Origin of the sequence: Bacillus sp. AF62, assembly GCF_050312695.1 — a bacterium.
Taxonomy (GTDB): domain Bacteria; phylum Bacillota; class Bacilli; order Bacillales; family Bacillaceae_G; genus Bacillus_A; species Bacillus_A cereus.
Map to the genome: position 1 here is coordinate 1 of NZ_JBNPJZ010000101.1, position 115,343 is coordinate 115,343.

Below are 115,343 nucleotides of genomic sequence, written 5' to 3' on the forward strand. Positions count from 1 at the left end.
ACCTCACCAACTAGCTAATGCGACGCGGGTCCATCCATAAGTGACAGCCGAAGCCGCCTTTCAATTTCGAACCATGCAGTTCAAAATGTTATCCGGTATTAGCCCCGGTTTCCCGGAGTTATCCCAGTCTTATGGGCAGGTTACCCACGTGTTACTCACCCGTCCGCCGCTAACTTCTTGAGAGCAAGCTCTCAATCTATTCGCTCGACTTGCATGTATTAGGCACGCCGCCAGCGTTCATCCTGAGCCAGGATCAAACTCTCCAATAAAGTTAGTTTGTCTAGCATCTAAAAATAAAAATTGACGTTTCACGTTGTTTGTTTCGTTCAGTTTTCAAAGTTCAATATCGCGTTTCAGCGACTTTTATAATATATCATAGTATATTATTTTCGTCAACAAGTTTTTCAAGATAATTTGTATCTCTCATTTGCTGACTTTGCCTATTATATAGACTTTTCTATTACTATGCAAGTATTATTATAAAAAAATAAGAGGGGGAAAATCCCCCCTCTTATTCTTCAGAAGAAACCTCTTCATTAGATTCTTCTTCATCTTTCTGTGCTTTTGCTACTGTCGCTACCTCTTGCTCATCCTCTAAACGAATTAGACGAACACCTTGTGTATTACGTCCCATTTGAGAGATTTGATCAACTGGCATACGAATAATAACGCCTGCGGCTGTAATTAGCATGATGTCTTCTTCACCTGTTACAGACTTAACCGCTACTAACTTACCGTTTTTATCTGTAATGTTACAAGTCTTAAGACCTTTACCACCACGACTTTGTAGTCGATACTCTTCAACTGGAGTACGCTTACCATACCCGTTTTTCGTTACAATTAAAACATTCGTATCTTCTTCAACAATTTCCATACCTACTACTTGGTCCTCTTCGCCTAATGTAATAGCTTTTACACCAGCTGCATTACGGCCCATAGAACGTACATCTTGTTCATTGAAGCGAATTAACATACCGTTGCTTGTCCCTACGATAATATCTTTATCGCCAGATGTTAAACGTACAGAAATCACTTCATCTTCTTCACGAAGCGAAATTGCAATTAAACCGTTTGTACGTATATTTGCAAATGATGAAAGTGGCGTTCTCTTAGAAATACCTTGTTTCGTTGTAAAGAATAAGAACTGGTCGTCACCAAATTCACGAATTGGAATAATGGCATTGATCCACTCACCCTTATCTACCCCTAATAGGTTAATAATTGGTAGCCCTTTTGCAGTACGACTATACTCTGGGATTTCATATCCTTTCGTACGGTATACTTTACCCTTGTTTGTAAAGAATAAAATATGATCATGAGTAGACGTTGTTAATAAGTGTTCAACAAAGTCATCATCATTCGTACCCATTCCTTGTACACCACGTCCCCCACGGTTCTGTGTTTTGTACGTAGAAGCTGGTAACCTCTTAATATAACCGTTATGAGTTAACGTAATCGCAATGTTTTGCTCAGGAATTAAATCTTCATCTTCAATAAATTCCATACCGCCAATTGTAATTTCTGTTCGTCTCTTATCATTGAAACGCTCTTTTACTTCTGTTAATTCTTCACGAATAATCTCAAGAACTTTCTCTTCATCTGCTAAAATCGCTTTTAATTCAGCAATTAATTTCATTAAGTCTTGATATTCTTGCTCGATTTTTTCACGTTCTAATCCAGTTAAGCGTTGCAGACGCATATCTAAAATCGCTTGCGCTTGTTTCTCACTTAAACCGAAACGTTCCATTAAGCCTTGCTTTGCAATATCAGCCGTTTTTGAACTACGAATTAACGTAATAACTTCATCAAGATGATCTAAAGCAATTCGTAATCCTTCTAAAATATGGGCACGTGCCTCTGCTTTTTCTAATTCATAAGCAGTACGTCTACGGATTACTACCTTCTGGTGCTCCAAATAATGATATAAGTTTTGTTTTAAGTTTAGTACTTGAGGCTCTCCATTTACAAGAGACAACATATTAATACCGAAACTTGTTTGAAGTGCTGTATGTTTATATAGATTGTTTAATAGTACGTTTGCATTAGCGTCACGACGTACTTCCATGACAATACGCATACCATTTCGGTCTGATTCATCACGTAAATCTGTAATACCTTCAATTTTCTTATCGCGAACCAATTCTGCGATTTTTTCAATTAATCGTGCCTTATTAACTTGATAAGGTAGTTCCGTTACGATAATAGATTGTTTACCATTTGATTTCTCTTCAATTTCAACTTTGGCACGAAGCATAATAGAACCTCGTCCTGTTTCATAAGCTCTACGGATGCCACTTCGCCCTAAGATTAAACCTGATGTCGGGAAGTCTGGCCCAGGAATATATTCCATTAATTCCGCGATAGTGATATCTGGATTATGGCTTAATGCCAACACACCATCAATTACTTCGCCAAGTTGATGCGGCGGAATATTTGTTGCCATACCAACTGCAATACCTGTCGTACCGTTTACTAATAAATTAGGGAAACGCGCTGGTAATACAATCGGCTCTCTTTCCGAACCATCGTAGTTATCTTGGTAATCAATTGTATTTTTTGAAATATCACGTATTAATTCCATAGAAATCTTAGACATTCTTGCCTCTGTATAACGCATTGCCGCTGCTGAATCTCCATCTACAGAACCGAAGTTACCATGCCCATCTACAAGCATATAACGTTGACTGAAATCTTGCGCCATACGTACCATTGTTTCATAAACGGCTGAATCTCCATGAGGGTGATACTTACCGATTACTTCACCGACAATACGTGCTGATTTCTTATACGCTTTATCAGCTGTAATTCCTAAATCATTCATCGCATATAAAACCCTACGATGCACAGGTTTTAATCCATCACGAACATCTGGTAATGCACGAGATACGATAACACTCATTGCGTAATCTAAAAATGAGGTACGCATTTCATGACTAATATTAATTTCTCGAATTCGTGCTTGTTGTTGATTGTCTGACATCAACGAGCACCTCCTCTTACATTTCCGTTACACATACATTGATTTATATGTAGAAGACAGGAATACTTAGATTCCTGTCATTACTCATTTAAATATCAAGGTTTTTCACGTATTTTGCATTCTCTTGGATAAAGTTACGACGCGGTTCCACTTTATCACCCATTAAAATTTCAAATGTTTCATCTGCTTCTATTGCATCTTGAAGGGAAACTTGAAGTAACGAACGTACTTCTGGATCCATTGTCGTCTCCCATAGCTGAGTTGGATTCATCTCTCCAAGACCTTTATAACGTTGAATTCCTGGTTTCGGCTGGGCTGGTAACTCAGCTAATATTTTTTCAAGTTCTTTATCATTATAAGCATATTGAATTTTTTTACCTTGTTGCACTTTAAACAAAGGTGGCTGTGCGATATATATATATCCACACTCAATTATTTGACGCATATAACGATAGAAGAACGTTAATAATAGGGTACGAATATGCGCACCATCAACATCAGCATCGGTCATAATAATAACTTTATGATAGCGTGCTTTTTCGATATCGAAGTCCCCACCAATATTTGTACCAATCGCCGTAATAATTGTACGAACTTCATCATTTGATAAAATCTTATCTAAGCGTGCCTTTTCAACATTAATAATTTTACCCTTCAGCGGTAAAATTGCTTGAAAATGACGATCGCGTCCTTGTTTTGCAGATCCACCCGCAGAGTCACCCTCTACGATATAAATTTCACTAATTGCTGGATCTTTAGAAGAACAATCTGCCAATTTCCCTGGTAAACTTGAAACTTCTAAAGCACTCTTTCGGCGAGTTAGCTCACGAGCCTTTTTAGCTGCTACACGCGCACGTGCTGCCATCGTCCCTTTATCTACAACCTTACGTGCAACATTGGGATTTTCCAGTAAGAATTTTTCAAAAGCCTCAGAGAATACTGACTCCGTAATCGTTCTCGCTTCACTATTTCCAAGTTTCGTCTTCGTTTGCCCTTCAAATTGTGGATTTGGATGTTTAATTGACACGATTGCTGTTAAACCTTCACGAACATCTTCACCAGTCAAATTACTATCCGCATCTTTTAAAATGTTATTTTTACGACCATAATCGTTAATCACACGTGTTAAGGCAGTTTTAAATCCTACCTCATGTGTACCACCTTCATACGTATGAATATTATTTGTAAATGAGTAAATATGATTTGTATATCCTTCGTTATATTGAAGCGCAACTTCAACTTGAATACCATCTTTTGAACCTTCTACATATACAGGCTCTTCATGAATTGGTTGTTTTGAACGATTTAAATGTTCAACATATGATTTAATTCCACCTTCATAGTGGAACTCTTTCTTTTGCTTATGTTCACGTTTATCTTCAATTATTAATTTAATATTACGATTTAAAAACGCCAACTCACGCATACGAGTCGCTAGCGTATCGAATTCATATTCTGTCGTCTCTTTAAAAATTTCTGGATCCGGTTTAAAGCGAGTTATTGTTCCAGTCTTATCTGTATCACCGATGACTTTTAAATCTGCAACCGGAATACCTCTTTCGTATTTTTGGTAATGGATTTTGCCATCACGATGTACAAATACTTCTAATTCTGTTGATAAGGCATTTACAACAGATGCACCAACACCGTGCAAACCACCAGAAACTTTATAACCGCCACCGCCAAATTTACCACCAGCGTGGAGGACAGTCATAATAACCTCTACTGCAGGACGTCCCATTTTTTCTTGTATACCAACTGGAATACCACGTCCATTATCCGTTACAAGAATACTATTATCTTCTTCGATACTAACGTTAATTTCATCGCAATATCCTGCTAACGCTTCATCGATACTATTATCGACAATCTCCCATACAAGGTGGTGAAGTCCCTTCCCACTCGTAGATCCAATATACATACCCGGACGTTTCCGAACTGCCTCTAGTCCTTCAAGTACCTGTATCTGACTTTCATCATATGCATTTTCTTGCATTTGCTTTTGTTCCATTGACACAAAGATCACCTACTTTTCCATTTAAACAGGGGTTTATGCCCTATCTATTTCACAATCTACCGTGCCGTTCGTTACATGAATTGTTTTCGCATCTTTTAATGTTTCGTGTTCAATTCCGTCGACACTCGTCGTTGTAACAAATGTTTGCACCTTTCCTTGAATTGTATTTAACAGATGTGATTGACGATAATCGTCTAATTCTGATAAAACATCATCCAGTAAAAGGATTGGATATTCTTTAACCTCTGAATAAATTAATTCAATTTCAGCTAATTTTAGGGATAGTGCGGTCGTTCGTTGTTGTCCTTGCGAACCAAAGACTTGAACATTTTTACTATTAACGAAGAATTGTAAATCATCACGATGAGGACCAATTAAAGTCGTACCACGGAAAATTTCACGTTGTTTCACAGATTGAAAACTTTCATAGTATACTTCTTTTATTTTCGACAAATCCATTGATTCTGATACATCTACACTTGGTTTATAGACAATTTCTAACTCTTCTAATCCACGGCTTATACCGCGATGAATTGGAGCTGCCCATTCCTGTAGCAAATGCAAAAATTCAAAACGTTTTTGCAGTATTTTTGCACCATGCTCAATTAGTTGAAGTGTAAATACATCCAACATCGTTTCCTCATTCTTACTATTCCCTTGCATTTTTTTCAACAAGTGATTTCGTTGCGTGAGCACCTTTTGATATTGACTTAATTCATACAAATATACAGGAGCTATTTGTCCTAATTCCATATCTAAAAAGCGTCTTCTTACTTGAGGGCTTCCTTTTACAAGATTTAAATCTTCTGGGGCAAACATGACAACGTTCATCACGCCAATATATTGACTTAACTTTTGTTGTTCAAGTTGATTTAATTTTGCCTTTTTACCTTTTTTCGAAATATTTAATTCCAAAGACAAAGAACTGTTTCTTTTTTGTAATTTACCTTTTATTTGACCAAACTCTTCATCCCAGCGGATAAGTTCGCGATCATTAGAGGTTCTATGAGATTTCGCCATCGCTAAAACATAAATAGCTTCCATCAAGTTTGTTTTCCCTTGTGCATTTTCGCCGATAATTACATTTACCTTATCTTCAAAGGAAAGCTCTAATTTTTCATAATTACGATAGTTTTTTAATTGTATTTCTGAAATAAACAAAGGGCTCCCCCTTTATGCTTGAACTTGGAAAGTTCCGCTTCCTGGAATTTCAATAACATCATTCGCATATAGTTTGCGACCTCTTCTATTTTCAAGTTCGTTGTTCACGTACACTTCATATTCTTGTAAAAACCATTTTACAGCGCCACCTGTATCAATTACATCAGCTAACTTTAAAAATTGTCCTAGTGTAATATACTCTGTTGAAATTTTAATATGTTTCATAAAATCGCTCACTTTCTGAAAGTGTTCATTCTTTCATTGTACTAAATAAACTAACATTAGGAAAGTAATACCCAAAAATCAAATAAGGGCCACTAGCATCTTTAAACTAGCAACCCTTATTCCTTACCTAGTAAGTACGAACTGGTAAAATTAATTGAATAATTGAATCATCATTTACTGTACGAATTAAGAACGGTCTCATCGCCCCAGTAAAACTAACTTTAATCTCTGTACTATCCAAGGCTTTCAATGCATCCATCATATATTTTGCACTAAAAGATATTTTTAACTCTTCTCCATCTACTTTTTCACATTGTACTTCTTCGACAACTTTTCCAATTTCTGGTGAATTCGAAGAAATCTCTAGCATTTCTTGCTCTAAAGTTGATAATTTGACAACGTTATTGCGGCCATCTCTCGCTAATAGTGAAGCACGATCAATTGCTTGTAGGAATTCTTTTGTATTCACAAAAATATCCGTTTTACTCTCTGCTGGAATTAAACGTGTTGTATCTGGATAATTTCCTTCTAACAATCTTGAGAAGAATAATAAATGTTTTGTACGGAATAATACTTGATACTCCGTAATAACGATATCCACCATTTCTTCAGACTCATCTAGAATCTTACTTAATTCATTTAAGCTCTTACCTGGGATAACAACATTAGCTTGAAATTCATCTGCAATATTATGTCCTTCGATTTTCGCTTTTCGAAGTGCTAGTCTATGACTATCTGTTGCAATACAAGTTAACTCGCTGTTATATACCTTCCAGTTTACACCTGTCAAGATTGGTCTTGTTTCAGAAGTAGAAACTGCAAATACAGTTTGTCTGATCATATGCTTAAGTAAATCTGTTGGTATCTTAAATACATGATGTTCTTCAATCTGTGGTAATAACGGATATTCTGCAGAATCTAAACCATTTAAGTTAAATTCTGATTTTCCAGATTTTATTTTTGTCATAAAATGATTTTCCACAGAAATTTCGACAGTATCTTTAGGTAGTTTTTTTACAATCTCACTAAAATATTTTGCTTGTAAAACAATGCTTCCTGATTGAGCTATTTCTACGATTTCTTTTCCATTTTCTTCGACTGGAATAAACGATTCAATAGAAATATCAGCATCGCTTCCTGTTAATGTAACCCCTTCTTCAGTAGCTACAACTTTAATTCCCGTAAGGATAGGGATTGTTGTACGAGAAGAAACTGCCTTCATTACATCTTGTACACCTCTTACAAGATAGTCTTTTTGTATTGTAAAACGCATAAAGAAAAACCTCCGGTAAGTATAAGATTTTATTTAATTAATAAAGATAAAAAAATAGTAGTAATAGTAATAGGGCTTGTGGATATGTGGATAACCCCTTTGAAGGATGTAAAAACAGTCTATCTACATGTGGATAGACTGTGCGTAAAACAAGGTAAGTTATTCACACTATTCAGCTACTACTTTAAAATACCATTAATTTCTTCAACTTGCTTTTGTAATTGCGTATCGGTTTTTAGTAGTTTAGAAATTTTTTCATGGGCATGGATAACTGTTGTATGATCACGTCCACCAAATTCTTCACCTATTTTTGGTAAAGAGGAATCCGTAAGTTCGCGTGATAAATACATTGCAATTTGGCGAGGAAACGCAACTGATTTTGTGCGTTTTTTCGCTTTAAAATCTTCTAATTTTACTTGATAAACGTCTCCGACAGCTTTTTGAATATCATAAATAGAGATAATTTTCGGCTTAGAATTTGGAATAATATCTTTAAGTGCTTCAGCTGCTAAATCAGCATTAATATCTTTATTAATTAAAGATGAATAAGCTACAACTCGGATAAGTGCACCTTCTAATTCACGAATATTTGAATCAATTTGATTTGCGATATAAAGCATAACTTCATTTGGTATATCAAGCCCTTCAGCTTTTGCCTTTTTGCGTAAAATTGCAATTCGTGTCTCTAAATCTGGCGGCGTAATATCTGTAATAAGTCCCCATTCAAAGCGAGAACGAAGACGATCTTCTAAAGTTGGAATTTCTTTTGGTGGTCGATCACTAGAAATTACAATTTGTTTACTTTCTTCGTGTAATGCATTAAATGTATGGAAAAACTCTTCTTGAGTTTGTTCTTTTCCAGCAAGAAATTGAATATCATCTATCAATAAAACATCTACGTTGCGATATTTATTACGAAAATCAACAGCTTTATTATCACGAATAGAGTTAATAAATTCATTCGTGAATTTTTCTGATGATAAATATACAACTTTTGCATTTGGATTATGTTCAATTACATAATGACCAATTGCGTGCATTAAATGCGTCTTTCCAAGCCCAACTCCTCCGTAAATAAAGAGTGGATTATACGCTTTAGCTGGCGCCTCGGCTACAGCTAATGAAGCTGCATGGGCAAAACGGTTACCAGAGCCGATAACAAATGTATCAAATGTATATTTTGGATTTAACATGCTCTGTGGTAAATGAGCTGAATCATCTTGTGCTGGATTCCGCTTAACTGGAGGAAGATCAATGTCCTCTTCCGATTGACTTTGGGGAATAATAAAGCGAATTGCTAATTTTGCCCCTGTTAAATCGTATAGTGTTTCCGAAATTAGTTCTGAGTAATGAGATTCTAGCCAGTCACGAGCAAATTCATTTGGAGCTGTAATCGTTAATACGTCTTTCTTCAAGTTATGAGCCGTTGTTGATTTTAACCATGTTTCATAACTAGGCTTGCTTACCTTTTTTTCTAATTCTTTTAAGGCACTATTCCATAAATCAGAGATATTTTCCAAAGGTGTCCCTCCTTTACTAAGATGGTAAAAGAATAAGGTTGCGCAACAAATGTACAACCTAATAAATATAAAATGTATATTTATACGAAACGTATTTTAAAACCTAAAAACGTCGTTTGTATATGAGATAGGGTTTTCGACAAAAAAGCAAATGTGGACAACTATTTACCCACATGTGATTAAAACTGTCCACATGTTATACACAAATTGTGGATAAGATAAAGGTGTGGAAAACTTATTCAAAGTGAAAACACAACTATAATATCAAAAAAAAGTGGCTATAGCAATGAATTTAAGAAAGTTATCCACAAAATCAATACCTTGTGGAATAAACTTGTCCACAACACGATATACTGTGTAAAAGTGGGAAAAAAAGTTTGTGGATATAAAAAACGCGAAAAAACATTTATCCACAAGGAAATATAGATGCTGTGAAAAAGTATGTGAATAGGTTCAAAATGAATATTTGATGAAAATTTCTAGAACCATTGACATTTTCCTAGTTAATTAACTATAATTTATAGGACTGTCTTTAACAGATATTCCTCAGGGAGGTGTCATATAATGAAAAGAACTTACCAACCAAATAAACGTAAGCGCAGCAAAGTACATGGTTTCCGCAGCCGTATGAGCACAGCGAACGGACGTAAAGTGCTAGCAGCTCGTCGTCGTAAAGGAAGAAAAGTATTATCTGCGTAGACCACTGATCGTTCAGTGGTCTTTTTTTCTAATAATAGTGAATTTCCGCTGATGAAATACAGGAGTGTCAATTGATATGAAGAAAAAACATCGTATAAAGAAGAATGATGAATTCCAGGCGGTTTTTCAAAAAGGAAAATCAAATGCGAATCGTCAGTTTGTTGTATACCAATTAGATAAAGAAGAACAGCCAAACTTTCGCATCGGCCTTTCTGTTAGCAAGAAAATAGGAAATGCAGTAGTTCGTAATCGAATTAAGCGCATAGTCCGTCAGGCTATTACAGAGTTAAAAGATGAGATAGATTCTGGAAAAGATTTTGTTATAATAGCAAGGAAGCCTTGTGCAGAGATGACATATGAAGAAGTAAAGAAAAGCTTAATTCATGTCTTTAAACGCTCTGGTATGAAAAGAATAAAAAAGTAGCGTAAGGAAATGAATTACACTATATACATACCGAAACAAGGAGGAGCAGGCTTTGAAAAAGAAAATAGGTTTACTGGCCATGGTTATTACATTAATGGCAATTGCTACCGGCTGTAGTGAAACGGGTCAGCCGATTACATCGAAGAGCACTGGGATTTGGAATGAATATTTCGTATACCCGCTTTCTCAGTTAATCACGTATTTTGCGACATGGCTTGGTGATAATTACGGTTTAGCGATCGTTATTACGACCCTTATTATTCGTTTTGCATTATTACCATTAATGATTAAGCAAACGAAGAGTACGAAAGCTATGCAGGCGTTACAACCAGAAATGGTAAAGTTAAAAGAGAAATATAGCTCGAAAGACCAAGCAACACAGCAAAAATTACAACAAGAAATGATGCAGCTATATCAAAAAAATGGTGTAAATCCATTAGCCGGTTGTTTACCAATATTTGTTCAGATGCCTATTTTATTCGCATTTTATCATGCGATTATGAGAACATCAGAAATTAGTAAACATACATTTTTATGGTTTGATTTAGGACAGGCAGACCCTTACTATATCTTACCGGTTGTTGCAGCGATTACGACATTTATTCAGCAAAAGCTTGCAATGGCAGGAACTGCTGGTCAAAATCCACAAATGGCAATGATGATTTGGCTTATGCCGATTATGATTTTAATCTTTGCAATTAACTTCCCAGCTGCATTATCACTTTACTGGGTTGTTGGTAATATCTTTGGTATTGCTCAAATGTACTTTATCAAAGGGCCAGAGATTAAGGCTAACAAAGCTGGAGGCTCAAGCAAGTGAGTATAATTACTGCTAAAGGACAAACAGTCGAGCTGGCAGTAGAGGATGCTTTAAGGCAATTAAACACATCAAAAGATCGAGTAGATATAAATATTGTCGATGAGGGTAAAAGAGGGTTCTTAGGTTTATTTGGGAATCGTCCTGCAGTAGTAGAAGTTGTATTGAAGAAAGATCCAATTCAGGAATGTGAAGAATATTTAAGAAATGTTATTCACAATATGGGTGTGGAAGTTGAAATTAGTAAAATTGTAAAAGGACGCGAGATTAAATTTACAATTTCTGGTGATGATGTAGGAGTTTTAATTGGAAAAAGAGGTAATACATTGAACTCTTTACAGTATTTAACAAAACTTGTCGCAAATCGTAACACGAAGCAGTATATCGGTATTACACTAGATGCTGAAAATTATCGTAGTAAAAGAAAAAGTACGTTAGAATCACTTTCTTATCGATTAGCGAAACAAGTATCTAATACGAAAAAAAGAGTTATTTTAGAACCGATGCCATCTTTTGAACGAAAAATTATTCATCAGGCATTATCAAATCATCAAGGTATCAAAACAACTTCTGAAGGAAATGAACCACATCGGCATGTTGTAATATCTCCTAAATGACCGGTTGCTCAAATGAGTGCCGGTTTTTTTGAGCGAAAAATAGATGTGGATAACTAAAAAACACTAAACTTATCCACTGTGAATAAGTTTAGTGTTTTTTACATGGGGATATAATAAAATGAGTTATTCTTCTTTTGTAGATAGGTTCGTTATGGTATCCTAATAATTTAGTGAAAGAAATAATCATGTTGAAATAGAGATAAATAAGCAAGTGAGGTGAAAGGACATGGAATTTGATACAATTGCTGCGATTTCCACAGCGCTTGGAGAGGGTGCAATTGCCATTGTTCGAGTAAGTGGGGATGATGCGGTGGAGAAAGTTGACCGTATTTTTAAAGGGAAGGATTTAACAGAGGTTTCTTCTCATACTATTCATTATGGTCATATCGTTGATTTAGATACAAATCAAGTTATTGAAGAAGTTATGGTGTCTATTATGCGCGCACCGAGGACTTTTACACGTGAAAATATAGTGGAAATTAACTGTCATGGCGGACTTGTTTCAGTAAATAAAGTATTGCAACTTATTCTAGCGCAAGGAGTACGATTGGCAGAACCGGGCGAATTTACAAAACGTGCTTTTTTAAATGGACGTATCGATTTATCACAAGCAGAAGCTGTTATGGATTTGATTCGAGCAAAAACAGATCGTGCGATGAATGTAGCAATTAATCAAATGGAAGGGCGATTATCTAAATTAATTGGTCGCTTACGTCAAGAAATATTAGAAACATTAGCTCATGTTGAGGTAAATATAGATTATCCAGAATACGATGATGTAGAAGAGATGACACATAATATTTTAATTGAGAAAGCAACGCATGTTCGTTCGGAAATCGAAAAAATATTAGAAACATCAAAACAAGGGAAAATCTTACGTGAAGGTATTGCTACAGCAATTATCGGTAGGCCTAATGTTGGAAAATCATCGTTATTAAATAGCCTTGTTCAGGAGAAAAAAGCAATTGTAACTGATATTGCAGGAACAACTCGTGATGTTATTGAAGAGTACGTTAATGTGCGTGGCGTACCTCTTAAACTTATAGATACAGCCGGTATTCGTGAGACAGAAGATGTTGTTGAACGAATTGGTGTGGAGCGTTCAAAAGAAATGATGAGCCAAGCAGATTTAGTATTAGTTGTTGTCAACTATAGCGAGGCTTTAACAAATGAGGATGAAGATCTATTCCATGCGGTACAAGGAAAAGACTTTATTGTTATTGTGAATAAGACTGATTTACCGCAAGCAATTGATATGGAACGTGTTACAGAGTTAGCCGAGGGAAATCGTGTTATTACAACATCCTTAATTGAGGAACAAGGAATAGATGAACTCGAAAAGGCAATAGCTGATTTATTCTTTGAAGGAACAATCGATTCTACAGATATGACATATGTTTCTAATGCGAGACATATTGGATTATTAACACAAGCGGGACAAACAATCGGTGATGCAATTGAGGCAATAGAAAATGGTGTACCAATTGATATGGTGCAAATTGATTTAACAAGAACGTGGGAAATACTTGGTGAAATTACTGGTGACACAGTCCATGAAAGCCTAATTGACCAGTTGTTCTCTCAATTTTGTTTAGGAAAATAATATAGTGATGTTTTAGAAAGATAGAGATTATTAGGAGGAATAAACAATGGGATACAATGCCGGTTCATACGATGTCATAGTAATCGGTGCAGGTCATGCAGGATGTGAAGCTGGTCTTGCGGCAGCACGAATGGGCTCAAAAACATTAATGTTAACAATTAACTTAGATATGGTAGCATTCATGCCATGTAACCCTTCTGTTGGTGGACCAGCAAAAGGGATTGTTGTTCGTGAAATTGATGCATTAGGCGGAGAAATGGGACGTAATATTGATAAAACTCATATTCAAATGCGTATGCTAAATACAGGTAAGGGTCCAGCTGTACGTGCACTTCGAGCGCAAGCTGATAAATTCTCTTACCAACATGAATTGAAGAAAACAATTGAAGAAACACCAAACTTAACGTTGTTCCAAGGAATGGTAGAGCGTTTAATCGTTGAAGAAGGTATATGTAAAGGGGTAGTTACACAAGCTGGTGCAGAATATACAGCGAAAACCGTTGTAATTACGACTGGAACATTTTTACGTGGCGAGATTATCATGGGCGATTTAAAATATTCAAGCGGTCCAAATAATCAACAACCGTCTATTACATTATCTGAGCATTTAGAGGAGCTTGGATTTGATCTTGTTAGATTTAAAACAGGGACACCTCCGCGTGTAAACAGTAATACAATTGACTACAGTAAAACAGAAATTCAACCAGGTGATGATAAGCCGCGTTCGTTCTCTTTTGAAACAACGAAATTTATTATGGATCAAATTCCATGTTGGTTGACATATACAAGTACAGAAACACACCGTTTAATAGATGAAAATTTACATCGTTCAGCTATGTATTCTGGTATGATTAAAGGAACAGGCCCTAGGTACTGTCCTTCTATTGAAGACAAAGTAGTAAGATTTAATGACAAACCACGTCATCAAATTTTCTTAGAGCCAGAAGGGCGTAATACACAAGAAGTATATGTACAAGGTTTATCCACAAGCCTACCAGAAGATGTACAACGTGACATGCTTAGAACAATTCCTGGCCTAGAAAATGTTGAAATGATGCGCACAGGTTATGCGATTGAATATGATGCAATTGTGCCAACACAATTATGGCCAACACTTGAAACGAAAAAGATTAAAAATTTATATACAGCAGGACAAATTAATGGAACTTCTGGTTACGAAGAGGCGGCAGGACAAGGGCTTATGGCTGGGATTAATGCAGCATGCCGTTCTTTAGGTAAAAAAGAAGTTGTTTTAGGCCGCGAGGATGCTTATATTGGTGTCTTAATTGATGATCTTGTAACGAAAGGTACAAATGAACCATATCGTTTATTAACGTCTCGTGCAGAATACCGTCTATTATTACGCCACGATAATGCTGATCTTCGTTTAACTGAAGTTGGTCGTGAAATTGGATTAATTAAAGAAGAGCGATATGAGCGATTTACAAATAAAAAATTACAAATTGAACAGGAAAAGGAACGTTTAAGCAGCATTATTATTAAACCACGTCCTGAAGTTCAAGAATTAATTCGCAATATTGGCGGAAGTGAATTGAAAGATGGAATACGTGCAAGTGACTTATTACGTCGTCCAGAGATGACATATGAGCATATTCATCTTTTAGTACCAAGTGAAGTAGAATTAAGTGATGAAGTTACAGAACAAGTTGAAATTCAGATTAAGTACGAAGGATATATTGAAAAATCTTTACAGCAAGTAGAGCGAATGAAGAAAATGGAGAGTAAAAAAATCCCTGTAGATATTGATTATGACGCGATTTCTAGCCTTGCTTCAGAAGCTAGACAGAAATTGAAAGATGTTCGTCCACTTTCAATGGGGCAGGCTTCACGTATTTCTGGCGTAAATCCAGCGGATATTTCCATTTTACTTGTGTATATAGAACAAGGAAAAATTGCGCGCGTATCGAACCAATAACATAGTAAGGAGATATTGCTAGATGAACATAGAACAATTTCAATCTATGCTAGAAGAGAAGGGAATCACCCTCTCTTCTAGACAATTAGAGCAGTTCAAAATCTACTTTGAAACATTAGTAGAGTGGAATGAAAAAATGAACTTAACGGCTATTACAGAAAAAGAAGAAGTATACTTAAAACACTTTTTTGATTCCATTACAGCTGCTTTTTATTATGATTTTTCAAAACCATTCTCAATTTGTGATGTTGGTGCAGGGGCTGGATTCCCAAGTATTCCTTTAAAAATCTGTTTCCCGCACTTAAAAGTAACAATTGTAGATTCATTGCAAAAACGTATTAATTTCTTAAATCACTTAGCACAAAAGTTAGAATTAAGTGATGTTGCATTTTGTCATGATCGTGCTGAAACATTTGGGAAAAAAGAAGGTGTACGTGAATCATACGATATTGTAATGGCACGTGCAGTTGCGCGTCTTTCTGTATTAAGTGAGCTATGTTTACCACTTGTAAAAGTTGGAGGAACATTCATTGCAATGAAAGGTGCAGCAGCAAACGAAGAAATCGAAAATGGCAAGTATGCTTTAGAGGTTCTAGGCGGAGAGTTAAAAGAGATGTCTACGTTCCAATTACCGTTTGAAGAGAGTGAACGTAATATTTTATTAATCGAGAAAAAGCGCAAGACACCAAAGAAATATCCACGCAAACCGGGAACACCCAATAAATTACCTATTGAAAAATAAATCTTATTAGACGTAAGATTAAATTATATAAATGAAAACGTAAATGTTTCATAGGAAACATTTTATGGAGAATAGTCAATAGGCCTAAAAGGTGGTGGAATATGTATGAAAAATACGTTTTCTCGTTTATTTGGCTTTGGAGATAAAGAGAGCGAATTCGAATTACAAGACGAAAGCCATGAAGAGATAGATAAAAAGGTATATGAGGAAATACAAGAAATTCCGATAGTAAATATTACCCCTAACCGTTATCAACCAAGAACAGTTTTTGATGATGCGCGTATTGATGAGCTAGCATTAACGATTCGTACACATGGACTTATTCAGCCGATTGTTGTAAGGCAATATGAGGACGATAAGTATGAGATTATTGCTGGAGAAAGACGTTTTCGCGCGGCAACAAAGTTAGGTTGGGAAAAGGTTCCTGCAATTATAAAGAACTTAAATGATACAGAGACAGCTTCTGTAGCTTTAATTGAAAACTTGCAACGTGAGGAACTAACGGCAATCGAGGAAGCTGTGGCATATCAAAAGCTGATTGAGTTACATAATTTAACACAAGAAGCATTGGCACAACGACTTGGAAAAGGACAATCTACAATCGCAAATAAGTTGCGATTGTTAAAGTTGCCTGAAGAAATAAAAAGTGCATTATTAGAAAAAAGCATTACAGAACGTCATGCCCGCGCTCTCATTCCTTTAAAAAATAAGGAATTACAACTGAAGGTTTTACAGGAAATTGTGGAGAAACAACTGAATGTAAAGCAAACAGAAGAACGAATTGCGAAGTTACTAGAGGAAGCAAAACCGAAGCGTAAGGCAAAGCAAAAAGCAGTAAGTCGAGATACGAGGATTGCTATGAATACAATTAGGCAATCTTTACAAATGGTTACTGAAAGTGGTTTAAATGTTAATTCTGAGGAAGAAGAATTTGATGAGTACTATCAAATTACAATTAAAATTCCAAAGAAAAAATAATAATGACGTGTTAGAGACCTTATCCTATTGGAGAGGTCTCTTTTACTATATTTTCTTGTTAAATGAAGAAGGAGTTTAGAAATAAATTTTGAAGTTTAATAAAGGACGTAAAAGAAAAAGTTTTATTTCATGTTACAATAAACGTAATTGTTACTAGAATAAGATAGAAAGGTTGAAAGTAGGTGACATCATGGGAAAAATCATTGCTATTGCTAATCAAAAAGGCGGTGTTGGAAAAACCACAACATCTGTTAATTTAGGGGCTGGATTGGCGCAAGTAGGTAAAAAAGTCCTTCTTGTAGATATTGATGCTCAAGGAAATGCAACGACTGGTGTGGGAATTGAAAAATCTGAATTAGATCAATGTATTTACAACGTTCTTGTGGAAGATGCAGATGTTCAAGGGGTTATACAGAAAACCGCAACTGAAAACTTAGATGTTCTACCCGCTACAATTCAATTGGCTGGTGCTGAAATTGAATTGGTACCGACTATTTCCCGGGAAGTACGTTTGCAAAGAGCATTACAGCCAGTTCGTGATGAATATGATTATATTATTATCGACTGTCCCCCGTCTTTAGGGTTATTAACGATTAATGCATTAACAGCAGCAGATTCTGTTATTATTCCTGTACAGTGTGAATATTATGCACTAGAAGGATTAAGTCAGCTATTAAATACAGTTCGACTTGTACAAAAACATTTAAATAAAAATTTAGCAATTCAAGGCGTATTGTTAACAATGTTGGATGCTCGTACAAATTTAGGGATCCAAGTTATAGATGAAGTGAAAAAGTATTTTAGGGATAAAGTATATCGCTCGATTATTCCGCGTAATGTACGCTTGAGCGAGGCTCCAAGTCATGGGAAACCTATTATGCAGTATGACGCTAAATCAAGAGGAGCAGAAGTATATATAGATTTAGCAGAGGAAGTGATTGCAGGTGGCTAAAGGATTAGGAAGAGGAATTAATGTGTTTTTTCCTGATTTAGATGTGAAAGAAGAGGAAACAATTCAGGAGATTATTGTAACTGAATTAAGGCCAAATCCATATCAACCGCGTAAACACTTTAATAAAGAGGCTATTCAGGAATTAGCAATTTCGATTAAGGAACACGGTATTCTACAACCATTAATTGCTAGAAAGAGTATTAAAGGATATGAAATCGTTGCAGGTGAAAGACGATTTCGTGCTGCAAAAGAGGCTGGTTTAGAAAAGGTACCTGCGGTTGTAAGACAATTAACTGAACAGCAAATGATGGAATTTGCTTTGTTAGAAAACTTACAACGAGAAGATTTAAATCCTATGGAAGAGGCAATGGCATACCAGATGTTAATGAATGAGCTAAATGTAACGCAAGAACAATTAGCGAAACGTCTTGGCAAAAGCAGACCTTACATTGCAAATTATACTCGGTTATTAAGCCTCCCTTCGTTCGTCCAAGATATGATTGCAAATGGTCAACTTTCAATGGCTCATGGGAGAACTTTACTTACGATAAAAGACGAAGAACAATTGAAGTCCTTATTGAAACGCATTGAAAAAGAAGGATTAAATGTTCGTCAATTAGAGAAAATCGTCCAAGAGATTAATCAACACGTTTCACGTGAAACAAAAAAAGTGAAAAAAGAGCGAAATATATTTTTCGTAGAACGTGAAACGTTCTTAAGAGAAAAGTTTGGCACAGATGTGAGAATTAAAGAGACGAAAAAAGAAAAAGGTAAAATCGAAATTGAATTTTTTAATAAAGAAGATTTAAATCGTATTTTAGAACTATTAGCACAGAAAAATTAAAAAGCAAACCATCTTATTATTTATAGATGGTTTGCTTTTTTTAATGCGGATAATTTTTGATCCGTCTCTTTTATACTTTGTGCGATTACATCAGCCATTTTCATGACTAAACTTAATCTTGTATTTTGAAGAACGAAAAACTCCATAAACCCATTTAGATTGACGATACCGTGTATATGCAGGTCACCAACTGCAGGCAATTTCTTATTCATAGCAGCACCCGGTTTACTAGGTCCCTTTCCAGTAGTGATTGACCCAATATTTTGGGACTTTCCTAAACATGCATCAACAGCAATTAAAAATGCAGTAGGATGTTTTTTCTGTATATTCTGAATTTTTTCTTCTAAATTTAGTGCATGTACTGGCTCATCTAGTGTACCGAATATTTGGAGGTTTTTGATGTCTATTTGTTCAAGTTTTGTACCAACTAACGGGCCGAGTGCGTCACCTGTAGAACGATCTGTTCCGATACAAACGAGAATGAGTGGTATATTAGTTTTAATAGGAATATGGGTAAGTAAGAAATTACTGATTATCTCAGAGGCTTCTAGATCTTGGTGCATAACGTTTTGAGTTTCTTTCTCAAAAAATGGTAAGCGAAAACTTCCAATGTTCATGAAGCACCCATCCTTTTAATAAATTTTCAATATATGTTATATGGTGAGAAAAATGGAAAGCTATAAGTGCGTAATTTTTGCAAAATGTGAATGAAAACGGAAATAATAGTACTAGTATATATATATTCGTTCCATTTTATACCTGAATGGCGGGGATAAAATAGGATTAAAATCATAAAATTTTTTCAGCAATTAGAGGACTTCTGATACAATAATAAGGATAACTAAAAAGAAATTTTAGCTAGAGAGGTAGAGGTACATGGATTTATTAACGAAGTGGTTTAATTCTACGAAACAGTATTTATTAGATGCTGATCGTTGGGCTCATATTGGAGTTGCGACATTAAAAATATGTATTATTTTAACAATTGGTGCAGTTGTTGTGCGAATTGCAAGAGCGGTTGTACGAAATGCGTTTCGTATGGGGAGTCGTTCTCCAATTCAAATTTCAGAACGTCGTACAGTTACAGTGGCGAAATTACTTGAAAATATTGTAGCGTATGTTGTTATGTTCATTATGCTAATTGCGATTTTAGGTGTGTTTGATATTAATGCATCAGGTTTATTAGCGGGTGCTGGGGTAATTGGTTTAGCAGTCGGATTTGGTGCTCAAAGTTTAGTGAAAGACGTTATTACAGGTTTATTTATTTTGCTAGAAGATCAGTTTTCAGTTGGCGATTATGTTAAAATCGGTCAATTTGAAGGAGTCGTTTTAGAAATTGGACTTCGTACAACGAAAGTAAAGAGTTGGACAGGTGAAATTCATACTTTACCAAATGGAAGTATTATTCAAGTTACTAACTATTCAGTTAGTAATAGTGTAGCGTTTGTTGATGTATCTATTTCATATGAGGCTGATATTGCGAAAGCAGAACAGGTTATTGAAGATTTATTAGTAGAGTTACCTTCAAAGTATGAAAAAATGGTAACAACACCTCAATTATTAGGTGTGCAAACGTTAGCTGCATCAGAAGTTATATTACGCGTTATCGCTGAAGTAGAGCCGATGCAACATGCAGTTATTGCAAGGGCACTTCGTAAAGAGATTAAAAATCGTCTTGATTTACATGGAATTGAAATTCCATATCCACGTATGGTTTTATACAATCGTGAAGAATTGGTTAGTGGAAAAGCAATTTAGTATGGAGAGGAGTTTGAAGAGTGGAGCAAAAGGAATATAACTTGTACGATGTTGTGGAAATGAAGAAAGCACATCCATGTGGCGAGAATCGTTGGAAAATTATTCGTATGGGAATGGATATCCGCATTAAGTGCGAGGGATGTGACCATTCAGTAATGATTACTCGAAGAGAGTTTGATCGTAAGGTGAAAAAAATACTTGTGAAGCACGAAGAATAGAGGGAGAGTAACAGTTACAGTAGGTAACTGTTACTTTTTTTCGTTTGGCGGAAACTTGTCATTTTTTTCGTTACTATCTATAATGATGAAAGATTGAGACATAGGAGTGAAAAATATGGGATTAACGGCTGGGATTGTTGGATTACCTAACGTAGGTAAGTCCACTTTATTTAATGCAATTACACAAGCAGGAGCAGAATCTGCAAACTATCCATTCTGTACAATTGATCCAAACGTAGGGATTGTAGAAGTACCAGATGAGCGTTTAAATAAATTAACGGAATTAATAGAACCGAAAAAGACTGTTCCGACTGTATTTGAGTTTACTGATATTGCAGGTATCGTAAAAGGTGCTAGTAAAGGTGAAGGTTTAGGAAATAAATTCTTATCTCACATTCGTCAAGTAGATGCAATTTGCCAAGTTGTTCGTTGTTTTGAAGACGAAAATATTACGCACGTTTCAGGGAAAGTAGATCCAATTGATGATATCGAAACAATCAACTTAGAGCTAATTTTAGCGGACTTAGAGTCTGTTGATAAGCGTATCGAGCGTGTTGCGAAATTAGCAAGACAAAAAGATAAAGAAGCTGTATATGAGCATGAAATTTTAGTTCGTTTAAAAGAGGCTTTTGAAGAGGGGAAACCGGCTCGTACTGTTGAATTTACAGAAGAGCAGATGAAGATTGTTAAAGGCCTTCATTTACTTACAACAAAAGAAATGTTATACGTAGCGAACGTAAGTGAAGACGATGTTATCGATCCTTCGGAAAATAAATACGTACAAATGGTAAAAGAATTTGCAGAAAATGAAAATTCTCAAGTAATCGTTGTATGTGCAAAAATCGAATCAGAAATCGCTGAATTAGACGAGGAAGAGAAAAAAGTATTCCTTGAAGAACTAGGTATTGAAGAGTCTGGTTTAGATCAATTAATTCGTGCAGCATATGACTTATTAGGACTTGCTACTTACTTTACAGCTGGCGTTCAAGAAGTACGTGCTTGGACATTTAAACAAGGTATGAAGGCACCACAATGTGCTGGTGTTATTCATACAGACTTTGAGCGTGGATTTATTCGTGCAGAAACAGTTTCTTACGATGACTTAATGACAAACGGTTCTATGACAGCTGCAAAAGAAGCTGGAAAAGTACGTTTAGAAGGAAAAGAGTATATCGTAAAAGACGGAGATGTTATGCACTTCCGTTTTAACGTTTAATCTAATATTTCCTAGGAAAAATAAAGATATGAGCTTGGCGAATATATTATATGTTTGCCAAGTTTTTTATGTATTGGTGAGTTGATTCATATAACTTACTATGATATAATCTAAACTCGTGAGTAATTACTATAAATTAATTGCTCCTTGCCCATTATGGGCCGTTTAGACCAAAAGGAGGTGAAAGTGTAATGAGAAAGTACGAAATTATGTACATCATTCGTCCTGGCGTTGAAGAAGAAGCTCAAAAAGCTTTAGTTGAACGTTTTGCAGGTGTTTTAACAAACAATGGTGCAGAAATCATTAACACGAAAGAGTGGGGTAAGCGTCGTTTAGCTTACGAAATCAACGACTTACGTGAAGGTTTCTACATGATCTTAAACGTGAACTCTAACGCAGAAGCGATTAACGAATTCGACCGTTTAGCTAAGATCAACGAAGACATCCTTCGTCATATCGTTGTTAAAGAAGAAGAAAAATAATTGATATATAAGGGAGAGTGGTTCGATTGATGAATCGTGTTATCCTCGTTGGTCGTTTAACTAAGGACCCTGACTTACGTTACACGCCCAATGGTGTTGCAGTAGCTACTTTTACGTTAGCTGTGAATCGCGCATTTGCGAATCAACAAGGTGAGCGTGAAGCTGACTTTATTAATTGTGTAATATGGCGTAAACAAGCAGAAAACGTAGCAAATTATTTGAAAAAAGGAAGCTTAGCAGGCGTAGATGGACGTCTTCAAACTCGTAATTACGATGGACAAGACGGTAAACGTGTATATGTAACAGAAGTTCTTGCGGAAAGCGTACAATTTTTAGAGCCGCGTAATGGCGGTGGGGAGCAACGTGGTTCATTCAATCAGCAACCATCAGGAGCTGGTTTCGGTAACCAAGGCTCTAACCCATTTGGTCAATCTAGTAATTCAGGTAACCAAGGTAATCAAGGGAACTCTGGATTTACGAAGAATGACGATCCATTTTCAAATGTAGGTCAACCGATCGACATTTCCGACGACGATTTACCGTTCTAATACAGTAAATTTGTTAGTTTTAACAAAGAATGGAGGGAAATAGACATGGCAGGACGCAAAGGTGGACGTGCGAAACGTCGTAAGGTGTGTTTCTTCACAGCTAACGGCATCACTCGCATTGACTATAAAGATGTTGATTTATTAAAACGTTTCGTTTCTGAGCGTGGTAAAATTTTACCTCGTCGTGTAACAGGGACAAGCGCAAAATACCAACGCAAACTTACAGTTGCAATTAAACGTGCTCGTCAAATGGCACTTTTACCATATGTTGGTGAATAATAGCGTATGAAATGCACAGTAGAGTCGGACTCTACTGTGCATTTTGCTATGCTTTTCTTTTTTGAAAGAGAGGTTAAAATGTGAAACAAACAAAGTTTATTACAGAAGGCGCAGCGTTATTAGCTATATATGTAATTTTATTGCTTATATCTATGTATGTTCCGATTTTAGGTACTGTTGTAACTTTTGCGTTGCCGTTACCATTTATACTATTAACGATAAGACATAAACTATCTAATGTGCTTGTGATTTTTGTAGCAGCACTTTTTGTTACTATTATTGTGAGTCAACCTATGAATTTAGTGAAGACAACTATGTTTGGATTGATAGGGATTGTTTTAGGGTATATGTATAAAACAAGAAAAAAGCCAGTGGAAATCTTAATAGCGGGGACGCTTGCATACTTAATTGGTTTTGTACTTATTTATGTTGCGAGTATAAAGTTTTTCAACATAGATATAATGAAGCAAATGCAAAGTGTGTTTAGTGAAAGTATGGTGCAAAGTGAAAAGATAGTAAGTGCTATAGGTATGCCGATTAGTAAGGAACAAAAAGAGTTACTTACACAAATGAATGATATATTACAATCGTTATTTCCAAGTATACTTGTTCTAGTTTCAGTATGTTTTTCTTGGATTACAGTGATAATATCAGGTAGTGTTTTGAAAAAGTTAAAACATGACATTATACCTTGGCCTAAATTTAAAGATCTACAATTACCAAAGAGTATTGTTTGGTATTACGTTATATTTATTTTGTTAGCAACTTTTATAAAAGTAGATCCAACATCATATTTACATATGGTATTTTCTAACCTATATGTCATATTTGCACTATTGCTTGTACTGCAAGGGCTGACATTCATTTCCTTTTTAGCGTATAGAAAAGGTTTTACTAAAGGGGTTCCTATTATTAGTTTTATTGTATGCATGTTTATTCCGATGCTGTTTCCTCTTGTGACAATCTTAGGTATAATTGACTTAGGGATTTCGTTGCGTTCTAAAATAGGGGAATAAAATAATATTCCTTATACTATTTTAATCTGTTTAACTAACTGGAAGGTGAGTTAGTTTTACTTTATAGGAGTTGTATACATGCCTGAATTTGATAAGAAACAGTGGTTTTTATATCCTGTTTATGTATTGGCATTTTTTGTGTTTGTGCTCATTTCAATTCTCTGTTATTTTCATTTAATTATGGGGATAGCTGCTTTTATCATTTTTTGTATCGTGTTCTTTATCGTTATACGATTTGAACTTAATTTTCAAAGGAATTTCGAAAAGCATACGACAGATATGATTACGAGGGTAAAGAAAGTCAGTAATGAAGCATTTAACCAAATGCCGATTGGTATTTTGTTATACAATAAGGATTACGGGATTGATTGGGCAAATCCTTATTTATCTTCATGCCTGGGACAGCATGCGTTAGCTGGATGGCACCTTTACGATGTATCAGAAACATTACTTCTTTTCATTAAAGGAGAAACTTCTGATGATATAGTCTCTTTAAATAATCGAAAGTTTCGCGTTTTTGTAAGGAAAGAAGAAAAGTTAATTTATTTCTTTGATGTAACGGAACAAACGGAAATCGAAAAGATGTATGAGGATCAACGCACTGTTTTAGCTGTAATTTATTTGGATAATTATGATGAAGTTACACAAGGATTAGATGATCAATTACGTACGAATATAACAAGTCTTGTGACATCGCGACTAAATGAATGGGCACTTAAGTATGGTGCGTATTTAAAACGTGCATCTTCAGAAAGATTCTTCGTTGTGCTAAATGAAAGTATTCTAACGCAGATGGAGAAAGGGAAATTTAGTATTTTAGATCAGGTGCGTGAAGAAACATCTAAAAGGAATATACCACTTACATTAAGTGTAGGTGTCGGATCAGGTGATTTACCTTTGTCAGAGCTTGGGGCAATGGCTCAATCTGGTTTAGACCTTGCGCTTGGGCGCGGTGGAGACCAAGTAGCTATTAAACAAGCGACAGGTAAAGTTAAGTTCTATGGAGGTAAGACAAATCCCGTTGAAAAGCGTACCCGTGTACGTGCTAGGGTCATTTCGCATGCGTTAAAGGATTTAGTGTTAGAAAGTAGTAATGTCATTATCATGGGGCATAGGGCTCCTGATATGGACGCAATTGGTGCTGCGATTGGTATTTTAAAAGTGGCTCAATTAAACGAGCGTAAAGGATATATTGTATTAGATGAAAATGATTCTGATAAGGGAATTAAACGCTTGATGGACAAAGTGAAACAAAATGAGGAGTTATGGTCTCATTTTATTACTCCAGAGCAAGCGATGGAATTTGCAAATGATGAGTCGTTACTTGTTGTTGTTGATACGCATAAACCTTCTATGGTGATGGAGCAAAAACTGTTACATAAAATTGAAAATGTAGTAGTTATTGATCATCATCGTCGTGGGGAAGATTTTATTGAAGACCCATTGCTAGTTTATATGGAACCATATGCTTCTTCCACGGCAGAATTGGTTACAGAATTACTTGAGTATCAACCTAAAAATTTAAAGATGACAATGCTAGAAGCGACGGCATTGTTAGCAGGTATTATTGTCGACACGAAAAGTTTCACATTCCGGACAGGGGCTCGTACATTTGATGCTGCTTCTTATTTACGCTCACATGGTGCAGATACTGTACTTGTACAAGAACTTTTAAAGGAAGATATGGATCAGTATTTACGGGTTGCAAAAGCTATAAAAAATGCGTACATTTATAAAAATGGAATTGCGATTGCTAAAGTTGATAGTGATGATTACTACGATCAAGTGCTTATTGCGCAATCGGCAGACACGTTATTAACGATGACAGGGATTATTGCATCATTTGTTGTTGCGAAACGTGGTGAGAATCTCATTGGAATTAGCAGCAGGTCTTTAGGTGAAGTGAATGTGCAGCTAATTATGGAAAACTTAGGCGGTGGCGGGCATTTGACTAATGCAGCCACACAAATGAAAAATGTTACAGTAGATGAAGCTGAGGAGAAGCTTCGATTTGTTATTGATGACTATTTACAGGGAGGCACACAATCATGAAAGTAATTTTTCTAAAAGACGTAAAAGGTAAAGGTAAAAAAGGAGAAATAAAAAACGTACCGGATGGCTATGCAAATAACTTCTTACTAAAACAAGGATTAGCTGCTGAAGCAACAAATAGCAGTATGAAAACTTTAGAAGCTCAAAAGCGTAAAGAAGAAAAAGATGCAGCAGCAGAGCTTGAAAATGCAAAAGAGTTAAAAGAGACTTTAGAGAAATTAACTGTAGAATTAAAGGCGAAATCTGGAGAAGGTGGCCGTTTATTCGGTTCTATTACGAGCAAACAAATCGTAGATGCGATGCAAAAATCACATAAAATTAAACTTGATAAACGTAAATTTGAAATGGATGATGCAATTCGTGCATTAGGCTACACAAATGTAACAGTGAAATTGCATCCGCAAGTAACAGCGACAGTAAAAGTTCATGTTAGTGAACAATAAAAATAAATTAAGCAAGGAGGATTGCGTATGAGTGATGTACTTGCTGATCGTACCCCTCCGCATAATATAGAGGCCGAGCAGGCGGTTTTAGGTGCCATATTAATTGATCAAGATGCGTTAACGTCAGCATCGGAGTTATTGGTACCTGATTCATTCTATCGAACAAAACATCAAAAGATTTTTGAGGTCATGCTTGGATTATCTGATAAAGGAGAACCGATCGACTTAGTAATAATGACATCAGCGATGGCTGATCAAGGATTACTAGAAGAAGTTGGTGGAGTGTCTTATCTAGCAGAGTTAGCAGAAGTTGTTCCAACAGCTGCTAACGTTGAATATTATGCACGTATCATTGCTGAAAAGGCACTTTTACGCCGTTTAATTCGAACAGCGACTCATATAGTGTCGGATGGATACGAGAGAGAAGATGACGTGGACGGCCTTTTAAATGAGGCCGAGAAAAAAATATTAGAAGTATCCCATCAAACGAATGCAAAAGCATTTCAAAATATTAAAGATGTTCTTGTGGATGCTTATGATAAAATTGAACTTTTGCATAATCAAAAAGGTGAGGTTACTGGGATACCAACTGGATTTACTGAATTAGATAAGATGACGGCAGGTTTCCAGCGAAATGATTTAATCATTGTAGCAGCACGTCCGTCAGTAGGGAAAACTGCATTTTCATTAAATATCGCACAAAACGTAGCGACGAAAACGGATGAAAATGTAGCGATTTTTAGCTTGGAGATGGGCTCCGATCAGCTTGTTATGCGTATGCTTTGTGCAGAAGGAAATATCGATGCGCAAAGACTTCGTACCGGGTCACTAACTTCTGATGATTGGGCGAAATTAACAATGGCGATGGGGAGTCTTTCAAATGCCGGTATATATATTGATGATACACCGGGAATTAAGGTAAATGAGATTCGAGCAAAATGTCGTAGACTAAAGCAAGAACAAGGTCTTGGAATGGTTTTAATTGACTACTTACAGCTTATTCAAGGAAGTGGGAAATCAGGTGAGAACCGTCAGCAGGAAGTATCTGAGATTTCTCGTACTTTAAAAGGGATTGCACGTGAATTGCAAGTGCCTGTTATTGCCTTATCACAGTTATCTCGTGGTGTAGAATCTCGTCAGGATAAACGCCCGATGATGTCTGATATTCGTGAATCTGGAAGTATTGAGCAGGATGCTGATATTGTAGCTTTCCTATATCGTGAAGATTACTATGACCGTGAAACGGAAAATAAAAATACGATTGAAATTATCATTGCAAAGCAACGTAACGGTCCAGTAGGTTCAGTGGAACTTGCATTCGTCAAAGAGTTCAATAAGTTCGTTAACTTAGAACGACGCTTTGAGGATGGGGCATAAAGGCAGTATAAAAAAGAAACACATTTCTTATAATAAGATGTGTTTCTTTTTTTATGGTGTAAAGATAAGGCTTTCATAAGGTGAAAACATAATTCTTACGAACGAAAATGATTTTTAATAAAAAAATGTTCGCTTTTTGGTTGACTTCTTTTTCGGTTTTGGTACAATTATATTGTTTGAATAGATCGTTTGAAAATTGCGGAGGTGCTTTAATAATGTCTTCAGTAGTAGTTGTAGGAACACAATGGGGCGACGAAGGAAAAGGTAAAATCACTGATTTTCTTTCTGAGCATGCGGAAGTAGTTGCAAGATATCAAGGTGGAAATAACGCGGGACATACAATTGTTTTCGGCGGAGTTAAATATAAGTTACACTTAATTCCATCTGGTATTTTCTATAAAGAGAAAATTTGTGTAATCGGAAATGGCTTAGTAGTAGATCCGAAAGCATTACTTGAAGAGTTAAAATACTTACACGACCGTGGTGTAAGTACTGATAATTTACGTGTAAGTAACCGTGCACACGTTATTTTACCTTATCACTTAAAACAAGATGAGTTAGAAGAGGCTAGTAAAGGTGATAACAAAATCGGTACAACGAAAAAAGGTATCGGTCCTGCATATATGGATAAAGCTGCTCGTATTGGTATCCGTATGGCTGATCTTTTAGATCGTGAAGCATTTAAAGAGAAGCTTGAGCGCAATTTAGTAGAGAAAAATCGTTTGTTTGAAAAAATGTACGATACAGAAGGTTTCAGTGTAGAAGAAATCTTTGAAGAGTACTTCGAATATGGACAACAAATCGCACAATATGTATGCGACACATCTGTTGTATTAAATGATGCACTAGATAACAATCACCGTGTATTATTTGAAGGTGCACAAGGTGTTATGCTTGATATTGACCACGGTACGTACCCATTCGTTACATCTTCTAACCCGATTGCGGGTGGTGTAACAGTTGGAACTGGAGTTGGTCCTGCGAAAGTTACTCGCGTTGTAGGTGTATGTAAAGCATATACAAGCCGTGTTGGTGACGGTCCATTCCCTACTGAACTTAATGATGAAATTGGTCATCAAATTCGTGAAGTTGGTCGTGAGTACGGAACAACAACTGGTCGTCCGCGCCGCGTAGGTTGGTTCGATAGCGTTGTTGTAAGACATGCGCGTCGTGTTAGTGGTTTAACGGATCTATCATTAAATTCTATCGACGTTTTAACAGATATTCCAACTCTTAAAATTTGTGTTGCTTACAAATACAATGGCGAAGTTATCGATGAAGTTCCAGCAAACTTAAACATTTTAGCGAAATGTGAGCCTGTATATGAAGAGCTTCCAGGTTGGACAGAAGATATTACTGGTGTAAAATCATTAGACGAGCTTCCTGAAAATGCACGAAAATACGTAGAACGTGTTTGTGAGTTAACAGGAATTCAATTATCTATGTTCTCAGTTGGACCAGATCGTAACCAAACGAATATTGTTCGTAATGTATACGAAGCTTAATTGATATTTTTAGAAAAAACTCATGTCCGCATGAGTTTTTTCTTATCTTTTATAAAAAATGAAAAAAAGTATTGCGAAGAATATAGAATACATGTTATGATACATCTTGTCGTCACGAAAATATGACGTTGGTGAGTATGAGCCATTAGCTCAGTTGGTAGAGCATCTGACTTTTAATCAGAGGGTCGAAGGTTCGAATCCTTCATGGCTCACCATTTTATTTTTCGTGGCCCGTTGGTCAAGTGGTTAAGACACCGCCCTTTCACGGCGGTAACACGGGTTCGAATCCCGTACGGGTCATGTTTTTTTTATGCTTATTTTTGGTCCCGTGGTGTAGTGGTTAACATGCCTGCCTGTCACGCAGGAGATCGCCGGTTCGACCCCGGTCGGGACCGCCACTTTTGTTTATACCACCATTAGTGGTTTTATATATAGTTTTGGCTCGGTAGCTCAGTCGGTAGAGCAGAGGACTGAAAATCCTCGTGTCGGCGGTTCGATTCCGTCCCGAGCCACTCTCAGGATATTAAGTGGGCCCACTTAATATCCTTTTTATTTATGTAATTTTACAAAACTGAGTAGTTATTTTAAAATAGAACGAGGAGCCTCTAGCAGTTGAAGCTAGAGGTTTTTCTATAGATCGTATAGGATTCCGTGTAAAAGTGGATCATACATGAGTCTATGAGAATAGAGGAGAAAATACTTAAACAAAGGATGCGGTCATATAGGACATACTATGTAAACATCAATATGTTTAGGGATTATTGACCATATTTTTATAAGGAGGAAATAGACGATGATGGGAAAGAAAATTTTAGTAGTTGATGATGAAAAGCCGATTGCAGATATTTTGAAGTTTAACCTAGAAAAAGAAGGTTTTGAAATAGTAATGGCGCATGATGGTGATGAAGCAATTGAAAAAGCTAATGAAGAACAACCAGATATGGTTTTATTAGATATTATGCTACCAGGTAAAGATGGCTTAGAGGTTTGTCGTGAAATACGTAAAAGTTCAGAAATGCCGATTATTATGCTTACAGCAAAGGACTCTGAGATTGATAAAGTATTAGGGCTTGAGCTTGGGGCAGATGATTATGTAACGAAGCCATTTAGCACGAGAGAATTACTTGCTCGTGTGAAGGCGAATTTACGCCGTCACCAACAAGGTGGTGCTGCAGAAAAAGAAGAAAATACAGAAATGGTTATTGGACCAATTGTTATTAATCCAAATGCATATAGTGTAACGAAGCGCGAGGAAAATATCGAGCTTACACATCGTGAATTTGAGTTGCTACATTATTTAGCGAAACACTTAGGACAAGTTATGACACGCGAACATTTATTACAAACAGTTTGGGGTTATGACTATTTTGGAGATGTGCGCACAGTAGACGTAACAGTACGTCGTTTGCGTGAAAAAATTGAAGATAATCCAAGCCATCCTACTTTAATTGTAACTAGACGTGGAGTAGGGTATTACTTGCGTGACCCAGAGCAGGAATAGTATATGAAGAAAGTTGGTTTTTTTCAATCTATTCATTTAAAATTTGTGCTTATATATATGCTATTAATATTAATAGCGATGCAAGTTATTGGGGTATATTTTGTAAGGGAATTAGAGAAGAGCCTAGTACAAGGTTTTAGGGATTCTTTAACGCAGCAAACAAACTTATTATCATATAACTTGAAACAAGAATTTAAAAAAAGTTATACAAAAGCAGAAACAGAGTCAACAGATGAAACGATTAAAACTTCTATTCGAAAGTTTGCCTCTGATCAAAAAAAAGTTATACAAGAGGTAAGTGTATTTGATTCGCATAGAAAGTTACTGGCTATTTCAGATGAATCAAAGCAGAATAAGGTGAATAGAACATCAACTGATATAGCTGTTCAGCGAGTGTTGGTGCAAAAAAAGCCAGAAGTGAAAATTGAGAAGGATGGTAGTACAGGCCATCGCGTTCAAGTTATGCTTACTCCGATTCTAGATGATAATGGCAAGGATGCGCTTGGTGTTATATACATCGTTGCATCTATGGAAGATGTATATAAACAAATGAAGGATATAAATCAAATTTTTGCTACGGGAACAGTAATTGCCTTATTAGTAACGGCCGTACTTGGGATTTTATTGGCTCAAACAATTACAAGACCAATTTCAGATATGCGGAGACAAGCAATCGAAATGGCAAAAGGAAATTATTCGAGAAAAGTAAAGGTGCATAGCCATGATGAAATTGGACAACTGGCATTATCCTTCAATAATTTATCAAAAAAATTACAACAAGCTCGTTCTTCTACAGAAAGTGAAAGGCGTAAACTATCATCTGTTTTATCTCATATGACAGATGGAGTAATTGCTACTGACCGAAAAGGGGATATTATTTTACTAAATGACCCTGCGGAAAAAATGTTAAATGTTTCTCGTGAAACAGCGCTCGATCAATCTGTTTTAGAGGTATTAGGGATACAGGAAGAATTTACGCTCGATCATTTATATGAAGAGCCAGATTCTGTTTTATTAGATTTTAGTACGAGAAATGAACCATATATTTTACGTGCTAGTTTCTCTGTTATTCAAAAAGAAACAGGGAAGGCAAATGGTTTAATTGCCGTATTATATGATGTAACAGAGCAGGAGCGTATAGAAAGGGAACGCCGTGAGTTTGTGGCGAATGTCTCTCATGAATTAAGGACGCCATTAACGACAATGCGCAGTTATTTAGAGGCACTTACAGATGGAGCATGGCAGGATCCGAATATTGCACCACAATTTTTAACGGTTACACAAGAAGAAACAGAAAGAATGATTAGACTTGTAAATGCGTTGTTACAGCTATCTAAACTTGATAGTACAGAGCACCGTTTAATGAAAGAATGGGTCGACTTTACTGATTTCTTTAATAATATTATTGATCGCTTTGAAATGTCTAAAGAACAAAATGTAAGTTTCAAACGATCTTTCTCTAAGAAGTCTAGGTTTATTGATATGGATACTGACAAAATTACTCAAGTGCTGTATAACATTATTTCTAACGCATTAAAGTATTCACCAGAAGGTGGAACAGTAACATATCGCTTACGTGATCGCGGTGATTTATTAGAAATTAGCGTAAGTGACCAAGGAATGGGTATTCCAAAAGAAAACGTTGATAAAATCTTTGAACGTTTTTATCGCGTAGATAAAGCTCGTTCAAGACAAATGGGTGGTACGGGACTTGGATTAGCAATTGCAAAAGAAATGATCGAGGCACATGGTGGCTCTATTTGGGCGAAGAGTGAAGAAGGAAAAGGGACAACTATTTATTTCACGTTACCAATGGCAGCAGATGAAGAGGACGATTGGGAATGAGTATGGAAAACTTTAAAACAATAGTTTTAATTAACCTAGTTGTAATTAGCCTGTTTCTTACTTTTAACCTATGGACGTATGTGCCAGATTCTACATCCATGCAAAACGCAAAATTTGTACAGGGCAATGAAGGAACGAATCAAACTAAAATTTCCGATGTTGTCCGTCCTACTTCTATCATCGTGCATAAAGATAAAAATCATTATGGGAGCAGAAGAGAGGCAGATATAGAATCAATCTATAAGCCTTTGGAAGTAGGGGAACTACATGAGTTTAGAGAGATATCAATCACTAAGGGTGATTTCCTATCCTATGTGCATGGTGAAGGGAAAATTGAACTTGTTTTCCCTACTGATATCCCATTTGATGCAGTTAAATCTATGTTTAACATGAAAGAGAAAAGTACAGATAAGCCTAAACATTTTAATCGTATTCTCCTTGATCCTTCTAGGAGTAAGGATCAAGAAATTAAAATTAACTTTGTTTCTGATGGTGATAACTTTAAAATATATGAGGCAAAATTAAGTGGTGTGTATTTAAAAGATATTGTAAATGCTCAAAATCAATTTATAGTATCAGCAAAGCCCTATTTTGATTATCAAATCAATGATATGAAAAAGTTATTTTTACCAGATGGCACGACAGAGTTAAACAATATAACATATATTTCATCTAATTTAGCAGTTGATACGTTTAAGAATGCTCTGTTTAGTGATCCTCGTTATTTAAGTCCGATTACTGAGATATCGAAAGAAACATTTACAGATGGTATTAGATCCATGGAAATTGAAAACGATCGTCACATGCTAAAGTATAAAAACTCTTCTGTCTTAACTGAGAAAACGATAGATAATTTAATGCTGTTACAAAAAAGCTTTGAATTTGTAAGTGGTCACAGTGGAAGTTTGGATTCATATCGTTTGGACTATATGAATAAAGGAGAGACAGTATTTCGCTTACATGAAGATGGATATTCCGTATTCAATACAGATGGATTAGCTGAATTGAGACAAAAATGGGGATCAGAAGAAGTAATGGAATATGAAAGACCGTTGCTGTCTTTAAATACTAAAGGCATAGAACAGAAAGTTACTCTTCCGTCAGGGCATGTTGTAATAGCATCCCTAGAAAATAATCCAGAGATAAAGAAACAAGTAATTAAGGATATTGGTATTGGATACAAGTTATCACTAGATGGGCAAGTAGTTCGACTACAACCAATTTGGTATGTAAAGCTTGTTGAAGGTGAAACGGGTAAACAGCAAATCTATGAGTGGAGTGAGGGAGGACTAAATGGATTGGGATCGAATTAAAACCATATTTATTGTGACCTTTTTTGTTTTGGACCTCTTTCTCATTTTTCAATTCATTCAAAAGCAAGATAGTAATCAATTGGAGCTTATTGCAGAAACAAAGATAGATCAAGAATTAAAAGCAAATAAAATTACTATAGGGAATATCCCTAAGGAACCGAAGAAAGAGTCATTTATTAGAGCGGAAAATAAAGCCTTTAAAGAAGATGATATACAGTCTTTGAAAAATCAAACGGCGCATATACAAAATATGTACACGATAGAAAGTAAGCTAAAAGAGCCTTTTTTAAATACGAAATCATTATCAAAAGATAAGTATAATGAATTTTTGAAGAACTATGTATTGGATGGACAAAAGTATGAATTTGGAGCGGTGAAAGACTCTAAAATTTATTTCTTCCAAAAATATAAAGATAAGCCTATTTTCTATAATAATCAGGCGATGATTGTTGTGGAATTAAATGAAAAAAATGAACTTGTTTCATATACGCAGACAATGCTAACTGATTTAAAAGAAATGGGCGAAGGTGAAAAAACGAAAGAGCAAGAAATTATTACGGCTCAAACAGCTTTAGAAAATTTGTATTTAAAAAATAAAATTCATGGAAATACACATGTTAAAGAAGCGCAAATTGGTTATGCCACTCTTACCGCATCTACTTCTAATAACCAAGTACTTGCTCCAACGTGGAATTTAAAAACGGAGCAAAAGCAGGACTTCTTTGTGAATGCAATTGAAGGACAAGTTATGGAATTAGGGGAAAAGGAAAATCAAGTGGTTGATGAACATACTGGAGTGAGAAATAATGGGGTTGCATTTTAGTGTACTTGCAAGTGGAAGTACAGGAAATATGCTATACGTAGGAACCGATGAAAAAAAATTACTAGTCGATGCAGGTTTAAGTGGTAAAGCGACAGAGGCTTTATTTAAACAAGCAGAACTGAATATAAATGATGTATCAGGTATTCTTGTAACACATGAGCATAGTGATCATATTAAAGGGTTAGGTGTATTGGCGCGAAAATATGATTTACCCGTTTATGCGAATGAGAAAACATGGAATGCAATGGAACATTTAATAGGAAATATCCCAACTGAGCAAAAATTCATTTTCTCAGTTGGGGATGTGAAAACATTTGGTGATATTGAAGTCGAATCATTTGGAGTTTCTCATGATGCGGCTGAACCGATGTTTTATGCTTTCCATAATAATAATAGGAAATTAGCGCTTATTACAGATACGGGATACGTAAGTGACCGTATGAAGGGCGTTATTAAGGGAGCTAATGCTTTCGTATTTGAAAGTAATCATGATGTGGAAATGCTTCGTATGGGACGTTACCCATGGAGCATTAAACGACGCATTTTAAGCGACGTTGGGCATGTTTGTAATGAGGATGCTGCATTAGCGATGGCAGATGTAATTACAGATGAGACAAAGCATATTTATTTAGCCCATTTAAGCTTAGATAATAACATGAAAGAACTAGCTCGTATGTCAGTATCACAAGTACTAGAGGAAAAAGGATTTGGAGTGGGTGAATCCTTTGAAATTCACGATACAGATCCAAAAATGCCTACAAAAATTCAATACGTATAATTCTTCATTTTAGTAAACAATAAAGGTGAATATAGTTGTTTTCAGGAAGATGGGTGAACAAATATGTCCTTTATTGATGAAGAAAATTATCGTATGAAACGTGCAGGAAAAAAGAAGCATAAAGGTATAGTTCTTTCTAGTATAGCGGGAACAATTGTAGGAGCTTCTTTATTTGCGTTTGGAGCTCCTTTATTTTCAAATTCTGCTGATACGCTTCCGCAAGCTGAAGCAAGCGGAAGTAATATGGCCGAAGCTCAAGGAATTAAACAGATTAGCTTTGTAGATGCTGTTGATCGTGCATCTGAAGCTGTTGTGGGTGTTATTAACATTCAACGAGATAACTTTTCAGAGGCAGATTCAGAGGCTGGTACAGGATCAGGAGTAATTTATAAAAAGACAGATGGTCAAGCTTATATTGTAACGAATAATCATGTTGTAGCTGGAGCGAATCGTATTGAAGTAAGTCTAAGTGACGGTAAGAAGGTTCCTGGAAAAGTATTAGGAACCGATGTAGTCACAGATTTAGCTGTATTAGAAATAGATGCAAAGCATGTGAAAAAAATAATTGAAATTGGCGATTCTAATACTGTTCGCAGAGGAGAGCCAGTTATTGCGATTGGAAATCCACTTGGACTGCAATTCTCTGGAACTGTTACGCAAGGTATTATTTCAGCTAATGAACGTATTGTCCCTGTAGATTTAGATCAAGATGGACATTATGATTGGCAAGTAGAAGTGTTACAAACAGATGCGGCGATTAACCCAGGGAATAGTGGCGGTGCGCTTGTAAATGCAGCAGGACAATTAATTGGTATTAATTCAATGAAAATTGCTGCAAAAGAAGTAGAAGGAATCGGACTGGCTATTCCAGTGACTAGGGCTGTTCCGATTATGAATGAACTTGAGAAGTATGGAAAAGTAAGAAGACCGTATGTTGGGATTGAACTTAGGTCATTAAATGAAATTCCAAACTATTATTGGTCAAAAACATTACATTTACCAGGTACTGTAACAGAAGGAGTTTGTATTTTGGATGTGAAAAGTCCTTCGCCAGGCGCGGATGCTGGTTTAAGAGAACATGATGTTATTGTGGCAGTAGATGGAAAACCGATTCGCGATATTATTGGATTCCGCACGGCCTTATATGATAAGGAAATTAATGATAAAATGACTCTTACGTTTTATCGTGGTACAAAAAGAGTAACAACAACAGTGAAATTAGGCATTCAAAAGTATTAAAAACAGGAGGGCCTACCTCCTGTTTTCTATTGTAGAAAAGTGAGGTGAAGAAAATGAATTTACCTTGTTGTTTAGAACATGTTGAATTAGCGTTAGATATTATTGTGGATGAGTGTGAAGTTGCACCGGTTATCAACAGTGTGGATAACTCAGAAAAAGAGAAAAAAACATGTGAATTTTGTCAAAATGAGGCGACATATGTTGTATCGAACACAGATTCTCACACAATATGTGGGTAGTGTTTGTGGATATGTGGATAAGTTTTGTGGATAACATGTTTGTAAGGTGGAGGATACGTGTGAATATCTCGATTATTTCAATTGGGAAATTAAAAGAAAAATATTTGAAACAAGGTATAGCAGAATACTTAAAACGATTATCAGCATACGCAAAAGTAGAAGTAATTGAATTGCCAGATGAAAAGGCACCAGAAAATTTAAGTGAAGCAGAAATGTTAATTGTAAAGGAAAAAGAAGGTATACGTATACTGGATAAGATTTCTGATGACACGCATGTGATTGCATTAGCTATAGAAGGAAAGCAAAAGTCATCAGAAGAATTTGCGGTCAGTCTAGATCGCCTTGCTACATATGGAAAGAGTAAAGTCGCATTTGTAATTGGTGGATCACTCGGACTAAGTTCAGAAGTAATGAAGCGTTCAAACGAATCACTTTCTTTTTCAAAGATGACGTTACCACACCAATTAATGCGATTAGTGTTGCTTGAGCAAGTGTATAGAGCGTTTCGGATTAATCGTGGGGAACCGTATCATAAGTAAAATATTCTATGTAAAACAAAGGTAAGACGCTGATATTATCATATTTATTTTATTATGCCTATAACTGGAGGCTATGTGAATGGTAAGTGATCAGACGAGATATTCTAGGCTCGCGAATATAACAAAAATAATAAATACGAAATTAGAACTACGTGAAGTATTGCAGCGTGTGACAATGGCGATATCAGAGGAGATTGTTAGGTGCGATGCTGTTGGAATTTATTTACCCCAGGAAGATGGAACATTTAGAGGGTTTGCAGGAAAACCAGAGACCATAAATGGCGTAACACTCGATACTCAGGTAGTGGATCCTGAAATAGACTTACTGGCAAAAGAAGTTATTGAAACGAAAAAAACCATCTATATTCCTGATACCTCAAAGGATCATCGACCAGATCCGAGACCAGTTGATGCGTTTAAAATTAAGTCCTTATTAGCTCTGCCTATCTCATTTAGGCAAGAGTTATTTGGTCTGGTTTTTTTATTTGATTATGGGATTCCGATGAACTTAACAGATTCAGAAATTCAAAGTGTTGAAGCTTATGTAAATATGGCCGCGGTCGCAATTCAAAACGCAAATAATTTAACACAAAAGGAAGACCTTATTGTTGAGAAGCAGCTGTTATTAAATGTTACCCGTGATTTATCAATGTGTTCCTCGATACAGGAGAGTTTTGATAAATGCTTTTTTTACTTAGAACAGATTTTAGAGAGTAAAAATATGACTGCCCATCTTCTAGATCCGCTAGACAAAACAACGATTAAAACAACGAAATTAAGTAAGGGCTGTGATTGGACAGAAGCTGATTGGACAGAGAAAAGTTATGAAGCCAAGATCCAAGAAGTTATTCAAACAAAAAATATAGATAGTAAGGATTTATTGATGATCCCATTGATTTCAATGGGAGAAGTATTAGGGGTAATCGTCGTTGGGAAAGAAGGAAAAGCTCACAATTACGATAATTCTCAAATTCAACTAGCAAAATCTATCGTTGATGCCACAGCCCCTACGTTTTCAAATTTGTTATATATGGATAAACTAGAAAGTATAGTGGAAGAGCGAACGGGAGAGCTAGCTGCTGCTAATGAAAAAGTTACAAGTGTGATTGAATGTATTACGGATGGATTCTTTACTTTAAATAATAAATGGGAATTTACGTACGTAAATAAGCACCAATATTTTCCGCAAAGAAAAACAGCAAAAGATGTATTAGGAAAGAATATATGGGATGTTTTCCCGAGTGATATCGACACAGTTATGTATAAGGAATTTCATCGTGCGATGTCAGAACGAACTACAGTTCATTTCGAATTTCTTTCTACTGCAGATGAATATTGGCACGAAGTTATTGCATACCCGTATGATGATGGTATTTGTTGTATTTTTAAAAACATAACGGAAAAAAAGAAATATGAACAGGAATTGAAAAGATTATCTAACATTGATTTAATAGGGCAAATGGCAGCAGGTATCAGCCATGAAATTAGAAATCCAATGACAACGGTACTAGGATTTTTGCAGTTATTAAAAGAAGAGAATACCTATGAGAAACATAATAAGTACTTTCATTTAATGATTGAAGAACTTAACCGTGCCAATTCTATTATTACTGAATTTCTCTCAATGGGTAATACAAGGAAATTGGATTTGCAGATGTTAGATTTAAATTCACTTATCCGCGATATTATTCCTTTAATAAAGATTGATACGTATAATCAAAATAAATATATTCAATTCGATACAAATGACATTCCGAAATTACTTTTAAATCGTAATGAGATACGGCAATTATTAATGAATCTATATCGTAATGGCTTAGAAGCGATGAGTACAGGGAAAGTTCTAACCATTAGCACCTACAAGGAAGGTCAAAATTGTGTGGTGCTTGCAGTGCAGGATCAAGGACAAGGTATCAGGCCTGAAGTATTAGAGAAACTGGGTACGCCATTTTACACGACCAAACATAATGGAACTGGATTGGGATTAGGTGTATGTTATGCCATTGCTGCCCGCCATAATGCAAAAATAGAAATTCAAACAGGATCGGAAGGCACTACCTTTTTTGTTAAATTTAATTATGAAAATAATAAAAAATAAGCTTATTTAGAATAGTTATGATGAACCGTATCATAAATAAATTTATTCTTTGCATATAAAAAGGATAAAAAGACCATTGGACAAAAATTACCGATGGTCTTTTAAATATTATTAGATGGTATGTAGATTTCCTAAAATAAGTATGTTTCTATTTCCATAAAAATATGCTGTAATATGAAGAGGAAAAAGTATAAGTAGTTAGAGAAGTGAGGAATTAAAGGTGAAGAAGTTTAAGAAGTTTTACTTGGAGATTACGAGTGTATGTAATCTTGCGTGTAGCTTTTGTCCGCCGACGGAAAGGCAGAAGCAATTCATTTCTGTAGAGGATTTTGCTAAAAGATTAGACCAAATTAAACCTCACACAGACTACATTTATTTGCACGTGAAGGGTGAGCCGTTGCTCCATCCGAAAATAGATCAACTATTAGACTTAAGTCATGAAAAAGGGTTTAAAGTTAATATTACAACGAACGGAACGTTAATTAATAAGAGAAGGCATAGGCTGTTAAATAAGCCCGCGTTAAGACAAATGAATTTTTCACTGCATAGTTTTGATGGACACCCAGGTTCGCAAGATAAAGAGGGCTATGTAAGGAGTATACTTTCCTTCATTAGGGAAGCGACAAGTCAATCAGATTTAATTGTATCGTTAAGGTTATGGAATTTAACTCAGGATAATAAAACAAATGCTGAAATTCAGAAAAATAGGGAGTTATTATCCATAATTGAAAATGAATTTGATCTATCTTATCAGATTGAAGAGAAGCTTACACCAGGAAAAGGTATAAAAATTGCAGAACATGTCTTTATTAATCAAGACTATGAATTCCAGTGGCCAGCATTACATGAAGAAGAGGATGATGGGAAAGGATTCTGTCATGGACTTCGTAATCAAGCAGGGATTTTAGCGAATGGGACGGTTATTCCTTGTTGTTTAGATGGTGAAGGGATTATTAACCTTGGAAATATTAATAATGATTCATTTTCTAACATTATAGAAGGTGAAAGAGCAACAAACATTGTCGATGGATTTTCCAAAAGAGTTGCGGTTGAAGAGCTTTGTAGGAAATGTGGATATCGTAAAAGGTTTGGGAAGTAAATATGAAATAAGCCCTCATAAAGCGAGGGCTTATTTTTTATTCTTGATAAGAATGCTCTAATTCATCAATTAATGAACCAACGTAAGAAACAGCTTGACGGATTGCATCTGGTTTTGACATATCTATTCCGGCATGTTTCATTAGTTCAAGTGGTTTCATTGTACCACCAGCGCGAAGCACATCTAATCAGCGATCAATAGCAGGTTGTCCTTCATCTTTAATCATTTGAGCTACTGCAGTAGATGCAGTGAGGCCTGCGGAATATGTGTAAGAATATAGACCCATATAATAATGAGGCTGACGCATCCAAGTTAAGCCCGCACCTTCATCGATTTCTACAGAATCTCCCCAGAATGTCGAAAGGACATTTGTTTTAATTTCAGTTAAAGTTGTAGCTGTAAGGGCCTGTCCTCCTTCTGCTAGAGCATATACTCTACGTTGGTATTCACCCTCAAGTAAATGGGTAACAAAGTTGTGATAATATGTGCCGAGTAGTTGTAGAATGACCCATCTGTGCATCCTCTTATCGTCAGTAGTCGCTAGTAAATGCTGAGCTAATAGTAATTCATTCATAGTTGATGGTGCTTCAACAAAGTACATAGATGGGCGTACGTTCATGATACGTTGGTTTTTATTTGCTAAATAGAAATGACCAGCATGTCCAAATTCATGTGCTAATGTGAAGCATCCACGCATCGTATTTTGCCATGTAATTAAAATATAGGGATGAGAGCCGTATGGACTTGAGCAAAATGCCCCTGTTGATTTGCCTACGTTATCTGCAAGATCTACCCATCTTTCTTTGAATCCTTTTTCGATTATGGAACTATATTCATCGCCTAATACTTTTAAAGAATCTTGAATGAGCGTGGCTGCTTCTTCATAAGTAATCGTTGGATTAAATTCGGGATCTAAAGGTGCATGTAAGTCGCAGAAAAGCATTTGATCGAGTCCTAATACTTTCTTTTTTAAATCTGCAAAACGGCGCATATGAGGTGCTAATTCTTTATAAATAATATCAAGTTGGTTGTTATACATTTCAAGTGGAACCTTTTGTGGTTCTAATAGCATATGGGTAACGGATTCATATTTACGTAAACGAGAAAGTGTTACTTATTTTTTTACTTCGGTAGCATATGTTGTCGCAACTGTATTTTTATATCGTTTCAAGGTGGAAACAAATGATGAGTATGCTTTTCTACGTATGTATGCGCTTGGAGAAAATTCATATTTGCTTTCAAATAATGCGAAAGAAACAGGGAGTTCGTTTCCTTGTTCGTCTTGTATAGAAGTGAAATCCATATCTGCCAATTTAGTCATGCCGTAAATTTTGTATGGAGAACTATGAACTTCGCCAAGTGCAGCAAGTGTTTCTTCTGTTTCAGGAGAGAGTGTGTGCTGCCTTTTTTTGAGTATTTCTAGTAACGACTTACGGAAAGGTTCGAGTTTTGTTTCTTCAGTTAAATATTTTTCAATTGTTCCTTCGTCGAATGAGAGGATTTCATTATGAATAAAGGATAGTGCAGTATGTACTTTCGTCCATAAAGCAGAAATTTTGGAAGAGTTCGCTTGAATAACTGGATTTGTACGATCAGTAGATTCTTTTAAATTTGCATATGAGTACAGTTTTGTTAACTTCATTAAAAGCTCTTCTTCTAAAAGTAGGCAATTTAATAAAGTTGTGGAGTTAGTATGTAAATGTCCTTTAAATGCATCAAGTTTCTGTATATCATTTTCTAATATGTTTAATGCGGTATGCCACTCATCATTGGACTTATACAAATCAGACAAATCCCATTTTAGTTCGTTAGGTACTTTCGCACGAACAAGACGATTCTCAATTATAGTTTTCATGTCTTATATCCTCCTTATTAAAAGCATCTAAAAATATGATACTAGAAAATTCAGTAAAATAAAAATATTTAACATTTTTATATATGAAAAAGAAGGAGAAGCATAGAAATGCTTCTCCTTCTTTTTAAATTTAAGAATTAATATACTTTGTCACCATTGAAAATTGAGTTTTTCACGACAACATAATCTACAGTACGAATAGCATCTAGTTTTGTTCCACCAGCGTAAGAGATAGAAGATTGAAGATCTTGTTCCATTTCGATTAACGTATCTTCTAAAGAACCTTTATGCTCAACGAACATTTTCTTACCTTCAACGTTTTTCTTCTCACCCTTTTGGAATTCAGAAGCAGAACCGAAGTATTCTTTATAAAGTTTGCCATCTCTTTCAATTGTTTCCCCTGGAGACTCTTCGTGACCAGCGAATAGAGAACCGATCATGACCATAGTTGCCCCAAATCGAATAGATTTAGCTACGTCGCCGTGTGTACGAATACCACCATCAGCGATAATTGGCTTACTTGCAGCTTTTGCACACCAACGAAGTGCAGCTAGCTGCCAACCACCAGTTCCGAAGCCTGTTTTAATTTTAGTAATACAAACTTTACCAGGTCCAATACCAACTTTTGTTGCATCGGCACCAGCATTTTCTAATTCTCTTACCGCTTCGGGAGTTCCAACGTTTCCAGCGATAACGAAGCTCTCTGGTAAATGTTTTTTAATATGTTGAATCATGTTAATCACAGCATTAGAATGACCGTGTGCGATATCAATCGTGATATATTCAGGTGTAAGGTGCTCAGCAGCTAATTGTTGTACGAATTCATATTCGTCCTCTTTTACACCAACGCTGATAGAAGCGATTAATCCACGTGATTGCATATCTCTAATGAATGAGATTCGTTTCTCTGGTTGGAAACGATGCATAATATAGAAGTAATTGTTTTCAGCTAAATAAGTTGCGATTCTTTCATCAATAATCGTTTGCATATTTGCAGGCACGACAGGTAATTTAAATTTATGTTTTCCTAAAGTGACAGTTGTATCACATTCAGAGCGGCTATTTACAATGCATTTTGCAGGAATTAATTGAATATCTTCATAGTCGAATACGTTTTCCATCATTTACACCCCTAAAATACGAATATTTTATTTTTATTAATTAAAAATGTTCGTCCATAGGATAATTTACATTATTTTTATTAAGAAGTCAAAGGATTTCTTAACATTTTTTTGAAAAGCAGATTATATATATGAGAAATGACGTTAAAAACGAATTTAAAATGTATTTTCATTTATATTGTTCGTTTTATAAAAGGTGGGAAAATTGAGATAATTCCACAGGGTGTATATGTGCTTTTTACCTTTGGGAAGGGCTAGAGGATACTATGAAAAGGTTAATGCTAACAATACGAGTAAAAGATGTGATCAATTAGTTGAACAATATATGAAATGAAAAGGTTTATTTCTATATAAAAAGATGAATCTGGCAGGATTCACCTTTTTATGTGAGGTTTCAAGTATAATAAGTAAAGTGATAGTAACGCATATAAAAGATAAAAAAGAAAATAATATAGAATAAAATGAGGTTAATATATGAGTAAAAAAAGTTTTTCTGATTATAAATTAAGTAAGGAAATTGTAAGGGCACTTACTGGATTAGGATATGATCATCCAACAGAAGTACAAGGAGAGGTTATTCCAGTTGCATTGCAAAAGAAAGACCTTGTCGTGAAATCTCAGACTGGAAGTGGAAAAACAGCTTCATTTGGTATTCCACTTTGTGAAATGGTGGAGTGGGAAGAGAATAAACCACAAGCATTAGTTTTAACACCAACGAGAGAGCTTGCGGTACAAGTAAAAGAAGATATTACGAATATAGGTCGATTCAAAAGGATTAAGGCTGCGGCAGTTTATGGGAAATCTCCATTTGCACGTCAAAAATTAGAATTAAAGCAAAAGACACATATTGTAGTTGGGACCCCTGGTCGTGTGTTGGATCATATTGAAAAGGGTACCCTTTCTTTAGAGTGTTTGAAGTATTTAGTTATTGATGAAGCAGATGAGATGCTAAATATGGGCTTTATCGATCAAGTAGAGGCAATTATTGATGAATTACCTATAAAAAGAATGACAATGTTATTTTCAGCAACACTTCCAGAAGATGTTGAAAAATTGTCTCGTACATATATGAATTCACCAACTCATATTGAAATTAAAGCAGCTGGGATTACGACGGATAAAATTGAACATACTCTTTTTGAGGTGATAGAAGACGAGAAGCTTTCACTACTTAAAGATGTAACAACGATTGAGAATCCTGATAGTTGTATTATTTTCTGCCGTACACAAGAAAATGTAGATCATGTATATAGACAGTTAAACCGAGCTAATTATCCTTGCGACAAAATACATGGTGGTATGGTACAAGAAGATCGTTTTGAAGTCATGGATGATTTTAGAAAAGGAAAATTCCGTTATTTAGTAGCAACAGACGTAGCTGCGAGAGGAATTGATATTGATAATATTACACATGTTATTAATTATGATATTCCACTTGAAAAAGAAAGCTATGTACATCGTACTGGAAGAACGGGACGAGCTGGAAATAGTGGAAAAGCTATTACATTTATAACACCATATGAAAATAGATTTTTAGAAGAGATTGAGGAATATATTGGCTTTGAAATTCCAAAGGCAATTGGACCTTCAAAAGAAGAAGTTATGAAAGAGAAAGCTGCATTTGAAGAAAAGATACATGCTAAACCAATTATAAAGAAAGATAAAAATGCGGACATAAACAAAGGCATTATGAAGCTGTACTTTAATGGCGGGAAGAAAAAGTAAATTAGGGCGGTAGATTTCGTCGGTACAATTGCTAAAATTAAAGGTGTTACAGCAGAAGATATAGGCATTATTACGATACAAGATAACGTTTCTTACGTTGAAATATTAAATGGAAAAGGACCGCTTGTCTTGAAAGTCATGAAGACTACAACGATTAAAGGGAAACAATTAAAAGTTCATGAGGCAATTAAGTAAATAAAAAACTATCCACTCTAATAGGTGGATAGTTTTTTATTTATGATTCTTTCAAATCATCAACTAGTTGCTCTGCTAAACGTCTATACATATTACTCATAGTCACGAAGGATGTTAATAGTAGAAATTTTTCGAGCTTTGTATCTTCTAAGGAAGAGATTTCATTTACTTCAGCAACACGGTTATTTACGTCTTGTTTAAAGCTTTCGACGTTGGTTTCAGTAAGAGCAAGATAATTTTTATATACCGTATTTAAATCGAATGTATCATCGTTTAATAAGGAGTTATTTATATTTTCTAATGAACTCTTTATGTCATTAATGGAGAGAGCGCCTTTTAATTGATAAATTAAGCTAATTAAAATCATATGCTCTTTTGAATACTTTTTATTTTTGATAGGGATGAATAGTTTCCCTTTTGCGTAATTATTAATCATCGTTTTTGTTAATACTTTTTCATCATCAGCTCTCGTTGTATCTGCATAAGTATTTTCAAATAGTTGGACAACTTGGTCTACATATAAGTCAACATTTGGAATATCCTCAAGTTTAATATTTTTTTCTAAATGTAATGTTTCAAGTAATTCATTTATATTTTCCACGTAGGATCCCTCACTTTTATAACTTAGTGGAACTTAATGTTTAATATATCTTTAAATATGGTATTACGAAACAAATGAATTGTAAATGTTGACCTTAAAATGAAATGTGTATATAATTACATGTAGTTATTAAAACTACATGTAATTATATAAGGGGTGTTATTATGAATGCTTATGTAAGAGAACCAGTTAATGCATTTACTCACTTGGGTGGGGCGATATTGTCATTTGTTGCATTATTAGCTATGCTTGTGAAAGTTTCTATTAAGATGCCATCATTTGCTGCAATTACAGCTGTTATTTTGTTTGGTATTGGGATGATGGTCCTTTATACGGCATCAGCTGTGTATCATAGTGTTGTGGCCAATGAACGTGTTATTTACTTCTTTAGGAAGCTAGATCATTCTATGATTTTTATATTAATTGCAGGTACATATGCACCCTTTTGCTTAATTACATTAAATTCAGCAAGTGGTTTGCTATTATTTTGTTTAGTCTATGCAACTGCGATTTGTGGCATTGTGTTTAAAATGTTTTGGTTTAATTGTCCAAGATGGTTATCGACAGCAATTTATATTACGATGGGTTGGTTAATTGTTTTATTCTTTGCGCCGCTAGCTGAGAATTTAAGTACAGGAGGCATTGTTTTCTTAGTACTTGGTGGCATTTTTTATACAATTGGTGGATTTATTTATGGAACAAAGCCAAAATGGTTAGAGTTTAAATATATGGGACATCATGAAATTTTTCATGTTTTTGTATTACTAGGTAGTCTTGCGCATTTTCTAAGTGTATATTGTTACGTAATTTAATAAAAAAACGCCACATAATTTTTATTATGTGGCGTTTTTTTATTACCTGATTAGAATCGTATATGTTATAAAATTATTATGGGATAAAATGTAAGTTTATGTGTTCGCATATTAAACATAGGATAAGAAATATGTGATATACTTTGAGAAGTTTATAATGAATGAAATATGGAGGACTATAATTATGGCAATACTTGTAACAGGTGGAGCAGGGTATATTGGTAGTCATACATGTGTAGAATTACTAAATAGCGGTTACGAAATTATAGTAGTGGATAATCTTTCGAATAGCTCGATAGAATCTATAAATCGAGTGAAAGAAATAACAGGAAAACAATTTAAGTTTTATAAAGAAGACGTTTTAAATCGAGAAGCGCTTGACGTAGTTTTTGAAGAAAATGCAATTGAAGCTGTTATTCACTTTGCAGGCTTTAAGGCTGTAGGGGAGTCAGTAGCGATTCCATTAACATATTATCATAACAACATTACAAACACGTTAGTATTATGTGAAGTAATGCAGAAACATAATGTTAAGAAGATGATCTTTAGTTCATCTGCAACTGTATATGGTATCCCGGAAACGTCACCGATTACGGAGGAGTTTCCATTAAGTGCAACAAATCCATATGGTCAAACGAAATTAATGATTGAGCAAATTATGCGTGATGTAGCATTTGCAGATGCAGAATGGAGTATCGCGTTACTTCGTTATTTCAATCCATTTGGTGCACACGAGAGTGGGCGTATTGGAGAAGATCCAAATGGAATTCCAAATAACTTAATGCCATATGTAACGCAAGTAGCAGTAGGTAAGTTAAAAGAATTAAGTGTATTCGGAAATGACTATCCAACGAAAGATGGAACGGGAGTCCGTGATTACATTCATGTTGTGGACTTAGCAAATGGTCACGTAAAGGCACTTGAGAAAGTACTGAGTACAACAGGAGTAGATGCTTATAACCTGGGCACAGGTATGGGCTATAGTGTACTAGAGATGGTTGAAGCGTTTGAAAAAGTTTCGGGCAAGAAAGTTCCTTATAAAATTACAGAGCGTCGCCCAGGTGATGTGGCAGTATGTTTTGCTGATGCATCGAAAGCAAAGCGTGAATTAGGCTGGGAGGCAACACGTGGATTAGAAGAAATGTGTGCAGATTCTTGGAAATGGCAATCAAATAATAAAAATGGCTATTTAGAAGTTTAATGATGAATATAAAAAAATGACCTTTGCACAAAAGCAAGAGGTCATTTTTTATATTCATTTTCTATTAAGTTTATTAGCGAACCTAGAAAAGAACGTTCGCTATTTTATAGGAATATTTGGCTGGCAACACATGTAGGAATCAATATTTTCAATGTAAGTAAAGGTATTGATTATTAAGTATGCGTTCTATTTCTCGTTTTAGAACGAAATTGTATTTAATATAGCCTAGTAGTAAGTGAATGAAGATTGAAAAGTGCTACAGAGGTATTGTTATAAATAAGGCAAATTATCGGAAAGGATATAGATGGGGGATCAACTGCCCGTAAACCCCCCCACTAATTAAAGCTTCACTTATGATCAGCCAGCAACACAAGAGCAATTTCAGCGAGCATATGTAAATTTATTAAAAGAAATTAAAGGTTTTGAATCAAGCCTATTCCTTATACAAAATTGAGGGTTTGAAACAATCAAAAACTGCTAAGGGGTACTATCGCGTTTTAGGTCCGTAATACAATTTTCTTATAAGAAAGAATGTATTACGGACCACCACCTATTACATAATAGGAGGAATTAATGAATTCGAACAAGTTGTTTGTGATATACTGTGTTTCCCTCTTGACTTGTATATGGTGGGAGACTTCGCCCGAAACAATTTGCAATAATATTGGAGTGAGCGGGATAAGAAATACGTATTTCATACAAATCAACAGTCTCATCTAAATTAGCATAAAAGACTGCGAGATGATTGCCTTGTAAAACATATGGGAATTCTACTTCTACATTTTCACCAATTAATACAGGTAACTTTACAGGATTAGAATAATTAGACCAATCCCACACTTCTATATTTACATAGTGAGCGTAATATGCATCTAAATTTACAATGTTTACGACTGCTGAAATAGTTGCAGGCTCTCTTGTTAACACACCTGTAGAGTGAAAAACAGAATGATTTGGATAATGAAGAGGCATAAATATCAAACCTTTCTTAAAATGATATGATTTTACAATATCTTATGCTAGAAGGTAGTAGAATGAGATAGAGGAATGTATTATTTTATTAATTTTTTATAGAAATTGAAAGCGTATTATTGAAAAGTATTCCAACACTTGTATCATTGCTAGAGTCCGTTTATAATCAAGGAATCCTAGTTCATGTTTTGATAGGATTATTTATTATTGAAAGCGTTTTAAGTTCGCTCCTTTTTAAGGTAGGAGGTCTGACTTATTCAGATGAAAAATTATGTATGTAGTTTTAAATGGGAAGAAAAATAATATCAGTATCACTTTATAGTGTGGGGAGGTTAAAAGTGTGAAAGGTAAAGATTTTCACACGAATATATATGGGTTATATAGGATTATTACTTTCAGGGGCAGCTTTATTTTTAAATAGTCTTGTTATATTAGGGAAAGCAGAGATGAAAAGTGCGGGTGTTTTTAATTTATTTGTGGGTGCACTACAAATTATTATTCCGTTTTATTTGATCATGATTTCTGACCAAAGCAATTGGACAGTGTATTCATATGCGGCTACTTTCTTATTTGGATTAACTTATTTATATGTAGGTGTTACTTTTATAAAAGGAATGGATAGTAGTGGTCTAGGATGGTTTTGTATTTGGGTAGCAATTATTGCTTTATTCTATATGGTTGTTTCATTTGTTCAATTCCATGATGTTGTTAATGCATTAACGTGGTTTATGTGGGCATTACTTTGGTATTTATTCTTTGTATTAAATACACAAAAGAAGAACATCAATCAATATCTTGGAAGGATTGCCTTCGTACAATCATGGGTAACATTGACTTTACCTTCACTATTTTATTTTATGGGAGTATGGGGAGAGGGATTCGTATATGAACTATGGGTTTATGTATCAGTAATTTCTATTTTGTACTTCTGTTATTGTATTTATAAATATCGAGTACGTTAATATATGATCTGCATAAAAGCATGGAATCGTTAAACTGATTTCATGCTTTTTTATATATTAGCGTTTTATAATAAAAGAGGTGGTATCTCATAAATCATGAAAATGGGGATGATGAAATTGAAGAAAGTGTTGGTGCTAGGAGGAACAAGGTTTTTTGGTAAACATTTAGTAGAGTACCTTTTGCAAGCTGGACACGATGTAACAATTGCCACAAGGGGAGTTACTGAAGATTCTTTTGGTAGCGCAGTAAAAAGAATAATTGTCGATAGAAAAGATAGAAAGCTACTAGAAGAGCGTCTAGAAGGAAAAAGTTATGATATTGTATACGATAATTTATGCTATAGTTCAAATGCAGCGAAAATGGTATGTGAAGTTTTGAAAGGAAAAACGAAGAAGTATATTATGACATCTTCAATGGCTGTCTATGAACCTGCATTAAGTTTGTTAGAAGAGGACTTCAATCCATACGAATATGCAATTACATATGGAGATAGAAATGATTTTAATTATAGTGAAGGAAAGCGATTAGCCGAAGCGGTTTTATTTCAATATGCAACATTCCCAGTCGTTGCAGTGCGTTTTCCAGTTGTTATTGGAGAAAATGACTATACGAAAAGGTTACAATTTTACGTTGAATGTGTTGTGAACCAAAAACCTATCGTTGTGGATCATGTAGATGGAACTTTGTCATTTATACATGAAAAAGAGGCAGGAGAGTTTCTAGCTTGGTGCGGAATGGAAAATGTGAAAGGACCAATTAACGCCTGTAGTAACGGGGTAGTTTCTACGGAAGAAATTATTCATTTCATAGAAGAGAAGACGGGAATAAAAGCACTCATCCAGGAAGCTGGAGAAAATATAGCTCCTTATAATGAGGTAACTAACTGTACGTTACATAATGGAAAGGCTCGTAAATTTGGATTTTTGTTCCGAGAGCTGAAACTAGAAATAAAAAATGTTTTAAAACATTATATAAATACTATGAAGTAATCATAAATCCCCCGGTGGCAATCCGGGGGATTCTGGAGGATTTCGACAATACTGATTTTACATTACCAAATTTACCTTATACATACGACTAATGTTTTTGTGATTGAATTGCTTGTAAATACTTCTCGTTTACTTGGTCCCAGTTTACTGTATGCCACCAATTGGTAACAAACTCTGGGCGCCGATTTTGATACTTTAAATAATAAGCATGTTCCCATACATCAATTACGAGTAAGGGGATTTTCCCTTCTTGCAAAGGCGTATCTTGATTTGGTGTACTCATAACAGAGAGTTCCTCACCGTCAAGAACAAGCCATCCATAGCCACTTCCAAAACGACTAATAGCTGCTTTGGAAAGTTGATCTTTTAAGTTGTCAAAGGTATTGAAATAATAATCAATTACTTTTGCAACATCTCCATTAGGCTCACCGCCACCTCGTGGGCTCATCACTTCCCAAAAAAGACTATGACAATAGTGACCACCACCGTTATTTCTTACAGCTGTAACAATTTCCTTCGGTAAAGCATCTAAATTATATAGCAATTCTTCTAAAGATTTATTATGTAATTCAGTATAATTTTCTAAAGTAGCATTTAAATTGTTTACGTATGTCGCATGGTGCTTTCCATGATGAATGGAAAGTGTATTGCTATCGATATGTGGCTCTAGTTCATCATAGTCATATGAAAGCTTTGGCAATTGAAATGAAGACATAACATTACCTCCTTTCTATTTAAAAAGTTGGTCTAGGTAAAAATACTTTACCTGAGTCAAAAATACACCCATTTTCCATATAAGTCAATAGTAAGTCTGTTAATTTTCTGAAAAATATTACAATAAAAGTAACACTCTCAATTTCATTTGTGACTCCCATCCTTTTTGCTTATACTGTAAAGTAGCAAGGTTTTGTTGAAATAGAAGGAGATTGTTTATGAGTAAAACGAAACAATTAATAGAGGAAGCAAGTAATTTTATTACGATTTGTTATAAGGAGCTTCATAAAGAACAATTGATAGAAGAACGTATAAAAGAAATTCAAATTGAGATAGAGAAGACAGGGACATATGAGCATACATTTGAAGAACTTGTTCATGGTTCACGAATGGCATGGCGTAACAGTAATAGATGTATTGGAAGACTATTTTGGAGTAAGATGCACATATTAGATGCGCGCGAAGTAAATGATGAAGAGGGTGTATATAATGCATTAATTCATCATATTAAATATGCAACGAACGATGGAAAAGTTAAACCAACCATTACGATTTTTAAGCAATATCAAGGTGAGGAAAATAATATACGAATTTATAATCACCAATTGATTCGATATGCAGGATATAAAACAGAAATGGGAGTGATCGGTGACTCGCATTCCGCTACATTTACGGACTTTTGTCAGGAGCTTGGCTGGCAAGGAGAAGGTACGAATTTCGATGTATTGCCACTTGTATTTTCTATAAACGGGAAGGCGCCTACATATAAAGAAATTCCGAGGAAAGAAGTAAAAGAAGTGCCAATTGAACACCCAGAATACCCTATTTCATCACTTGGAGCAAAATGGTATGGGGTTCCAATGATTTCAGATATGCGCTTAGAAATTGGCGGTATTTCTTATACAGCCGCTCCGTTCAATGGATGGTATATGGGAACAGAAATTGGGGCGCGCAACTTAGCGGATCATGATCGTTATAATTTACTTCCGGCTGTTGCGGAGATGATGGATTTAGATACATCGAGAAACGGTACGTTATGGAAGGATAAGGCGCTAATTGAGTTGAATATTGCCGTACTACACTCTTTTAAAAAACAAGGAGTTAGTATTGTTGATCATCATACTGCTGCACAACAATTTCAGCAATTTGAGAAGCAAGAAGCTGCTTGTGGTCGTGTTGTAACAGGTAATTGGGTGTGGCTTATTCCACCGCTATCTCCAGCTACCACTCATATTTATCATAAACCGTATCCGAATGAAATTTTGAAGCCAAATTTCTTTCATAAATAATATTTAGTGCAGTTTTTTTCTGCAAAATATATTTTTTTTAATTACTGTTATGTAGCAAATGGAAGCCTTTACTCTCGGTTATTTTTGGAAGAGGATTTTTGAACCAAGGAGTTCCTTATGTTATAATCAAATTTCTGTTTCGAAGACCTTATAGAAATATAAGGTCTTTTGTTTTGCTTTTTTATGTAAGAGAAAGAGATTTTTTCTTTTTAATAAGGGATTTGGCATATTTTTAGGGACAACATAAGTATGTGGGAAGTCGATAAAATGTTATGCATATATAATTATTGTGTTTTGGGTTTAAACAATAAAACATAATAAAGTTGTTTTTTTAGATTGCTGAGGAAGGAGGAAGTGTAAATGAGGATGAAGAGTCGAAAAACTGATTGGCCTGTGTTTATTATTAGCGGTGGTTCACTTTTATTATTTGTAATTGCAGTTTTTTTGAACAAGGATTATGTAGAGAGCGCGATTAATAACAGTTTCGCTTTTTCAATTAAATATTTTGGTGCCTTCTGGCAAGTTTTATTATTAGGTACATTTATTGTTGCGATGTGTATGGCGTTCTCCAAATATGGGAGAGTTAAACTTGGGGGATTAGAAAAACCTGAGATTAGTACGGCAAAATGGCTTGCTATTATTATGTCTACATTACTTGCCGGAGGTGGCGTTTTTTGGGCAGCAGCAGAGCCAATGTACCATTTGATGACGGTGCCACCAATACATGATGGTATATCTGCTGGAACGAAAGAAGCAGTTATGCCTGCTTTAGCACAAAGTTATATGCATTGGGGATTTTTAGCATGGACGATTTTAGGTACAATTAGTGCGGTAGTTATGATGTATGGACATTATCATAAAGGTATGCCGCTAAAACCTCGAACGCTTTTATATCCTATTTTTGGGGAAAAATTAAGAAAGAGCCTGCTTGGAACGATAATTGATGCAGCTGCAATTATTGCAGTAGCTGCAGGTACAATTGGCCCAATTGGATTTTTAGGTTTACAAGCAAGTTATGGGTTACAAGAATTATTTGGAATTTCTGATGTATTTACTACTCAATTAGCAATTATTGTTTGTGTAGTGGCCGTGTCTACCATATCGGCAGTAACAGGTATTGATAAAGGGATTCAAATTATAAGTAATTTAAATGTTAGATTAGCAATTTTGTTAATGGCATTCATATTACTATTTGGGCCAGGTGGATTTATTATTGATTCGTTTGTTTCTTCGTTTGGATTTTATGTAAGTGAGTTTATACCGATGAGCACATACCGTGGTGATACAAGTTGGTTAGGATCTTGGACAATCTTTTTCTGGGGATGGTTTATTGGATACGGACCAATGATGGTAATTTTAGTGAGTCGAATTTCAAGAGGGAGAACGATTCGAGAAATCATCGTTGCAATTGGAATTATCGCACCTATTATTACAACGTTTTGGTTTACTATATTAGGTGGATCAGGTGTGTTTTATGAGTTAATGAATCCTGGTTCTATCTCGGATGCATTAAGTGAATCTGGTATGCCGGCAGCTATGATTGCAATTACAGGACAATTGCCACTTTCTAATATTATTGGACCAGCATTTCTTTTATTAACAATTTTATTTGTAGTGACAACAGGAGATTCAATGGCGTATTCCATTTCAATGGCAGTGACTGGAGACGGAGATCCTAGAATTAGTTTGCGAATTTTTTGGTCGCTTATTATGGGAGCAGTTGCAGCAATTCTTTTATATATGGGTGAAGGAAGTATTAATGCGCTACAATCGTTTATCGTAGTGACGGCAGTTCCGGTATCAATTTTGTTATTCCCGATGCTATGGTTAGCGCCTAAAGTTGCGGGAGAATTAGCATTAAAACAAGGTATTGTAAAAGAAGAAGATAAAACTGCATTCTTATTTCAGAAGGCTAGTAAATCAAAATAAATAAAAACGTAAAAGAGGAAGCATCTTAAATGAGATGCTTCCTCTTTTACGTTTAATCTAATACTTTTCCCTTTGTTTCTGGTACACATAGTAGCATTGTAATTAACCCGATTGGGTAGATGATAAAAATCAGGGACAATGCTCCAAGTAGGTTGCCACCTGTAGCGAGTAAGCCGATGATAACAGGCCCAAATCCAGCTAATCCACGTCCTGTACCGAAAATAAAGTTTTCTGCGGTAGAGCGAGCTTCAGCAGGATAGTTTTCAGCTAAAATTGCCCCAAATCCTCCCATCATTCCATTTGCAAAGAATCCAAGCAATGCACTTCCCCATAATAATAATGTTGAATCTGTGAATAAGAAGAAGTAAATGAGGCAGTATACTGTACCGCCAATATAATAAATTGCAAAAGTTTTACGACGACCAATTTTATCAGCTAGAATACCAAAGGTTGCAATTCCAATTAGCATACCGATGGTAGAAATGAACATCCAGCCACTTGCTTTTGCTAATGTATAGTTATATTTATTTGCTAAAATAGTTGGCATCCATGTGAAGATTCCGTAATATCCGAAGTTCTGGATAAATGACATAATAATAAGACCGATTGTTGTGATTGTTACTTTTTTACTGGCAAATAACTTTCGAAGTGGGAATTTTTTTATATGTTTTAGTTGTTCTGCTTCAGTAGGTGTTAATTTACCTGCAGCTTCTTTTTGCAATAGTTCTTTTTTGTAGCGTTGTTTTTGCTCCCATATTTTCGGTTCACTTAAACTTTTACGGACATAGACAGCTAGTAAAGCTGGAATTAATCCAAATAAGAAAACGGCTCTCCATCCAAAATGCGGGACAATAAATGCTGGAAGGAGTGAAGCAACCAGTACACCAAATTGCCATCCAAGTGCAACAACAGATGTCGCTTTAGCGCGCATTTCTTTAGACCATGTTTCTGTTACAATGGCCATTCCGATTCCGAATTCACCACCAACTCCCATTCCAACTAAAAAGCGAAGAATTAATAATTGCCAGTAGTCTGTTGCGAAATAAATGAGTGCGGTTGCTAGTGAAAACAGTAAGATTGTGAAGGCCATTGTACGAATACGTCCAAATAAATAAGAACCAATTAACATCCCTATTGTGGTAGCTAATGTTAAGTTTCCACCTTCAACAGGACTTAAGTGAAACTCTTTTAAAATATAGACAAGTACGAAAGATAATAGCAACATATCTAAACCTTCTGCTGCATATCCTAGCGCAGAACCAAATAATGTTTTATATCTTTTCGCTTTCGTCTCCTCTGTTATTTGTTGTACATCAGTAGTGACGTTCATTATTACTCCTCCTTATTTTCTACAGTCGCTATGGAAGAATAACAAAAGGCCTTCTCACCTGATATGATGAGAAGGCCAAAAAAGCATACGTATCCCCAAAAAAGAACATACGTATATTGTATTCCGACTTCCTTCTCAACCTCACGGGGTTGGGTTAAAGGACTGTATTATATTACTTTATTTTTAGCACTCTTCTATTGTATTGTCAAATAAAGAGGAAGTTATTATGTGTAAAATATTTCAAAAAATATTTCGTTCTTCTTGACGCCGACTTCATTATTTTCCCATAATAAAACTAACTAAATAAAAAGGAATGAATCAAAGATGCTAAATTTAGTACTCATGATGATTGAACGAGTCGGACTTATAGTTATTTTAGGATTTTTACTCTCTCATATTAAAACTTTCAGACGTCTCCTTCATAAACAGGATGGCTATGTAGATAAGCTTAAGCTTATTTGTATTTTTTCGGTATTTACAATTGTAAGCAATTACACTGGGATTGAAATAGCAGGAAATACGATTATGAATGAAAATTGGTTACAAGGTGTTTCTTCGTCAAGTACAATTGCGAATACGCGTATTATGGGTGTTGGTATTAGTGGCTTACTTGGTGGCCCTATCGTAGGGGTTGGAGTAGGGTTTATTGCTGGTATTCATCGTTATATGCTTGGTGGTACGACAGCGCTAAGCTGCGCAATCTCTTCTATTTTAGCGGGGATTATAACTGGTTATATCGGATATATTTTCAAAAAATATAATCGTACAATTACTCCTAAGTTTTCAGCAGTTTTAAGTGTTTTTATCGTATCTTTAGAAATGGTTATGATTTTATTAATTATAGAGGATGGAATTAGCGTTGTGAAAACAATAGCGATACCGATGATTCTTGTAAATAGTTTTGGAAGTTTTATTTTACTTTCTATGATACAAGCTATTTTGCGTCAGGAGGAGAATGCAAAAGCACTTCAGACTCATAAAGTATTGCGTATTGCTGATAAAACGTTACCGTATTTTCGTCAAGGTTTAACAGAAGAATCGTGTAAGCATGTGGCACAAATTATTCACCGCTTTACAGGAACGGATGCGGTATCTTTAACAGATACAGAGAAAATATTAGCGCACGTTGGATTAGCATCAGATCACCATATTCCTTCACATAGTTTAATAACTGGTTTATCAAAAGAGGTTTTACATACAGGGCAAATAATGAAGGCGAAATCACGTGAGGTTATTAATTGCCAACATGAAAGCTGTCCCTTACAAGCCGCTATTGTTATTCCACTAACTTCACATGGAAATACGATAGGTACATTAAAACTGTATTTCAAAAATTCTAACCAGTTAAGTCGCGTTGAAGAAGAATTAGCAGAAGGGTTAGCAAAGATATTCTCCACGCAGTTAGAGTTAGGAGAAGCTGAGTTGCAAAGTAAATTACTTCAAGATGCGGAGATAAAAGCATTACAAGCGCAAATTAACCCGCACTTTTTATTTAATGCGATTAATACAGTATCAGCTTTATGCCGAACAGATGTAGAAAAAGCAAGGAAGTTACTATTACAGCTGAGCGTGTATTTTCGTTGTAATTTGCAAGGGGCACGTCAGTTATTGATTCCACTAGAGCAAGAATTAAACCACGTACAGGCATACTTATCACTAGAACAAGCAAGGTTCCCAAATAAGTATGAGGTAAAGATGTATATTGAGGATGAGCTAAAGACAACTTTAGTACCACCATTTGTTCTTCAACTATTGGTTGAAAATGCACTGCGACATGCTTTTCCGAAGAAGCAACCAATATGCGAAGTGGAAGTGCATGTTTTTGAAAAAGAGGGTATGGTTCACTTTGAAGTAAAAGATAATGGACAGGGAATTGAGGAAGAACGTTTAGAACAATTAGGAAAGATGGTAGTTTCATCAAAGAAAGGGACTGGAACAGCTTTATATAATATTAATGAACGTCTTATTGGGTTATTTGGGAAAGAAACGATGCTTCATATCGAAAGTGAATTAAATAAAGGGACGGAGATTACCTTTATTATTCCAAAAAAAGTAGGGGAGGAAGAGCCGGGTGTTAAAAGTATTAGTAGTTGACGATGAAATGTTAGCACGTGATGAACTAAAGTATTTATTAGAGAGAACGAAAGAAGTTGAGATAGTTGGTGAGGCTGATTGTGTGGAAGACGCATTAGAAGAACTAATGCAAAGTAGACCAGATATTGTGTTTTTAGATATTCAATTATCCGATGATAACGGATTTGAAATCGCGAATATATTAAAGAAGATGAAAAATCCACCTGCAATTGTATTTGCTACTGCCTATGATCAATATGCGCTGCAAGCATTTGAAGTAGATGCGTTAGACTACATTTTAAAACCATTTGATGAAGAACGTATTGTGCAAACATTAAAGAAGTATAAAAAACAAAAACAAGCGCAAATAGAAACGAAGCACGAAATAAAGGGGACAGATGTAGCAGCAGAGATGCATAAATTAGCATTACCAATTGAAGAATCAATCGTACTTGTGAATATTGAAGACATTATATATGTAGGGCTTGTAGATGGGAAAGTAACAGTAAAAACAATGAGGGAAACGTATGTAACACATGATACACTTGTAATTTTAGAGAAGAAGTTACCACAAGCAAGCTTCATGCGCATCCATCGTAGCTTTATTGCGAATATTAATCATATTACTGAAATTCAGCCATGGTTCAATTCTACTTATAATTTAATCATGAAAGAAGGATCGAAAGTACCTGTTAGCCGTACATATGCAAAAGAACTCAAGAAGCTGCTTCGTATTTAAGAAGCAGCTTTTGTATTTCATCCTTTTATATTTGTAACTGATTCTGTATATTTGACGTTCCATTATGTAAACGCTTACTTTGGTGTTTATATCCTATACAATAAAGGTACCAAATCGAAAGAGGTGGCCAAAATGAGTACGAAAAAAGTAAATAGTTTCTTATCACAAGCATTTATATTCTCAGCTATTATGTTAATTTCAAATATTATTGCAACGCATTTACCAATTCCAATGCCTTCATCGGTAATCGGGTTAGTTATTTTATTTAGTCTATTATGTTTAAAAGTAATTAAATTGGAGCAAGTTGAATCACTTGGAACAGCTTTAACCGGTATTATCGGATTCCTTTTCGTCCCATCAGGTATTTCAGTTATCAATTCTCTTGGTGTAATGGGGCAATACTTTGTACAAATTTTAACTGTAATTGTTGTAGCAACAGTTATTTTACTCGCTGTAACAGGATTATTTGCACAATTCATTTTAGGAAAAGATGAAAAAGAAACAGAAGATACAAAAGAATTGAAAGTAGTAAATAAAGGACGCAAGCACGGAAAGGTTGCGTAACCATTGAATTTATATATTGTTAGGAGGTAATGAACATGGCAAGCACAATGACTCCATATTTCGGAATCGTCGTTTCATTAATCGCATACGGAATCGGAACATTATTATTCAAGCATTCAAAAGGGTTCTTCCTATTTACACCATTATTCGTAGCGATGGTATTAGGGATTGTCTTTCTAAAGGTAGGTAACTTTACTTTTGAAGAATATAATACTGGTGGAAAAATGATTAGTTTCTTCTTAGAGCCAGCAACAATTGCATTCGCTATCCCACTATATAAACAAGTTGATAAGTTGAAAAAATATTGGTGGCAAATTTTATCAGCTATCGTGGTTGGATCTATTTGTTCAGTAATTGTCGTGTTCATTGTTGCAAAAGCAATCGGTTTAGATACAGCAGTAATGAATTCAATGCTACCACAAGCAGCAACAACAGCAATTGCGTTACCAATTTCAGAAAGTATCGGTGGTATTCCTGCAATTACATCGTTTGCGGTTATTTTCAACGCAGTTATCGTATACGCATTAGGAGCATTATTCTTAAAAACATTTAGAGTGAAACATCCGATTGCAAAAGGTTTAGCACTTGGAACAGCGGGCCATGCACTAGGAGTTGCAGTAGGAATTGAAATGGGTGAGGTAGAGGCAGCGATGGCAAGTATCGCTGTAACGGTAGTTGGGGTTGTAACAGTAGTTGTCATCCCGATGTTCATGCCATTCATTGGATAGTAAAACTTACTTAGAACCTGTTTAGAATCTATGGTATAATCTGTACAAAAAGGATATTTTCTATGATACATACGTTTCACGTGAACAGTTTGAACTCATTCGAGAAGATTTGGAAAACGCACGTAAAAGGACGCGTCCACGCACAGTTAATTTATATGAGGTATTCTGCGGCGTACTATACGTGCTTACCACAGGCTGTCAATGGCGCAATCTACCATGTGACTTCCCAAACTGGCAAACTGTTTATTTCTACTATCAGATTTGGCGGAAAGTAGACGAGAATGGCATAAGTCTTCTCGAAAAAGTGCATAAAAAAATTGGTTGAAACCTATCGCGAGCAAGGTGGACGTAAGAATGAGACAAGTTTCTGCATCGTAGATGCACAAAGCGTGAAAAACACATGGATAGCTGGTGAAAAGGGTTATGATGCCGGAAAGAAAGTGTCAGGAATCAAACGTCATATCGCTGTAGATACGGACGGTCTCATTCATGCAATTGATGTAACAACTGCGAACATAACAGACCGAGAGGGCGCCATCCAAATGTGTGAAAGGCACAAGAAAACATTGGAAAAAGTAACAAATATACTTTGTGATGGAGGATATATAGGACCATCCTTTGCGTAATCAATAAAAGAAACGATTGATTGTTCAGTTGAAATCATCAAATGCTCTGAACTTCACAAATTTGTCGTGTTACCAAAACGCTGGATTTTGGAACGCACCTTTGCCTGGTTGGAAAATTACCGTAGACTATGGAAGAATTGTGAACGAACACTTGAAAATAGTAGACAGATTTGCTTATTGGCAGGTGTGGCAATTTTATTGAAAAGATTTTAAACAGGCTCTTAAAAAATAAGAAAAGCAAGCTATTTGTAGGACAGATTTCTACTGATAGCTTGCTTTTTATGTTACAGTAGTGGTAAGACCTATTTAAAAAAATGTAAGTTTCCTTAAATCTTCATTAATACTATGTAGAATACGTTTTGAATTAGGTCATTGTATTGTAAAATAAGAAGTAAGCTACTATATACCTGTTAAGGTAGGCATATAATGAGTTTATAAAAATCTTAATATGAATGAATAATTAAAAGTAGAAAAGAGAGAGAAATCTACTTATTAACGTTTTAGTTTATAGGACAGGAGAGAGTATTCGTCGATTATGCAAATAAAAAACCTGTTTCAAAGCAAAGGATTTCAGAGGTTACTCGTATTAGTAATACTTGCTCTCGTGTTATACGGGCTGCAAAGTATGTTGAATTTAATATTAATTACGTTTATTCTCACGTATTTAATGGATCGATTCCAAAAGTTTATTTCCCGCAAATTAGATCATTTCATGCCTATTAATCGAAAAATTATTATAGCATTTCTATATGTAATGTTAATTGGTGGAATTGCTATTACGCTATTTAAATATTTACCAGTATTAACGATACAAATTTCACAATTGATTTACCAATTCAATGTATTTTTAAGAAACCCACCAGATAGTGAACTAATTAAGTATGCAGTTAATGCTGTCAATCATATGGAGCTTTCTAAATATGTAGGACAAGGCGTAGACATTTTGTATAAATCAATTACGAATGTTGGTAAATTTGGTCTTCAAGTTTTACTTTCTTTAATTTTGAGTTTGTTTTTCTTACTAGAAAAATCTCGTATTGTTGGTTTTACTGCAAAGTTTAAAGAAAGCAGGCTTGCAATTTTCTATACTGAAATTGAGTACTTCGGTAAGAAATTTGCACGTTCATTCGGAAAAGTAATCGAAGCACAATTTTTAATTGCAGTTGTTAACTGTGTTTTATCCGTGATTGCACTATGGATATTAGGATTCCCGCAATTATTAGGTTTAGCATTAATGATTTTCTTGCTTGGATTAATTCCAGTAGCGGGGGTTATCATTTCGTTATTCCCACTTTGTATGATTGCTTACAATATTGGCGGTATTATGTACGTTGTTTATATTTTAGTTATCGTAACAGTGATTCATGCGCTTGAAAGTTACGTATTAAATCCGAAGTTTATGTCGCAAAAAACAAATTTACCGATTTTCTATACTTTTATGGTATTAATTTTCTCAGAGCACTTCTTAGGTGTATGGGGACTGATTATCGGTATTCCAATCTTCATTTTCTTACTAGATGTTTTAGACGTGACAAGTGATGAAATTGAGAAGGATGTTGGAACAAAATAAAGTGAAGTAGAGAAAAAGCATCGATGTTCGATGCTTTTTCTTTTATAACATTATGTTTCTTATGCCATACTGTAAGGAGAATATAGAATAGGGGTGAAGTAATGGCTGTAAATGAAAAGGTAGAATTGGCTACATTTGCTGGAGGGTGTTTCTGGTGTATGGTTTCTCCATTTGAAGAGATGGAGGGAATTATACAGGTTGTTTCAGGTTATACAGGCGGTCATAAAGAGGACCCAACGTATAAAGAAGTGTGCTCAGAAACAACAGGACATTATGAAGCAGTACAAATTACATTTGATGCAAATAAAATGCCGTATGAGGAATTGTTAAATATATATTGGAGACAAATTGATCCGACTGATATTGGGGGACAATTCCACGACCGCGGGCAGTCTTATGAAACGGTGATTTTTTATCATAATGAAGAACAACATAAAAAAGCTGAGGCCTCAAAAGAAGAGCTTGAGCAGAGTGGACGCTTTTCAAAACCAATTGCGACAAAAATATTACCAGCAGCTACATTTTATCCAGCTGAAGAATATCACCAAGGATATCATAAGAAAAACACATTCCGCTATGAGTTATATCGTAAAGGATCAGGACGAGATGCTTTTATTAAGCAACATTGGCCAAAGGATAATGCTCATTTAAAAGAAAAACTCAATGAGATGCAGTTTTATGTAACACAGGAAAATGGTACAGAACCACCATTTCGAAATGAGTATTGGAACCATAAAGAGGAAGGTCTTTATGTAGACATCGTTTCAGGTGAGCCGCTGTTTACTTCTCTAGACAAATTTGATAGTGGATGTGGATGGCCTAGTTTTACAAAACCAGTTATGTCAGCAAGTGTGAAAGAAAAGATGGATGTGAGTCATAATATGACACGTACAGAAGTGAGAAGTAAAGAAGGAGACTCACATCTTGGGCACGTATTTCCAGACGGTCCAGGACCAAATGGCCTTCGTTACTGTATTAATTCCGCAGCTCTTCGATTTATTCCAAAAGAGGAATTAGAGAAAGAAGGCTATGGCGATTTCCTAATCTTGTTTGGAAATAAAAAATAACCTCGCAGTTAGCGAGGTTATTTTTTTGTTATTTTGCTTTTTTCTTTTTGAACTTGCTTAATACTTCATAAACGATTGGAACAATAAGAAGTGTTAATAACGTTGAACTTGTTAATCCACCAATTACTGTTACACCAAGTCCTTTAGAAATTAAGCCACTACCTTCAAATCCTAATGCAAGCGGGATAAGAGCACCGATTGTTGCAATTGCAGTCATTAAAATTGGACGAAGGCGTGTTGCACCAGCTTCTAATAAAGCTTCACGTGTTGATAGACCTTCATTTTCTTTATGAATAACGCGGTCGATAAGCACGATTGCGTTTGTTACAACGATACCGATTAACATAAGCGCACCAATCATTGCAGATACACTTAATGTTTCACCAGAGATTAATAAGGCAACAAGAGCCCCAATAATTGTGAATGGTAGCGAGAATAAAATTGCGAATGGTGCAAGAGCACCGCCAAATGTAACGACAAGAACGAAGTATACAATGGCAATCGCAGCTAACATCGCTAAGCCCAGTTGTTTGAATGATTCTTCAATATCTTTAGTAACACCGCCCATAGAAACATCTACACCGGAAGGAAGATCCATTTTATCTACTTCTTTTTGGACTGCAGCAGATGCTTTTGAAACGTCATCAGATGTTAGTTTTGCACTAACCTCTGCATAAACACGTCCATCTCGGTGTGTTACTGTATTCGATGTTTCACCTTCTTTTACAGTCATAACATCTTTCACAGCTACTTCATTACCAAGTGGTGTTGTAATTTTGAGATTTGTTAAGTCATCGATTGTTTCATAATTTTGTTTTTCAGCTTCTACATATACATTGATATCCTTACCGTCTTTTTTAATTGTTGTCAGAACAGGGCGATCATGTTGATTAGAAAGTCCCATTCCAATTTGAGCAGCCGTTAAGCCCATTTTACTTAGTTTTTCTTGATCTGCGACTAAAGTGTACTCTGCATATGTTTTTGCAATACTAGAATCTATATCTTTTAAGTCTTTATTTTTCTTCATGATATTTTGAATATCTTTTACGACAGGCTTAATGTCTTCTGAGCTATCTCCGTAAACGTATAGTTTAATTTCATTACTACCGCCACTTGCTCCGAAGTCTTGGTTTTTCCATTCGCCTTTGCCAGACATCTTCTGTAAATCTTTAACGACTTGTTCTTTCTCTTTTTCGAAGTTTTTCGTGTCGTTATCATATTGCACGAAGAACATTGCTTGGTTTGATTGACCAGGACTCATTGGATTCTCTCCACCTAATGAGAACTGAATTGTTTTGACGTCTTTATTATCTTGGAAGTGCTTCTCAGCTTTTGTTGCAATTTTTTCAACGTCTTCTAACGTTTGACCTGGTTCAGGATTATATGTTGCAATAATCATTTTTTCTTCTTCAGAAGGTAAGAAACTTACACCGATAACTGGTACAAGTGCAAGACTACCAACCAATAGAAGGACAGCGATACTTGATGTAATAATTTTGTGATTTAAAGCCCATGCAAGTATGCGTTTATAACCATTTGCTAATTTACTTGGTTTTTCTTCATGATGTACTTCTTTTTCCCTCATACTCTCTTTCTTAAATAAAGAGTGAGCTAGCATCGGTACGATTGTAACAGCTACTAGTAATGATGCTAATAAAGCGAAGACGATAGTTAAGGCAAATGGTAAGAACATTTCACCAATCATACCTTTTACTAGTCCAAGTGGTAAAAATACAGCAATTGTTACAATGGTAGAAGACATAATTGGGATAAACATTTCTTTCGTAGCTTCACGAATTAAATCTTTTCCGCGCAATTTCTCTTCTGATAACGATATACGTCGGTAAATATTTTCAATAACAACAATTGAGTCATCGACAACGCGGCCTATAGCAACGGTCATTGCTCCAAGTGTCATAATGTTAAGCGTAATATCCATTTGCTTTATGACTAAAACAGCAATTAATAAAGAAAGTGGTATTGAAACGACAGAGATTAACGTTGTTCGAATATTTCGTAGGAACAGCATAATAATAACAATCGCAAAGATAGCACCGAAAATTGCTTTGCTTAGCATTGTTTCAACTGATTTTTCAATAGGTGCACCTTGGTCGAATGTTGAAATGATCTCTAAATCTTTATATTTTTTCTCAAGATCTTTTACTTTATCTTTTACTGCATTTACAATATCAACTGTATTTGCATCAGAGGCCTTCACAATTTGAATTCCAATTGCTTCTTTTCCATTTGTTCGAGAAATGGATTCTGCTTTCCCAACTTCTTTAATGTCAGCAATTTCGTCTAATGTAACTGTTGGAATCCCGTTCATAGCAGCTGGATTCATTTGCGGCGTTTGTGCACCAGCGCCAGCATTTTGACTACCTTGACCGTTAGGTGAGGAAGGTATAGCTGGGATTTTAAGTTCTTTTAATGCTTTAATCGTTGTAATATTGCCATCTACAACAACTGATTTTTCCGTGTCCTTAAATGTGTATAAGCCAAGTGGTAAAGATACATCCGATCCCTTAATCACATTTTTTACAGTATCTTCACTTAGTCCTAGTTCTTTCATTTTATCTTTCTTGAAGACGAGCTGTACTTCATCTACTTGTTGACCTGCAATTTGAACAGATGCAACACCATCAAGTCCTTTTAATCCCGGTACAACATTTTTCTCTACATTTTCAGTTAAGGTAGCTAAAGATTCATTCTTGCTTGCTACGCTTAACGAAATAACAGGAAAAGCATTGAAGTTTACTCGTGAAACCTTAGGGTCTTTAACACCGTCAGGGAGCTTTACATTTGTGAGAGCTTCTTTGATTTCTGTTTCTGCTTTTTCCATATTTTTATCAAAATCGTATTCTACTTGAATAGAAGATGCGTTTTGAAAAGATGATGAGCTAACAACGTTAACACCACTTAAATTTTGTAGTTGTTCTTCCATCGGCTTTGAAACTTTATCGGCTACTTCTTCTGGTGTAGCACCAGGATAGACCGTAGTTACTGTCACAATCGGTGTTGTAATATCAGGAATTGTTTCCAGCTTCATATTGAGGCCAGAGTAAATTCCCGCAATAGTAACAATAATGGTTAGTAGCCAAACTGCGAACTTATTTTTTAACGAGAAATTGATGATTTTGTTCATGTTTGCGCTCCCTTTTTATTATATTGACCAACTGGTCAGTCTAATACATAATATAACTGACCGTTTGGTCAATCGTCAATAAAAAGAGATGGTATAATAAATCCATAATAAGATGCGAGATTAAATTTAGGAGAGAAGATATGAAAGAAAAAGAGCGTTTAATTATAGAATCGGCTATGAAGTTATTTGCTACTAAGGGTGTAAATGCGACATCAGTGCAGGAAATTGTGACAGCTAGTGGTATATCTAAGGGAGCTTTTTACTTATATTTTAAATCAAAAGATGAGCTTTTATTAGCGACACTTCGATATTATTATGACAAAATTCAAAAGAAAATGCTGGATATTGAGCAAGAGTCTTTGTTACCACGTGAAAAATTTGCAAAACAATTACATTGTCAGTTTAATGATATACAAAGGCATAAAGAGTTTATTATTATGCATGCGAGAGAAAATGCGATTCCGTTTAATAAAGAAGTGGAAGAATTTATGATGCGGATGAAGTTAGAGTCTCATGCATTTTATCGAAATAGTTTATTGTCCATTTATGGTGAAAAGATTATGCCATATTTATTGGATTTAGTAATTATGGTGGAAGGCGTATGCCGTGGGTATTTAGAATTAATTATTTTACAAGCAACAGAAATTGATTTATCTTACGTCTCTGCTTTTATTTTAAAAAGAGTAGATAATCTAGTAGATGGCTTGGTAGAGTCTTCGGAAGAGCCTATTTTACATGAAGAAAAGCTTGGAGAATTTCTTTGTAAATCAGAGCTCATTAAGGAACAAGTTAAAGAGCATTTTTTAAAAGAAATTATTGGATTTAAGCGCACTCTAGCTGATCAATTAGAGGATGATGAGCTGTTGGTTACATTAGATGTTTTAGAGGCGGAAATGAGATTGTCTAATTCAAGGATCCCGGTTATTCAAGGGATGTTATCTAATTTAGAGATATATCCAACTTTAAAAGAATTCCGCTTGAGACTTATGGGGTATTACAATATAAAAAGGTAACAATGATAGTTTTCATTGTTACCTTTTTTATTATTTAGGTCTTTCATCTGAATTCACTAGCTTAGAAGTATCGAAATTCCGTATTTCATTAGAGAAGTTAGTTAATCTTTGTTCGTAATCTTGTTTATTAGTAATCGGTTCAGTTGTTGCTAATTGTTTTACAATCCAATCATTTATATATCTGTAATAATGCGTTTGATCAGACATATAATTAGAAAGATTATACGTAACTTCTTTTTGATCTTGGAAATCATAGAGTTTTACATTTTTTAGTTGTGCTAATTTAGTGTATACTTCTTTTTTAAATAACATATTTTCCTTTGTATGCTTTGAGTCGTTTTTATCCATAACTACGTGATATGTTACTGGATATGGCGCATAGAAAAATGTAAACTGTACTTCCGGGTTTTGTTTTACAAGTTCAATAATATTAGAATCAAAAGATTTAAGCATTTGTTCATGATACCAACCATCGCTGATTGATTGATGGGGTGTTCCGTCAATAACCCTTTTAGCTATATCTACTGGGAATTTTGGCTCTTCATCTCCAAATTTGTATAGCCAATGGGGATCCTGTGGAGATTTTGTTGGATCTAATTTTAATTTCATATTCTGTAATGCTACTTTTCGAGAATACGGGCTAATTAAATATTGGATATCATTTAACTTATTTATATCATACATGTAAGTTGGAAATGGTGAAGCACCTTCTGATACCCATTCAGGTTTTCCAGAGAATGAATATAAATTAAGCTCCCAAATAACATTTTTAACAGTTCTTGAATGAGTAGCTAACTGGGCTGTCATATTTTGTTCCCTAGCTGTTGAACCTGGAAGAGAGCCATTAAAGCTGGTAGTATGAAGTAATTTATTAGCGTCAGGTTCAAGGAAATTTCTTCCCATAGAAGTTCCTACAAATAAGGTATCATAATCCATATGTCTAATAAGTCCAGGCATTTGATAGCGTTCAGTAGCATAAAAATAATCGTTCTTCTTAAATTTATATACATACAATGGGTCAAGCTTATAAATAATAGAGCAAACTATTCCAGATAAAATGAAAAGGAATATAATAAACCAACATATAAAACGTTTATACATATTTTTCACCTACGGTTATTAGAAATTAAAGTATAAGAATGAACTTACACGATTTAAATACATCAAAGAAAGTATAAACATGCTAGCTAATGCAAAAGCATAAATCGGTTTTGGATGGAAAGATTCTAATTTTTCTATAGAATTTTTTGTAAATAATACAATAGCGATTCCAATTGCTAGGTATAAAATAGTTTGGAAGTTAAAATGATCACCAGTCACTTGGAACGGGAATAAATTACAAATTGAATAAATTAAATTATCCATTATAGACACACCAGTTAGTGTTTCTGGACGGAATTGAATAAGTGCTGTTTGGATGTGTAAGTAATTTACGTTGAACATGCGATTTAACATAGTTAATGCATCTTCTACAGAAGTAGCTCTGAAGAACACCCATGTTACATGTACAAATCCCATTGTTAAAATCCAAGCAATTAATTTAGGCATTTTTCCACCTAAGTTTTTAAATAATCGATGTATTACAATAGCTAATCCGTGTAAAACGCCCCAAATAACAAACGTCCATCCAGCGCCATGCCAAATTCCGCTTATAAGAAAAATTGTAAATAAATTCGAATAAGTACGAATTTTACCTTTTCGACTCCCACCTAATGGAATATATACATATTGAGTGAAAAATCGTCCTAATGTCATATGCCAACGTCTCCAAAAATCTTGAATACTTAAAGATTTATAAGGAGAAAAGAAGTTAATTGGTAGTATAATGTTGAATAACAACGCTGCACCTATTGCCATATCACAATATCCACTAAAATCAAAATACAGTTGTAATGTATATGCAAGTGATGAAACCCATGCATCGGTCGTAGATAGTTGATTTACATTGCTAAAGCCAAAATCAGCCCATTGTGCTAGCGAATCAGCAATTACTACTTTTTTAGTAAGACCAATTCCGAATATGTAAAGTCCTTTTAAAATATTTTCAATATTCGGACTTCTTTTGGATTCATCTTGAAATTGAGGGAGGACCTTACTATGATGGACAATGGGTCCTGCAATAAGTTGCGGGAAAAACGTTACGAACAAGCAAAAATCAATAAAATTAAAATTTGTTAATTCCCTCTTATAGCAATCTACTAAAAAACCTATCTTTTGGAAGGTAATAAAACTAATGCCTAAAGGCAGTAATAACTTTAATAAAGGTATATCAGTTCCAAATAGGGTATTTATATTATCTAAGAAGAAATCAGAGTATTTAAAGTATCCCAGTAATGATATGTTAAATACTAAACCAACTATTAAAAATACTTTTCGGGTTTTTTGATTAATTTTTTGTATAATTTGTTGGCCTATAAATGCGTTTGTAAATAATGAAACTCCTATTAGCAATAGGTATTTCACCTCAAAATATGCATAAAAGTAAAGGGACATACCTACTAAAAAAAGTTTCGCGAAATTTTCGTTAACTTTTTGCAATAGGAAATATCCAATTACTGCTATAGGCAAGAATAAAAGCATAAATTCAAAAGAATTAAAAAGCATAATATAGCCCCCAGCATTAATAAAATCTTACTCTATAAAAAACGTGACAACAGAACAAGGTGTTGTCACGCAAAGTATAGTATAGCATAAAATATGGATAAAAATCTTATATCTATTAATTTTTATTTTGAGACCATTCTTCTACATTCCAAACTTTTGTAATCCAATCTTCATAGAATTCCGGTTCGTGACATACAAGGAGGATTGTTCCTTTATATGCTTTCATAGCCTTCTTAAGTTCTTCTTTTGCTGTAACATCAAGATGGTTTGTTGGCTCATCAAATAGTAGCCAGTTACTTTCTTCACCCATTAGTTTACATAAACGAACTTTTGCTTGTTCTCCACCACTTAATTGACTTAATGGGCGAGAAATATGTTCATTTTTTAATCCGCATTTTGCTAACATCGCACGAATTTGATGTTGGTCTAGGCCAGGGAATGTATTCCATACATCATCAATTGGTGTTATATTATCAGCTTTAACCTCTTGCTCAAAGTATGCAGGCACTAAGAAGTCCCCAAGGCTTGTTTTCCCGCTTAAAGGTTTAATTTTACCTAAGATTGTTTTTAGTAACGTTGATTTACCAACACCGTTGCATCCGACAATAGCAATTTTTTCACCACGTTCGATTGTCATTGATAGCTTTGGTAGTAGCGGATGTGTATATCCGATTTCTACATTTTCACCTTCAAAGACGAAGCGACTACTTGCACGACTTTCTTTAAATGAGAATTCAGGTTTAATTGCTGTTTCCGGGCGATCAATAAGCTCCATGCGATCAAGTTGCTTTTGACGACTTTTTGCACGACCTGTTGTTGAATAACGAGCTTTGTTCTTTGCAATGAAGTCTTCTTGCTTTTTGATAAACTCGCGCTGTTTTTCATAAGCGTTTATATGTTGATTTTTATTGATTTCTGCTAGTTCTAGGAATTTTTCATATGTCGCTGTATAGCGTGTCATTTTTGTGAATTCTAGATGGAAAATAACATCAACACATTTGTTCATAAATTCTGTATCATGAGAAATTAATAAGAATGCATGTGGATATTCTTTTAAATAAGTTGTTAACCAATGAATATGTTCAACGTCTAAATAGTTAGTAGGTTCATCAAGCAATAACACTTCTGGTTGTTCAAGTAATAGCTTTGCAAGCAACACTTTTGTACGTTGTCCACCACTTAGTGCTGAAACATCACGATCTAAACCAATAGCATCAATTCCAAGACCACGTGCAGCCTCTTCAATTTTCATATCTAGTAAATAGAAACCACCTGCTTCAAGTGCATCTTGTATTTCTGCCATTTGTTCAAGAAGTTCTTCTAGTTCTTCTGGTGTAGCAGTTCCCATTTTTTCTGTAACTTCATTTAAAGCTGTTTCCTTTTCGAATAACGGTAAAAATGCATCCGCTAGTACATCACGAATTGTACGTCCAGGCGTTAAAACCGTATGCTGATCTAAGTAACCGTAATGTGTGCCAGGTGTCCATTCTACACGACCTTCGTCATGAATAAGCTGACCAGTAATGATATTCATGAATGTTGATTTACCAACACCGTTTGCACCAACTAATCCAACGTGCTCACCTGCTAATAATCGCATAGATACATCTTTAAATAATGTACGATCGCCAAATGTATGTCCTAATTTTTCAACTGTTAATAAGCTCATAGTATCCTCCGTCCAACTTGAAATAGTACCTTGAATCATGATACTAAATTCTTTCATATAATGCCATCATTTCAAAATGTATATTTTTTCAAAAAGGGTTGCATTAATTTTCTGAAAATATATAATATAATTGAACAGCGGTTAATTAAATGTGTGAGGTATGAAATATGTCGCCAAGGAAAGCAGTTAAACAAGAACTAACAAGAGAAATGATTATGAATGTAGCTAGGGGGCTATTTATAGCAAAAGGATATCAACATACTTCAATGCGCAAAATTGCAACAGAACTTGGATATAGCCATGGTTCGATTTATTATCATTTTAAAAACAAAGCAGAGCTATTTTACGCAATGGTGGAACAGGATTTTCAATTATTAAATAAAAAGTTAGATGAAATTTGTAATCAAAAATTATCGAGAGAAGAGCAACTAAAAGCGGTTTTATTCGGTTTTATTGAATTTGGTCTAAGAAATCAGAGTCACTATGAAATTATGTTTTTAATTAAAGATGCCGAATTAAAAGAGTGTTTGGAAAATAGTCCTAATGTTAGCTATGAAAAATTTGCGAAGGTTATTTCTTCTTTATGTGATGGGAAATTAAATGCGATAATAATATGGTCTGTTTTTTTATCATTACATGGATTTGTAGCACATTATTGCCGAAGTGGTCAAACGTTTGAAGAACTACAAGGTTTGGCTAAAGTACATGTAGAGTTTATTTCAAAATCGCTTCTTATGTAAGTGATTTTCTTTTTAACATTAATTGAACGGTGGTTAATTAATTTAGGAGGGGATTTATAATGAAAAAGGCTTTAGTATTAGGTGCTTCTGGTTCAATGGGTTATGCAATTGTAAACGAATTATGTGGCCGAGGGATTCATGTAGTTGCTTTTGCAAGAAATAAGGAGAGATTAGGTGCATTATTTTCTGGGAACAAACATGTAGAAATTGTAGCAGGCGATGTATTTATACAAGAGGATATAATGAATGCTGCTAAAGATGTTGATATTATATTTCATGCTGTAAATATTCCGTATTCAGATTGGAAGAAACAGCAAGAGAAATTATTGATAAACATATTAGAGGTATCGAAACATTACGGTATCAAACTAGGAATAGTTGATAATATTTATGCGTATGGAAGGCAAGGGGAAGGGCTTGTAAAAGAAGATGCTAAAAAGAGACCACACACAAAAAAAGGGAAGATTCGTTTACAACTTGAAGAGATGGCAAAACAAGCTAATGTACGAATGTTTATTGCTCATTTCCCAGATTTTTATGGTCCAAATGCAGAAAGCACACTTGTCCATCATACATTAAAGGCAATACTTGCAAATAAAATGTCTAGCTTTGTTGGAGATAAAAAGATTGCCCGTGAATATATTTTCACACCAGATGGTGCAAAAGCAATGGTTGAATTAGCTTCACATGATGAGGCCTATGGACAAAATTGGAACATACCAGGTTATGGTGTCATTACAGGTGAGGAAATGATTCAGCACATACGGGAATTAACGGGATATACTAAACGAATAATAACTGTAAAAAGAGGAATAATCCAGTTCATTGGTCTGTTTGATAAGCAGATGAAAGAATTTGTGGAAATGCTATATTTGACGGAAAAACCAGTTGTATTAAGTGGGGAGAAATATGAGAAATGTATTGGAGAGTTACCAAAAACTTCTTATTATGATGGGTTAAAAGAAACAATTATACATATGAAAAACAGATGTAAATAAAGAAGTTAAGTTCCTTTTCATGATTTTGAAAAGGAACTTAACTTTATACTACCTTTTTACCTAATTTTTGTTTTATAAACCCTAAAACGAATCCACGTATTTGAGGATCAATTACAATGCCGATCATACCGTATAGTATACCAGTAAGAGTTAAAGCAATTAGTGGCGGTAAGCTGATTAATGCAATTCGGTATATACCGTAACTAATAATAAAGGCTAAGGAATTAAATATAATTCCTTTAACTAATAGTTGCATGCCTTTACGAATAAAGAGGGTAAATCCGATTAATAGTGTAATTTCGGTAAGGATAGCTGCGACAGCTGCCCCCATCATTCCATATTTACTACCTAATACAATATAACCTATAATGGCAACAACTAATCCAATAGTCATTGTTGTTGCACGTTTCCATTGCTGGCCAATTGTTGTTAAATTGTCGGCTAGTGGATAGTTAATTGATTGTAAAATAACCATAAACGCTAAAATAGCAAGAGCGTCACCGGCGTGAGCGTACTTTTCTCCTAATAAACTAATAATCCAGAAACTTGGATCAGCAATAAAGGGGATAGAAATTCCCATTCCTAAAAAAGACATAAGTTTTAATTCAAAACTTGATAATTTTCTATGTTCTTCAATGTTTTTCTCATTACCAAAAGCAAAAAGCCTTGGATAAAAGGCAGCTGCAATTACTCCAGGTATTTGATATAGTACAGCAGGTATTTTAGATGCAGCACCAAAGAATCCAACTTGATTATATGTTGAAACCTTTTCTAATATAATAGGCCCCAATTGTGGTAAGAGCATAATGATGATTCCATTGATTGTGAAAATAAGTAGTTGATCTAAAATACCTTTATCCCAACCCTTATGGACTTTCGTATAGCGTATTGTCATTATAAAGGCGATAACACCTGTTACAAGACTAGATACCCCGTACATAGCAGCAACCATCATAAGTGACCATTGAAAAGACATTCCTAGTAATAAGGCAGCAGCAGCTGTTACACCTTGTAGTACAGAAATAATAGCTGTAAATTGCATGCGTTCTGTTACTTGGAAGTAAGCCATTCCAACACCTTGTAAAGTTGCTCCGAACATTGTCGGTAGAACAACCCAATATACCATCGCACGTAAGTAAGCATCGGGATAGAAGAACTGGGCAAAAATGGCGAAGAGTACAGAAATTACGATAGCTAATATTAAACGAATACGTAAATAACTACTTATTAGTACACTAATATTAGCATCGCTTCTCGTTCCTTCACGCATAAACGTATGTGTCAAACCTGCATCTGTAAAGTAACAAATAACAGCTGAAACTGCTAATGCAGTTGTAAACATACCGTAATCCTCTGGAGAAACATATCTTGCAAAGAGAATTGTTGCAATGGCCAGTACAAAGCGGACAGTAATGTTTCCTACAAAGAGGTAGGATGCGTTTTTTAGAATTTTATTTGTTTTCATGAGAAAGGACCTTTCTATTCTTTAGGACCCGGTTAGCTTGTCCTATTTGTAAATTTGATTTGTTCACAGCAAGAGAGAGTATCGTTATATTTTCGGTTTAAGAAAACAGAAATTTAATTCGTACAAACCAAAGCATTGCATATAGCTTTTTACTACGCTTTCCATTTTTTGAATAGATTTTACGGCAATATCTCTTTATATCTTTTTTGATTAATTGAACTTGGGCATTATTTAATTGAGAGTTTTCTTTAATGTATATACAAGCATTATTGATAACCGTATAAGGGAATAAATAAGTCTCAAGAATTTCAATAAGTGACTGAGAATCTTTTGTAATGAAATCTTGGGATTTATTATGTACCCAGTCCTTCATACGATTGAATACTTCCAGCTCTTTTGTTGTTTTTAATTCATAATCTTTATACTTAGAAGAAAGATTTCCTTCTGATAAGATTCTATAATATGTTAAGTATTCATCGACATAACATACATTTGTTACACTCATAAGCTTAAATAAAAACTCCAAGTCTTCGCCCCAACTACATCCTGGTGTAAAACGAATGTTATGATCCATTACGATGGATCGTTTGAAAATCCAAGTACTTGTTTGAGCAACAACTTGATGTGTTAGGAATGCTTTTGCCATATCGCCTTTAATAAAGTTTGTTGTATGTTCAACCTTCTCGCCTGTTTCTTCGTAGAAATTCATATAACCACAATAGCACGCGTCCATGTTGTTTTTATGCATACTTTCGACTTGCTTCTCAATTTTAGTTGGATGCCATAAGTCATCACTATCAAGGAAAGCGACATATTCTCCACTAGCACTTTCGATACCTGTATTACGAGCTACCGAAACACCTTGGTTTTTTTGATGAACGTATTTTACTTGCCCTGGATATTTTTCGGCAAGGTTTTTCACGATAGAAGGTGACTGATCTTTACTTCCATCATCTACAATTACAATTTCAATGTTTTTATATGTTTGATCTAGTATTGACTGCATCGTTTCTTCAATATATTTTTCCGTGTTATACAGAGGTATGACAACAGAAACAAGTTGCTTTTGTTCCATCATAGAATTTTTATCTCCTCAAGTTTTTTATGTCTTGCACCATATATACAAGCCCTTTGAAAGGGAGAAGATTACAAGAACATCTGTATAAGTTTAACGCATATAAACTTTGTAAATCAACTTTCTATTAAAAAGGTGGCGGGAAGTGAGATTCTTATGGTTAATTCTCGTATTTCAAACAGCTTTAACATGTCTATTGCATATAAATTCTTATTCATACCATTTTAACTTATTAGTAAGTAGGATGTATTTATTGTAACGATTGTGAAGGCGAATAAATTATTATTGAGAATAAAAAAACCTCTTAATTTTTGAAATAAATTAAGAGGTTTTTTATATTAACTTTGAAATGTTAGGTTAGTCTTTGTCTGGCTTAGTTGCATTTAATTTTTGCTTTAGTAACGCATAATCTTGCGTTAATGTTACAAGTTGATGATGTTGTTTAGAAATTTTTCTTGTTAGGTCGAAAATTAAGATGAAACAGAATAATAGTCCAAATAAGAATAAAATGGAAGGGGGATATTCTACTTTTAATAGTTTTCCAATCCAGTTTATAAGTTTATCAGTAGAACTTAAAATAGCCATTGCAATACAAACTAAAATCCATAAAATAGCATATTTCGTTTCTAAAGTTCCACGGCGAATGGAATTAATAATTAATAATAATAATAATAAAATAAAGATGAATGAAAAGGTAATTATAGGCATTTATTATCAACCTTTCACGATTTTTTGCATCAATATAGCAAGACTTACTTTAATCATGTAATATGCAGATTTAAAAGGTGTGATGGAAGATTGTCCACCTTGTCGTTCTTGCATATTTACAGATATTTCATTAATGCGAAGTTTTTTCTTTTTTAAATGAATAAGAACTTCTGGTTCTGGATAATCTTTTGGATAGTTGTGTGCAAAAATTTTAATTACTTCTCGATTGATAGCACGATATCCAGAAGTTGGATCCATAAATGTTTGTTTTGTTAGTACTTTCAATAGAGCAGTAAAATAAAAAATACCGATCCTTCTAGAAATACTACCTTTATAGGCTGTTTTTTCTGTAAAACGTGACCCTAGCACCATATCGCATTCATCTTCAGCAATAGGCTTTATAATTTTATATAAATCATCTGGATTATGTTGTCCATCAGCATCGAACTGAATCGCAATATCATATCCGTTCTCATATGCGTATTTATATCCAGTTTGTACAGCTAAGCCAATACCTAGGTTATATGGTAAATTCACAAGGTGAACAGGAAAATCTTTTACGATTTGAGCTGTTTTATCGTGTGATCCATCATTAATAACGCAAATGCTTAATCCTGTAAAATGCTGTTTTAGTTTTAATAATCTTGTTAATGTATCTGCAATTGCTTCTTCCTCGTTATACGCTGGAATAATAATTAACGTTTTTGGTATTGAAATTGGTACTTCAATAGTCATTACCGCACCATCCCTTATATACTTAATCATATTATGGTTATTTTTAAACGAACTTTATTTAATATACCATTAACAGTATAACAAAATAAAGGAAAAGCTGATGCATGATTTAGGAGAAAAGATCGAGAATAAAATGGTAAGAGGTGATATTTTGTATAAAAAAATACATGCAAGGAAGAACCTGTGCATGTATGATGAAAAGATTGTATTAAATATTCCAAGGCTTACTTAAAGTTAAAACCTCAGCCATCTCTTTACTTTTTAAACGTCCCTTTTTTCGGTTTTCCGCGCGTTCTAAACCGGTTGTGTGTAACCAATGTTCTTCTTCAGTTTCAGGGAGTACTTGTGGTACGGACGAAGGTTTTCCATCTTTTATTGCTACAAATGTAATGAAACAAGTAGCAGCAATTCTACGCTCGCCTGCTAATAAATTTTCTGCGATTACTTTTACGAAAACTTCCATTGAAGATTTCCCTGTATAACATACAAATGCTTCATAACAAACAGAATCAGCTTGGTGAATTGGAGTTAAAAAATCAACTGAATCAATAGATGCTGTTACGCAATGTTTACGACTATGTCTTGCAGCCGCAATTGAAGCAATACTATCAATTTCTGCTAATAATTTCCCTCCAAAAAGTGTTTGGTGATTATTTAAATCGTTAGGAAAAACACGTGTTGTCTTAATTGCTTTAGATTCTCGCATGAATTTCTTTTCCATATATTCAGCCCCTATAGTCTGTTTTCAATCAGAATAATATGTGTAAGCGGAGTACTCATATTAGATATTTAATGAAGTAAAGTGTATTCCAAAAGAGGATTATTTAAACTTCTGTATTTGTATTCATGTAACTGAAAGAAAATTTATTTTATCTAAAATGTAGTGTAAAAGAGGATTCGCTTACATTGCAAGTAAAAAGTAATGACTATGTATTCGTCATAGAAATTCCCTATCAGCTGTGTACCCATTCATGATAGAATCATTTTGTTATGAATGGAAATAGAGGTGCAATGGACATATGAATCATATACAAACAAATTTTTCATCTTTCTTCAATAAAATTACGATTGGTGCGATGCTCGCATTTTTTGTTTATAGTTGTTGGGCAGCATTTGAGGCTAGTAAGCAATTCTTTGGAGGAAGTACAACAAGTGTAACAATTATATTAGCAATTTTTATCATACTTATTTTGTTAGTGGCATCAATTCTACAATATCGTTTTACAGATAAACAATTTCTTATTTTTCTTATAAGTATATCTATAGTTGTGAGGCTTAGTATGCTGTTATTTGTAGATGCTCCAATAATTGGTGATATGAAAGTGATGTATGAGTCTGCAAAGCAGATTGCAATTGGTAATAATATAGAGACTGTAAATCATTTGCCTTTTATTATATATGAGTCAGTAATTATTCGTATATTTGGTGATACATTATTCGCTTTACAACTATTTAATGTGTTATTTTGCGCAGGAACCGCATTTTTTATTTATCGTATTGCGGCAATAGTTTTTGGAGAAGAATGCGGTCGTATTGCTTCTATATTTTATGCTCTGTATATTCCGAATATATTGCTGAGTTCCGTATTAACTCCTGAGTCACTTGCAATATTTTTATTTTATTTTGCTTGTTACATACTTTTATATAAAGGGTTAGATCATCCTTATATGTGGGTGTTTTCAGCGATTTTATTTGCATTTAGTAATATGATTTTTCCAATGGGATTATTTCTTCCTATTTTTATCACTGTATATGTATTATTAATTGAAGTGTTTCAATCAGCAACGAAACAAAAAGTGTTACTAAAGATGGTAGGGATACTTATTCTATTTTATAGTACTCATTTTGGTGTGAATTATGGAATTAAGACAATGGGAATGTCACAATATACGATTTCGAATGAGACGTATGTTCAATCTGTCTTAATTGGAAAAACGAAACATGAGGAAAAAATATCGAAAAATCAAAGTGTAACAGAGCATATTGATCAAAAGTTAAAAGAGATTGAGGGAGAAAGATTTAAACTTTTAGAGCCGATGATAAATCAGTTTTCAGATGAGGGGATAAATTCTATTCTTTTCAAATGTGAAAAACTGATATATATAGCCGTAACATTGTTTATGACTATAGCTCTATTACACTTCCTTATTAAGAAACAACAAAATGAGGGATATATGTTGTTCTTATTTTTAATTAGTGGCTACGTATTGTTAAGGCTCTTCCAAGTAGATATGGCATATTACAATGTAATTATGCCGGCATTGTTTATTTTGCAGAGCTTTGGTGTTTATATGAGTTATGTGTATTGTCAAAAAATATTTTTCAGAAAATAAAAAGAATCCATTCTGGATTCTTTTTTTGATGGAAGATGAAATTTAGTAGTCAGTACAGATGGAAAGTATGCCTGACTACTAAATTTCATCTTATCGATTTAATTCTAGTTGCAAATTATCGGCTGTTAGAGCCATTTGTGAGGAATCATCTTGAATTCCTTTCATTACTTGTGAAATAGCTTGTAGCTCATGTTCAATTTTCTTATTCTGTTCTTTTGAGTTAGACATATCTTTTACAATTTCTTGGAAGTATCGATCTGTTGCTGACATACTATCCGTTCCTTCCGATACGAGAGAGCTAATTTGTTTCACGGAAGACGAGACACGGGTAATTTGTTCATTTGTTTTTTCGACGAGCTTTGTAACGTTAAATATAGATTCTTTCGTTTGCTCTGATAATTTTCGGATTTCACCAGCAACAACAGAAAACCCCTTCCCAAATTCTCCAGCACGTGCAGACTCGATAGCAGCATTTAGTGCGAGTAAATTGGTTTGCTCCGCAATCGATTTAACAATATCTATGATTTCATTAATTTTGTTAGAAATATTGAGGAGTTCATGAGTATCTGTAATAATCGTTTCCATATTCATTTGAATAGATCCCATTCGTTTGTTTTGCTGGTTTAATTGTTCTTTTCCTTTATTCGCTTTTTCTTCAGATGTTGTAGCTAATGATGTACCTGTTTTAGCAATCTCTACAATAGTTTCAGATTTGGTGGTTAGTTTTTGAATAGAAGAGCTTGTTTTTTCAGATACAGCAGCTAGTTCTGTTGCGATATGCGTAATTGTCATAGCAGTTAGTTCTTTTTCTTTCTCATGCTCTTTTTGCATTCTTTCATATTCAGATTCATAAGCTGCAAGAACAAGTTCTTGTTCAAGAGTGAATAATTTATTTATAACATTTATAGAATAGGAAAAATCATCGATTGTTGTTATTTTTGTTTGCAAAATCTTCATGATAGAGCGGAATAATTCTTGATAAGCAGCTGTATACCATTTTCGATGTAAACCAATTTGCACATGTCTTTTGGCAATTCTAACACGCTGTTCAATAAAATCTTCATGCATATTGCCGCTGAATAATTCTTTAATATGTGTTTTTAAAGTTTGTTTTAGTTTTGGAATAGAGCTGTAACGTTCAATAATAGTAATTAAATTAGGTTGTTTTGTAATGTTGGCATAGAATTTTTCAGTAATCCAATCAATTTCTGCATAAATAAAAGGCTGTAGTACTTTTACAACTTGTAAATCTTCTTTTGAAATATGTAGCATATCCATTTGAATTTTCAATTCAGAATTAGTAGGTACATTAAAAGTTATCTGTTGGTCCTTACTTAATTCGATTATACTGGCATTTGTTTTATTAATATTTTTTTTGAAAACCCCAAGCATCATTCTTCCCCCTGTATATAAAACGTTTTCAATTTTAAAACTAATATAGAGTAATTATATATGCTTATATATAATTACTCTATATTAGTTCGTTGAATAGTATATAAATTAAGAGAATTCTATCTAGAATTCTCTTAATGGCCTTTATTAATTTTAGCATGTGTTTTAAAGAAAACAGGGAAATGCACATTATATATTACAGTGACGACACGAATAACGAATGTTACTAATAAACAAACATAGAAAGCTAATACGTGCGCCCCCATAGCGTGTGTGATTAGGAAGCTAATTGCTCCTAAGATAGAAGCGATTGCGTAAATCTCTTTTCGGAATACGTAAGGGATATCTTGAGCACAAATGTCACGCAAAATACCGCCTCCAATACCTGTAATGACTCCCATTGAAACAACTAGAAATGAGGCGTCAACATGATGTGACATTGCCGCATTTGCACCAATAGCTGTAAAAACGCCTAAGCCAACAGCATCAGAAAGCATAATAACGACTTGAAGTTTATTGATGCGCTCAAAAAACATACAAGTAAATAGTGCTGATAATACACTTACGAAAAAGTAAATGGGTTTTACAAATGCAACAGGGGGCAGGTTACCAATCATGATATCACGAATAATACCGCCGCCGAGCGCAGTAGCTACAGCTAAACAAAGGACACCAAATAAATCTAAATCTTTTTTTAAACCAACTAATGTACCAGAAATGGCAGCGGCGATAATGCCAAGAAACGTAAATATATCGATTAATAACATGGCCTTAATCCCTTTCTCTTAAAGATGTTCCAGAGAAAAAATATACACTAAAGTATTGGAAATAACAATTACTTTTCGTTACATGTATAAAAACGGATAAAATACATAAAGAAAGCGTTTGAAAATGCTTAGGAGAAAACGAAGCAAGGTTAATCTTTAGTTGTAGGATAGCTGAGTGGGTGTTTGTATGTAATTATTAAATTTTATATATTTATAAGTAAATTAACAAATGTTACTATAATGCTGATAATAAGTGGAAGAGTGTTAGATAGTTTTTATAGAGATAGGGAAGGATAGCTAAAGGATAATGTTTTCTAGTACTACTTAAGTTGGATTTGGTTAGTTTCGGCATAAAAATAAGTTCTCAATTTAAATATGAGTTATGTTATAATTGCTAGGTGTGTTTTGAAGATAAAAATTATGATTAAAAGATAATGTTAAGATTTTGTATGGAGGTCTTGGAATGTTAGCAAATCAAGCTAGGGTCAGATTTGAGCATTTTTTGCTCTTTTTTATTATTTTACAGCCTGTTTTAGATTTATTAACGTCTCTTAGCATCACTTTATTAAAGTCAAATGCTACTGTTGGAATTTTAGTAAGATTCCTTATTATGGCTGTTGGTGGTATTTACATTTTAATTCAGGCAAAAGAGAAGGAAAATAGAAAGTTTCTAATTTATCTTATATTATTAGCCGGCGTTTTAGGAATAGGATTTATTAATAACAAACTAGTTAAAAATCCTATTGTACTTGGTGAAGAGGTTAAATTTGTTGCGAAAGCATTATATATATATATAATGCTGGGATCATACATTTTAGCTTTAAAATCATTGAAAAAGACAGTTAATATTAGTGATAAGGTTCGAAATAGTATTGTATATTCTACATTAATCATTAATGCAATTATGGTTATTTCTATTTCAACATCTACTGACTTTGGTAGCTATGAATGGATGAAGGTTGGTTCTCGAGGTTGGTTCTATGCAGGGAATGAACTAGGTTCAATCTTAGCTATTATTTTCCCTATTGTAGTACTATATTCTATTCAAAAAACGAAGAGCTGGAAACACATTTTATATTGGATTCCATCACTTTTAATGATTTATTCACTAATTCAAGTTGGTACAAAAGTAGGAATGGGCTCAATTGGTGCTACGTTAGCGGCAGCAATCGGGATCATTGTACTACAATTATTATTTGATAGAAAAAATCCGAACAAAAAATCCCTTGCGCTTAATGCAGTAATCGCTATTGTCCTATTAGCTGGTGTAGTTGGAACGTTTAAACAAACGCCATTAGCACAAAATATGGGTATTCACAATAATTATTTATCAGAGCAAAATGTAGCACAGCAAGGTCAAAAAGAAAAAGAAATTAAAGAGAAGCTAAAAAAAGAACAAGAACTTAAAGCAAAAGAAGAAAAGCATCATAAAGGTGAAAAGCCAGAAGAAAAGGCGAAGATAGAAGAGGAAGTTAAGAAAGAGCTTGAGAAAGAGCAAAAGAAAGAAAATCAAGAAAATCTTATTTTTAGTGGACGTCAAGTATATGAAGAAAGACATAAGCAGTTCTTTAAAGAAGCGCCAATGTCACAAAAGTTATTAGGAATGGGTTATGCAGGTAACTTTAAATACAATGAACAAAAGCAACCAGATCCAAAACTAATTGAAATGGACTTCCATGATTGGTTTTATGATTTCGGGATTATTGGCTTTGTATTACTAATGATTCCATTTATTTATTACGGGCTAAGAATTTTACTAGCATTTGCTACGAGATTTAAGGACATATTTAATATAAAATATGGAATGATTTCAGCAAGCTTATTGTTAGCGTTAGGTATTGCTTATATTGCAGGACATATTTTAACAGCACCAGGAGTTGGGATTTACTTTGTAGTGGTGTTAGCTTATCTAATAGTAGACCTAGAAATTGAATGATAAAAATAAAAGCTAACTTTTGTTAGCTTTTATTTTTTAGTACAGTAAAATAAAAATAGATGGAAACGTAGCGAGGATTTAAAGGAGGAAAAAATATGAGAATATTGCATATGAATGCAGGAGCAGAAGATGGGGGAGGGAAAACACATATTATTTCACTTCTCGATCAGTTTCCAACTGGTGAAGTAGAATTAGCAGTATTTGAAGATGGAATTGTTGCGAAGGAAGCAAGGGAGTTAGGTATAAAAGTCCATGTGTTTTCACAAACATCGCGCTATGATTTATCCATTTTAAAGAATATAAGTGAATTTATTAATAAAGAAAAATTTGATGTAGTTCATACGCATGGTCCTAGGGCTAATTTCTATGTTTCTTTAATGAAAAAGAGAATAAAGGCAAAATGGGTAACGACTATTCATAGTGATCCATTTCAAGACTTTACTAAACAGGGCTTAAAAGGTTGGATTTTTACGAAATTAAATTCGAAAGCCTTAAAAAATATAGACTTATTTTTCGTTGTAACAAATAGATTGAAAAAAAGCTTGGCAGCACTAGGCATTTCAAATGACAAGATGCATGTTATTTATAATGGAATTGAATACGATCAGGAAAAAGCAGAAGGCTATAATAAAAAAGAAATGTTCAATATTGATGAAGATGTATTTACGGCAATCCAAGTAGCACGATTACATCCTGTCAAAGGACATGAAGTTTTATTCGATGCGTTACAACAAACAAAATTAGAGAAAATTAAAGTATTATTAGTTGGCGATGGCCCATTAGAAGAAAATCTAAAGTCATTAGCTACTGAAAAAGGGATTAACGATAAAATAGAGTTTTTAGGACATCGTCAAGATGTAAAACAATTATTTGCGTCGTCACATGTAAATTTATTAACTTCCCATAGTGAAGGGTTCCCACTAGTTTTATTAGAAGCGGCAAACCAACGCGTACCATCAATTGTGACTAGGGCTGGAGAAATTGAGCCATTAATCGTAGATGAAACTTACGGATGGATTGTGCCAACAGGTGATGGAAGGGCATTAGCATTAGCTTTAGAAGAAGCGTATGATAAGTGGAAAACTGGAGAATTAGCAGCAATGGGTAAACATATTTATGAGCATGCTACTATGAACTTCTCACTTCAAAAACTATATGAAGATACAAAAGAAACATATAAGCAATTAATAGCGAAAAACTTGTAATGATAGAGAGGATAGTTAACTATGGCAGTACAAACAGTTGATATTCTAGGCGTTCCTTTTTCTACAATGACAATGGATGAAACGGTCCAATATTTAAAAGAACAACTAGAAGCGGAACGAACTCATACGTTTCAGGTAGTAACAGCAAATCCTGAAATTGTTATGTGCGCAAAAAAGGATGAAAAGTTCTATCAAACATTATTGAATACAGATTTAATTACACCTGATGGTATTGGGGTTGTAAAGGCAAGTGGTATGCTTGGTACACCTTTAAAAGAGCGTGTAGCAGGTTTTGATTTAATGTGTAATTTACTTGCGAAGTTATCAGAAGATAGTAAGCCAGTATCTGTTTTCTTATTAGGTGCAAAGCCGCATGTTGTACAAGCTGCAGCAGATCATTTAACAAAGACATATTCAGCTGTATCCATCGTCGGTACACAAGATGGTTATTTTAAACAAGAAGACGAAGAGAATATTATTTCTCGCATTCAAGAAGCAAAACCAGATTTATTACTTGTTGCACTCGGTTTCCCGAGACAAGAGAACTTTATCCAAAACAATAAGCATCGTTTAGAAACGAAAATGGCTGTTGGAGTGGGTGGAAGTTTAGACGTATGGGCTGGAGAAGTAAAACGTGCACCAAAATGGATTCAAGCGATTCATTTAGAGTGGTTTTATAGATTATGCAGTAATCCAACACGCTGGCGTCGTCAGTTAGTATTAGCAGAATTTTTAAAAGAAGTAATGCGTTCGAAAAAGTAGCGAAATATCGCTGCTTTTTTTATTTGTTCATTTTTAATAAATTGAAACTTTAATCAGTGAGGCATCCCTACTGATTATTAGCCCTCACCAATCGGGATAGACGTTTTACTTTTTGGGAATGATGAAGGAGAAATTTTTTACACAAAAGTATTTTACTTATACAATTCACACATGTAAAATGATGTGTAAAGACACCTGTGTGAGGAGGACTTCTAGTGGGCAAGGTAAAAGAAATTTCGAAGCGCAAACTACTTGGTATAGCTGGGCTTGGATGGCTATTTGATGCAATGGATGTTGGAATGCTTTCATTTGTAATGGTAGCCTTGCAAAAGGATTGGGGATTAACGAGCCAGGAAATGGGCTGGATAGGTAGTATTAACTCAATCGGTATGGCAGTAGGAGCGCTTATTTTTGGGATACTATCAGATAAAATAGGGCGAAAATCAGTCTTTATTATTACATTATTATTATTTTCTATCGGTAGTGGTTTAACTGCGTTAACGACGACACTCGCGATGTTTCTCGTTTTACGCTTTGTAATTGGTATGGGGCTCGGCGGAGAGCTTCCGGTTGCCTCTACCCTAGTATCAGAGAGTGTTGAAGCACATGAGCGTGGGAAAATTGTTGTGTTATTAGAAAGTTTTTGGGCAGGTGGATGGTTAATTGCAGCTCTTATCTCGTATTTTGTTATTCCGAAATATGGTTGGGAAGTTGCGATGGTATTGAGTGCAGTTCCAGCACTATATGCTTTATATTTAAGATGGAATTTACCGGATTCCCCAAGGTTTCAAAAAGTTGAAAAAAGACCATCTGTTATTGAAAATATAAAATCAGTTTGGTCTGGGGAATATCGTAAAGCAACAATTATGCTATGGATTCTATGGTTTTGTGTTGTCTTTTCCTATTATGGAATGTTCCTTTGGTTACCGAGTGTAATGGTGCTAAAAGGATTTAGTTTAATAAAAAGTTTCCAATACGTACTTATTATGACATTAGCTCAACTTCCAGGATATTTCACTGCTGCTTGGTTTATTGAACGTCTCGGTCGTAAATTTGTTTTGGTTACGTATTTAATCGGGACAGCTTGCAGTGCCTATTTGTTTGGGGTTGCGGATTCATTAACAGTATTAATCGTGGCAGGTATGTTACTATCCTTCTTTAACTTAGGTGCTTGGGGAGCATTATACGCCTATACACCTGAGCAGTATCCAACCGTTATTCGTGGTACAGGTGCAGGAATGGCAGCAGCATTTGGGCGTATTGGTGGTATTCTTGGGCCACTATTAGTGGGGTATTTAGTTGCCTCAGAAGCTTCACTATCATTAATATTTACGATTTTCTGCGGATCAATTTTAATTGGTGTATTCGCTGTAGTAATACTTGGACAAGAAACGAAGCAACGAGAATTAGTATAAAGTGAAATTTTAAATGTATGCCTGATCGTTTATTACCCTACACTACTCGGCTCTTTCTAGGCAGTTAATGTAGGATAAAGGGGGAAAGGAAACCGAAGGGGTTTCCTTTTTTCTGTTTTTTTAGATAAATAATGGTATAGTAAGAAAAAGGGATTATTTCTTATAAAAGCGAATGTATACAGCAGGACATATGGACAAAGAATTAGGTGGTTGAAGAAATGAAAATTTTACTGATCATGGAAGAGGCAGAAGAGAGAAGAGAGTTAGCTGAAAATTTCACTGAAAATATGAGAAATGTAGAATGTTTTGAAGCAAAGACAGGAACAGAATCTTTATTTATGATGAAAAAACATATACCAGACTTTGTTTTTTTAAGTTCCAAATTACTAGATGGTACTGGTTTTGAATATGCAAGTTTATTACGAGAAATAAATTGCTATACAAAATTTATTTTTGTAGGTGAAAACATAGAGGAAACTATTACAGCTTTTCGTTTCCAAGCATTTTATTATTTATTACGACCATTTCGTGAAGAAGATTTACAATTTCTTTTATATAAAATAGGTAAAGAACAAGGTGAGAAAGCAAAGAGTTATTTGCGGAAACTACCGATAGAAAGTCAAGAAGGTATACGATATATGCTTCCAGAAGATATCGTATATGTAAGTAAAAATAAAGAAAATAAAACTGTTTCAATTTACACAACGAATAATCAGTATATTTCAACATATACACTTCAGGAATTAGAAAATAAGCTAAATGCATATGATTTTTTACGTGTGCATAAAAGCTATTTAATTAATATGTCATATGTAAAAGAACTGAAACCTTATTATAATGGCACGTATAATTTGTATTTAGATAGGTATGATGAGCAACCGATTCCAGTCAGTCGTAATTATGTAAAACGCCTTCGAAATAACATTGAATTATAGTAGGTAATGAGAGTATTTTAACATGATAAACTGAAAATCCTTCATGATAAGGAGGATTCAAGTTAAATATTCAGAAAATTTAGTACAATCTCCACTAAGAAATAGTATTGGGGGAATTGTATGTGAAGACATTGAAATCGATCTTACTTTGGGGCGTTATTACAGCAGTAGGAGCAGGTGCTTTTGGGGTAATAGCTTTATCACAAGGTGAAACCATTAATGCTGTATGGCTCTTAGTAGCTGCCGTATGTGTATATGCAGTTGCTTATCGTTTTTATAGTAGATTTATAGCGAGAAAGGTTTTTAATTTAGATGATAATCGGCAAACACCAGCCCATACATTAAACGATGGGAAAGACTATGTTCCGACAAATAAGTGGGTATTATTTGGACATCACTTTGCAGCGATTGCTGGGGCGGGACCTTTAGTAGGACCGATTTTAGCAGCACAAATGGGATATTTACCAGGGACCATTTGGATTATTGTTGGGGTAGTTGTTGCGGGGGCTGTCCAAGATTTTGTCATTTTATTTGCTTCGATGAGACGTAATGGTAAATCGTTAGGAGAAATGATTAAGGATGAGATTGGACCTGTTACAGGACTAATTGCAATGATAGGTATTTTAGGAATTATGATTATTTTATTAGCAGTATTAGCGTTAGTCGTAGTAAAGGCACTGATCGGAAGTCCTTGGGGAATGTTTACGATAGCAGCAACTATTCCTATCGCTATTTTAATGGGAGTTTATATGCGCTATATTAGGCCTGGTCGTGTTGGAGAAGGGTCAGTAATTGGTATTATCCTACTTATTTTATCTCTTGTTGGAGGACAGTATGTAGCAGAAAATCCAACACTTGCAAGTATGTTCACATTTAGTGGTGAAACAATTGCTATTATGCTTATTGTATATGGATTTATTGCATCTGCATTACCAGTTTGGATGCTATTAGCACCACGTGATTATTTAAGTACATTTTTAAAAGTTGGAACAATCGTTGGATTGGCGATTGGTATTTTAATTGTAGCACCCAATTTACAAATGCCAGCAGTTTCGCAATTTATTGATGGAACTGGTCCTGTTTTTTCCGGTAATTTATTCCCGTTCTTATTTATTACGATTGCCTGTGGTGCGGTCTCTGGATTCCATGCTCTCGTTTCATCTGGTACAACTCCAAAAATGATTGAGCAAGAGGGACACGCACAGCCAATCGGTTACGGAGCAATGTTAATGGAGTCGTTTGTAGCGGCGATGGCAATGATTGCAGCTTGTGTATTAACGCCAGGAACTTATTTTGCGATTAATAGTCCGGCGGCACTTATTGGTACGGATGTATCACAGGCAGCTCAAGTTATTTCTTCATGGGGATTTGCTATTACACCAAATGAACTAAAAGAACTTGCTGTAAATGTTGGAGAGCAAACAATTTTATCACGTACAGGTGGCGCACCGACGTTAGCAATAGGTATGGCATATATTTTCTCACAAGTAATAGGTGGTACGGCGATGATGGCATTCTGGTATCATTTTGCCATTCTTTTTGAAGCCCTATTTATTTTAACAACGATTGACGCAGGAACGCGTGTAGGACGATTTATGATTCAAGATATTTTAGGGCATGTATATAAGCCTTTTGCGAAAACAGATTCTACATTAGCGAATGTAATAGCTACAACGTTATGTGTATTAGGGTGGGGATATTTCCTATACCAAGGGGTAATAGATCCGCTCGGTGGAATTAATACATTATGGCCGCTTTTCGGTATTGCAAATCAAATGTTAGCGGGTATCGCATTATTACTTGGAACGACAATTTTGTTCAAAATGGGGAAAAAGGCGTACGTTTGGGTAACACTTATTCCAACTGTGGGATTGCTTATTGTAACAATGACAGCTGGTTATCAAAAGCTATTTCATGAAAATCCTAAAATCGGATTTCTATCTCACGCAAAGGTGTTTCAGGGAGCGCTAGATGAAGGGAAAGTGTTAGCACCAGCTAAAAATGTTGCTCAAATGAAGCAAATTATTTTTAATGATTATATCGATGCAGCGCTTTGTGGGATTTTTATGATAGTTGTAATCGCTGTGTTAATTTCAGCACTTCGAATTTGGATACAAGTATTAAGAAATAAGCCAATGCCGTTAAAAGAGGCACCATATATTCCTAGAGATGAAAGTGAGTCGAGGAACTATGCTTAAAAAGCTGTGGCAAGTATGGGGGAAAAGGAAGCGCTTTATTAGTTTGCTCGTTGGGGTACCAAGTTATGAAGTATACGTAGAGCATATGAAAAAGCATCATCCAGAGGAAGAGGTTGTATGTCAAAAGCAATTTTTTGCTGAGGCACAAGAAGCAAGATTTAATGCAAAGGGTGGAAAAATATCACGCTGTTGTTAATGAAAAAGGGCGAGTTTTCGCCCTTTTATTTTTTTGCTGTTTCACGTGGAACAGCAAAAAATAAACAAAAAACTTTGGGAATTATAGGGATTTCGTATACAATAAAGTGAGGAAGGGGATAGATGGAAAAGTAAGGAGATTATTTTATGTTAAGGGACTTATTTGTAAATACAACAATTATTCTTTCCTTTATTTTTGTTGGAGGTCAGCTTTTAAGGGATAAGCCGTTAAAAGAAGAATTCTCTTTTTGGCAGAAGTGTGTAGTCGGTATTTTTACTGGGATACTAGGTATATTACTAATGTATTTCGGTGTTCGTGTTGGTACTATCCTATTGGATTTACGCTACTTAGCTGTTATTCTAGCTGTTATTATTGGAGGGCCGATAGCGAGTACCATAACAATTATTATGATTTTAGTAACTAGGCTGTTGTTTATGGATTATTCATTAGCTTCTCAAGTGGCCTTTTATACAATCATTGCGATAGGAATAGGGAGTATCTTTATTTCGCGTATGAAGCTTTCTTTAGGGGAAAAGTGGGTATGGTTACACGCATATATTTTATCTATTCTAATCCCAGCGTTATATATATGGTTAATTAAAGAGATCCACATAGTGGGATTATATTTAATTTCTAGTATTATTACAGGTTACATAACATTCATAAGTGCAAATTATGTTTTACAATCCAATGAGCTATTTCAAACGATGAAGCAATACGCTACGATAGACGCATTGACAGGTCTAGGAAACGTAAGACAGTTTGATTTAGAGATGAATCGTCATATTAGTAATAAACACCTGAAAAATGATTCGCTTTGTTTACTGCTTATAGATATTGACCACTTTAAGCATGTAAATGATACGTATGGGCACCCAGCGGGAGACGAAGTGTTAAAACAAGTAGGGCATATTTTGCGAGAAATGTCAGCATTTCCGAATTTGGTTTTTCGAAAGGGTGGAGAGGAGTTTGCGCTTTTGATACCAAGGAAAGGAATAGCTTATGGAATTCGTGTTGGGGAACAAACACGTATAGCTGTTGAAAAACATTCATTTGAATTGTTAGATGGAACAAAAATAAAAATTACAGTTTCGGTAGGGGTTTCAGAATATGAAGAATCACCGGAGCAATTTATTCAAGCGGCGGATGATGCGTTATACTACTCGAAACGAAATGGTAGAAATAAGGTTAGTTCTGCATCTTAAAGATAAGATGACCAGAAGACATAAAGCTTATAAAAAAACACTCACAGAGTCAATGTATGAACCTTGTGAGTGTTTTTATTTATATATTAGACAAGTTCTTTTGATACAACGAATTTACGATATGCACCATGGTGAGTTGGACCTACGTATTCGTTAATTTTGAATGAGTAACGAATAGCAGCTGTGATGAATTCTTTAGCAGTTTTTACTGCTTCTTTCACAGGTTTTCCTTTTGCAAGTTCTGCTGTAATTGCAGCAGAATATGTACAACCTGCACCGTGTGTATTGGTTGTATCGATTTTTTCTGATTCTAGAAGTTCGAATGTTTCTCCATCATATAGGACGTCGATTGCAGTTTCCGTACCAAGTTTGCTTCCGCCTTTAATTAGTACGTATTTGGCACCTAAAGCGTGGATTTTCTTCGCTGCTTCTTTCATGTCCTCAAGAGAATTAATTTTCACACCGCTTAATTGGTAAGCTTCAAATAAGTTTGGCGTTACAACTAATGCCTTTGGCACAAGAACGTCACGTAAGCAATCGTTCGTTTCAGGATGTAATGCTTCATCTGCACCTTTACATACCATAACAGGGTCAACTACTACATTTTTGAAATTGTGCTTTTCGATTGTTTCTGCAACCATTTCAATAATTTCTACCGATCCAAGCATACCTGTTTTTAAAGCATCTACGCCAACACCTTCAATTGTTGTTTCTAATTGTGGTTTTAATGTAGAAGCTGGGATTGGAAATACGTTATGTGCCCAACCGTTATGTGGATCCATCGTTACGATTGTTGTAAGAGATGTCATTCCGTATACGCCAAGTTCTTGGAATGTTTTTAAATCTGCTTGTATACCAGCACCGCCACTTGTGTCAGAACCAGCGATAGTAAGTGCTTTATTTAATGTCATTATGAAAGCCCCCTCAAGTGATATAATGAAAACTATGTTTTCACCATTATATCAATGTTACGAATAAGTACAAAGTGAAAAATAGATGATTTATTTTAAGAGCTATTTAAAATCTTGTATGCAGGAGACTGAGTATGTTTCGAGATAATCGTACAAATGAATTAGTTATATTAAAGGAAATTGCAGAAACATTAAATACATCAAATGATACGTATCATGTATTGCAAGCTGTCCTAGAGAAATTACTAAGTGTGACAGGCTTAACGACAGGATGGATTTTTCTTGCAGATGAAAATGGGAAGTATACGAAGTTGATTGATTACCGATTACCAGAGGCACTTACATATGAAAATAAACGTCCGATGTGCGAAGGTGAGTGTTGGTGTTTACGAGGTTTTGTAGATGGGAAATTAGAGAGAGCCGTTAATATTATTGAATGTAAAAGAATTAATAATGCAATTGAATATAATTGGGGAGATACGGAGGGCATTCTTCATCATGCTACGGTTCCTTTAAAAGCTGGAGGAGAAAAATTTGGGTTGTTAAATGTTGCAAGTCCGGGTAAAACACATTTTTCGGAAGAAGAATTAGTATTACTCCAATCGGTTTCTTTCCAAATTGGTACGGCTTTAAAGCGAACAAAATTATATGAAAATGAAAAGAGAAGAGCACATTATTATGTGAAATTAGAGCGTTTCATTCAAGATTTAAAAACGATTCATAAGTTTAATGTACTACCTGAAAAGGTGGTAAATCACGTAGGTGAAGTATTTCAATGGAATCAAGTGGCGCTGTTTATTAGGGAGGAAAAGGAACTATCTTTACGAGCGTCTTACGTTCAGGAAGAGTTACAAGAGGAAGTGAAAGAGGCGGCCAACAAGGCGTTAGAGCAAGATGAACCAGTTCTAATAAAACATCAAATAGGGCATAATGTGCATCTAAATCAAACTGTTATTGCTACGCCAATACATATTCAAAACCATATATTTGGTGTTTTATGTGTTAGCTTGAATAATGGAGAGTTTGATGCTAATACAATAGATGTAATTCAAGCGCTATCAAACCATGTTTCGTTAATAATAGAGAATTTGAGGTTAAACGAGCAGCGCCGTGAACTTGTACGAATGGAAGAAAGAAATCGGTTAGCAAGAGATTTACATGATTCTGTTTCGCAAAAATTATTTTCATTAACCTTCATGACAAAAGGCGCCGAGGCAGTTTTAAAAGGTAAAAATGAAAAGGTAGATCAATCTTTGCATGAGATGCGTGAACTTGCGCAAGGAGCTTTGAAAGAAATGAGGACATTAATTTGGCAGCTTCGTCCGGCAGGATTAGAAAAAGGATTATTGCCAGCGCTAAAGCAGTACGGTGAAAATTTGGGACTGAAAATAAGGGAGCAAGTTACGGGTGTTCGTGATTTACCTCGTGTAGTAGAAGAAGCTTTGTGGCGCATAGGCCAAGAAGCACTTAACAATGTAAGTAAGCATGCAGGTGTAAAAGAAGCGACGATTTATTTTACAGTGAATGAGAAAAATGTATCATTAGAAATAGTTGATCAAGGAAAGGGCTTTGTGGAAAAGAATATAAAAGAAAAGAAATCACTAGGTATGACTACGATGCGTGAAAGAGTAGAATTAGTTGGTGGAACAATTAAAATTGTAAGTAGTAATAAACGAACGAGCGTAAAAGTAAATGTACCATTATGATGTGAAAATGAGGGAAGTTTGTGAAAATAAAAGTATTGTTAGTTGATGATCATACAGTCGTTTTAAAAGGATTAGCATTTTTCTTAAGCACACAGGAAGATTTAGAGTTAGTTGGAGAAGCGAATAATGGGAAAGAAGCGTTAGTGAAAGTAGGAGAAACAAATCCTGATGTTATATTAATGGATTTATATATGCCTGAAATGGATGGTGTTGAGGCCACGGTATATATTAAAAAAGAGTATCCAAATGTGAAAGTAATTGTATTAACTAGCTTTTCTGATCAGGCGCATGTGTTACCTGCATTAAGGGCTGGAGCAAGTGGGTATATTTTAAAAGATGTAGAACCGGATCAGCTTGTTGAGGCTATTCGAAGTGCATATAAAGGTAATATTCAATTACATCCGGATATAGCAAATGCTCTTCTCTCTCAAACATTACCTGTAGAAGAAAAGGAAGAAGAACATTCTATTCAAGTGGATGTGCTAACAGCGAGAGAAAATGAGGTGTTGCAACTATTAGCAAAAGGGATGAGCAATAAGGAAATTGCATCTGTTTTAGTTATTACAGAAAAGACGGTTAAGGCGCATGTAAGTAGCATTTTGAGTAAATTAAATTTATCCGATCGTACGCAAGCGGCGTTATATGCAGTGAAAAATGGAATTGTATAAGACAAAAGTCGTAAGACCTAGTTCGCCTTTAGAAGGTGGACTTTTTTTATGGAAAAATACGTCTATGTGAGGACGAAATTGTCTTGATATAAAGATAAAATATGTTTGTAAGCAACAAAACAACAATTACAAGGGATACCTTTTTTGAAAGCATATAACAACATAAGAGTGAGTACTAGGAGGAAGAAATAATGGCAACAGTTTTATTCGTTAAAGCAAACAACCGTCCAGCGGAACAAGCAGTTAGTGTAAAATTATATGAGGCATTTTTAGCAAACTATAAAGAAGCACACCCAAATGATACAGTAGTAGAACTGGATTTATATAAAGAAGAATTACCATATGTAGGTGTAGACATGATCAATGGTACATTCAAGGCAGGTAAAGGATTTGATTTAACAGAAGAAGAGGCGAAAGCAGTAGCAGTTGCTGATAAGTATTTAAATCAATTCCTAGAAGCTGATAAAGTTGTTTTCGGCTTCCCATTATGGAACTTAACGATTCCAGCAGTGCTACACACATATATTGATTATTTAAACCGTGCTGGTAAAACGTTCAAATACACGCCAGAGGGTCCAGTTGGCCTAATCGGTGATAAGAAGATTGCATTATTAAATGCACGAGGCGGCGTATATTCAGAAGGTCCAGCAGCTGAGGTAGAAATGGCTGTTAAATATGTAGCAAGTATGATGGGCTTCTTCGGCGCAACAAACATGGAAACAGTAATTATTGAAGGACATAACCAATTCCCAGATAAAGCAGAAGAAATCATTGCTACAGGTCTTGAAGAAGCAGCTAAAGTAGCAAGTAAATTTTAATTAAAATTATAATCGTCACTCGAAAAAGCAGCATTAACATGTAAACGTTAATGCTGCTTTTTTTATATTTTTAGTTCATCAGCAAGTTTTTTTAATTGAATTCGATCTCGTATGTAATAGGTTCTTCCGTCTTTTTTTAAGTAATTTTGTTGGCAAAACTGATTTAATACATATAAAAGATGACGGTAGCTGACATTTAAATATTCCGAGGCCTCAGTATGCTTTTCCATATAACAATTATTTTGTTCTGTTAATAAAATAAAAGCAGCTAATCGATTTTCAAAAGGATAACTATAGTTTTTTGCGTAATTTTCAGTGCGAGTAATTGTCTTTTCTCCAATAAATTTGCATAGGTGCTGTAAAAACGTTGCATCTTGTAATAAAAGTTGCTGACAATCTTTAAGAGGAAGTGCCAAACAAACACAATCTTCTAGTACTTCAACGGACTTGGTAATATTTTCTACTCCTATTAATCCTAATTCCCCGATAAAAGATGGTGCTTGAATAAAATTAATTAATGAAACCTTCCCGTTTTTATGACTCATATATATTTTTGCCTTCCCAGAAATTAAGTAATAGAGATAAGGGAGAGTATTTCCTTCGCTACATATCATCTCTTTCGTTTGAAAAGAATGTAGCTCTACATATGGCAAGACATGAAATGAAAATAGGGTATGGAATTGATGGATTTGCATGTATTGATAAATTTCTTCCTCATTTTTGCTGATTTTCATATTTTCACCTCTATTTATAGTATGAGATATCTCCTATTATCTTTACAAGAAGGAATGATACGATTTATGTAAATTTGTTTTTGTAGAAAAGAGAGTGTGATGAGTTTATGAAAAAATATAAAACATTGCTATTTGATGTAGATGATACATTATTAGATTTCCAAAAGGCTGAAAAAGTGGCTTTACGGGTGCTTTTTGAAGAGAAGGGAATCCCTTTAACAGACGAGATAGAGGCTCGTTATAAAAAAATAAATAAAGGTCTTTGGGATGCTTTTGAAAAAGGGGAACTATCACGCAATGAAGTTGTAAATACACGATTCTCTCTGTTGTTTAAAGAGTATGGAGAAGAAGTAGATGGAATATTATTCGAAAATAATTACCGTAACTACTTAGAAGAAGGAAATCAACTCATGCAAGGTGCGTTTGAATTTATAAATCAAATTCAAGGGGAGTATGAGTTGTATATAGTGACAAATGGTGTTTCTAAGACGCAAGGTAAACGTTTGCGTAATGCAGGGTTACATTCATTGTTTAAAGATGTTTTTGTTTCGGAAGATACAGGTTTTCAAAAGCCGATGAAAGAGTATTTTGATTATGTTTTTGAACGGATTCCTAACTTTGCACCTGAAGAAGGACTGATTATTGGGGATTCATTAAGCGCGGATATTAAAGGTGGATATGTAGCGGGAATTGATACTTGTTGGTTTAATCCAGAAAGGAAGTTAAATGATAGTGGGATTATACCGACATATGAAGTGCATAATTTTGAGGAGTTAGAAGCGTTATTAAAGCAGCATGTGTAATAAAAAAATAGACAGTGGAGCTTTCGTCTACACTGTCTATTTTTGTTAATTTGTATTTTCGTTATGTTTTGGGAGTGGAAAGGCATTCCCAATAGCAGCTGCACCAAGCATTGGCAATAGTAAATTAAGCGGGAAAAACATAAGTAATAGCAATGTAATAGCTATTGGCTTTCGTAACGCATAGCTCGAAATTGCTGTCGTTACGATAGCAACGGACGCTACTGGATCTATAGGAAGAATAGATGCTATAGCGTATCCAATACTTGATCCGGAAAATATAATTGGGAATATATGTCCACCCCGCCACCCTGTGTTCAAACAAACGGCAGTAATACACAACTTTAAAATCCCTGAAAGAAGTAGTATCCAAAAAGATAAATGGCTCCATTCAACAACTAACTCTTTTAATTGATGTTCCCCTGAAAATAATGTGTACGGAAGAAAAGTTCCTGCAATTCCTAATAAAATGCCACCGATAATTCCGAGTGTCAGCTTGTATTCCCTAAAAGGGTGAATTAACTTCTCTAATGTGAATTCTAACTTGAAATAAAAGAAACCAACTATAGCACCGATACTAGCAAGTGGAAGAAATGCGATCCATTCATTGAAAGAAAGTGCACCTTCCCCGAAATCAACAATAAAGGATCCACGATTATCGAGTTTACTCAGTAGTAAATAAACAGAAAAACCTGCGAAAGTAGTAGCTAAGTATACAATTGCCTTTTTTCCTTTAGAAAAAGCAGCAATTTGTTCCCCCTCATTTTCATTCGGTGCTAAATAACCGAATAATGGTGCGTTAAAAATGACACTTAAAGTAGCGCCAATTCCAATCTCGGTTAGCTCATTCATACCCTTTAAGGCAAATTTAAAGCGATCCCCTACCCATGTGCACAGTCCGCCTATAATTCCAACTAGTGCGGCTTCTGGACCAAGACTAGCTCCGAAAATTAAAACAATAATCGCTGTTAAAGTAGCCTGATGGACAAAGCGATATTCGATTCGACCAGTTTTTTTATATTCAGTCATTACTTCAGGCATAAGGCGTGGATATATACCGAAATATTTTTGTGATAGACCAACGAGGACCCCGCCAATTATTGTTACGCAAAGGGTGTAATAAGAGGGATAAGAGAGAACTTCAGGCAAGTATCCCCAAATAAAGTGGATTCCAATATTTATTGTGACTAAAAATAACCAGACTGTAGCTCCTACTATAGATCCTAGAAGAATGCCATATAGAGCAAGTATGTACTGCATATCTTTTTTATTTGTCATGTTATACCTCCGTTATGTAAATCTCAGTAGGGAAAAAGTGAAATATACTAGTGGAAAATGGATTGAATATATATAGTATCTTTTTGAGAGGACCGCCTATTCAACATATAGGCTGAATTTTAGAGAATTTGAATTTATAGGTTAAATTACTTATTTAATTTTATAGACTGATTTGAGTTTTTTAAAGGTCTTTTTTGAAATAGACTAGAATATATTTCTTTTGTTGCTTTATATGAAACTGTTAACATTTATTTTAGAACATTCAGAAAAACTGTTTGACATTAGGAAATTATTGCTATAAAATCAACGGTAATTGCATAGTCTTATCAAGAAAAGGTGGAGGGACAGGCCCGATGAAACCTTGGCAACAGCCGTATAACGGAATTGTGCCAAATCCTGCAGGTAGTAATCCTGAGAGATAAGAAAGAGCCTTTAGAGCGTGTTTTCAAACTGCTCCTTTCTTGTTTTCAGGAAAGGGGCAGTTTTTTATTTTGTATAAAAGAAAGGAGAATGAGAGATGGGGGAATCATGGGGAAAAGGAACGATTTGTGTGCAAGGTGGCTATACGCCAAAGAATGGTGAACCACGTGTTTTACCACTTTATCAAAGCACAACGTATAAATACGATACTTCGGATGATTTAGCAGCTCTATTTAACTTAGAGGCAGAAGGATATATTTATACGCGTATTGGAAACCCTACTCTAGCCGCATTTGAGCAGAAGTTATCAGATTTAGAAGGCGGTGTAGGAGCTGTTGCAACGGCTTCTGGGCAAGCAGCTATTATGCTCGCAGTTTTAAATATTTGTAGTAGTGGGGATCATTTACTTTGCTCTTCAACTGTTTACGGGGGAACGTTTAATTTATTTGGGGTGAGTTTACGTAAGCTTGGCATTGATGTTACGTTCTTTAATCCAAATTTAACGGCAGATGAAATTACGGCACTTGCTAACGATAAGACGAAACTTATCTATGCAGAATCATTAGGAAATCCAGCGATGAATGTTTTAAATTTCAAAGAATTTTCAGCTGCCGCTAAAGAATTAGAGGTACCTTTTATCGTTGATAATACATTAGCAACTCCTTATTTATGCCAAGCGTTTGAATATGGGGCAAATATTATTGTTCATTCTACGACTAAATATATCGATGGGCATGCGAGCTCTTTAGGCGGTATTGTAATTGACGGTGGAAACTTTGATTGGACAAATGGAAAATATCCTGAGCTTGTTGAACCAGATCCAAGTTATCACGGTGTAAGTTACGTTCAAAACTTTGGTGCAGCAGCATATATTGTGAAAGCACGTGTTCAACTATTAAGAGATTATGGAAATTGTATGAGCCCATTCAATGCATATATTAGCAATATTGGCTTAGAGACTTTGCATTTACGAATGGAGCGTCATAGCGAAAATGCTCTGGCAGTTGCTAAGTGGCTTGCTAATCATGAACGTATTGAATGGGTGAATTATCCGGGATTAGATAGTAATGAAAATTACTCGTTAGCACAAAAGTATTTGAAAAAAGGTGCTAGTGGGGTTTTAACATTTGGTATTAAAGGGGGATTAGAAGCAGCAAAAGAATTTATCGCAAATGTAAAACTAGCAACTCTTGTAACGCACGTAGCTGATGCACGAACTTGCGTTATACATCCCGCTAGTACGACGCATAGACAATTAAATGCTGAAGATCAGCGTTTAGCTGGTGTTACATCTGATTTAATTCGTTTATCGGTTGGTATAGAAGATGTTTCTGATATTATTGCAGATTTGGAAGCAGCTCTAGTTGGAGGCAAAACACATGCCGATCATAATTGATAAAGATTTACCGGCTCGCAAAGTGTTGCAAAAAGAAAATATTTTTGTAATGACGAAGGAGCGAGCAGAAACACAAGATATACGCGCTTTGAAAATTGCTATATTAAATTTAATGCCAACGAAGCAAGACACAGAGGCACAATTACTTCGCTTAATTGGAAACACACCGTTGCAATTAGATGTTCATTTACTTCATATGGAATCACATCTGTCTCGTAATGTAGCGCAGGACCATTTAACGAGCTTTTATAAAACGTTTCGTGATATTGAAAATGAAAAATTTGATGGGCTCATTATTACAGGAGCACCAGTTGAAACTCTTTCTTTTGAAGAAGTAGATTATTGGGAAGAGCTTAAACGTATTATGGAGTATTCAAAAACGAATGTAACATCTACGCTCCATATTTGCTGGGGGGCACAGGCTGGTTTGTACTATCATTATGGTGTTCCAAAGTATCCCCTTAAGGAAAAAATGTTCGGTGTATTTGAACATGAGGTTTGCGAGCAACATGTGAAATTGTTACAAGGATTTGATGAATTGTTTTTTGCTCCGCATTCTCGTCATACAGAAGTACGAGAGAATGATATTAGAGAAGTGAAAGAATTAACATTGTTAGCAAACTCTGAAGAAGCAGGTGTTCACCTTGTTATTGGGCCAGAAGGAAGGCAAGTGTTTGCCCTTGGACATAGCGAATATAGTTGTGAGACGTTAAAACAAGAATACGAACGAGATCGTGACAAGGGATTAAATATTGATGTGCCAAAAAACTATTTTAAACATAATAATCCAGATGAAAAGCCGCTTGTTAGGTGGAGGAGTCATGGTAATTTATTGTTTTCTAATTGGTTGAATTATTACGTGTATCAAGAAACCCCTTATATATTGTAAAGAAAGATTGTGTAACACGTGGCAACGTTTTCCTTGTAAAGATTAACTTATATTTTTCCGAATGTTCAAAATACATTGTTTTTCAGATTTTTTACTCATATAATTTCATCTAAACACAATTTTTGAGGGGTGGACAGTACCATGAAAGAAATTCAAGTTGGGTTATTAGGTCTTGGGACAGTTGGCAGTGGTGTGGTTCGTATTATTACGGATCATCAAGAACGACTCATACACCAAGTAGGTTGTCCAGTGAAGGTAACGAAAGTATTAGTGCAAAACATTGAGAAAGAGAGAGAGGTAGAGGTACCTTCTACTCTATTAACACAAGATGCAAATGAAATTTTAGATAATCCAAATATTGATGTTGTCATCGAAGTGATGGGTGGCATTGATGATGCAAAATCATATATTTTACAAGCTTTAAAAAGCGGAAAGCATGTTGTAACTGCAAATAAAGACTTAATGGCATTACATGGAGCTGAATTATTAGCGACAGCAAAAGATAATAAGGCTGATTTATTCTATGAGGCGAGTGTGGCAGGAGGAATTCCAATTTTACGCAGTATCGTAGAAGGACTTTCCTCAGATCTTATTACGAAAGTAATGGGAATTGTAAATGGAACGACAAATTTTATTTTGACGAAAATGTCAGACGAAGGGAGAGCATATAACGACGTGTTAAAAGAAGCCCAACAACTTGGATTTGCAGAAGCAGATCCAACATCAGACGTAGAAGGTTTAGATGCAGCAAGAAAAATGACGATTTTAGCTACTCTCGGTTTCTCTACAAATGTAGAGCTTGGAGATGTGAAAGTAAAAGGGATTACCTCTATTACAGAGGAAGATATTGAATACAGTAAGAGCTTAGGTTATACAATTAAATTAATCGGTCTTGCAAAACGAGATGGTGAAAAATTGGAGGTTACAGTTGAACCAACTTTACTTCCAAATACACATCCTCTTGCGGCAGTACAAAATGAATATAACGCTGTGTATGTGTACGGTGAAGCAGTTGGAGAAACGATGTTTTATGGACCAGGCGCAGGAAGTTTACCGACAGCGACAGCTGTTGTTTCGGATTTAGTTGCTGTAATGCAAAATATTAGATTAGGGGTAACAGGAAATAGTGCTGTAGTCCCACAATATCAAAAAGTATTAAAAGAGCCAGACGAAATTGTCGTGAAAAAGTTTTTAAGACTGCATGTAAAAGACGAAATTGGTGTATTTGCAAAAATTACTTCATTGTTCTCTAAGCGTGGCGTTAGCTTTGAAAAGATTATTCAAATGCCGCTTGAAGAGAAAGGAAAGGCTGAAATTGTAATTGTAACGCATCGTGCGTCTCTTGCTGATTATGATTATATTCTACATACGTTGCAAGGGTATGAAGAAATCGATTGTTTGAAAGCGAACTATCGAATTGAAGGGGATGCTAAGTAGTATCTCTTACCATAAAACAGAAAGAGCCTATTAAGCAGCTTGCTTAATAGGCTCTTTTCTATTTAAAATCTGCGTACCAACTTGAATAAATGCTTGGATAATCCAGCCTGTCGTAAAGGATAAGATGATTGTTCCAAAATAGATAGGTCCATCTAATAAAAAGCTTAACGTTAAAAATAAAAAGGCTAATGAAATCTCTGTTCTTCTAAACGTCCATTTTTTCTTTTCAGCAACCGTTAAAACGAAAGCTTCTTGAGGCGCTGCGCAAAGGTTTGTAGAGACGTAAAGACCAATTCCAGCTCCAACGAATAGATTTCCGCAAATAAGTGTTATATATTTTGGAAGAGAGCGGATAGCGTCCATAATAGTTGTAATGGAACCAATCCAATCAACAAAAAGAGAAATAAGAACCATCGTTACAATTGTACCGATTGTAATTTGTTTTTTATTCCAAAAGAGTACGATAAGTGTAAAGGCAAAGTTAATCATGAAAATCCAAAAACCAATACTTATCCCAAAATTTTGATATAGTGCAATAAAGAAGGAATCATAAGGACTAAGTCCAAAGGAAGTAATTGTCGTCATCATATTAATACCGAGGGCAAGAATGAGTAAACCGCTAATGAAAAATATATATTCTAATTTGAATCGAAGCATAGTTGTATATCCTTTCTAAATGTATTTGCTAGGAAAGGATATATTGTGGAAAGCTTACCAGGTCAAGGGAGAATTTTTGTGAGAAGGGGAAAATGAGATGACAAATATAAGAAAGATTGCTGAACTTGCTGGAGTATCTGTTTCAACTGTTTCACGTGTACTAAATAATCATCCGTACGTAAATGAACAGAAACGAAAAGAAATTTTAGCGATTATAGAAGAATTAAATTACACGCAAAACGTGAATGCAATTCATTTAGTGAAAGGAAAAACGAATGTAATTGGCGTTTTATTGCCACACGTAAATGATCAATATTATAGCGCTATTATCGAGGGAATATCAAAAGAAACAGCAAAGAATAATTATAATATGATGCTTTGCCAGACGAATTATAGCGAAGAAAGAGAACTAGAAATTTTAAATATGTTAAAAATGAAAAAGCTTGATGGGGTTATTATTTGTTCTCGGGCAAATAGTAAGGAGAAGCTTGAAGAATATACGAAATTCGGCCCGATTGTTATGTGTGAAGAAATAGATTCGAAGTATATTTCAAGTGTCCATATCGATTACTACAAAGTATTTTCACGTGGGATGAAAAGCTTAATAGATGCCGGTCATACACGTATTGGATATTGTATTGGAAGAAGTAATAGCGTTAATAGCCAAAGACGAAAGAAGGCGTACGAAGATTCGCTTCAACAGAGTATCGTAACACCGTTAGAGACCTGGAAATTTGAGGGGTGTTTTACAGTGGAAGATGGACGCAATGTAATTAGAGAATGGGCTCATATGTCAGTAAAACCGACGGCGTTCCTTGTATCTTGTAACCATATTGCAGCGGGGATGGTTACAGAAGCAAAAAAACAAGGAGTTCGTATTCCAGAGGATATTACGATTATCGGGTGTGATGATCAAGAGGTGGCAGATATATTGGGTATAACGACGATTTCGCATTCTAGTAAAAACGTTGGAGTAAAAGCGTTTGAATTATTATATGAAAAGATTAATGAAGAGAAATTAGATGTGAAGCATATAGAGTTATTACCAGAGTTAGTAGATAGAGAAACGACATAATTGAGAAGGTGTGAAAATCGCTTTTCAAAATTTCGTTTGGTATAATTATGGACAATCTATGAGGGCTAAAAGGGGTTTTGATATGAGATCAAAAGTAGTAAAAGTAATTCTACTCATTACAATTGCATCTTTCTGTTTATTTGCATATGGCTTTGTTTCAGGTGTAAATGATGTATTAAATCCGAAAGCTTCAAATTTAATTAAAAAGACCGATGTAGTGGCAAAAGAGAAAAAGAAAACGGGAACGTTACAAATCGTTAGTTTAGGTGATTCATTAACGCGTGGCGTTGGTGATAAAGAAGGAATTGGCTATGTTGGGCGAATGAAAGAGGATTTACAAAAAGATTATAAGCAAAAAATTGCATTAACAAATTTAGCAGTTAGTGGTGCAAAAATGCCCGATTTATTAAAACAAATTGAAAGTAGTGGCGCTCAATATTCAATTAAGCAAGCAGATGTAATCGTGTTAACGATTGGCGGGAATGATTTGTTCCCAGGCTGGGAATCGCTCGGGAAAATAGATTTAGAGACGTATCGTCCTGATACAGAAACGTTTCAAAATGAAGCAAAGAAAATTATAGAAGAAATTCGTAAATTAAATGCAAATAGTCCGATTTTTTGGCTTGGTTTATACAATCCTTTTGAAGATGTAGAAGATTTAAAAGGGTCTTCAAACATTGTTGTGGACTGGAATGCATCTTTAGAGAAGTTAGCGCTAAACGATAAAAATGTGTATATTACACCGACATTTGATTTATTCCAAAACCGTGGGAAAGATTTATTATACTCTGATCATTTTCATCCGAATGAAGTAGGTTATACGTATATGGCAGAACGTTTAGTTCAAAATGTTGTAAGTAAATTAAAACTAGAACAAGGAGGGGTAAAATGACGACGATACTTTCCGTACGAGACTTGAAGAAAGTAATTGGAAACAAGACTCTTGTAGAGAATATTTCCTTTGATGTAAAGCAAGGAGAAGTGTTCGGGTTCCTAGGACCAAACGGTGCTGGAAAGACGACTACCATTCGAATGTTAGTCGGATTGATTAAGGCGACAGAAGGTAAGATTTCTATCGGTGGTTATTCGATTAAGGAAAATTTCAGAGAAGCGATGCGTCAAATTGGGAGTATCGTTGAAAACCCAGAGTTGTATACATATTTAACAGGATGGGAAAATTTAAAGCAATTTGCTCGTATGTTAGGTGATATATCAGATGAACGTATTATTGAAATTGCTGAAATGGTTCATTTAGATGAAAGAATTCATGACAAGGTAAAAACGTACTCACTTGGTATGAAACAACGCCTTGGAATTGCACAGGCGCTCCTTGGGAATCCTAAATTGCTTATATTAGATGAGCCAACGAATGGTTTAGATCCAGCTGGGATTAGAGAACTTAGGGAATTTATACATAAGCTTGTGAAAGAAGAAAATATGAGCGTGTTTATTTCAAGTCACTTGCTAAGTGAAGTGCAAATGATATGCGATCGCGTTGCTATTATTCATAAAGGAAAGATGATAACAGTTGCCAAGGTTGAAGAATTAATTAAAACGGCAAGTGATCGTGTAGAATGGATTGTTACACCGATTTCTAAGGCGAAAGATATGCTAGAAGCGGCCGAGGAAATAAGAGAAGTGAGTGTAAAAGGTGAGCGATTACTATGCCGCATGGATATTGCATCTATAAGTAGTTGGAATAAACACTTTGTCGAAAATGAAATAGATGTACATAGCGTTAAGGAGCTTGTATTTACGCTAGAAGATTTATTTATTGAACTCACAAGGGGTGAGCAGCATGCGTGAATTTGCGAATCTAGTTTTAAATGAATCAGAAAAGATTTACCGCAAGAAACGTATTTTTGTTGTCATGCTTATTTTAGCAATCTTGATCCCGCTTTTTGTGTACGCGCAGTATCGTGAAATAGAAACGACACAAAAAAGACTCGGTACAACTGATTGGAAGGTTTCATTGCAACAGCAAATTGTTGATTCTCAGAACCGGTTGAACAATTCTAGGTTGCCAGAAGAATGGCGTGATTGGTTAAAGGTAAGAGTTGAGCAACAACAATATTATTTAGATCATGATATTAACCCGATGGCACCGGGTGCACCGACTTTTGTCAGAGCATTTATTGAACAAGGAATTACATTGTTTATCCCGCTTCTCGTAATGATTGTCGCTATTGATATCGTTTCAGGAGAACGAAGTGATGGGACAATGAAGATGTTACTTACGCGGCCGATTCGGCGCTGGAAAATACTCCTTAGTAAATACGTGACGATGTTATTTTTCATTTCGCTCATACTGTTTCTTGTAGGTTTGTTTGCTTACATATTATCAGGGCTTGTATTTGGATACTCGGGATGGAATTTACCTGTTTTAACAGGATTCGTCATTGATAAGGAAACGTTAAATACGAACTTTGTGCATCTTATTCCGCAGTGGCAATACATCTTAATGGCGTATGGACTAGCCTGGTTTGTTGCTATCGTTGTCGGAACTATATCATTTATGGTCTCTGTTTTAATTCGTAATACACCAGCTGGTATGGGCGTTATGCTAGCTGCATTAATTGCAGGCGGTATCTTAAGCTCGTTCGCAACATCTTGGGAAGGTGCGAAATATATTTTTAGTGTGAATTTATCATTAACGGATTATTTATCAGGAAAATTACCTGCATTACAAGGCTTATCAATGGGATTTTCTTTGATGAATTTAACTGTTTGGGCAGTTGTTTCCCTTATTATTTCGTTCGTAGTATTTACAAAACAGGATATGTTGAATTAATTAGACAGGATGTGACAGTATGGAAAATGTTTTAAAGAATGATTGGGGACCATTATTGGCACCAGAATTTGAGAAAGAGTATTATCGTACTCTATCCAGTTTTTTGACAGAAGAGTACAGCACGCATGTTGTTTATCCGAAGGTAGAAGATATTTTTAACGCTCTTCAGTATACAAGTTATGAAAATACAAAGGTTGTTATTTTAGGGCAAGATCCATATCATGGACCGAATCAAGCGCATGGTTTAAGTTTTTCTGTACAACCTGATGTTAAAACACCACCATCATTGTTAAATATGTATAAAGAACTTCGAGATGAATATGGTTATGAAATCCCGAATAACGGTTATTTAGTAAAATGGGCAGAACAAGGAGTATTACTACTAAATACCGTATTGACAGTTCGTCAAGGCGAAGCAAATTCTCATAAGGGAAAAGGATGGGAGCACTTCACAGATCGTGTGATTGAACTGTTGAACGAACGTGAAAAGCCAGTTATTTTCATATTGTGGGGGCGCTATGCGCAGGCGAAGAAGAAGTTAATTACGAATCCGAATCATCATATTATCGAATCTGTACATCCAAGCCCATTATCGGCAAGACGTGGTTTCTTTGGTAGTAAGCCATACTCTAAAGTAAATACGATTTTAGCTAATATGGGAGAAAGAGAAATTGATTGGGAAATTCCAAATTTATAAATAGAAAAGGTAGTTAACAGTCGTTAACTACCTTTTTATTATTGTTGTTCGTTCTTTAATTTTGCATCTAGTACAAAAGTACCAAATGGGATAACTGATGAAACGAATGCTCCAAGTGCCCATAAAATTGATTTACGGTGTACGATTGTTACTTGAATTACTGCAAAGATGAATAGAATAAACAGAACACCATGAGCCATGCCTGTAATTTTAACAGCTGTTGCAAATCCTGCGAAATATTTCAATGGCATTGCTACAAATAATAGTAATAGGAAAGAAATACCCTCAACTAGTCCAATTGCTCTTAATCGTCCGATTGGTGTAGATAACATAAAGTAGCCTCCTTTAACGTATGCTTGTATATAGTAAATTTGTATTCTTTTTCAAAATAAAATAGTCTATTTTGTTTCATTATATACAAAAAGAAAGTTTACACTACGAGAATAGTGCAAAGTTCAAAATATAGTCACAAAAGCATGAGAATTTAAATAAAAACCTATTTGAAGTATTTGACTTCAAATAGGTTTTGTGAATGAAAATATTAAACAAGTACATCCGTTTTTAAAACGAATTTCTCTACAACTTTTGCGACACCATCATTCATATTTGTATCTGTTACGTAGTTTGCAATTTCTTTAATATCATCAGGTGCATTGCCCATTGCAACACCAAGACCAGCAAATTCAATCATTGCTTGGTCGTTATAACTATCGCCCATTGCGATAACTTCTTCACGCTTAATGCCAAGCTTTTGAATCAGTTTGTTTAAGCTCGTTCCTTTTGTAACACCGGCTTCAGTAAATTCTAAGAAGAATGGTTTCGAACGCATCACGCTTAATTGGCCTTCTAGTTGTTGTTGTAGTTTTGATTCTACTATTTGTAAGTGTTCTGGATTTTCTACCATTAATACTTTTACAACTGGTTGTTGTACAGCTTCTTTCAGATTATTTACTTCTACAATTGGCATACCTGTAATTTGACCTTCAATTTCTGTATAAGAGTTGTTTTTTTCAGTAATAATATCGTCACCAATGTATGTGTGGATCCAGACGTTTTCTTCTTCACTAATATCGTATAGACTGTGAACGATTTCAGGAGATAACGTACTACTGAATAATTCTTCATCTGTTTTACAGTTAATAATTTTTGCACCGTTAAATGAAAGAATGAAGCTACCATACTCTTCTAAATGTAGTTCTTTTGCGATTGTACGCATTGCGAATGTTGGACGTCCAGAAGCAAGTACAACCTTTACCCCTTGCTCTTGTGCAGTCATTAACGCTTCTTTCGTACGAGGTGAAATAGTATGGTCATCACGTAATAAAGTATCATCTAAATCTAAAACAATCATTTTATAAGTCATATAGAAAATTCCTTTCTTTAATTGAAATCAAAATACATGTTCATGAAGATGTTGAGGAATAATAGTAAGACATCAAACCTCTTTGAAAAGAAGTAGATAAATCATTATGAGTGTGTTGCTCATAATATCGGTTAATAATCATTGGGGATGGATAAAACCCCAATGATTCAAGTTTGATTTTATCGTAACAACTCTAAAGGTAGAGTGCAATAATGGAAGTTTTCCAATTTACGATATTTGTTTTGCTGTGGAACGAGAAAATAGTATTTCTAGCAAAATGGCCATTACAGATCCAAGAACGAGACCGTTACTTAAAAACGATGCTAGAAATGGTGGAAGTGTGGAATATGCTCCTGCTGGAACAAACATAACTCCGACTCCTGTGAAGATTGAAAGACCGGCTACTTTAAATAATTGTTCTTTATCCTGGACAGTTTCGTATTCTCGAAAGGCGAGGCCAATCATGCTTGCGAATACAGGATAAATAGCGGCATAACCAACTGCAACAGGGATTGCTGCAAAGAATGAAGTAATCTTTGGGAATATACTAACGACAATAATAAAGCTTGACCCTAATATAAAAGGGAGACGTTTATAAATATTAGTCGTTGCAATAAAACCTGCTGATCCAGAAATAGCGACAGGTCCAATAGCTGAAAACAGGCCGCCTAGCAATTGGTTGATTCCTGTTATAATGCCGGCTTGTTTAAAACGATCTGATGCAGCATTTTCTTCATATTTAGAGACAACCTTTTGTACAACGCGAATACTTGCTAACATATTTGTTAGAAGTAAGAGTGTAACAAATATGACCGTAATTACCATGTTCCATTCAACACGAGGCATGCCGAAAACAAATAAGGACGGAAAACGAATTATGTCTGTCACTGGTGTTATTGGATTAGATAATCCGAAGCATGCGAATAATATCCAGCCGCATATGATACTGAAAAGAACGGAATATTGTCCAATAATAGGTAGCTTCATGATGAAAAAGGATAGTAAAATAACAATGAGTGAAAGAATAAATACATTAGGTTGTACTTCTGTATGTTTTCCATCAAGGCCAAACATTCCCTTTAAGAAGGAGCCACTGAGTTGCGCGACAAGAAGAAATAAATACGTTCCAATGACTGTCGGTGTAAAATAGCGAACGAGTTTATCAATAAGTCCAAAAACGCTAAGAATAATACAAATAATACCGCTTAATAAGAAAGCATATTGAAGAACTTTAAGTGTCTCATTGCTTGATCCAAATAATACGACGCCTAAACTTGCGTAAAGGGAGAAAATTCCCCACCAAAGGCCAGCAGGACCTTCTTGAATAGGAAGTTTATGCCCAAATATAGCTTGCAAGAGACCAGCAAAGCCTAGAACAAATAATGTTCTTTGTACAAATGCAATGGCTTCAGCGCCATCAAGACCGTAACTAGTTGCGACACTAATTGGTACAATAAGGCTTCCAGCTAAAATAAATAGTGCCCATTGTAAGGCGGAAAGAAATGTCTTCATTATATCAACCTCTTTCATAGATTCCGTATCTAGTATATACGTATTTTATTTCCACTGGCAAAGATTGTAGATAGAGAAAAGAGTTGAAACACGGTATGAATGCACGTAAGCAATTATGGATAGCAGTTATATGTATGACTTTTGTTGTAATTCTAGGAACGATAGGATTTATGACAATTGAAGAGATTAGTTTGTTTCAAGCATTTTGGATGACGATGATTACTGTATTGACTGTTGGATACGGAGATGCCGTTCCTGTAACGCAAGCAGGGAAAGTATTTGCGCTCCTTATTATTCCTGTTGGTGTAGGTATTGTTACGTATGCAATTGGGGTAGTGGCAGCTATGATTATTGAAGGGAATTTATTTCATGCAGTACGGAGGAAGAAGATGGATAAACAAATAGCGCAGTTGAAAAATCATATTATAGTATGTGGTTGCGGTAGAGTGGGGCTTCAAGTTGTACATGAATTGCAAGAAAAGAACATTCCATTTGTCGTTGTTGATAAAGATGAAAGTATATTGGAGCAGGAAAAGCTTTTATTTGTACATGGAGATGCAACGGAAGATCAAGTATTACATAATGCCGGAATTTTAAAAGCAGCTGGTTTAGTTGCTATTGTTGCAAATGATGCCGAAAATGTATTTATTACATTAACAGCAAGAGGATTAAACGATACGATTAAAATTGTGGCGAGATCTGAAAAGCCAGAAACTGAAGAGAAATTAAGGCGTGCTGGTGCAAATAAGATTATTAATCCATCTAGTATGGCAGGTATTCATATAGCAAAAGGTATTGCAAATCCATTAACCGTTCATTATATTGATACAGTGTTGTATGGAGTAGAACAGTCATTTGTCATTGAAGAAATTCTAGTTGGCAAAGATTCAATACTAGTCGGTAAATCGTTACTAGAGAGTAATGTAAGGAATCAGTTTGATGTAACGATATTAGCGATTTCAGGAAATGGTAATATTATACATAATCCAACAGGGCAGGAAAAATTACAAGAACATGATATGATAATAGTATTTGGTTCAGTAGAGAAACTGGGACAATTTGAGAAAGAATTACAAAGTACGAGGTGATAAGGAATGCAAATATCTAGTGACAAGATTTTAAATAAAATGGCGAATGAAATTGCGAAGGCAAAAAGTAGCGAAGGACAAAAGTCAAAAGAACATTTATTAGTTGTGCGTGCTTTATGCGATTTACTATTAGATGAACAGGTTGAATCTTCTACGTATAGGGAGCCGCAAATTCAATCGCAAGTAATTGGATCACAGCCTATAACAACAGTTCAACCAGTTATACCAGTTTCTGGAGAACCTGTGTATATAAAAGAAGAAGGTGCAAATGGTAATTCTTTATTTGATTTTTAAGAATTAAATCGTTTGGCTTATATGAAAAAATTGCTTATGATAAAGGTAAAAAAGGGGAATTAAGATGAAAATTTTCTTTTTACTAGGTTGTATTGCAGCGGGGCTATCTGTTGCGTTAGGGGCCTTTGGAGCACACGGTTTAGAAAATAAAATTTCTGCGAAAATGTTAGAAGTTTGGAAAACAGGCGTTACATATCAGATGTTTCATGCAGGTGGATTATTCGTAGTTGCTTTATTGATGGATAAGGTTCAATCATCACTTTTAACTACTGCTGGTTGGCTAATGGTAGCTGGGATTATTATGTTCTCAGGTAGTTTGTATGCATTAAGTACGACAGGCATTAAGTTCTTTGGCCCAATTACACCTCTTGGTGGTGTAGCGTTTATTGTGGCGTGGATTCTAGTAGGGACTGCAGTTGTAAAAGGATTATAAAAAACAAAAGCTGGCATTTGCCAGCTTTTTTTATGGTCTTGGAGTATAAGTTGCTTGTTGACTAGGTAAATACGTAATTTCTTCTGGAAATTCTACGTAATCTAAGTAGATCATTAATAGTAAATAGCGTTTTCCTGATTGCGGTTCACTAATAACGATATGGTCACGGCCGGCTGCTTCAATAATACCTGTATAAGATTGTGTACCAAGGGAACTGCCACGTTCATAAGTCATTACAACTGTAGCTTGCTTACCTTTGTTTAAACGAAGGATATTTTCAATATAGGATTGCTCTAGAGGTAACATGCCTTGAGAAATTGCATATTGAGCTTGTGCAGCTTGAGCTGTTTGTTGTTGCATTGCTTGCTGTTGTTGTTGAGTCATTTGTTGTGGTTGGACATAAGTTCCAGATGGTTGATAAAAACCTGTTCCATAGTACGGATTTTGTTGCTGTGCCATTCAAAAATCCCTCCTCATTTTTATTCCTTAATATACGCTAGGGCAGTCTCCAGCAGATGGCTGGAAGAAGCAGTGCTTTTTAAAGCGACCAGAGTTTTGTTGGTTATACCAAGTTGGTGGACAAGGACCTTCAGGTCTAAAGAACCATAAGGCAAAGTTGGCAGGCCAAAAACGTTGCCCTTGAATGGTCCGTCTCGCCAGGGCAATATCTTGTTCACGTGCCCGTTGATAAAAATATCCTTTTTGCGTTGCTTCAAAACCGCCGGGGTTTTGATAAACCATTTGACGTAAATTACGAATGCTTTTAAAGTCTAAACAATTTCCGCGGACACGATTTACTCCAACGTTTCCGACCATTAACATTCCTTGTTGCCCTTCTCCTTCGGCTTCAGCACGCATCAGTCTAGCTAACAACTTTACATCTTCTTCGTTATAAGCAATAACACCCATTATGTGTCACCTCTCTTTTTGTAATACCTTTTGGAAAGAGGTTTATTTCTAGATGAAGTGTGGAACAATTACTAGTTCATACGTATGAGAAAAAGGACTCAGATATGACAACCAAACGAAGTTTTACATTGAGAGAGGAAAATAAAAAAGCTAGCGTGAGCTAGCTTTTCATCATTAAAATACTTTAGACCATAAGTTTGAGAAGAAATCTCCAATAGAGCGCATTGTTAGCACAAACCAATTGGCTTTTTCAACTTCCTCTGTTGTTTTTGCAGTAACTTTCATACTTTTACTACCGTCTAAGAAACCATATTTATCAGTTGATTCTAAAGTAATTGAGCCTACTTTGGCATCTTTCTTAACAGGAGCAACTAAATGTCCATCTTCAGCAAGAGATTTATCTAATTCAGTCCCAATTTTATAAGGATCTTTGCTACCTTTTTTCGCAATTACTGTTATTTCTTTTTCAGGTGCAACCGTTACTTGATCTTCTTTCCCTTTTACTACAGAGATTGTGTTATTTTTATCAACCTTGAGCTTTTGTTTTTCGAAGTTATTAAATCCATATTCGATTAATTCACGAGATTCTGTGAAGCGCTCGTCCATTGATTTCGTTTTAATAATAACCGAGATAAGACGTAAATCACCGCGTTTCGCAGTAATAGTAAATCCATATCCAGCTGTATCAGAACTTCCTGTTTTTAAACCATCAGTACCTTCATAAGCGAAGGCAGCTCCTGGTAACATCCAGT

The 115,343-nt window shown here is 35.0% G+C and carries 103 protein-coding genes, 4 tRNA genes, 1 rRNA gene, 4 pseudogenes and 1 riboswitch (1 of these 113 running past the window's edge); of the genes and pseudogenes, 76 read left to right on the forward strand and 36 right to left on the reverse strand.

Going from position 1 to position 115,343, the window contains the following annotated elements; translation table 11 throughout:
- From ACQRBL_RS26325 to dnaA, 7 genes are all read right to left on the reverse strand, one after another.
- A 16S ribosomal RNA gene (locus ACQRBL_RS26325) occupies nucleotides 1-269 on the reverse strand; the annotation flags it as partial.
- Between the two features lie 242 nt (nucleotides 270-511).
- Nucleotides 512-2,980, reverse strand: coding sequence for a DNA gyrase subunit A (gyrA, locus tag ACQRBL_RS26330; protein ID WP_063546178.1), 2,469 nt, complete (start codon nucleotides 2,978-2,980; stop codon nucleotides 512-514).
- 88 nt (nucleotides 2,981-3,068) lie between these two features.
- On the reverse strand, nucleotides 3,069-4,991 hold the full coding sequence (gyrB, locus tag ACQRBL_RS26335; RefSeq protein ID WP_411995866.1) for a DNA topoisomerase (ATP-hydrolyzing) subunit B: 1,923 nt from the start codon (nucleotides 4,989-4,991) through the stop codon (nucleotides 3,069-3,071).
- A 39-nt stretch (nucleotides 4,992-5,030) separates the two neighbouring features.
- A complete protein-coding gene (gene recF / locus ACQRBL_RS26340; RefSeq protein WP_000470755.1) occupies nucleotides 5,031-6,158 on the reverse strand; it encodes a DNA replication/repair protein RecF in 1,128 nt (375 codons plus the stop codon).
- 12 nt (nucleotides 6,159-6,170) lie between these two features.
- Nucleotides 6,171-6,383: a S4 domain-containing protein YaaA gene (gene yaaA / locus ACQRBL_RS26345; protein ID WP_000680510.1), complete on the reverse strand. Its 213-nt coding sequence runs from the start codon at nucleotides 6,381-6,383 to the stop codon at nucleotides 6,171-6,173.
- Between the two features lie 127 nt (nucleotides 6,384-6,510).
- A complete protein-coding gene (gene dnaN, locus ACQRBL_RS26350) occupies nucleotides 6,511-7,656 on the reverse strand; it encodes a DNA polymerase III subunit beta (RefSeq protein WP_001212886.1) in 1,146 nt (381 codons plus the stop codon).
- A gap of 179 nt (nucleotides 7,657-7,835) precedes the next feature.
- Nucleotides 7,836-9,176: a chromosomal replication initiator protein DnaA gene (dnaA, locus tag ACQRBL_RS26355; RefSeq protein WP_000428028.1), complete on the reverse strand. Its 1,341-nt coding sequence runs from the start codon at nucleotides 9,174-9,176 to the stop codon at nucleotides 7,836-7,838.
- 564 nt (nucleotides 9,177-9,740) lie between these two features.
- Between dnaA and rpmH the strand changes: the two genes are divergently transcribed.
- From rpmH to spo0J, 10 genes are all read left to right on the forward strand, one after another.
- Nucleotides 9,741-9,875 carry a 50S ribosomal protein L34 gene (gene rpmH, locus ACQRBL_RS26360; RefSeq protein WP_000831901.1) on the forward strand — a complete coding sequence of 45 codons (135 nt, stop codon included), beginning with the start codon at nucleotides 9,741-9,743 and terminating at the stop codon, nucleotides 9,873-9,875.
- Nucleotides 9,876-9,951: 76 nt separating this feature from the next.
- On the forward strand, nucleotides 9,952-10,299 hold the full coding sequence (gene rnpA / locus ACQRBL_RS26365; protein WP_023523635.1) for a ribonuclease P protein component: 348 nt from the start codon (nucleotides 9,952-9,954) through the stop codon (nucleotides 10,297-10,299).
- A 52-nt stretch (nucleotides 10,300-10,351) separates the two neighbouring features.
- The gene (spoIIIJ, locus tag ACQRBL_RS26370) at nucleotides 10,352-11,119 is read left to right on the forward strand and encodes a YidC family membrane integrase SpoIIIJ (RefSeq protein WP_000726764.1); all 768 of its coding nucleotides are present in this window, start codon (nucleotides 10,352-10,354) and stop codon (nucleotides 11,117-11,119) included.
- Nucleotides 11,116-11,733, forward strand: coding sequence for an RNA-binding cell elongation regulator Jag/EloR (jag, locus tag ACQRBL_RS26375; protein WP_097920080.1), 618 nt, complete (start codon nucleotides 11,116-11,118; stop codon nucleotides 11,731-11,733). The genes spoIIIJ and jag overlap by 4 nt, the downstream gene beginning before the upstream one ends.
- Nucleotides 11,734-11,959: 226 nt before the next feature.
- Entirely contained in the window at nucleotides 11,960-13,336 is a 1,377-nt protein-coding gene (gene mnmE / locus ACQRBL_RS26380; protein ID WP_000393762.1) for a tRNA uridine-5-carboxymethylaminomethyl(34) synthesis GTPase MnmE, read from the forward strand.
- A gap of 46 nt (nucleotides 13,337-13,382) precedes the next feature.
- Entirely contained in the window at nucleotides 13,383-15,272 is a 1,890-nt protein-coding gene (gene mnmG / locus ACQRBL_RS26385; RefSeq protein ID WP_000541052.1) for a tRNA uridine-5-carboxymethylaminomethyl(34) synthesis enzyme MnmG, read from the forward strand.
- Nucleotides 15,273-15,294: 22 nt separating this feature from the next.
- A complete protein-coding gene (gene rsmG, locus ACQRBL_RS26390; protein ID WP_001019628.1) occupies nucleotides 15,295-16,014 on the forward strand; it encodes a 16S rRNA (guanine(527)-N(7))-methyltransferase RsmG in 720 nt (239 codons plus the stop codon).
- A 105-nt stretch (nucleotides 16,015-16,119) separates the two neighbouring features.
- Nucleotides 16,120-16,992: a nucleoid occlusion protein gene (gene noc, locus ACQRBL_RS26395; RefSeq protein ID WP_016513285.1), complete on the forward strand. Its 873-nt coding sequence runs from the start codon at nucleotides 16,120-16,122 to the stop codon at nucleotides 16,990-16,992.
- A 190-nt stretch (nucleotides 16,993-17,182) separates the two neighbouring features.
- Nucleotides 17,183-17,944, forward strand: coding sequence for a sporulation initiation inhibitor protein Soj (gene soj / locus ACQRBL_RS26400; protein WP_000516114.1), 762 nt, complete (start codon nucleotides 17,183-17,185; stop codon nucleotides 17,942-17,944).
- A complete protein-coding gene (gene spo0J / locus ACQRBL_RS26405) occupies nucleotides 17,937-18,788 on the forward strand; it encodes a stage 0 sporulation protein Spo0J (protein WP_023523632.1) in 852 nt (283 codons plus the stop codon). Before soj ends, spo0J begins: the two co-directional genes overlap by 8 nt.
- Nucleotides 18,789-18,808: 20 nt before the next feature.
- Here the strand turns inward: spo0J and yyaC are convergent, their stop codons facing one another.
- Nucleotides 18,809-19,405, reverse strand: coding sequence for a spore protease YyaC (gene yyaC / locus ACQRBL_RS26410; protein WP_411995865.1), 597 nt, complete (start codon nucleotides 19,403-19,405; stop codon nucleotides 18,809-18,811).
- A gap of 259 nt (nucleotides 19,406-19,664) precedes the next feature.
- Between yyaC and ACQRBL_RS26415 the strand changes: the two genes are divergently transcribed.
- From ACQRBL_RS26415 to ACQRBL_RS26535, 25 genes are all read left to right on the forward strand, one after another.
- Nucleotides 19,665-20,546, forward strand: coding sequence for a mechanosensitive ion channel family protein (locus ACQRBL_RS26415; RefSeq protein ID WP_000365115.1), 882 nt, complete (start codon nucleotides 19,665-19,667; stop codon nucleotides 20,544-20,546).
- A 20-nt stretch (nucleotides 20,547-20,566) separates the two neighbouring features.
- On the forward strand, nucleotides 20,567-20,764 hold the full coding sequence (locus ACQRBL_RS26420; RefSeq protein WP_000435486.1) for a DUF951 domain-containing protein: 198 nt from the start codon (nucleotides 20,567-20,569) through the stop codon (nucleotides 20,762-20,764).
- Nucleotides 20,765-20,879: 115 nt separating this feature from the next.
- The gene (ychF, locus tag ACQRBL_RS26425; RefSeq protein WP_411995864.1) at nucleotides 20,880-21,980 is read left to right on the forward strand and encodes a redox-regulated ATPase YchF; all 1,101 of its coding nucleotides are present in this window, start codon (nucleotides 20,880-20,882) and stop codon (nucleotides 21,978-21,980) included.
- 191 nt (nucleotides 21,981-22,171) lie between these two features.
- A complete protein-coding gene (gene rpsF / locus ACQRBL_RS26430) occupies nucleotides 22,172-22,462 on the forward strand; it encodes a 30S ribosomal protein S6 (protein WP_001233781.1) in 291 nt (96 codons plus the stop codon).
- Nucleotides 22,463-22,488: 26 nt separating this feature from the next.
- Nucleotides 22,489-23,010: a single-stranded DNA-binding protein gene (gene ssb, locus ACQRBL_RS26435; RefSeq protein WP_002094213.1), complete on the forward strand. Its 522-nt coding sequence runs from the start codon at nucleotides 22,489-22,491 to the stop codon at nucleotides 23,008-23,010.
- Between the two features lie 45 nt (nucleotides 23,011-23,055).
- The gene (rpsR, locus tag ACQRBL_RS26440) at nucleotides 23,056-23,289 is read left to right on the forward strand and encodes a 30S ribosomal protein S18 (protein ID WP_000918873.1); all 234 of its coding nucleotides are present in this window, start codon (nucleotides 23,056-23,058) and stop codon (nucleotides 23,287-23,289) included.
- Between the two features lie 80 nt (nucleotides 23,290-23,369).
- A complete protein-coding gene (locus tag ACQRBL_RS26445; protein WP_023523631.1) occupies nucleotides 23,370-24,305 on the forward strand; it encodes a YybS family protein in 936 nt (311 codons plus the stop codon).
- A gap of 78 nt (nucleotides 24,306-24,383) precedes the next feature.
- Nucleotides 24,384-26,357, forward strand: a complete 1,974-nt coding sequence (locus tag ACQRBL_RS26450; protein WP_001113779.1) for a DHH family phosphoesterase — start codon at nucleotides 24,384-24,386, stop codon at nucleotides 26,355-26,357.
- On the forward strand, nucleotides 26,354-26,800 hold the full coding sequence (gene rplI / locus ACQRBL_RS26455; protein ID WP_000864223.1) for a 50S ribosomal protein L9: 447 nt from the start codon (nucleotides 26,354-26,356) through the stop codon (nucleotides 26,798-26,800). The genes ACQRBL_RS26450 and rplI overlap by 4 nt, the downstream gene beginning before the upstream one ends.
- 27 nt (nucleotides 26,801-26,827) lie before the next feature.
- Nucleotides 26,828-28,177 carry a replicative DNA helicase gene (gene dnaB, locus ACQRBL_RS26460; RefSeq protein WP_001286147.1) on the forward strand — a complete coding sequence of 450 codons (1,350 nt, stop codon included), beginning with the start codon at nucleotides 26,828-26,830 and terminating at the stop codon, nucleotides 28,175-28,177.
- A gap of 215 nt (nucleotides 28,178-28,392) precedes the next feature.
- Nucleotides 28,393-29,682, forward strand: a complete 1,290-nt coding sequence (locus ACQRBL_RS26465) for an adenylosuccinate synthase (protein WP_000100229.1) — start codon at nucleotides 28,393-28,395, stop codon at nucleotides 29,680-29,682.
- Between the two features lie 139 nt (nucleotides 29,683-29,821).
- A tRNA-Lys gene (locus ACQRBL_RS26470) sits at nucleotides 29,822-29,897 on the forward strand.
- Between the two features lie 13 nt (nucleotides 29,898-29,910).
- A tRNA-Glu gene (locus ACQRBL_RS26475) sits at nucleotides 29,911-29,982 on the forward strand.
- A 22-nt stretch (nucleotides 29,983-30,004) separates the two neighbouring features.
- Nucleotides 30,005-30,080: transfer RNA gene (locus ACQRBL_RS26480), tRNA-Asp, on the forward strand.
- Between the two features lie 41 nt (nucleotides 30,081-30,121).
- Nucleotides 30,122-30,194, forward strand: a tRNA-Phe gene (locus ACQRBL_RS26485).
- A 281-nt stretch (nucleotides 30,195-30,475) separates the two neighbouring features.
- Nucleotides 30,476-31,183: a cell wall metabolism DNA-binding response regulator WalR gene (walR, locus tag ACQRBL_RS26490; protein WP_000971865.1), complete on the forward strand. Its 708-nt coding sequence runs from the start codon at nucleotides 30,476-30,478 to the stop codon at nucleotides 31,181-31,183.
- 3 nt (nucleotides 31,184-31,186) lie between these two features.
- Nucleotides 31,187-33,028, forward strand: coding sequence for a cell wall metabolism sensor histidine kinase WalK (walK, locus tag ACQRBL_RS26495; RefSeq protein ID WP_000755367.1), 1,842 nt, complete (start codon nucleotides 31,187-31,189; stop codon nucleotides 33,026-33,028).
- Nucleotides 33,025-34,341 carry a YycH family regulatory protein gene (locus ACQRBL_RS26500; protein WP_000061569.1) on the forward strand — a complete coding sequence of 439 codons (1,317 nt, stop codon included), beginning with the start codon at nucleotides 33,025-33,027 and terminating at the stop codon, nucleotides 34,339-34,341. Before walK ends, ACQRBL_RS26500 begins: the two co-directional genes overlap by 4 nt.
- Nucleotides 34,322-35,164 carry a two-component system regulatory protein YycI gene (locus tag ACQRBL_RS26505; protein ID WP_000383720.1) on the forward strand — a complete coding sequence of 281 codons (843 nt, stop codon included), beginning with the start codon at nucleotides 34,322-34,324 and terminating at the stop codon, nucleotides 35,162-35,164. The genes ACQRBL_RS26500 and ACQRBL_RS26505 overlap by 20 nt, the downstream gene beginning before the upstream one ends.
- Nucleotides 35,148-35,942, forward strand: a complete 795-nt coding sequence (locus ACQRBL_RS26510; RefSeq protein WP_000522837.1) for an MBL fold metallo-hydrolase — start codon at nucleotides 35,148-35,150, stop codon at nucleotides 35,940-35,942. Before ACQRBL_RS26505 ends, ACQRBL_RS26510 begins: the two co-directional genes overlap by 17 nt.
- A gap of 63 nt (nucleotides 35,943-36,005) precedes the next feature.
- On the forward strand, nucleotides 36,006-37,181 hold the full coding sequence (locus ACQRBL_RS26515; protein WP_000008031.1) for a S1C family serine protease: 1,176 nt from the start codon (nucleotides 36,006-36,008) through the stop codon (nucleotides 37,179-37,181).
- Between the two features lie 53 nt (nucleotides 37,182-37,234).
- The gene (locus ACQRBL_RS26520) at nucleotides 37,235-37,420 is read left to right on the forward strand and encodes a CxxH/CxxC protein (protein ID WP_001052833.1); all 186 of its coding nucleotides are present in this window, start codon (nucleotides 37,235-37,237) and stop codon (nucleotides 37,418-37,420) included.
- Nucleotides 37,421-37,479: 59 nt separating this feature from the next.
- On the forward strand, nucleotides 37,480-37,959 hold the full coding sequence (rlmH, locus tag ACQRBL_RS26525; RefSeq protein WP_001027003.1) for a 23S rRNA (pseudouridine(1915)-N(3))-methyltransferase RlmH: 480 nt from the start codon (nucleotides 37,480-37,482) through the stop codon (nucleotides 37,957-37,959).
- A gap of 79 nt (nucleotides 37,960-38,038) precedes the next feature.
- The gene (locus ACQRBL_RS26530; RefSeq protein ID WP_000253127.1) at nucleotides 38,039-40,057 is read left to right on the forward strand and encodes a GAF domain-containing sensor histidine kinase; all 2,019 of its coding nucleotides are present in this window, start codon (nucleotides 38,039-38,041) and stop codon (nucleotides 40,055-40,057) included.
- A 220-nt stretch (nucleotides 40,058-40,277) separates the two neighbouring features.
- Nucleotides 40,278-41,156, forward strand: a complete 879-nt coding sequence (locus ACQRBL_RS26535; RefSeq protein WP_411995863.1) for a radical SAM/SPASM domain-containing protein — start codon at nucleotides 40,278-40,280, stop codon at nucleotides 41,154-41,156.
- Nucleotides 41,157-41,193: 37 nt separating this feature from the next.
- Here ACQRBL_RS26535 and pepF read toward each other — a convergent pair.
- Together pepF and guaC are read right to left on the reverse strand one after the other, a co-directional pair.
- Nucleotides 41,194-43,011, reverse strand: a pseudogene (gene pepF / locus ACQRBL_RS26540) (oligoendopeptidase F).
- Between the two features lie 137 nt (nucleotides 43,012-43,148).
- Nucleotides 43,149-44,132: a GMP reductase gene (guaC, locus tag ACQRBL_RS26545; RefSeq protein WP_000432435.1), complete on the reverse strand. Its 984-nt coding sequence runs from the start codon at nucleotides 44,130-44,132 to the stop codon at nucleotides 43,149-43,151.
- A 474-nt stretch (nucleotides 44,133-44,606) separates the two neighbouring features.
- Between guaC and ACQRBL_RS26550 the strand changes: the two are divergent.
- Nucleotides 44,607-46,052: pseudogene (locus ACQRBL_RS26550) on the forward strand (DEAD/DEAH box helicase).
- Nucleotides 46,053-46,092: 40 nt separating this feature from the next.
- Here the strand turns inward: ACQRBL_RS26550 and ACQRBL_RS26555 are convergent.
- Nucleotides 46,093-46,653 carry a DUF1836 domain-containing protein gene (locus tag ACQRBL_RS26555; RefSeq protein WP_023523627.1) on the reverse strand — a complete coding sequence of 187 codons (561 nt, stop codon included), beginning with the start codon at nucleotides 46,651-46,653 and terminating at the stop codon, nucleotides 46,093-46,095.
- 164 nt (nucleotides 46,654-46,817) lie between these two features.
- Here ACQRBL_RS26555 and trhA point away from each other — a divergent pair, with 164 nt between their 5' ends.
- The gene (gene trhA, locus ACQRBL_RS26560; protein ID WP_000995368.1) at nucleotides 46,818-47,465 is read left to right on the forward strand and encodes a PAQR family membrane homeostasis protein TrhA; all 648 of its coding nucleotides are present in this window, start codon (nucleotides 46,818-46,820) and stop codon (nucleotides 47,463-47,465) included.
- Nucleotides 47,466-47,649: 184 nt separating this feature from the next.
- Nucleotides 47,650-48,666 (forward strand): UDP-glucose 4-epimerase GalE, encoded by a 1,017-nt coding sequence (galE, locus tag ACQRBL_RS26565; RefSeq protein ID WP_411995862.1) that lies wholly within the window; start codon nucleotides 47,650-47,652, stop codon nucleotides 48,664-48,666.
- A 570-nt stretch (nucleotides 48,667-49,236) separates the two neighbouring features.
- Here galE and ACQRBL_RS26570 read toward each other — a convergent pair.
- On the reverse strand, nucleotides 49,237-49,638 hold the full coding sequence (locus ACQRBL_RS26570; RefSeq protein WP_016079559.1) for a hypothetical protein: 402 nt from the start codon (nucleotides 49,636-49,638) through the stop codon (nucleotides 49,237-49,239).
- Between the two features lie 371 nt (nucleotides 49,639-50,009).
- Here ACQRBL_RS26570 and ACQRBL_RS26575 point away from each other — a divergent pair, with 371 nt between their 5' ends.
- Nucleotides 50,010-50,600: an AmiS/UreI family transporter gene (locus ACQRBL_RS26575; RefSeq protein ID WP_000540540.1), complete on the forward strand. Its 591-nt coding sequence runs from the start codon at nucleotides 50,010-50,012 to the stop codon at nucleotides 50,598-50,600.
- Between the two features lie 96 nt (nucleotides 50,601-50,696).
- Complete coding sequence (locus ACQRBL_RS26580) at nucleotides 50,697-51,590, forward strand: NAD-dependent epimerase/dehydratase family protein (protein WP_043924732.1); 894 nt, start codon at nucleotides 50,697-50,699, stop codon at nucleotides 51,588-51,590.
- An 88-nt stretch (nucleotides 51,591-51,678) separates the two neighbouring features.
- Here ACQRBL_RS26580 and sodA read toward each other — a convergent pair whose 3' ends face one another.
- Nucleotides 51,679-52,305: a superoxide dismutase [Mn] gene (sodA, locus tag ACQRBL_RS26585; protein WP_411995861.1), complete on the reverse strand. Its 627-nt coding sequence runs from the start codon at nucleotides 52,303-52,305 to the stop codon at nucleotides 51,679-51,681.
- 217 nt (nucleotides 52,306-52,522) lie between these two features.
- Between sodA and ACQRBL_RS26590 the strand changes: the two genes are divergently transcribed.
- On the forward strand, nucleotides 52,523-53,593 hold the full coding sequence (locus tag ACQRBL_RS26590; protein ID WP_000047620.1) for a nitric oxide synthase oxygenase: 1,071 nt from the start codon (nucleotides 52,523-52,525) through the stop codon (nucleotides 53,591-53,593).
- 360 nt (nucleotides 53,594-53,953) lie between these two features.
- The gene (locus tag ACQRBL_RS26595; protein ID WP_411995860.1) at nucleotides 53,954-55,522 is read left to right on the forward strand and encodes a BCCT family transporter; all 1,569 of its coding nucleotides are present in this window, start codon (nucleotides 53,954-53,956) and stop codon (nucleotides 55,520-55,522) included.
- 52 nt (nucleotides 55,523-55,574) lie between these two features.
- On the opposite strand, the gene ACQRBL_RS26600 is transcribed toward ACQRBL_RS26595, so the two are convergent.
- The gene (locus tag ACQRBL_RS26600; RefSeq protein ID WP_411995859.1) at nucleotides 55,575-56,852 is read right to left on the reverse strand and encodes an MFS transporter; all 1,278 of its coding nucleotides are present in this window, start codon (nucleotides 56,850-56,852) and stop codon (nucleotides 55,575-55,577) included.
- Nucleotides 56,853-57,176: 324 nt separating this feature from the next.
- Here ACQRBL_RS26600 and lytS point away from each other — a divergent pair, with 324 nt between their 5' ends.
- The 7 genes and pseudogenes from lytS to msrB all read left to right on the forward strand — a co-directional run bounded on the left by lytS (nucleotide 57,177) and on the right by msrB (nucleotide 64,219).
- Nucleotides 57,177-58,946, forward strand: a complete 1,770-nt coding sequence (gene lytS, locus ACQRBL_RS26605) for a two-component system sensor histidine kinase LytS (protein ID WP_000933592.1) — start codon at nucleotides 57,177-57,179, stop codon at nucleotides 58,944-58,946.
- Complete coding sequence (locus tag ACQRBL_RS26610) at nucleotides 58,924-59,664, forward strand: LytR/AlgR family response regulator transcription factor (RefSeq protein ID WP_000921848.1); 741 nt, start codon at nucleotides 58,924-58,926, stop codon at nucleotides 59,662-59,664. Before lytS ends, ACQRBL_RS26610 begins: the two co-directional genes overlap by 23 nt.
- Nucleotides 59,665-59,796: 132 nt before the next feature.
- The gene (lrgA, locus tag ACQRBL_RS26615) at nucleotides 59,797-60,228 is read left to right on the forward strand and encodes an antiholin-like murein hydrolase modulator LrgA (protein ID WP_023523620.1); all 432 of its coding nucleotides are present in this window, start codon (nucleotides 59,797-59,799) and stop codon (nucleotides 60,226-60,228) included.
- A 35-nt stretch (nucleotides 60,229-60,263) separates the two neighbouring features.
- Nucleotides 60,264-60,956, forward strand: a complete 693-nt coding sequence (lrgB, locus tag ACQRBL_RS26620; RefSeq protein ID WP_000168869.1) for an antiholin-like protein LrgB — start codon at nucleotides 60,264-60,266, stop codon at nucleotides 60,954-60,956.
- Between the two features lie 55 nt (nucleotides 60,957-61,011).
- A pseudogene (locus ACQRBL_RS26625) lies at nucleotides 61,012-61,795 on the forward strand (IS5 family transposase).
- A gap of 322 nt (nucleotides 61,796-62,117) precedes the next feature.
- Nucleotides 62,118-63,152, forward strand: coding sequence for an AI-2E family transporter (locus ACQRBL_RS26630; protein WP_001166009.1), 1,035 nt, complete (start codon nucleotides 62,118-62,120; stop codon nucleotides 63,150-63,152).
- A 101-nt stretch (nucleotides 63,153-63,253) separates the two neighbouring features.
- Complete coding sequence (gene msrB, locus ACQRBL_RS26635) at nucleotides 63,254-64,219, forward strand: peptide-methionine (R)-S-oxide reductase MsrB (RefSeq protein WP_000290179.1); 966 nt, start codon at nucleotides 63,254-63,256, stop codon at nucleotides 64,217-64,219.
- A gap of 28 nt (nucleotides 64,220-64,247) precedes the next feature.
- Here msrB and ACQRBL_RS26640 read toward each other — a convergent pair whose 3' ends face one another.
- A complete protein-coding gene (locus ACQRBL_RS26640) occupies nucleotides 64,248-67,364 on the reverse strand; it encodes an efflux RND transporter permease subunit (RefSeq protein ID WP_411995858.1) in 3,117 nt (1,038 codons plus the stop codon).
- A gap of 140 nt (nucleotides 67,365-67,504) precedes the next feature.
- Between ACQRBL_RS26640 and ACQRBL_RS26645 the strand changes: the two genes are divergently transcribed.
- A complete protein-coding gene (locus tag ACQRBL_RS26645) occupies nucleotides 67,505-68,377 on the forward strand; it encodes a TetR/AcrR family transcriptional regulator (RefSeq protein WP_023523618.1) in 873 nt (290 codons plus the stop codon).
- 30 nt (nucleotides 68,378-68,407) lie between these two features.
- Here ACQRBL_RS26645 and ACQRBL_RS26650 read toward each other — a convergent pair whose 3' ends face one another.
- The 3 genes from ACQRBL_RS26650 to ACQRBL_RS26660 all read right to left on the reverse strand — a co-directional run bounded on the left by ACQRBL_RS26650 (nucleotide 68,408) and on the right by ACQRBL_RS26660 (nucleotide 72,650).
- Nucleotides 68,408-69,478, reverse strand: coding sequence for a hypothetical protein (locus ACQRBL_RS26650; protein WP_411995857.1), 1,071 nt, complete (start codon nucleotides 69,476-69,478; stop codon nucleotides 68,408-68,410).
- An 18-nt stretch (nucleotides 69,479-69,496) separates the two neighbouring features.
- Nucleotides 69,497-70,981, reverse strand: coding sequence for an MBOAT family O-acyltransferase (locus ACQRBL_RS26655; protein WP_411995856.1), 1,485 nt, complete (start codon nucleotides 70,979-70,981; stop codon nucleotides 69,497-69,499).
- A 115-nt stretch (nucleotides 70,982-71,096) separates the two neighbouring features.
- Nucleotides 71,097-72,650 carry an ABC-F family ATP-binding cassette domain-containing protein gene (locus tag ACQRBL_RS26660; protein WP_023523615.1) on the reverse strand — a complete coding sequence of 518 codons (1,554 nt, stop codon included), beginning with the start codon at nucleotides 72,648-72,650 and terminating at the stop codon, nucleotides 71,097-71,099.
- 167 nt (nucleotides 72,651-72,817) lie between these two features.
- Here ACQRBL_RS26660 and ACQRBL_RS26665 point away from each other — a divergent pair, with 167 nt between their 5' ends.
- The gene (locus tag ACQRBL_RS26665; protein ID WP_023523614.1) at nucleotides 72,818-73,390 is read left to right on the forward strand and encodes a TetR/AcrR family transcriptional regulator; all 573 of its coding nucleotides are present in this window, start codon (nucleotides 72,818-72,820) and stop codon (nucleotides 73,388-73,390) included.
- A gap of 59 nt (nucleotides 73,391-73,449) precedes the next feature.
- The gene (locus tag ACQRBL_RS26670) at nucleotides 73,450-74,388 is read left to right on the forward strand and encodes an NAD-dependent epimerase/dehydratase family protein (RefSeq protein ID WP_023523613.1); all 939 of its coding nucleotides are present in this window, start codon (nucleotides 73,450-73,452) and stop codon (nucleotides 74,386-74,388) included.
- A 43-nt stretch (nucleotides 74,389-74,431) separates the two neighbouring features.
- On the opposite strand, the gene ACQRBL_RS26675 is transcribed toward ACQRBL_RS26670, so the two are convergent.
- The 5 genes from ACQRBL_RS26675 to ACQRBL_RS26695 form a co-directional block, all read right to left on the reverse strand.
- On the reverse strand, nucleotides 74,432-75,853 hold the full coding sequence (locus ACQRBL_RS26675) for an oligosaccharide flippase family protein (protein ID WP_411995855.1): 1,422 nt from the start codon (nucleotides 75,851-75,853) through the stop codon (nucleotides 74,432-74,434).
- A 97-nt stretch (nucleotides 75,854-75,950) separates the two neighbouring features.
- Nucleotides 75,951-76,931 carry a glycosyltransferase family 2 protein gene (locus tag ACQRBL_RS26680; RefSeq protein WP_023523611.1) on the reverse strand — a complete coding sequence of 327 codons (981 nt, stop codon included), beginning with the start codon at nucleotides 76,929-76,931 and terminating at the stop codon, nucleotides 75,951-75,953.
- Between the two features lie 354 nt (nucleotides 76,932-77,285).
- Complete coding sequence (locus ACQRBL_RS26685; RefSeq protein ID WP_023523610.1) at nucleotides 77,286-77,636, reverse strand: DUF2304 domain-containing protein; 351 nt, start codon at nucleotides 77,634-77,636, stop codon at nucleotides 77,286-77,288.
- 6 nt (nucleotides 77,637-77,642) lie between these two features.
- The gene (locus ACQRBL_RS26690) at nucleotides 77,643-78,371 is read right to left on the reverse strand and encodes a glycosyltransferase family 2 protein (protein ID WP_411995854.1); all 729 of its coding nucleotides are present in this window, start codon (nucleotides 78,369-78,371) and stop codon (nucleotides 77,643-77,645) included.
- A 208-nt stretch (nucleotides 78,372-78,579) separates the two neighbouring features.
- Nucleotides 78,580-79,092: an acyl-CoA thioesterase gene (locus ACQRBL_RS26695; RefSeq protein WP_000412120.1), complete on the reverse strand. Its 513-nt coding sequence runs from the start codon at nucleotides 79,090-79,092 to the stop codon at nucleotides 78,580-78,582.
- 298 nt (nucleotides 79,093-79,390) lie between these two features.
- Here ACQRBL_RS26695 and ACQRBL_RS26700 point away from each other — a divergent pair, with 298 nt between their 5' ends.
- Nucleotides 79,391-80,704 (forward strand): ArnT family glycosyltransferase, encoded by a 1,314-nt coding sequence (locus tag ACQRBL_RS26700; RefSeq protein ID WP_097961416.1) that lies wholly within the window; start codon nucleotides 79,391-79,393, stop codon nucleotides 80,702-80,704.
- 90 nt (nucleotides 80,705-80,794) lie between these two features.
- Here ACQRBL_RS26700 and ACQRBL_RS26705 read toward each other — a convergent pair whose 3' ends face one another.
- From ACQRBL_RS26705 to ACQRBL_RS26715, 3 genes and pseudogenes are all read right to left on the reverse strand, one after another.
- Nucleotides 80,795-81,535 carry a methyl-accepting chemotaxis protein gene (locus ACQRBL_RS26705; RefSeq protein WP_370695591.1) on the reverse strand — a complete coding sequence of 247 codons (741 nt, stop codon included), beginning with the start codon at nucleotides 81,533-81,535 and terminating at the stop codon, nucleotides 80,795-80,797.
- A 15-nt stretch (nucleotides 81,536-81,550) separates the two neighbouring features.
- A pseudogene (locus ACQRBL_RS26710) lies at nucleotides 81,551-82,099 on the reverse strand (protoglobin family protein); the annotation flags it as partial.
- 131 nt (nucleotides 82,100-82,230) lie between these two features.
- The gene (locus ACQRBL_RS26715) at nucleotides 82,231-82,863 is read right to left on the reverse strand and encodes a trimeric intracellular cation channel family protein (RefSeq protein ID WP_000924371.1); all 633 of its coding nucleotides are present in this window, start codon (nucleotides 82,861-82,863) and stop codon (nucleotides 82,231-82,233) included.
- 463 nt (nucleotides 82,864-83,326) lie between these two features.
- On the opposite strand from ACQRBL_RS26715, the gene ACQRBL_RS26720 reads away from it, so the two are divergent.
- From ACQRBL_RS26720 to ACQRBL_RS26755, 8 genes are all read left to right on the forward strand, one after another.
- A complete protein-coding gene (locus ACQRBL_RS26720; protein WP_048564312.1) occupies nucleotides 83,327-84,799 on the forward strand; it encodes an O-antigen ligase family protein in 1,473 nt (490 codons plus the stop codon).
- 95 nt (nucleotides 84,800-84,894) lie between these two features.
- The gene (locus ACQRBL_RS26725) at nucleotides 84,895-86,004 is read left to right on the forward strand and encodes a glycosyltransferase family 4 protein (protein ID WP_023523606.1); all 1,110 of its coding nucleotides are present in this window, start codon (nucleotides 84,895-84,897) and stop codon (nucleotides 86,002-86,004) included.
- 21 nt (nucleotides 86,005-86,025) lie between these two features.
- Nucleotides 86,026-86,766, forward strand: a complete 741-nt coding sequence (locus ACQRBL_RS26730) for a WecB/TagA/CpsF family glycosyltransferase (protein ID WP_023523605.1) — start codon at nucleotides 86,026-86,028, stop codon at nucleotides 86,764-86,766.
- A gap of 215 nt (nucleotides 86,767-86,981) precedes the next feature.
- On the forward strand, nucleotides 86,982-88,181 hold the full coding sequence (locus tag ACQRBL_RS26735; RefSeq protein WP_000521106.1) for an MFS transporter: 1,200 nt from the start codon (nucleotides 86,982-86,984) through the stop codon (nucleotides 88,179-88,181).
- A gap of 218 nt (nucleotides 88,182-88,399) precedes the next feature.
- The gene (locus ACQRBL_RS26740) at nucleotides 88,400-89,116 is read left to right on the forward strand and encodes a LytR/AlgR family response regulator transcription factor (RefSeq protein ID WP_023523604.1); all 717 of its coding nucleotides are present in this window, start codon (nucleotides 88,400-88,402) and stop codon (nucleotides 89,114-89,116) included.
- Between the two features lie 122 nt (nucleotides 89,117-89,238).
- Nucleotides 89,239-91,314, forward strand: coding sequence for a carbon starvation protein CstA (gene cstA / locus ACQRBL_RS26745; RefSeq protein ID WP_023523603.1), 2,076 nt, complete (start codon nucleotides 89,239-89,241; stop codon nucleotides 91,312-91,314).
- Nucleotides 91,307-91,510: a YbdD/YjiX family protein gene (locus ACQRBL_RS26750; RefSeq protein WP_023523602.1), complete on the forward strand. Its 204-nt coding sequence runs from the start codon at nucleotides 91,307-91,309 to the stop codon at nucleotides 91,508-91,510. The genes cstA and ACQRBL_RS26750 overlap by 8 nt, the downstream gene beginning before the upstream one ends.
- A gap of 146 nt (nucleotides 91,511-91,656) precedes the next feature.
- A complete protein-coding gene (locus ACQRBL_RS26755; RefSeq protein WP_097920071.1) occupies nucleotides 91,657-92,715 on the forward strand; it encodes a GGDEF domain-containing protein in 1,059 nt (352 codons plus the stop codon).
- A gap of 86 nt (nucleotides 92,716-92,801) precedes the next feature.
- On the opposite strand, the gene pdxK is transcribed toward ACQRBL_RS26755, so the two are convergent.
- Nucleotides 92,802-93,626, reverse strand: a complete 825-nt coding sequence (pdxK, locus tag ACQRBL_RS26760; protein ID WP_000174259.1) for a pyridoxine/pyridoxal/pyridoxamine kinase — start codon at nucleotides 93,624-93,626, stop codon at nucleotides 92,802-92,804.
- A gap of 134 nt (nucleotides 93,627-93,760) precedes the next feature.
- Between pdxK and ACQRBL_RS26765 the strand changes: the two genes are divergently transcribed.
- The 3 genes from ACQRBL_RS26765 to ACQRBL_RS26775 all read left to right on the forward strand — a co-directional run bounded on the left by ACQRBL_RS26765 (nucleotide 93,761) and on the right by ACQRBL_RS26775 (nucleotide 96,818).
- A complete protein-coding gene (locus ACQRBL_RS26765; protein WP_023523599.1) occupies nucleotides 93,761-95,332 on the forward strand; it encodes a GAF domain-containing sensor histidine kinase in 1,572 nt (523 codons plus the stop codon).
- 20 nt (nucleotides 95,333-95,352) lie between these two features.
- Entirely contained in the window at nucleotides 95,353-96,000 is a 648-nt protein-coding gene (locus ACQRBL_RS26770) for a response regulator (RefSeq protein ID WP_411995853.1), read from the forward strand.
- Between the two features lie 191 nt (nucleotides 96,001-96,191).
- The gene (locus ACQRBL_RS26775; protein ID WP_000246722.1) at nucleotides 96,192-96,818 is read left to right on the forward strand and encodes an FMN-dependent NADH-azoreductase; all 627 of its coding nucleotides are present in this window, start codon (nucleotides 96,192-96,194) and stop codon (nucleotides 96,816-96,818) included.
- Between the two features lie 62 nt (nucleotides 96,819-96,880).
- Here the strand turns inward: ACQRBL_RS26775 and ACQRBL_RS26780 are convergent, their stop codons facing one another.
- Complete coding sequence (locus ACQRBL_RS26780; protein ID WP_411995852.1) at nucleotides 96,881-97,552, reverse strand: transcriptional regulator YeiL; 672 nt, start codon at nucleotides 97,550-97,552, stop codon at nucleotides 96,881-96,883.
- 107 nt (nucleotides 97,553-97,659) lie between these two features.
- Here ACQRBL_RS26780 and ACQRBL_RS26785 point away from each other — a divergent pair, with 107 nt between their 5' ends.
- Nucleotides 97,660-98,355 (forward strand): YjjG family noncanonical pyrimidine nucleotidase, encoded by a 696-nt coding sequence (locus tag ACQRBL_RS26785; protein WP_023523597.1) that lies wholly within the window; start codon nucleotides 97,660-97,662, stop codon nucleotides 98,353-98,355.
- 45 nt (nucleotides 98,356-98,400) lie between these two features.
- On the opposite strand, the gene ACQRBL_RS26790 is transcribed toward ACQRBL_RS26785, so the two are convergent.
- Nucleotides 98,401-99,630, reverse strand: coding sequence for a chloride channel protein (locus ACQRBL_RS26790; protein WP_000182472.1), 1,230 nt, complete (start codon nucleotides 99,628-99,630; stop codon nucleotides 98,401-98,403).
- Nucleotides 99,631-99,950: 320 nt separating this feature from the next.
- Nucleotides 99,951-100,055: riboswitch (SAM riboswitch) on the forward strand.
- Nucleotides 100,056-100,147: 92 nt separating this feature from the next.
- Between ACQRBL_RS26790 and ACQRBL_RS26795 the strand changes: the two genes are divergently transcribed.
- From ACQRBL_RS26795 to ACQRBL_RS26805, 3 genes are all read left to right on the forward strand, one after another.
- Nucleotides 100,148-101,446, forward strand: coding sequence for a bifunctional O-acetylhomoserine aminocarboxypropyltransferase/cysteine synthase (locus tag ACQRBL_RS26795; RefSeq protein ID WP_000504786.1), 1,299 nt, complete (start codon nucleotides 100,148-100,150; stop codon nucleotides 101,444-101,446).
- On the forward strand, nucleotides 101,430-102,335 hold the full coding sequence (gene metA / locus ACQRBL_RS26800) for a homoserine O-acetyltransferase MetA (RefSeq protein WP_001121531.1): 906 nt from the start codon (nucleotides 101,430-101,432) through the stop codon (nucleotides 102,333-102,335). The genes ACQRBL_RS26795 and metA overlap by 17 nt, the downstream gene beginning before the upstream one ends.
- A gap of 141 nt (nucleotides 102,336-102,476) precedes the next feature.
- A complete protein-coding gene (locus ACQRBL_RS26805) occupies nucleotides 102,477-103,772 on the forward strand; it encodes a homoserine dehydrogenase (RefSeq protein ID WP_411995851.1) in 1,296 nt (431 codons plus the stop codon).
- A gap of 30 nt (nucleotides 103,773-103,802) precedes the next feature.
- On the opposite strand, the gene ACQRBL_RS26810 is transcribed toward ACQRBL_RS26805, so the two are convergent.
- On the reverse strand, nucleotides 103,803-104,429 hold the full coding sequence (locus tag ACQRBL_RS26810; RefSeq protein WP_411995850.1) for a YczE/YyaS/YitT family protein: 627 nt from the start codon (nucleotides 104,427-104,429) through the stop codon (nucleotides 103,803-103,805).
- A 97-nt stretch (nucleotides 104,430-104,526) separates the two neighbouring features.
- Between ACQRBL_RS26810 and ACQRBL_RS26815 the strand changes: the two genes are divergently transcribed.
- From ACQRBL_RS26815 to ACQRBL_RS26835, 5 genes are read left to right on the forward strand one after another with little or no spacing between them, the layout of a single operon-like run.
- Nucleotides 104,527-105,504, forward strand: coding sequence for a LacI family DNA-binding transcriptional regulator (locus tag ACQRBL_RS26815; protein WP_411995849.1), 978 nt, complete (start codon nucleotides 104,527-104,529; stop codon nucleotides 105,502-105,504).
- Between the two features lie 10 nt (nucleotides 105,505-105,514).
- Complete coding sequence (locus tag ACQRBL_RS26820) at nucleotides 105,515-106,396, forward strand: SGNH/GDSL hydrolase family protein (protein WP_015055217.1); 882 nt, start codon at nucleotides 105,515-105,517, stop codon at nucleotides 106,394-106,396.
- Complete coding sequence (locus tag ACQRBL_RS26825) at nucleotides 106,393-107,310, forward strand: ABC transporter ATP-binding protein (RefSeq protein WP_023523592.1); 918 nt, start codon at nucleotides 106,393-106,395, stop codon at nucleotides 107,308-107,310. The genes ACQRBL_RS26820 and ACQRBL_RS26825 overlap by 4 nt, the downstream gene beginning before the upstream one ends.
- Nucleotides 107,303-108,295, forward strand: coding sequence for an ABC transporter permease subunit (locus ACQRBL_RS26830; protein WP_023523591.1), 993 nt, complete (start codon nucleotides 107,303-107,305; stop codon nucleotides 108,293-108,295). Before ACQRBL_RS26825 ends, ACQRBL_RS26830 begins: the two co-directional genes overlap by 8 nt.
- Nucleotides 108,296-108,314: 19 nt before the next feature.
- Nucleotides 108,315-108,992 (forward strand): uracil-DNA glycosylase, encoded by a 678-nt coding sequence (locus ACQRBL_RS26835; protein WP_023523590.1) that lies wholly within the window; start codon nucleotides 108,315-108,317, stop codon nucleotides 108,990-108,992.
- A 38-nt stretch (nucleotides 108,993-109,030) separates the two neighbouring features.
- Here ACQRBL_RS26835 and ACQRBL_RS26840 read toward each other — a convergent pair whose 3' ends face one another.
- The 3 genes from ACQRBL_RS26840 to ACQRBL_RS26850 all read right to left on the reverse strand — a co-directional run bounded on the left by ACQRBL_RS26840 (nucleotide 109,031) and on the right by ACQRBL_RS26850 (nucleotide 111,867).
- On the reverse strand, nucleotides 109,031-109,324 hold the full coding sequence (locus tag ACQRBL_RS26840) for a DUF3817 domain-containing protein (RefSeq protein ID WP_000953396.1): 294 nt from the start codon (nucleotides 109,322-109,324) through the stop codon (nucleotides 109,031-109,033).
- Nucleotides 109,325-109,533: 209 nt separating this feature from the next.
- The gene (locus tag ACQRBL_RS26845; RefSeq protein ID WP_411995848.1) at nucleotides 109,534-110,355 is read right to left on the reverse strand and encodes a Cof-type HAD-IIB family hydrolase; all 822 of its coding nucleotides are present in this window, start codon (nucleotides 110,353-110,355) and stop codon (nucleotides 109,534-109,536) included.
- A gap of 228 nt (nucleotides 110,356-110,583) precedes the next feature.
- Nucleotides 110,584-111,867 carry a purine/pyrimidine permease gene (locus ACQRBL_RS26850; RefSeq protein WP_000847031.1) on the reverse strand — a complete coding sequence of 428 codons (1,284 nt, stop codon included), beginning with the start codon at nucleotides 111,865-111,867 and terminating at the stop codon, nucleotides 110,584-110,586.
- Between the two features lie 95 nt (nucleotides 111,868-111,962).
- Between ACQRBL_RS26850 and ACQRBL_RS26855 the strand changes: the two genes are divergently transcribed.
- The 3 genes from ACQRBL_RS26855 to ACQRBL_RS26865 all read left to right on the forward strand — a co-directional run bounded on the left by ACQRBL_RS26855 (nucleotide 111,963) and on the right by ACQRBL_RS26865 (nucleotide 113,682).
- A complete protein-coding gene (locus tag ACQRBL_RS26855) occupies nucleotides 111,963-112,955 on the forward strand; it encodes a potassium channel family protein (protein WP_411995869.1) in 993 nt (330 codons plus the stop codon).
- A 6-nt stretch (nucleotides 112,956-112,961) separates the two neighbouring features.
- The gene (locus tag ACQRBL_RS26860) at nucleotides 112,962-113,249 is read left to right on the forward strand and encodes a YwdI family protein (RefSeq protein ID WP_001167346.1); all 288 of its coding nucleotides are present in this window, start codon (nucleotides 112,962-112,964) and stop codon (nucleotides 113,247-113,249) included.
- A gap of 64 nt (nucleotides 113,250-113,313) precedes the next feature.
- The gene (locus tag ACQRBL_RS26865) at nucleotides 113,314-113,682 is read left to right on the forward strand and encodes a DUF423 domain-containing protein (protein ID WP_000688315.1); all 369 of its coding nucleotides are present in this window, start codon (nucleotides 113,314-113,316) and stop codon (nucleotides 113,680-113,682) included.
- A gap of 30 nt (nucleotides 113,683-113,712) precedes the next feature.
- Here ACQRBL_RS26865 and gerQ read toward each other — a convergent pair whose 3' ends face one another.
- The 3 genes from gerQ to ACQRBL_RS26880 all read right to left on the reverse strand — a co-directional run.
- Nucleotides 113,713-114,141: a spore coat protein GerQ gene (gerQ, locus tag ACQRBL_RS26870; RefSeq protein WP_000068652.1), complete on the reverse strand. Its 429-nt coding sequence runs from the start codon at nucleotides 114,139-114,141 to the stop codon at nucleotides 113,713-113,715.
- A gap of 27 nt (nucleotides 114,142-114,168) precedes the next feature.
- Entirely contained in the window at nucleotides 114,169-114,591 is a 423-nt protein-coding gene (gene cwlJ / locus ACQRBL_RS26875; protein ID WP_000538168.1) for a cell wall hydrolase CwlJ, read from the reverse strand.
- A gap of 174 nt (nucleotides 114,592-114,765) precedes the next feature.
- A protein-coding gene (locus tag ACQRBL_RS26880; RefSeq protein ID WP_065485967.1) for a serine hydrolase crosses the window boundary here: on the reverse strand, nucleotides 114,766-115,343 show its 3' portion. 694 nt of this gene lie beyond the right edge of the window; only the last 578 of its 1,272 coding nucleotides appear in the window; its start codon lies beyond the right edge, outside the window; the stop codon is at nucleotides 114,766-114,768.

Coding starts and splice junctions, on each gene's coding strand:
- gyrA (WP_063546178.1), bottom strand. CDS start 2,980: ATGTCAGACAATCAACAACAAGCACGAATTCGAGAAATTAATATTAGT.
- gyrB (WP_411995866.1), bottom strand. CDS start 4,991: ATGGAACAAAAGCAAATGCAAGAAAATGCATATGATGAAAGTCAGATA.
- yaaA (WP_000680510.1), bottom strand. CDS start 6,383: ATGAAACATATTAAAATTTCAACAGAGTATATTACACTAGGACAATTT.
- dnaN (WP_001212886.1), bottom strand. CDS start 7,656: ATGCGTTTTACAATACAAAAAGACTATCTTGTAAGAGGTGTACAAGAT.
- rpmH (WP_000831901.1), top strand. CDS start 9,741: ATGAAAAGAACTTACCAACCAAATAAACGTAAGCGCAGCAAAGTACAT.
- rnpA (WP_023523635.1), top strand. CDS start 9,952: ATGAAGAAAAAACATCGTATAAAGAAGAATGATGAATTCCAGGCGGTT.
- mnmE (WP_000393762.1), top strand. CDS start 11,960: ATGGAATTTGATACAATTGCTGCGATTTCCACAGCGCTTGGAGAGGGT.
- mnmG (WP_000541052.1), top strand. CDS start 13,383: ATGGGATACAATGCCGGTTCATACGATGTCATAGTAATCGGTGCAGGT.
- rsmG (WP_001019628.1), top strand. CDS start 15,295: ATGAACATAGAACAATTTCAATCTATGCTAGAAGAGAAGGGAATCACC.
- noc (WP_016513285.1), top strand. CDS start 16,120: ATGAAAAATACGTTTTCTCGTTTATTTGGCTTTGGAGATAAAGAGAGC.
- soj (WP_000516114.1), top strand. CDS start 17,183: ATGGGAAAAATCATTGCTATTGCTAATCAAAAAGGCGGTGTTGGAAAA.
- yyaC (WP_411995865.1), bottom strand. CDS start 19,405: ATGAACATTGGAAGTTTTCGCTTACCATTTTTTGAGAAAGAAACTCAA.
- ACQRBL_RS26415 (WP_000365115.1), top strand. CDS start 19,665: ATGGATTTATTAACGAAGTGGTTTAATTCTACGAAACAGTATTTATTA.
- ychF (WP_411995864.1), top strand. CDS start 20,880: ATGGGATTAACGGCTGGGATTGTTGGATTACCTAACGTAGGTAAGTCC.
- rpsF (WP_001233781.1), top strand. CDS start 22,172: ATGAGAAAGTACGAAATTATGTACATCATTCGTCCTGGCGTTGAAGAA.
- rpsR (WP_000918873.1), top strand. CDS start 23,056: ATGGCAGGACGCAAAGGTGGACGTGCGAAACGTCGTAAGGTGTGTTTC.
- ACQRBL_RS26450 (WP_001113779.1), top strand. CDS start 24,384: ATGCCTGAATTTGATAAGAAACAGTGGTTTTTATATCCTGTTTATGTA.
- rplI (WP_000864223.1), top strand. CDS start 26,354: ATGAAAGTAATTTTTCTAAAAGACGTAAAAGGTAAAGGTAAAAAAGGA.
- dnaB (WP_001286147.1), top strand. CDS start 26,828: ATGAGTGATGTACTTGCTGATCGTACCCCTCCGCATAATATAGAGGCC.
- ACQRBL_RS26465 (WP_000100229.1), top strand. CDS start 28,393: ATGTCTTCAGTAGTAGTTGTAGGAACACAATGGGGCGACGAAGGAAAA.
- walR (WP_000971865.1), top strand. CDS start 30,476: ATGATGGGAAAGAAAATTTTAGTAGTTGATGATGAAAAGCCGATTGCA.
- walK (WP_000755367.1), top strand. CDS start 31,187: ATGAAGAAAGTTGGTTTTTTTCAATCTATTCATTTAAAATTTGTGCTT.
- ACQRBL_RS26500 (WP_000061569.1), top strand. CDS start 33,025: ATGAGTATGGAAAACTTTAAAACAATAGTTTTAATTAACCTAGTTGTA.
- ACQRBL_RS26505 (WP_000383720.1), top strand. CDS start 34,322: ATGGATTGGGATCGAATTAAAACCATATTTATTGTGACCTTTTTTGTT.
- ACQRBL_RS26510 (WP_000522837.1), top strand. CDS start 35,148: ATGGGGTTGCATTTTAGTGTACTTGCAAGTGGAAGTACAGGAAATATG.
- ACQRBL_RS26515 (WP_000008031.1), top strand. CDS start 36,006: ATGTCCTTTATTGATGAAGAAAATTATCGTATGAAACGTGCAGGAAAA.
- ACQRBL_RS26520 (WP_001052833.1), top strand. CDS start 37,235: ATGAATTTACCTTGTTGTTTAGAACATGTTGAATTAGCGTTAGATATT.
- ACQRBL_RS26530 (WP_000253127.1), top strand. CDS start 38,039: ATGGTAAGTGATCAGACGAGATATTCTAGGCTCGCGAATATAACAAAA.
- guaC (WP_000432435.1), bottom strand. CDS start 44,132: ATGGAAAACGTATTCGACTATGAAGATATTCAATTAATTCCTGCAAAA.
- trhA (WP_000995368.1), top strand. CDS start 46,818: ATGAATGCTTATGTAAGAGAACCAGTTAATGCATTTACTCACTTGGGT.
- galE (WP_411995862.1), top strand. CDS start 47,650: ATGGCAATACTTGTAACAGGTGGAGCAGGGTATATTGGTAGTCATACA.
- ACQRBL_RS26570 (WP_016079559.1), bottom strand. CDS start 49,638: ATGCCTCTTCATTATCCAAATCATTCTGTTTTTCACTCTACAGGTGTG.
- ACQRBL_RS26575 (WP_000540540.1), top strand. CDS start 50,010: ATGGGTTATATAGGATTATTACTTTCAGGGGCAGCTTTATTTTTAAAT.
- ACQRBL_RS26580 (WP_043924732.1), top strand. CDS start 50,697: ATGAAAATGGGGATGATGAAATTGAAGAAAGTGTTGGTGCTAGGAGGA.
- sodA (WP_411995861.1), bottom strand. CDS start 52,305: ATGTCTTCATTTCAATTGCCAAAGCTTTCATATGACTATGATGAACTA.
- ACQRBL_RS26590 (WP_000047620.1), top strand. CDS start 52,523: ATGAGTAAAACGAAACAATTAATAGAGGAAGCAAGTAATTTTATTACG.
- ACQRBL_RS26595 (WP_411995860.1), top strand. CDS start 53,954: ATGAGGATGAAGAGTCGAAAAACTGATTGGCCTGTGTTTATTATTAGC.
- ACQRBL_RS26600 (WP_411995859.1), bottom strand. CDS start 56,852: ATGAACGTCACTACTGATGTACAACAAATAACAGAGGAGACGAAAGCG.
- lytS (WP_000933592.1), top strand. CDS start 57,177: ATGCTAAATTTAGTACTCATGATGATTGAACGAGTCGGACTTATAGTT.
- lrgA (WP_023523620.1), top strand. CDS start 59,797: ATGAGTACGAAAAAAGTAAATAGTTTCTTATCACAAGCATTTATATTC.
- lrgB (WP_000168869.1), top strand. CDS start 60,264: ATGGCAAGCACAATGACTCCATATTTCGGAATCGTCGTTTCATTAATC.
- ACQRBL_RS26630 (WP_001166009.1), top strand. CDS start 62,118: ATGCAAATAAAAAACCTGTTTCAAAGCAAAGGATTTCAGAGGTTACTC.
- msrB (WP_000290179.1), top strand. CDS start 63,254: ATGGCTGTAAATGAAAAGGTAGAATTGGCTACATTTGCTGGAGGGTGT.
- ACQRBL_RS26640 (WP_411995858.1), bottom strand. CDS start 67,364: ATGAACAAAATCATCAATTTCTCGTTAAAAAATAAGTTCGCAGTTTGG.
- ACQRBL_RS26645 (WP_023523618.1), top strand. CDS start 67,505: ATGAAAGAAAAAGAGCGTTTAATTATAGAATCGGCTATGAAGTTATTT.
- ACQRBL_RS26650 (WP_411995857.1), bottom strand. CDS start 69,478: ATGTATAAACGTTTTATATGTTGGTTTATTATATTCCTTTTCATTTTA.
- ACQRBL_RS26655 (WP_411995856.1), bottom strand. CDS start 70,981: ATGCTTTTTAATTCTTTTGAATTTATGCTTTTATTCTTGCCTATAGCA.
- ACQRBL_RS26660 (WP_023523615.1), bottom strand. CDS start 72,650: ATGAGCTTATTAACAGTTGAAAAATTAGGACATACATTTGGCGATCGT.
- ACQRBL_RS26665 (WP_023523614.1), top strand. CDS start 72,818: ATGTCGCCAAGGAAAGCAGTTAAACAAGAACTAACAAGAGAAATGATT.
- ACQRBL_RS26670 (WP_023523613.1), top strand. CDS start 73,450: ATGAAAAAGGCTTTAGTATTAGGTGCTTCTGGTTCAATGGGTTATGCA.
- ACQRBL_RS26675 (WP_411995855.1), bottom strand. CDS start 75,853: ATGAAAACAAATAAAATTCTAAAAAACGCATCCTACCTCTTTGTAGGA.
- ACQRBL_RS26680 (WP_023523611.1), bottom strand. CDS start 76,931: ATGATGGAACAAAAGCAACTTGTTTCTGTTGTCATACCTCTGTATAAC.
- ACQRBL_RS26685 (WP_023523610.1), bottom strand. CDS start 77,636: ATGCCTATAATTACCTTTTCATTCATCTTTATTTTATTATTATTATTA.
- ACQRBL_RS26690 (WP_411995854.1), bottom strand. CDS start 78,371: ATGACTATTGAAGTACCAATTTCAATACCAAAAACGTTAATTATTATT.
- ACQRBL_RS26695 (WP_000412120.1), bottom strand. CDS start 79,092: ATGGAAAAGAAATTCATGCGAGAATCTAAAGCAATTAAGACAACACGT.
- ACQRBL_RS26700 (WP_097961416.1), top strand. CDS start 79,391: ATGAATCATATACAAACAAATTTTTCATCTTTCTTCAATAAAATTACG.
- ACQRBL_RS26705 (WP_370695591.1), bottom strand. CDS start 81,535: ATGCAAAAAGAGCATGAGAAAGAAAAAGAACTAACTGCTATGACAATT.
- ACQRBL_RS26715 (WP_000924371.1), bottom strand. CDS start 82,863: ATGTTATTAATCGATATATTTACGTTTCTTGGCATTATCGCCGCTGCC.
- ACQRBL_RS26720 (WP_048564312.1), top strand. CDS start 83,327: ATGTTAGCAAATCAAGCTAGGGTCAGATTTGAGCATTTTTTGCTCTTT.
- ACQRBL_RS26725 (WP_023523606.1), top strand. CDS start 84,895: ATGAGAATATTGCATATGAATGCAGGAGCAGAAGATGGGGGAGGGAAA.
- ACQRBL_RS26730 (WP_023523605.1), top strand. CDS start 86,026: ATGGCAGTACAAACAGTTGATATTCTAGGCGTTCCTTTTTCTACAATG.
- ACQRBL_RS26740 (WP_023523604.1), top strand. CDS start 88,400: ATGAAAATTTTACTGATCATGGAAGAGGCAGAAGAGAGAAGAGAGTTA.
- ACQRBL_RS26750 (WP_023523602.1), top strand. CDS start 91,307: ATGCTTAAAAAGCTGTGGCAAGTATGGGGGAAAAGGAAGCGCTTTATT.
- ACQRBL_RS26755 (WP_097920071.1), top strand. CDS start 91,657: ATGTTAAGGGACTTATTTGTAAATACAACAATTATTCTTTCCTTTATT.
- pdxK (WP_000174259.1), bottom strand. CDS start 93,626: ATGACATTAAATAAAGCACTTACTATCGCTGGTTCTGACACAAGTGGC.
- ACQRBL_RS26765 (WP_023523599.1), top strand. CDS start 93,761: ATGTTTCGAGATAATCGTACAAATGAATTAGTTATATTAAAGGAAATT.
- ACQRBL_RS26775 (WP_000246722.1), top strand. CDS start 96,192: ATGGCAACAGTTTTATTCGTTAAAGCAAACAACCGTCCAGCGGAACAA.
- ACQRBL_RS26780 (WP_411995852.1), bottom strand. CDS start 97,552: ATGAAAATCAGCAAAAATGAGGAAGAAATTTATCAATACATGCAAATC.
- ACQRBL_RS26785 (WP_023523597.1), top strand. CDS start 97,660: ATGAAAAAATATAAAACATTGCTATTTGATGTAGATGATACATTATTA.
- ACQRBL_RS26790 (WP_000182472.1), bottom strand. CDS start 99,630: ATGACAAATAAAAAAGATATGCAGTACATACTTGCTCTATATGGCATT.
- ACQRBL_RS26795 (WP_000504786.1), top strand. CDS start 100,148: ATGGGGGAATCATGGGGAAAAGGAACGATTTGTGTGCAAGGTGGCTAT.
- metA (WP_001121531.1), top strand. CDS start 101,430: ATGCCGATCATAATTGATAAAGATTTACCGGCTCGCAAAGTGTTGCAA.
- ACQRBL_RS26805 (WP_411995851.1), top strand. CDS start 102,477: ATGAAAGAAATTCAAGTTGGGTTATTAGGTCTTGGGACAGTTGGCAGT.
- ACQRBL_RS26810 (WP_411995850.1), bottom strand. CDS start 104,429: ATGCTTCGATTCAAATTAGAATATATATTTTTCATTAGCGGTTTACTC.
- ACQRBL_RS26815 (WP_411995849.1), top strand. CDS start 104,527: ATGACAAATATAAGAAAGATTGCTGAACTTGCTGGAGTATCTGTTTCA.
- ACQRBL_RS26825 (WP_023523592.1), top strand. CDS start 106,393: ATGACGACGATACTTTCCGTACGAGACTTGAAGAAAGTAATTGGAAAC.
- ACQRBL_RS26830 (WP_023523591.1), top strand. CDS start 107,303: ATGCGTGAATTTGCGAATCTAGTTTTAAATGAATCAGAAAAGATTTAC.
- ACQRBL_RS26835 (WP_023523590.1), top strand. CDS start 108,315: ATGGAAAATGTTTTAAAGAATGATTGGGGACCATTATTGGCACCAGAA.
- ACQRBL_RS26840 (WP_000953396.1), bottom strand. CDS start 109,324: ATGTTATCTACACCAATCGGACGATTAAGAGCAATTGGACTAGTTGAG.
- ACQRBL_RS26845 (WP_411995848.1), bottom strand. CDS start 110,355: ATGACTTATAAAATGATTGTTTTAGATTTAGATGATACTTTATTACGT.
- ACQRBL_RS26850 (WP_000847031.1), bottom strand. CDS start 111,867: ATGAAGACATTTCTTTCCGCCTTACAATGGGCACTATTTATTTTAGCT.
- ACQRBL_RS26855 (WP_411995869.1), top strand. CDS start 111,963: ATGAATGCACGTAAGCAATTATGGATAGCAGTTATATGTATGACTTTT.
- ACQRBL_RS26860 (WP_001167346.1), top strand. CDS start 112,962: ATGCAAATATCTAGTGACAAGATTTTAAATAAAATGGCGAATGAAATT.
- ACQRBL_RS26865 (WP_000688315.1), top strand. CDS start 113,314: ATGAAAATTTTCTTTTTACTAGGTTGTATTGCAGCGGGGCTATCTGTT.
- gerQ (WP_000068652.1), bottom strand. CDS start 114,141: ATGGCACAGCAACAAAATCCGTACTATGGAACAGGTTTTTATCAACCA.
- cwlJ (WP_000538168.1), bottom strand. CDS start 114,591: ATGGGTGTTATTGCTTATAACGAAGAAGATGTAAAGTTGTTAGCTAGA.